A 115343-nucleotide genomic window follows, 5' to 3' on the forward strand; every position below is an offset into this window, starting at 1 on the left:
CCAGGTGCGCGTCGATCTCGGCGTCGTCGGCCAACCCGGCCGCGAGCAGCTCGCCGCGCACGTGCCGTATGGTCGCCGCCTCCAACCGGTCGCAGACCGGCCCGCCGACCGGGAACGAGCCCGCCGCGGCGACGTCCACCAAGCCCGCCTCACGCAATGCCCTGGGCAGCGTCCGGCCGTAGCGCAGGTCCGCGCCGCGGCGCGTCAGTAGTTCCCGGACCGCGTCGCGCAGCCGGTTGGCCCGCCGCTGCGCAGGGCCGCTGTCGTCCAGGCACGCCAGTGGCTGCAGAGCGGTATCGGCGTCCTCGACCAACAGCCAGCCGCCGGGCCGTAGCGCCATCGAATGTGCCCGGCTCCGGGGGCGGATCAGCGACGACGTCGTGCCGGCGCACCTCGTACCCGTCGCCCGCCTTCAGCCACGACGGGTCGATGTCCGTGGCCAGCACGTGCCCGGTCGGACCGACGGCCGTCGCGAGCGCTTCGGGGACACTGCGTCCGTCGGCCCCCACCTCCCAGCAGCGCGAGCCGGCCCTGACCCCGAGCCGGTCGAAGTGCGCGCGCGTCACACCGTCGAACAGCTCGGCCACATGTGGTGGCCGTTGCCAGGCGACGTCAGAACGGCTCGCGACTGCAAGAACTCGGTTCCAGGTCGACGCTTCAAACTGAAGGGTGTCCCTTAAGCGCTGGCGTCTGTCGGGCCTGCGGCCGGACCTCATGGCATCCTCTGAATCAAACCGCTAGCATTGATTCACGGAGGGAGGATGTCGATGGATCTGCAAGAGATCGGCGCGCGGGTGAAGCGGGAGCGCGAACGTGCGGGCTTCACCCAACGTGACCTTGCTGTTCGTGCCGGCATTTCGCAGCCGACCCTGGCCCGCATCGAGTTGGGGACTCGGCCGACACTCACGATCGCCGAACTTGATCGTCTGGCGATCGCCATGGGGATTCCGCTTCGAGAACTGACCTCGGGCAACCATGTGCTGACCCGAGTACGTGTGGCGGCGCGAATGGCAGGGGCCGACAGTGAGGCGTACGAGGAGGCATTGCGGCGTGCCGTCGACATACTCATCCTGGATGACCGCCTTGATCGGCTTGTCGCCGACGAGCAGTCCCGAGGAATCGAGGCCGCCCGTGCAGCCATGGCGGACCTGCCGCTTCCCGATTCCGCTCAGACGGCCGAGGAGCAGGGCCGTCAACTCTCCCTGTCTGTGCGTAGGACGCTCGACTTGGGCGGAGCGCCATTGGCCGATCCGGCCGAGTTGGTGGAGCGGCTCACCGGAGTCGATACCGCCGTGGTCGAATTTCCCTCTGGAGTCGATGGGTTCACCCTCATTGATCCGACCCGCAGTGTCACCCTCGTTGCGGTAGGGACGAGCGCGGTGGCCGAGCGGCAGCGTTTCACCTACTGCCATGAACTAGGACACCTGCTTTTCGGCGACGGCACCGAGGCTCACCTGCTGGATGGAAGCCGGACACCGGCCGAGCTTCGCTGTGATGCTTTTGCACGTCACCTCCTTGCTCCGCACGATGGCATCAGTGCGTGGCTCGGTATGGACGACTCACGGGAAGAGCGTATCGTCGACGAGCGGACCTGTGCGTTCCTTGCCCGGCATTTCGGGGTGAGCCTGATGGTCATCCTCATTCAGCTGGAACGCATGAATTTGATGACCTGCCGGCAAGTGGAGGCGTTGCGCGGCCCGAGCGGCGCACAGTTGGCATGGCGCTACGGGTGGGGTCCCCAGTACGACCGTGAACAAGAGGGCAGCCGGAAGGCCCGCCCGCCACGTCGAGTACTTGAGAGGGCGATGTCGGCTTACAAGAGGGGCAAGCTCGGCGTTCGCGTGCTGGCCGAACTCGAAGGTCGGGACGTGGCGGCAACGGAAGCGGCGCTGACGGCGGCGGGCGTGGTACCAGAACCTCCACAAATTCGGCGAGTGAACCTCGACAGACTGTTGACGCGAAGGGGTACGCGAGGGGGTCCGCAGCAGGAACCCTGATAATAACGTGCCATGTGATGGCCAGATGATACCGACGTTCATCCTCTGCGGGGCGAACAAGACGGATGAAAATGAATGGGTAGCTCGGTTTCAGATGGGTCCGTCCTGCTTGGACTTCTCCGCCGCCCATTGTTTGTGCGCTTCCAGAAGTCCGCTGATTTCCAACGGAAGCATCCCGTCGCCGTAATTACGCAGTCGCTCGTATGCACTTCGTAGGGCGAAAAGTGTGGGGAAGTGGCCTTTGTCGATGGCCAGATGGAGCACATCCTCGATCGTGAGTACCTCAACTCCCCAGCGACCGGCCAGTCCTTGACCGCCCTGGTCGTCAATGAGCGCCATGACCTCCTGCCCCTGTTCGGCGAGGTGAACACAATGTGCTATCACGATCAACTCGCCGAGGTCTCGCCTGATGCTCAGGGCCTGTTCAAGTTCAAGCCCACGGATGTCCTCGATCACCTCGATCACCCTGGGATGGGCGGTCGCGAGCTCTACGCGAGGCAAGACGTGAATCCATCGACTGGATTCGAGCTTCGCCCAACGTTGCCGCAACTCCGGATATTTGCGGCCGAGACCAGCCACCTCGTCGCACACCTCCTTTGGGACCTTTAACACCAGTCCCGCCCCGGCAAGGGCGTCTATCAGAATCGACTGCAGATTTGCACCCACGAAATGGATGCAGACCGTTGCGTCCAGCACGCAGATCTCGCCTTGCCCACTCGGAGGATCTTCCTCCTGGTCGAGCATTCCTTCCTCTCCTCCCCCCGTTATGGCCTTGCATCGCGGCCACGCCCGGTTCGGATCGCTACCGGAAGCCAAGCGGTGAAGCTGAAGAAGAAGGTATCCGTTGATCGTCGGTAGGTCTAGCCCGGACTAAAAGATGCGTATAAGTTCCAATAGATTCGCCTATAGCGGCGTTTGTCCTTTTTGGGAGATCGCGGCTCCCGGCGAGCGCAGAGAGCTTGCGGGGATGGTGTGTTGTGGGTAATGTGCAGAGATTCGAACGAGCCGAGGCAATCCTATTGATTGAAATTTCAACGACCTATCCCCTTGGTCTGTGGGGATGTTGCATGAAACTGTGTCAAAACGGACTAAGCTCCCTATGGCGCGCAAAGCGGGAGGTATTCTGTGCTTCCTCCCTCATCGGGGAATGAGTGCCATCTCGCCTATTGTGGGATTCGGTTCGGCGTGGTACTTTCTGGATTCTTCTTGGACTCGGCCTGACGTTCCTACCTGGGCCATGCGCCATTCAGCCTTCATTGTCCGCAGGGGAGTTCCGTTCCAGTTGAGAGGGTGATGTGCTGGGCGGATGAAATCAGATGGACGAGAGCCCTGGAGGATTCATGTGGGCTCGGTCGTTCGCTGCACTGTACGCCTTCTAATCCCCTGTCGTAGTTCTCATGCTTTCGCGGATGTGGTGGCCGAATGATGGCCGCTGTATCGCCCAGGAGTGGCCGGTCATGTTGAACGGAGGAACATCTCATTGCCGCAAGAAGAGAAGCTTGGCGGTCGATATCGGCTGGACGCAATCCTCGGTGCGGGTGCCGGTGGGGAGGTATGGAAGGGATTCGACCTTCGACTGGAGCGAGCCGTGGCGGTGAAGCTCATGCGCGACCAGGTGACCCATACGCCGCGCAAGGTGCAGCGCTTCGTGGCCGAGGCGAAGATCGTCGCGGCCCTCTCGCACCCGAACATCGTCGACGTCTTCGACGCCGGAGAGCACGAGGGACGGCTCTTTTTCGTCATGGAGCTGCTGGGTGGCGAAGACCTGGCGAGAGTGATGAGGCGCTTCCTCGGCGGGTTACCCGTCGAGCGCGTCTTGACGATACTCGCGGAGGTGGCAGAAGGACTCGCCGCGGCCCACGCTGCGGGCGTCGTCCATCGAGATGTCAAGCCGGCCAACATCATTCTCGACGGCGACAGCACCAAGATCTGCGACTTCGGTGTCGCCAGGATGGTGCAATCATTCGGAGGTAGGGGAACCTCGGGCATCGGTACCCCCGCTTACATGGCTCCAGAGCAGTTCGAGGGGCGCCTGGAGGAGCGAGCCGATGTCTACTCTCTGGGCATTGCCGTGTACGAGCTGTTGACAGGGCGGCTGCCTTTCGAAGGCAACCCCCAGCAGTTGATGTACAAGCACCTGCACTCCGCTCCGACCCGCCCCAGAGTGATCCGCCCACAGATCCCCTTCTGGCTGGAGGAACTCGTCCTGGCGATGATCGCCAAGAAGCCGGGCGACCGGCCATACGCTCAGGAGATCGCTCAACGCGTCGACGCGAGGCGGCGCGGCTCGCAGCGGGAGCGAACTCGTGATCCCTCCCGAACCAGTGCGGGAGAAAGTGAGGCCTCATTTCCAGGTAGGTCCCCGCGAGGATACGTGCTGCCTTCTCTCCAGATCCTCAGGTCCGGTACGCCGGGAAGGCGGAGAACGGAAGCGGACGAGATCGGGATGAAGGCGATCGGCGAGTTGTTGATGTCGGCCCGCCTGGACGCGACCGTATCCGGCTACAACAGAGGCCCTTCGTTCACCCGTTACGAGATCCGTCTGGGACCGACGACGAGGCCGGACGAGGTGACGGCCATCGCACACCTTATCGCCGCGGCCGTTGGAGCCGGCGATGTACGCCTCCTACCGGGGCTGAACTCCAGTTCGCCACTGCCCGGAGTCCAGGCGGTCGGAGTAGAGGTGCCTCACGTCGAGGCGGACCTCGTCAGCCTGGGTGATATTCATCGCGAACTGCGAGCGCCGGATGCAAGACATGGGCTGATGTTGGGCCTCGGTAGGGAGGTGGGTGGGGATGCGGTCGGCCTGGACGTCGTCAGATCGCCGCACCTGCTGATCGGCGGTGACCCGGGTCTGCTCATCACCGACCCACTTCGTACGATCATCACTTCGGCCGTTGTCCAGGCGACACCGGACGAGCTGCGAATGCTCCTCTTAGGCTCGGTGTCCGGCCGTCTTGAGGCGTTCGTAGACCTCCCGCACTTGATCGAGCCGCTTGTCGTGACTCCTCGGGGCCAGGTCGAGGCCCTGCGATGGCTGACCGAGGAACTCGACCGACGCTACGACGACCTCGCGACCGCTGGCTGCCGCACCACTCGGCAGTACAACCGGGAGGTCGGCGCGGGTCGTGTTCCCGCTCCCCTGACCTCACTAGGAGACCGCCACACGCCGCACCCGGACGTCCTTGTGGTCGTTGAAGAACTCGGGCTGTCGATGAGCGAAGCGCCCGAGGTGGTGGAGAGCTTCGTCGTACAGCTCACACGACTGGGGCGCGCCGTCGGCATTCATGTCGTGCTGCGAGCCCACAAGCCAGATCGACGTACCATCACGAATCGGATCAAGGCTTACGTGCCCGCAAGACTCGGATGTTCCATGGCGACACCCGAGATGAGCACTCACGTGGTGGAACAGACAGGTGCCGAGTATCTGGGGGTCGGCAACGCCTTATTCAGGCCCACGGGAAGCGAGGCGCCGCGTGCGCTGCAGCTTGCTCGCCTCACTCGGCAGGAGGTCGAGGCCATTACTGAGCACTGGCATCGTGAGGCATAGCACAGCCCGACGTTGAGCGGGCGACGACAACGCCGGACGTTCCATCTGGCGTTGTCGCCGACCATGGTGACAGGAGCCCGTCGATTCTCCGGCGCCGTCCCCCGATGCCTGATCCGGTCGTCAGGCCGGATGTCGCCGGGACCATCCATGTCACTCTTTGTTGAAGAAACCCGTCGACGGGTCACCGGGGGTCCCGATGAGCAGCGCTCGATCCAGGAAGACGTTGCCGGCCTCGCAGCTCACCTCGGCGAGAAGGACGCATGCGTAGCACGCGGCCAGGTTGAGGCTGTCGACCCCACGGGCCTCGGATTCCATGCACGGTGGGTCCTGGGAGCACCACGAGGCGCGGGCGAGCGCCGATTCCAAGGACTTGTACAGCTGCCGGTGATCCCCCTGCTTCACCACCCCGCCCAGGCTTCCTTCGGAATCGCTGGTGGCGGTGTAGATGAGCACGCCGGCCATGTTGTCGGAGACGTACAGCCGCTCCCGCAGAGCAGCGGCGGGGTAGCCGGACTCCAGTGTCCATTCGTTGATCAGGATGTGGGCCAGGGTGTGCAGAAGTACGTAGCGAGGGCGGAGAGGAGAGTTGATGTCGGTCACCACTGTCGGATCGCCCGACATTACCGCACGCCTGCGTAGAAGTGCCGTGTGGTTGTCTCGGATCCGGCCAACACGCTGTACTGGACCTGGGAGTCTCTCCCACTCCCGCAGCCTCTTCTCATCGACGGCCAGAAAGACCCCCTCACCGCTGACCTCGATCGCGGGCAACCAGTCGATATCTCCCCGCGAAAGCGCAGCATTGCGGATGTCCTCTGCCCCCTGGACCGGCATCTGGACTCGGGTGAAGGATTCGAGCACCCGGACCTCACGTAGACGCTTCACGAGCATCGAACGCTCGATGCCGTAAGGCAGAGGAACCGAGGGGTCGACAGGCGGAACGCACTCGAAGTAGTCTCCCCGCTCGACCTTGCCGGTGCCGTAGTAAAGCTGTTCATACTCTTCCTTGCGGAGCCTGTTCGCAGGCTCAAAACTTTCATGCTCATCAGGGCGGTCACCCGTTTGCAGGTCTCGACGTTTCTCGACGGCCGCCAACACCCTTTCGGGAGTGAAGCGGCCGTCGCTCACCAGCCCCAGGTTCTTGACGAGTTTGAGGATCGAGGCTCTGGAGTTCCCATCGTCCAGTTGGTCTTTGAGCGTCTGATAATGCGGATTGATCAGACGTTGGAGACTTTCTGACCAGGGTGGTATGGACAACGCCGAGCGATTGATGGGAAACCAGGTCGCCGATGAGCCCCGTTGCAATGTACGCGGTACGGCCGTGCAGCCACCTTGGTCGGCGTCACGGCCGAGCCACGGCCGGCGCCCTCTGCATCTGATGCCCAGGGCGTTCATGGCGGCCGCACCGAAGGCGCCCTCCAGCGAAACGGGAGGCACGCCGCAGGTGCATTTCACGATGACGGAGCGCAATGACGCGGTGCGTCCCGAGCTGTGCAGGCTGAGCCGATGGCCGCGGTCGGATGCCGTCTCGACGGGCGAGGTCTTCTTGTGCACCCATTCGAAGTAGGGGAAGTCGTCGAGATGGCCGTTCTCGCAGGCGATGACGAACCTGGACGGCACCAGCGGCCGCTTGCATGCGCCGCAGAGGTTCTTGCCGGCCGGGGAACCGAACCTCCTGTACTCCTGCAGCATCTTGCAGTCAGGGCAGGAGTACACCTCGGGAAATAACCTGATCTTGACGCCGTTCCCGGACGAAGGATTGTCCACCGGTGGGAGTTGAAAGTGCGAGACGTCCATCCACCTCTCGAGTCGAGGCTCGTAGATGGCGTCCGAGGACCGGACCTTCCAGGTGTCAAGTCCACTGATGATGTAGGAGCGGTCGTCCAGCGCGACCATCGCGCCGACGCCGTACGTGTTGATCATCTGACCGCGCCGCACCGCGCCGACCGGAGTGCTCGTCACCTCGGCGTCACCGTTCTGCCGGCCACCGGGGCGTCTCGTCCGTCCATTACGCAGGGCCATGTCACTTCTCCAGGTAGAGGTCTGATTCGACATCGACGTCCCGCAGGCTCCACAGGGTCGGGAAGGCGTCATCGAGGTCTTCGTCGGAGTGACTGCGCAGCAGAGCGATATCCGGTGGGCGTCGGTCACCTCGCTTGAACGTCCGCTTGGCTTCGTACACCAGATCCGGGTTCCCCTGAGCCAGGTCGAGCCAGATGTCGATGATGTCGTCGATGTCCTCCGTCGTACCGTCCAGTTCCTCAGGCGCGATCGCGGTGACTCGTTCTAGTATCCGCCTCCTGAGCCCTCTGAGCAGATCCTCGTGATCGCGCACGCGCCCTGCCGCCTCGTTGGGCCGCAGTTCGGGGTGAAGCAGCCGTGCCATTCCGACGAGTACGGCGTGCAGGGCGCGGTCGCGTGCACGGGCGGAGAACGGGGTCACGCTTGTGGACTCGACCTGTCGGTAGAGTGCCGAATGGTAGGACACGAAGCTCTCGTAGTGCGAACGGTCCCGAGAGCGACTCGCGTTGAACATCATGACGACCAGGCCGGGGTGTTGACGCCCCACCCGGCTGCTGGACTGGATGTACTCGGCAGTGGTCTGCGGTTGGCCCATGATTGCCATCAGACCTAGGCGGTCGACGTCCACACCCACGGAGATCATGTTCGTCGCGAGCACGCTGTCGAGGACGTCGTCGTTAGGTAGGCCGCGTTCCAGATCCTTGAGCCGTCTGGGAATCTCGCTGGACTTCACCCGGCTGGTCAGTTCGGAGGGCGGATCGGTGAGGCGCAGTTGGTGCCCGTGCTGCTCGGCGAGCAGGCGCAGCCGGTCCTGGACGTCGTCCAGGACCTGTAGTTCCGCCGCGGCCAACAGTCGAAGGCTGTTGAAGTATCCGACGAGGGTCCAGTAGGCGTCGCGGACGCTGTCGTCACCCTTGATCTGCGCCGCGTGGTGAAGAAGGGCCGCGTAGGTGCGTACGAGCAGGGTCGCCTGGCTCATGTTGGGGGTCAAGAGGCCGACATAGAGCCGGGAGGCCTTTTCGTCGGCCGGGGTCTCGACCGCGAACCAGGAGTCGCGAGCGTCCAACCCCGCCGGGGGGAACTGCTGCACCTCCCGGTCGAACAACTGCCGGCCCTGTTCCTTTGCCCTTCGGATCGTCGCGGTGGAGGCGATGACCTTCGGCCGCCTCGCGGCGGTGTCGACCGCAGTCTCGTAAAGACCGGTGAGACTCCCTAGAGGGCCGGAGATCAGATGCAGCTCGTCTTGGACGATCAGGTCGGGAGGGTCGATCTCGGCACCGCCGTCGCGGTTGAAGAGCGACGCGACCTGCTGCCGCCAGGCGATCTGCGCGAACTTGTCGACGGTGGCGATGATCAGCGTCGGACGCGTCCGATAGATCGCCTCGTCAACGACGTGGACGGGTAATGCGGCATGGAAGTCGCAGGCGGAGTTCGGACAGAAGATCCGCATGTGCGAGATCTCCACGTCGACCTCGTAGTGCCAGGCGTCCATGGCGGTACCGCACCAAGGGCAGTTGCGCAGCTGTACCGGGTTTTCGGTCTGCAGTTCATCGCCCTTGCGTAACTTCTCGATGGCGACGGCGGCGTTCTTGAGCTTGTTCGGAGTGGCAGCCGCACCGACCCACATGCCAATGGAGATGGGCTCTCGGCCGAGTTCCGCCGGACGCTCGCGGCGCCTGACCTCCATCGCGCAGATGAGGGCGGCGGCACGCTCGAACTGCTGCAGAGTGAGCAGCCGCAACGTATAGCGCATCAAGGCGGTGACGCCGCCTCCCGCCTCCCCTCTGCGCAACCGCCGGAGGAACACGGTGAACGCGATGATCCCGAGATACGCCTCGGTCTTACCGCCACCCGTGGGGAACCACAGCAGATCGGCGATATCCCGGTCGGGGTGGTTGCGATCGACGATGCCTTCCAGACAGAGCAACAGGAAGGCGATCTGGAACGGACGCCATCGTCCGTCGAGCACAACCTCACCCTTGCGGCCATTTTTGATCCAGCTCGTCCGGCCACGCTGCTGGGCCATCGCCTCGTTCGCGTACCTGAAGGCGGCCATGGCATCGGGGTCACGACGGAGCATCTCGATGCCCGCCGTCATTCGGTCGCAGGCGCTCTCGCAGTGCACGATCTGCTCTGCGGCGGCCTGGCCGAACTCCGTCGAGCGCAGCAGACGTGCCTCCTCCGCGCGTTCGGCGATCCAAAATCGGTATCCCTCCACCAGACCACGCAACGCGGCGACGATCTCGTCAGGTGAGGCATCACCCAGGCGGGCCATTTCCAGCCCAGAGACGTCGATATCGCGGTTGGAGTCGGTGAGCAGGACCTCTTTGGCGGGGACGAATGCCGTCCACACCGCCTCGACCGCACCAGGCCGGCCGCTCAGCAGTTCCTCTGACCGGGGAGTGGGCGGTGTCCAGTCCCAGTCGGCAGCACATCCATGGCCGATGGCGAAGGTCGGGACGTGTCGGTACAAGAGGCGGTTGACGTGCATCTCCAGCTCGTCCGCTCCGACGGGAACCGGTCTTTCCACCAGGGCCTTCGTCCCCGGTGGGCCGGCCACTCGGATGGTCGGCTGGAACAGACAGTGCGCGTCCTGTAGGTCGTAGCTGCCGATCTCACGGTCGTTGACCAGGGCGACGGTGATCGAGACCGCTCCAGTGGCCGGATCCGCCGGCCGGATCCGCATCCGCAGCTCGGTACCCGCTGCCAGTTCCACAGTCGGAGACCGAGGCTCGGTGATGTCCATGGTGACCGGAGCAAGGTCCAGTGTGCGGCGTTTCCACCGCAGGTCCTGTTCGTCGGTGGTCCGTCGGGCGGCCCGCTTCGCCTCGACCGGTCGTCCCTCCTTGTCGACCGGGTCGTACATGGCGACTGAGACGGACACCGTGATGGTGTGGGAGACCGAGGGGGCAACGGCGAAGGTCAGGCCCATGGACGAGGGGGTCTGTCGATTGGCCAAGGAGACGCCGATGTCGGGTTTCTCATCGGCCGCGAGCGTCGCCGACGCCAGATCCACGTCCAGTTCGGCAGCGGCCACCGCCAGGAGCTCCTCGTCGGTGCGCCGCGGAAAGAGCACTCCGGCGGAGTACGCGGTGACCGGAGCGTCCGTCAGCACCTCGTCTACGCCGCCGGCCGGACCCAGCAGGTCGAGCTGAAGCCGTTCCACCAGCTTGGTGCGGAAACGGTAGTGCTCCTTATGCTTCGACATCATCGTGCTCCTCTTGGACCTTCTTGTCCCACGTGAAGTGACTAAGACCGACGAGACGCGGGGCGAGCCACACCCCGTGCGCACCGAGACCCACCTCGATGCCCGCGGCGTGGCTCCCGGCGACCGCCTCTACGGCGTCGATGCGTATGCCGGTGATCGAGGAGGGCCAGTTCTGTGGGACGTAGTTTTTGGACGTCTGGAGATGGCGATACAGATGGCGTCGGAAACGATCGGAGACCGTCCCGATCGGGTGATCGTCGTGCATGACCAGGTACGGCGGACTCATCTCCAGGTGGAGGGTGTCGTGGCCGAGCCGTTGGAGGAGGACCTCGTCACCCGGGGCGACCTTAGTGCTCAGGTAGTCCTGCACTTCGGCCGCGTTCGCGGCGAAATCCCGCATACCGGCCGGCTGTTCGGAATGGACGTCACCGCCGATGATCTCCAGGCCGCCGCGTCGCCAGTACTGGAAGTGGTACCGCGCCCAGCGGTCAGTCGAGTCGTCCACTCGTATGTGCCGCATGTCCAGCGCGTCGAGCCAGTACAGCTCCTCACGCGGCCGGGTCATGGCCACGTACATCAGGCGTGCCTCCTCCGCCGGGTCCAGCTCGTGGACAGCACGTTTCGTCCTCCGCTTCTGTGGGACTCGGATCGGAAGCGGGCCGGGATCGACGATCAGGACCCGGTCGAATTCCAGGCCCTTCGCCCGGTGACAGGACGACACCACCAGCGAAGAGGCCGGTTGCGCAGTGAGCTCGTCGGGCAGCCGGCGGGCGGCCAGGGCCGCTCGCAATCTCTGCAAATCGAGGCTGTTCTCGCCTCCCCGCAGAGAGGCCATGCGGGACAGGAGCCGCCACAGACGGTCGGGTGCCTCCGCCCCTACCATCGGTGGACCGGTGAGCAGATCATGAAATTGGGAGCGGCTCAGTCTGGAACCTTCGTGCCGCATGAGCAACAGGGCGAGCCAGGCGGGGGCCGCCCGGTCCTGCGTCGACCGTTGTACGCGATGGGGAACACCGGTGGCGTGCAGTTGCTCGGAGATGACGAGCGCCTGTCCGTTGGTGCGACAAAGAATCGCGGTCGTGCCGTCATGACTTACGAGCATGTCCCGGACGAGCTCGTTCACCACACCGATATTGAGCGAGCCGTCCCGCAGGGTCGATCGCAGCTCGGTATAAAGCTCCTGTCCTGCCTCGACGGCCGTTTCACTGAGTGCCCGCAAAGCGGGGCCGTACCTCAGGGCCGTCTTTGCCTCCGAAGTGCGTGCGCGGAAGTTCTCGGTGAGTTCGAGTTCCACGAGGTCCTCGCCCCACACGGCTCGTAGCCAGGTGAAGAACCGGTTCGTCTCACCGGCGCGCTCTGCAGGGTCGCGAACAGTGAAGCCATAGATCGACTGAGCCGGGTCGCCGACAACGGTGAAGCCGCAGTCGAAGCGGTCCAGCAGTGCCTCGACCAGGTCGCGACGCGCGCCGACAAGGTCCTGTACCTCGTCGATGACCACATGGCGGAGGTCCTCCTCGTAAAGGTCGTCGGCGAGCCCGTTGTCGATGGCTTGACGGGCTCCGTCTATCCGGGCTTCGAAGGACCTGCTCGGCCAGTCACCGGAGGCATCGACTTGGGTGAGCAGGTCCAATGCCCAGGAGTCGAAGGTCTGTGCCCGCACATGACGTGCGGCGTCCCCATGGTGCCCGAGCCGGTCGAGCAGTTCTCGTACCGCGGCCCGCGAGAAGGTGAGGACCAAAATCTCCCCGGCACTCAGGTCCTCGACCTGCACCAGTCGGTCCAAGCGCCGGACGAGTGTGTGCGTCTTGCCGGCCCCGGCGCCCGCGGTGACCAGCATCCGTGCGTCGGCAGGCTGGTCCACCACGGCCTGCTGCTCGGCGGTGAGCGTCGGGCTCGCGGCGTAAACCTCGTTCATGACCGTCTCCACAGGTCCTCGAACTCCGTGAAGGCGAGCTTTTTGTCATAGTTGGTGATGTTGTCGGCCACATCGAGGATCAGGCAGGTCTCTTTGCCGCCGTTCTTGGGACCGCGCAGGCCACGGCCGATCATCTGTTGGTAGACGTTCGGACTGAAGGTCGGCCGCGCCACGATGACGACCTCGGTGGCGGGGGCGTCGAATCCCTGTGCGAGAACCGCGTAGTTGGTGAGGACACGGATCTTCTTGCTGCGGAACTCCTCGATGCGGCTTCGCCGGTCTGCGCTGGGGGTGGCGGAGTCGATGGCGGCGGACCGAATGCCCCGGTCGTTGAGCTTGGCCGCCAACAGCTTCGCGTGATTGACCGAGGTGGCGAACACCAGGACCGGGCTGTCCAGAGGCAGAGCCTCGATCTCCCTGAGCAACATTTGGTTGCGTTCGACGTCGCGTCCCAGCCGATCCTCCGCTGAGGACGGCAGACGGCCGCCCTGGAAGCCGACCGCCTGCTCCAACTCCTCCGAGGTGAGCTCGATCGTGGCTCCGGTCAGCTCACGGTGCTCCGTCTTCGCCAGTACACCGAGTTCTTGGAGTTCGGGGTACGGATTCGGTGCGAGTACCCCCTCGTCTATCCGATTCCGGCCGTACCGCTCCACGAGCCGACGAGTCTCCTCTTCATTGAAGCCGCGATAGGGCGTGGCTGTCAGGCCGATCAACGGACGCGCGGACTCTCGGTGCGTGATCCCGAGAAGGGAGAGTAATTTCGTGTAGCGAGGCGTGGTCGAGACGTGTGCCTCATCGATGATCACGAGGGCTGCGTCCCGCAGCCAGGCGTACTCAGGCTTGTCGAGGCAGACCTCGAGTTTCGCGTCGGTGGCGACGACCAGGTGTGCCGTCTCCTTGATCGCGGTGGCCTCTCTGCTCTCCCAGAGCCGGTTGATGGTCAACCTCTCCGCCGGTCCCACCTTCGACCAGACGAACGCCCAACTCTGGACGGCCTGCTCGCACAGGTCTCCGGTCTGCGCGATCCAGAGGACGGGACGTCCGTCCAGTCCTCTTTCCTTGATGACGCGGATCACCGCCTCGGCGGCGACGCGGGTCTTGCCGGCCCCGGTCGGCAGGCACAGCATGCCCCTCGGAGCCCGATACCTGGTGAGCAGGTCGAACATGTTGCCGGCCAGCTTCTCTTGGTAGTCGTGCAACCGGGGGTAGGCGGTCGGCCCCGAGACCGATTCGATGGCGGGCAGGTTCTCGCTCTTGGAGCCGGCGTACGACTCCGACAGGCCCAGGTCGTTCACGAGCCGTAGCGAGTTGGTGTCACCGCGGAAACTCGCGGCGGCCTCGGGAATGTTCGCCTCGACGTCCTTGCGATAGACGCGCAGGACGTCCGGTCCGAACGCGTTATGGGCGAGTTGGGCGATACGGCGGGCGTTGACGGGCTTCCCGCTTTCCGCCTCCTCGCTCTCCAACAGCCCTTGGGGCAGGCCCTTGCGTAGAGCTTCCGGGCCGACCAGTTCCAGAACCTTGTCCGCGGGATCGGCGGCCTGTCGCGCACGCTGTAGACGCTCGTTGTTGCGCTTCTTCTCCCGCAACTCCAAGATCTTTTGGCAGCCGAGTTGGCCAAGGCCGAGCTTGAGTGCCCCGTCCACGGAGATCAGAGCCGTGAGGTCGTCGGTCGGCCGTAGAACCAGCACAGTATGGTCTTGGACCTGTATCGCGGTGGGGATCTGTTCGGTACGGGACCCGCTCGGCGTCCTGATGATTTCTTGCAGCTCGCTGCACCGCACCAACGACCAGCCGTCCACCATCGGACCGCGCATGGCCTTCAGATGCGGGAACTCCTCGGTCAACAGAACCGCGTCCGTCTCCGGGACGGACCGCAGCTCCTTCTGGATCACGTCCGTAGGGGACAGCATCCCCCAGGTCTCCCGCATCTGCAGCGCCGCCTCTGCGGAGGGGGCGAGCAGTGCGGGTACGCTCTCCCGCACGAGCGCCTCGTATTCCGCGCGACTGGCGGTGACGGCGATGCTCTTGTCCTCGACGTCACTGCTCCACAGGCCGCCCACACGGCACCGAGTGGTGGCACCGTCCGGCCATGCGGCACCCGCTTGGAGGAGCAGAGCGTAGACCTTGCCGGGGAAGGCGTCGTCCTCACTGGCCCCCGCCTCCTGAACCAACTTCTGCCACAGGGTGTCGCGAATCTGGTCGAGAGTGTCGGGCAGCTTGAGGACGTCCGCTGTCGACGTGGGAAGGTCCGCCACCGGCAGTACATCTGTGTGCTCTCGTAGCGTCGGGCCCACCGAGCGTGTGACGGGCCGTAGCCCGCGGGAGGTTTTCAGCCAGCCATGGACGCGAGCCATCCAGACCAGCGGTGACATCACAGCCTGTCGCGTCGACTGTTGGCGACCTACCTGCATCGTCCAGGTGCTGACGAGTCCGGTGCGCGGCAGCTCCTGGAGGAAGGCCGCGCGCCCTTCTTCCGACAGTTCCGTCAGGAAGTGCAGCGGACCCGCGGGCGGCGCGCCCTCGAACTTCATGGTCGCCATCTGTGGCCGCTGTACAGAGGGGGGCAGTTTCCTGCAGTAGGCCTTCCACCTGCTCTCGACGTAAGATTCGTACCAAGGCTCCAGGCGCGGATCCTTGCCGAGCGCCGGCCCTTCCAGGAGACCTAGGTCACGTAGGATGAGGCGGTCAGGAGCGTGGAACTGCACATCGACGGCGATATCGGTATCTCGTGAACCGTCCGCAGGAACGACTTTGCCAGGCACCAGACAGTCGAAGATGCGGCGGAACCCGCCGGAGACCGTCCGTACCTTGAGCAGCTTGGTCGTGTCGATCCGGGCGGCGCGTAGTGCGGCGAGGGTGTCGGCCGGCCCTGCCTGACGCGACAGTTCCCAGAAAGCGGTCCACTGTGCGTCGTCGTAGCCGGTGAAACCCTGCTCCACCACCGAGGCGAATCGTCCTGCGGCGTCGGCCTCGTGGACACCGAGCTCGTCGAGCGCCCGTCGGACCGAGTCGTCGGAGATCACGTGTTCGTCGACGTAGATCATCTGATCCGAAAGCCGGTCGTTGATCGTGCGCCGGAAGAGCTTGGGGGAGGGGGCCTCAAGAGTGTTCGACTCGGTCAAGATGATCTCGGCCTCAAGAGCCTCCGCCGCGAGCTCGTGGTTCAGGCGCTTCATGTCCGCGACGATCAGGATGGCTCGTGCAGAGGCTTCGGGCGACCCGTCCTGCACGAGTGCCTCGAGCCACTCGCGTACGGTCGACACCGAAATCTTGGCTTCACGGAGGATCCGCTCGACGCTCTGCCTGCGGTGAGACGTCTTCTCCACCAAATGGTGACACCAGTTTTCGGGCCGGCCCGCATGACCAGCCCAGAGCTCGCGCCAGTGTGGACGGAGGTCCGCCGGGTGGAGGTGGATCTCGGCGGGGACCCGGAAGCGGCCCTTCTGGTCCACCAGAGTGGGACGTGTCATCGCGGACTTCCAGATGGCGTCGACGAGGCCGGTCGCCGCGAACTGTGGCTCCTCGCGTCCCCGGGCGGGAACATGGTCCAGATAAGCGCATGGGTCGTCGTCCACGGCGAGAAGCCTCAAGGAGTCGACCACGAGTTCGGCCGCCACCTGGATGAGTTCGACGTTGAACGCGTTGGCGTCGTAGAGGTTCTGCCGGTCCTCGCTGGTCTTCCAGGGCGCGTTGACGATTCCCCGAAGCGTGGTGGTGAAGTTCGTCGGGAAGTAGGCCCAGAACCTGCCCAGCATTGTGTCTCTGCCTGTTCGCTCGGGCACGGCCCAGGAGACGTCCACCTCGGGACGGTCATGCAGCTCTCCCGCCTCGCCTAGTGCCCGCTGGGAAGGGCGGTGCGTCCTGGTGAAGATGCGCCACTGCTCGGTAGTGCTCCTGCCGGAGTTCGTCCGCACTGTGATCGTGTGTCGGTCTCCGGAGATCTCCCGAGAGATCTCCCGTACGGTCGGCGTTTGTCCGCGCCGGTCCTCCAAGGCCACGACGCCGACGTGCGGGGAGAAAAGCGGAAACGCGTTCGGGAAGTGTTGGAGGTCTCGCGCGAGTCGCTCAACGTGGGCGGGCTTGAGAGGGAGTCGGACGACGGTCGTGGCCCAGGTCAGCAACTCGGCCAGTACGGGGTCGGTGGCCGTCTCCTTGTCACGGTCGAGCGGCTGCGCCATCCGAAGGACCGGGACGTCGATAGCGTCCGGCTGAACCGATGCGATCTGACGCTTGGCCCACTCGCGGTCGAAGCCGAAGCTCTTGTCGTCGTCCCGGCTGAAGAACTGCGGCGAGTCGGTGACACTGAGGACCGACTTGATCCCCACGCCGAACCGACCGATCTGACCGCCACGTTTACGTGAGACGCTCATCCGGAGGATCGTGTCCGCGCCATCAGGGGTCATCGGAGTCCCCTGGTTCGCGCAGTAGAGGTATTGCTTGGTCAGGACGACGCCGATCTTCCCGCCTGGATCGTTCCTAAGCTCGTCGGCGCCGTTCTGGACCAGTTCATAGACCTGCCGATCACCGTACCCGCCCTCTTTGATGCGTCGCTCGCCGTTGGCGTGTTCTTGTATGAGCCCCGGGTCGATGCGGTAGGTCTCGAGTACTCGCCTCGACTGCTCCAGGACGACCTGGAGGACAGAGGACTTCTGGGGGGCGCTCACGTTCGTTCGGCTCCTTGGGCGGGGTCCCATCAAGCGATCTGTTGATACATCTGCTCGTGAACGAGTCGTACCCGGTCGCATGCTGCCGAAAAACGTCGACCGACTTTCTTCGGGCATGACGATAAGAGTTTTCGCCCGACGAAGGCATATCTCGGGCCGGTGTCACAAAGGCGACCGAAGAGCGAAGAGCACGGAAGGTTTGTCCGCGGCACGGTGCGGATAAGGGTCTTGTGATCGGACGCCGCATATTCCTGAGCGTGATCGTTGCCATGCGGTTGCGAGGGTCTCCCGCATTCCGGGCGATGCGTCGCCGATACTGCCAGACTCGACGTACCTCCCGCAAGCGGCTTTGGGGAAATGCCCCGTCTCTGTTCGATGTGTGCTGTCAATACAGGGCATCTTTGCTTTTAAGTGGATGTAACGGACATGTGGTCTTGCGTGCTGACCCCTGTTCGGCGGACTTATAGGTGAAGAGCGGCGTAGGGTCCTGTCAAAGCCCCTTTGACGTACTCTGCTGTGTCAAAGGCGAAGTGGGAGCAGCGTCAAGGAGGCGTAGGGTGCACGAGGCTGAGGGGTTCGGGGCCTGGCTCGGCCGGCAGTTACGGCGGAAGGGGATGAGCCAAGCCGACCTCGCCGCCGAACTCGACGTCACCCGAGCCGCCGTCTCCGCATGGATCACCGGTCGCGCGGAACCCCGGATGGAGAAGATTCAGGCCATTGAGGAGATCCTCGGTCTCGCCTCCGGATCGTCGGTGACGAGGACGGAGAGCCCTGACTCGGCGGGTCCCATCATCTGGTATCACCGTCCCGCCCATCCGGACGGCGGCAGAGAGCTGGGCAACGCGGCGACGTTCGCCTTCGAATCCGACCTCGCGGTCCTTGCCCGCGAGACCACGCAGAACAGCCTCGACGAGCGGCTGGTGTCCAACACCCGGCCTGTGAGGGTCCGCCATGTCCTGCACGAGTTGACGGGAGAGCGGCTTCATCGCTTCCTGGACGCCATTCGCTGGAACGACCTGCAAGAGCACTTCGCCGCCGCCGCCGACCCTCGGCAGAAGGTCGGCAGGATCCTCCTCAACGGCCTGCGGGAACTCCAGGAGAGCAGGCGTCTGCTGTTGCTGAGAGTGGACGATTACAACGCGTCCGGCCTGATCGGTCCCGAATACGAGGACGGCAAGTTCGCCGCGGTCGTCCGTCGGCAGTTGGACAGCAACAAGGGGAGGTCGGCGGGCGGCTCGTACGGTCTGGGCAAGGCGACTCTCTGGGCGGCGAGCCAGTTCGGGCTCGTGATGATGCACAGCACCTTGTCCGAGCCGCACGAGGGACGGCGGGAGAGACGGTTGATCGGTCGTTTGGACCTCCCTTGGCGTGAGGTCGACGGCCGAGGGTACGCGGGGCCGGCGTGGTTGGGGGAGGCGGATCCGCAGCATCAAGGGGTGGCGCGGTCCTGGTGGGCGGACGAGAGGACCGTCGAGGAGCTCTACCTGACCAGGGAGAGCAACGACCCGGGGACCTCGTTCCTCGTCGTTGGGGCGTATGACGCCACCGGCGAGGAAGCGGACCTGGAGACGATGCACGGGGTGCTCGTGCGCAGTCTGGCCCGGAACTTCTGGGCATCAATGATCGCGGGTCGTGACCGCGACCCCTTCCTGGAGGCCTCCGTCGTCGCGCTGCGCGACGGACGTATCGTGGTCGCCGAGGAGCGCGTTGATCCCTACCATCACGAGCCTGCTCGGTCCCGAGCGGTAAAGGCCTTTCTTGATGGCGGCACCGTCGAAGAGATGACGAACGCTCAGGACGTCGTGAGGGCCACCGTCCCTCTCACGATTCCTCCACGCAAAGATGCGGGCCGAGCACCGTCCTCAGAGCATCAGGCGGTCCTACTGGTGACTCCGACGGCAGAGGAGGACGACAAACCCAATCGTCTGGTCTGTATGCGCAGCAGTCGCATGGTCGTCATGGAACGTGCGGTGAGTGACGTCCCGTTGGGCGCACCGCGTTTCCAGGCGGTACTGCTCGCCGGGGAGGCGACGGGCGAGAGCACGCCGGTCACGGTGGCGGCCGAGGAGTTCCTCAGAGCCGCTGAGCCGCCGGAGCACAATGACTGGAAGCAGACCGACGACCTGACCGCCAGCTACGCAAGGGGGGCGGCGAGCCGGTTACGCGATTTCCGCCGAGCAATGCTGGACAGGCTCAGGGCGGCGGTCATGCCGGTTGAGGCGCAGGTCGACGACACGCCTCCGGTGCTTCGAGACCTCCTCACCCTCGACCCCCGTCCAGCCCCTCGAAGTCCGGGCTTCCCCACGATCCGGAGCGCGACCGGTTCCATCGACCCAGAGGGCGCCTGGCACGTCAGGGCAGAGGTTCGGCTGCCCGAACGAAACGACGCATGGCTGATGGAACCGGTGCTGCGGTTCGCCACCAGGTCCGGTCCTCGCCCTCAGGCCGAGTGGGCCTCCCTCTCCGCCGAGACCGGGTGTGAGGTCACCGAAGACGGTTTGCTCAGGTTTGCAGCCGGGGTCCGAACCGCGGCGTTCACCGGAGTGAGCGTCGTCGCGAGTCACCCGGTCGCGGCCAGGATGACAAAGGTGGAGGTCGATCTGGTCCGAGCGAAGGAGCGGGGCCGGTGAAGCGTTTGATCCCCTACCCGGTTCTGGCCGGCGACCTCTCTCTGGAGGTCAGGGAGGTGCGACTCGATGGGGTGGCGCTGCCCTTCGCAATGATCTCCTCAGCGAATCGCGTTGTCGCGCTACATCGAGTGGAACGTGAGACTTGGGAGACAGCGCGACTGTCGGTGGTGCTCCGGGTACCGAGTCAGGAGCTCCAGTCCGGTCCCTGGTTCGATATCGGCTGCTTGGCGATGCTGTCGGAACGACGCACCAACGTGCGCACGGCCGCGCGTCTTCGAGAGGACGCTCCGGGTTCCTGGGTGGGCGAGGTGGTGCTCTACCACGATCGTCATGTGGCACGCGCGGATCTGACCGCCACCATGGTGGGGACCGTGGGGGAGGTGGCGGGGCGGGCGATCGGTGAGGCCCGCGACGCCTGGACCATCGACCTTCAAGCACGTGCTCCCGTCAAGGCCCAAAGCATCAAGACCGTCTGGGCCGACTTCGCCGACGAACGACAGCCCCATCTTCATCCGTTTCGTCTGGACCCGTGGTTGGTGGAGGCGGTCGGCGACATGCCCGTGCTGTACCTGAACAGGGGGTTCGAAGGTCTGGAGAACCTGCTGAGAAGCAACCGCGTCACCGACAGGCCGGTTCGAGACGCCATCGCCGCGCAGATCGCGGCGGACGTATGGACGACCCTTTTCAACACGGCCGTGTACGCCGTGCAGGAGGAGGACGGACGTCCGCAGTGGCCCGGTGGCTGGCAGGAGTCCGCTCTTCGACGGATGTTGCCGGACGTCTTTCCTGATCGTTCCTTGGACGACGCCCTGGTGGAGATCATAAGCCGTCGCCAGGTCGGGGACGGCGGGGATCTACAGACGCGCATCCTGCACGCCGCCGGACGACAGGGCCGAGTCCCGCGTAATCTCGCAGGTCTGCTCCGGACTCTGCGCCGTACCGGACAGGGAGACGAATGAGCACCATCCCGGAGCACCTCGCGTTGCTGCCCGATGATGTGGCGGCGAAGCATCTGACGATCGCGGCCCTTCAAGGACGCGAGCCCTTTCAGACCGTCGCGATCGACCGTTCCTGTGAGGCATTGCCAGCGGAGGTACGCTGGGCCACTGAGCCCATGTGCGATCTGTTGGACGAGGCGATCAAACGGTTCGATGACGACGCGCCTCGAACGGCGGCGGACGCGTGGCTGGCACCCCGACTTCACGCCACCTTGCGACTGACGCGCAGAGAGGCGGCCGACAACCGTCTGTGGAACCACCTCGCTCTGCGAGTAGCACCTCAATACATTTTCTGGCGGCACCAGGGCAGATCTTCTCGCGAGCAGTCGGTGCCGACGGTGAACCGGAACCGGTTCTCGGGCCCCTTCTACTCCCAGGCATTCGCCCGCCTGTGGTGGGCGGCCGAATTGTTCCGCGACGGATACGACTACCGGCCGGTCGTCACCGCTTGTGGGAACCAGGATGTGCTGAACACCGTCCTCCGACTGGAGATCATTCTTCATAGGCCGGTGGCCCAAGCCTTGATCCGGTTGCTGGAACAGGGGGTCGTACGCACAGGGCGAGACGTGAACGCGCTCGCCCAGGCCGTGAACGTCACGGGAACCACCTTGATGTTCGAGGCGATCGCCCCCGACGCGGACCCCGACCCGGACGCCTATCGAAGCTGGATCGAGAGTGTGGGGGACGGGTTGGTGCCGTTGGACTCCCTGCCTGATGGTCCCGACGACGGGAGGGCGCCTCTCGGCGCGGTGAAGACCCTCGTTCCTCTTTTCGAACGGCTCTTTGCCGACGCGCCGGTACGCGGCAGGACGGCTGTGAGCGAATGAAGGGGCATCACAGCGTCGTCGCCGAGACGGGGCCGGCCACGTGACCGGTGGCCCTCAGATATGCGTACACCCGCCCTGCGATGGCCTTGGCCAGACCGACCGGGACGGCGTTCCCTATTTGCCGCGCTATTTCGACCTTACTGCCGCACCAAAGATAGTCTTCGGGGAACCCTTGCAGCAGTGCCGCCTCATAGTGGGTGATGGGTCGATGGGCCCAGGGATGTAGATAACGCCCCTTCTCTGGTTTGTAGAACTCTGTGCGAATGGTCACCGCAGGGCGATCTAGATACAACCTGCCCATCACGTCGTGCGAGCCGGAGCGGTGGTTCAGCCAACTCTCCGTGGAACGATCAGGGCGGATGTCATGTCGGTTGCCGCCCGGAGGGATGTCCTTGTATCGCAGAAGGGACAGCTCTGTTGGATTACGGCCAATGTGCAGGTCGGTCGTCTTGAATGGGCCCGAAACCGTCTTGCCGAGGAGTTCGCAGCGGGCCTCGGGAAGGTTCGTCGTGGCCGGCTCCTCCGGAGTATTGGGCCGCCCGGGGACTCCGAACACCGCGCTGACCGGTACCCACGTGGCCAAGGCATTCGGGCCCATGAACAGAGAGGCGTCCAGTTTACGGGGGTCCGCGTGAGTCGCCTGCGGATGATTGAGCGGTGCCCTGTCAGGATGTTCCTTGAGGAGGTCACGATGCGTGGCCAGTACGATGGCCCGCTTCCTGGCCTGCGGCACGCCGTAATCGGCGGCGACCAGATGGCTCGACTTAAGCACGTAGTCCTTCAGGTCGCCGTTCGCCGCGGCCACTTGTAGCGCTGCGTATTCGGAGGACCTGAAGAAGCGGTCGACGTTCTCAATGACAAAAATTTTCGGTTGAAGTCGCTTCACCACCTTCATGTATTCACGCCACAGGCGGTTACGAGGATCGTCGGGGTCGCCCTTACCTAAACCGGAGAACCCCTGGCAGGGAGGTCCACCCAAGATCACGTCGACCTCGCCTTGGACTTCGCCGGGATCCCATTTCTTGATGTCGCCCGCGAAGATGCGGCGCAAGCCTCCCGCCTCGGTGGCGAAGTTCGCGGCGTAGGTCGTGGCCGCCGCCAGATCCCACTCGACCGCGCCTACCGTACGAAAGGGGGACCTGTAGCCGCCTTCCGGGACGAACTGGTGAAAGCCCTGCGTGAACCCCCCACAGCCTGCGAACAAGTCGACGACGTTGATCTGATCGGGGGGCGTGGCGGTCATGGCGTAACCATATCGACCCGCGCAAGAGGGTTCGTCTGGGCTGGGGACAGGGCCTGCGATCAGTGGTTATGCTTCGCCGTCGGCTTGGAGCGTCTCCTCTTGGGCCGACAGGGCACGTGCGAGACTCGTGCCGAGGGCCGCTGCGAGCGGCGGTGGGAACGCATGTCCCACCTGCCGATAGCGTGCCGTCTTCCTGCCTGAGATGACCCAGTCCTCAGAAAACCCCTGCAGCACGGCGACCTGGGGCACGGTCAGCTTCGGCAGTCCCTGCGGGGCGGCTGCTGGATCGAATACGAAGTCGGGGCCTGGCACGTCATCCGCGATGCTGACGCCGTTGACCCCTAGCCTGGCCCAGATGTTCTTCGTTCGTGTAGGACCGAGGTCTGCGCCCCCTCTGTCCTTGGACCCACCGATGATCGGCGGTGCGACCTCGTTCGCGGCGAGTCGCCACTCTGCCGCACCCTTCCAGCCGTGGCTCGCCATTGACCGCCAGAGCGCTTCCCCCACTGTGGTGGCGCCCCCAACTGGCTCGGGCCAATGGAACGCCCCGATGTCATGCGCTCGCATCGCGATGAGGACGCCATGCTCCCGGCGCTGAGGTACACCGAAGTCCTGCGCGTCGAGAATGCCCCAGAGGCACTCGTAGGCGTTGTTCTTGAGTTCGGCCTCGACGAACTCCCTCACCTCGGTGAACTTCGCGCCGCTGACGAGCGCAGGCACATTCTCCAGCAGGATCGCTCGAGGGCGCACTTCCAGCGCGAGCCAGATCGCAGCGCGCAGTAGGTCGTATTTTGGCTCGATCCGAGGCTGCTTGCCGGCAATGGTGTACGGGAACCGAGGAAGGCCGCCCGCGAGTAGATCGACATCCAGGACCTGCGGGTGATCGCTGCCTACGAATTCCAGGAGGTCGAGTTGTTGGACGTCCCATTCGGGACGGTTGGTGCGGAGGGTGGCACATGCGTGGGGGTCATTGTCGACGAGCATCACCGGGTCGAAGCCCGCCGCCTCCAGGCCGATGGCCAGGCCACCTGCTCCTGCGCAGATCTCCAGGCTGGTGAACCTTCTCATGGGCGACTCCTCTGCTTTGCAGGCAGATTAGCCCGAACGGGCACGGCTGCTCAGCCCGCTGCGTAGTCTTCTCGTCTCGTAGGGCGTTTCGTGTTCGTACGGTGGAGATATGGCAGTTGTGAGACCAGTGGGCGCGTCGAGCGAGGGTGCGCGTAAGAGCATGCAGGCGAACAAGGGGAGGGATACCAAGCCCGAACTCGCCTTGCGAAGTGCGGTGCACGCCCTCGGTCTTCGTTACCGTGTCTCGGTCCGGCCGCTGCCTAAGGTACGGCGCACCGCCGACCTGGTGTTCACCAAGGCGAAGCTGGCGGTGTTCCTGGACGGGTGCTTCTGGCATGGGTGCCCTGATCATCACACGAAGTCGGCGACCAACGCGGCCTACTGGGCGGAGAAGGTCGTCCGCAATCGGGAGCGCGACGCCGAGACCGACCGGAAGTTGACGGAGGCCGGGTGGCAGGTGATCCGAGTGTGGGAGCACGAGAATCCCAAGGACGCTGCCGTTCGCGTCGCCGAGCAGGTGCGCAGCATTCGTCAGCGAGACTTGGCACGCAAGTGATGTAGCTCCGCGACGGCCGGGCTGCGACGATCGCGGCCTGTACCGGATCTGGGACGGCCTTGTTCTACCTCGCTGATCGGGTTCGCCGGTTCGGCTGGAGCGGGTACGAAGAACTACAGCCCTGGTCCGCGGAGTATGTGGTGGCCTGGGGAGGCGATCACGCCAGACAGGTCGCCGTGGAAGGTCACGATGGGAAAGATCTCTTCTGCGACGTCGTCCGGAGTGTGCCAGTCGCTGTTGATGCCAGCGAAGTGGTCGCTGGTCAGGGAGACCGCCTGGCCAGCGGCCGAACCGTAGTTTTCTGCCTGTACTACGCAAACGGGTGGGTCGAGGTCGCCGTGTGATGATGACCAGTCGAGAACGCAGGTCCAGACCTGCGTCGTCATTTGATCTTCGCTAGAAAGGCGCTCCACGCCTGGTGGCGCAAGATAAGGATGAGGCCGTCGGGACACTTGGAGTCGCGTACCGCGACGTGCGATGCCATTCGGGCGACCTCTACGCAGTTTTCGCCCTGGCCTGTGCTGTAGCTGCTCTTGCGCCAGTGGATGCTTGACGGGTCGATGTCGCGACGAGTGCTCATTCTTCGCTCCTGAAGCCGGACTGGACCGATTGGATGAATCGGACAGACTCTGCTGGGCCAAGGGCGATTGCCCGGAGGTGGTCGAACATCAGCGTATATTGCATTACTTCTTCCGTCTCCTCCAGATACAGGCCGGTCGCCGCGGTCTCCAGGTAGATGATCGGCGCGAAGAACTGCGGTGTCGGGAAGTCGAGGATGACGAACGGACCGGACAGGCCGGGATGGGCGCCGGCCGAGGTGCGGATGACCTGCATCGTGACGCGCGGATGCTCGCTCATGTCGATGAGTCGTTGCAACTGTTCGTGCATGGTCTCGCTGTCGCCCACGGGGCGCCGGATGGCCACCTCGTCGAGTACGACCCACAGCGTCGGGCCGTCGCCGTCACGTGTGAGCAACTGCTGCCGTGCCATGCGAGCCTCGGTGCGTCGCCTGACTTCCTTGGGGTCCGTGATGAGCGTGGCGCGGATCACCGTTCGGGCGTACGCCTCGGTTTGGAGGAGGCCCGGAATGACCTGTGGTTCGAAGTTTCTGATCGTGGAAGCTTGAGCTTCCAGATCGAGGTAGGAGCCGGTGAGGACATCGCGGTATTCGGTCCACCAGCCCTTCTGTCGGCTGTGTCGGGCGAGTGCGAGGAGTGCCTCGCGACGTGCCCCCTGCACCTCGTAGAGGTCGAGCAGATCCCGAAGGTCGCCGACGCTGATGCCTGAGCGGGCACTCTCGACTCGCCACACCTTCGTCGCGTGCCAGTCGAGCCGTTCGGCGATCTCCTCCCTGGAGAAGCCGGTCGCATCGCGCAGACGCTCCAACTCGGTGGCGAGTCTGCGATGCCGGATGGTGGGGTTCGTCCGTTGAGGCATTTCATTCGGCCCTTCTGGTGTTCGGGGTGATTTGGCGCATTTTGATATGCCGGGTGGTACGGGCTGCGGTGTGCGTTCCTCGCTCGAGATCAGGTGTGATTTCTCAGAAGTTTTTGAATAGTGGTTGCGTGTTAGTAATCAAGCGGTCACGCTCGGTAGAGCTTGCCATCGGGCCTGCTGCTAGCGCAGCAAAATCGCGGATCTGGAGGTGCTGGGCGATGACCATGGACCAGGCGGGGGCTGTGGAGGGGCACGTCGCGGTGGGGGAGTTGGTAGGGGCGCCGGGTGTGTGGAGTTTGGTGCCGAATCCGCCGGTGGTGGGGGAGGCACTGCGGGTGCGGTCGTTCCGGCGGGAGACGTTCCGGGCGACCGGTGATCAGGTGTCGCAGGCGCGGCAGGTCACGCAGCAGACGCTGCTCGATCATCCGGCGACGGAGATCGCGGTCCTGCTGGTGTCCGAGCTGTCGTCGAACTCCGTCCGGTACAGCGGATCGTCCTTCTTCACCCTGGCCATCGTCCGGACGTTCGCCGAGGACCTGCACATCAAGGTCATGGACGAGGGGAACAACGGCCTGCCGCGGCTGCTGCGGGACGATCAGGGCGCCGAGAGCGGCCGGGGCATGCGCCTGGTCGACGCGCTGGCCAAGCAGTGGGGCATCACCCGGCGGCGCGGCGACGGCATGGCCGTGTGGTTCGACGTGGACGAGAAGCTGCCCGAGACGTGGGTCGACCTGCTGCTCGTCGGCGAGAGCTGAGCGGAGGCGGCCGGATGTGTCACCTCACCGATCGCGACCGCCAGGCGCTCCGCCTGGCCGCCGAGCTGCGCAGGCGCATGCAGGAGTGGCTCGGCCGTCGAGGGATCGCCGCCTCCCCGGTCATCTCACCGTTCATCGACCCGGCCGGAGACGCCAGCGTCCTGATCAGGATGAACGCCCACGCGGCGCTGGCGATGATCGTCGGCTTCGAGGAGCAGCGCCGAGGGAACGCCGGGATGTGTGACGCCCGGATCTGGCCGCCGGAGAAGGACGTCGATGGGCGCCGCCCGTAGGAGGACGTCGATGGGCGCTACCCGGGTGTGAGGGCTTGCGTGGGCGATGAGACCAGGTCACCTGCCTGCGCATCGGCTCGGTAGCGCAGACGCCGCGTTCTGATGTCCTTGTGCGGCGACGCCTGCCGGCCGTGCTCGACCCTCGGCACCTTCGAGGACAGCCGTCCTGTCAGGTCAGCACCCGGACTTGATCGGCGGGAGGAGCGGCCACGGTCGTAGCACCCCAATCGGAGAAGGTGATCTCCATCGGGGTCTTCGCGTTCAGTCGTTGCCGCATCGGTCGCCCCTGGCCGTCGAGCCAGAGCTCGTACGTGGTGCGCGCGCCGAACTCCTTGAGTAACTTCTCGCGAAGCCGCGTCTGTGCCGCCTTGTCGCCGGCCCGGACCAGGGTGTATTCGTCTTCGGTGTCCTGCCCGAACGGCAGCGGGTCGTACACCTTGAGGAAGGCGTCGAGATCCAATTCATCGAGTGCCTTCCGCATGTCGATGGTGACCGTGTAGTGGTCGAGCCCGCCTTCGGATGCCGGGCCGCTCGCTCGTCCTGTCGCCGCCAGCAGTGCGTGCACCCGGTGGCTGTTCACCAGGGTCATGGCCTGTTTCGTGAGCAAGCCGATGCCCAGCAGGTTGTACGGCTCGTGCTCTTTGGTGATCTTGTCCCAGGCCTTACCCGGCGCCACCTCCTCCCCGAGCATCTGCATGTACCCGGCACCGCCCGTCTGGATGAGCCGTCCGCGAAAGCCCTTGCCGAAATCGGCGGAGATGTCCTGGTCCTGCCCCTTGATGACCACGGTGGCGCTCTGGATCCCCTTCTTCGCCACCCGCTTGACGTCCGGGTGCGCCTGCAGATACGTCTCGATGTATCCGGCGATCTCGGGAGCGGTCTTCGGTCCCGAGCCGCAACTTGCCACCAGCAACGCCAACACGGTGATCACCACATATCTGGGCACGTCGGGCATGCTCGCACGGCCGCGTGCAGAACCCTCTGGCAGAGACGTGCAGATCGCGTGCAGAAAGATCTGTCCATGCCCCCGGAGCCGGCATCGATGCGGACATGCGAGCGCACAGGCGCGAAAGCGCGATCGCCGACGACGAAAGCGCCGTCCGCATCTGTCTCCCTCTCCTGAAGGGAGGAGATCACGTGCGCTACGCGAAGCCCCACAGGGGCTCGACCTGGGCGGATGCGAATATCGGTGGGCACAGCGTGGACGGGGGGAGCGCTGGTCGATACTTGGATGACCGGCTAGTGGCTCGTGCGCGAGAATGCGGCGCATGTCTCAGGCGAAGCTGCGCACCGACCGCATTGAGCTTGTTCCCCTGTCCGACGAGCACCTCGAAGACGAGATCGCGCTCGACGCCGACCCCGAGGTCATGCGGTACCTCGGCAACGGCCGTGCTCGCAGCCGTGAGGAGGTCGAGGTTCTCCATGGGCAGCGGCTCGCGGCCGCGGAGCGCGTCGCCGGACTGGGTTTCTGGGCCGGGTTCGTGGACGGGCGGTTCGTCGGCTGGTGGATCCTGCAGCCGCCGGAGCGCGCCGACCAAGGGCCGGTCGAGGGGCAGGCCGAGCTCGGCTACCGGCTCCTGCGTCGCTACTGGCGCCAGGGGTTGGCCAGCGAAGGAGCCCGCGAGCTCATCCGGCAGGGGTTCGAAGATCTCCGGCTGCACCGCATCTTCGCCGAGACCATGGTGGTCAACACCGCCTCCCGCGCGACCATGACCGCACTCGGGATGGAGCATGTCCGTACGTTCCACATGGAGTGGGACGAGCCGATCCCCGGCAGCGATCTTGGTGAGGTCGAGTACGCGATCACCCGAGAGCAGTGGCTCGCCTGCCAGGCGGCCGAGGCGTGACCAGAGCGCTTGCGCCGATGAGCCAGGGCACGGCCGGTACGGCGGCGTGAGCGAGAGTTCTGCTGGAGGGCAGGACTCGGCAAGCCGCGGACAGAAGTCGTCTGAGATGGCGCCCAGCCGCAGGGGGGGTCAGGCGATCAGCAGGCGGAGGCCGAGTTCTGCTTCTTCGAGGGCGAGGAGGGCTTGGTTGCGTTCGTGCCATCGGCCGGAGGTGAGGTCGTCGCGGAGGGCGTGGACCGCGCGTTGCTCGGCGTCCGGGCCGACTGTCGTCCAGACCGACATTCCGCGGCGGACGTTCTCGTCCAGGTATGCCTCGGGACGGCGCCAGTAGGCCTCGAAGAAGCCGTCGGTGCAGTCCCACGGGATGGGCACCGGTTCGATCCGGGCTCCGATCGCATCGGCCAGCTCGGTTATCGAAGGCCGGCCGACAAGGAGGTCGGCGACCTCGGGCAGGTAGTCGCGGGTGAGCCAGAACCGGTGAAGCCATCCGGTGTCACTGGTGTCGTGCGTGAACACCACCACGCGGCGAGCGACCCGCCGCAGCTCGCGCAGGCCGGCGATCGGGTCCTGCCAGTGGTGGATGGAGGCGACGGCCATCGCGGCGTCGAACGACTGGTCGTCGAACGGCAGGTTCTCGGCCGATCCGATCAGGCACGGCGCCGCCTCCGCGGGGCGCTGCGAACGCATGAGCGCCGACGGTTCCACCGCGAGGACGTGGCGGTCGGGGGGCTCGTAGGACCCGGTGCCCGCCCCGACGTTCAGGATGGTCCGGGCTTCGCCGAGCGCGGCCCAGATCTGCGCGGCGATGCGCGGTTCGGTGCGCCGTGTCGCGGTGTAGGTGGCTCCGATGGTGTCGTACAACTGCCCGCTGGACATTGACGCCGCCTCTCTGGCTGTCACCCTCGCCGGCTCCGTGTCGTCCCGGTGGCCTGGAGGCGTGCCCCTGCCCGGGAGGTCGCTTGATCGCTGTTTCACCCTACTGACGGAACAGGGACTTGAGCATGCGACCAGGGGGCCGGCTGCGAGGGGAGTGGTGCTTCCCGCGGAAGCCCGAGCTCCCATCGAGTCGTTCGGCTCACGTCGAGGGCGTGTTCGTCAGGTGCCTCATCGCCGCCAGCGTCTGGTTGATGGTGGCCGGGAGGTCGGGGTCGCCATGCTGGTCGAGCCAGCGGGTCACCGCTATCCGGAACGTTGTCACGGCGATCTCGGCCGCCAGCCGGGCGGTCAGGTCGTCGACGCCGCGGTCGCGGAAGCCCTGCTCCAGGGCCTTGGACATCAGCGAGAACTTGCGCAGCTCGCGCTCATGCAGGGCGGGTTCGGCGTCGATCACGGCCCGTCGGCGTAGCAGGTAGTCGAGGCTGCGGCCTTCGAAGATCTCGGCCGCGGCGGGGGCCAGGCCTTCGGCGATCAGTTCCATCGGGCCGAGCGACGGCGGGGCCTCGGCCATGAGGCGGGCCACCTGCTCGGGCACCATCTCCTCGCCGGCGAACAGCACCTCACGCTTGTCGGCGAAGTGCCGGAAGAACGTACGGGTCGTGAGCCCGGCCCTCGCCGTGATCTGCGGCACCGTCGTCTCGGTGAAGCCCTGCTCGAGGAAGAGATCGAGCGCGGCCTGCTCGAGCCGTTCTCGCGCACCCGGCTGCCATCGACCCATGCGGCACATTCTAGTGATGACACGCCATGTCGTGTCATGCCATAGTGATGACACGACGTGCCATGACTGTGGGAGGCGAACATGACGGGTGAGATCTGGGTGCTCGGCGCGACCGGACGGGTCGGCCGGGAGGCGGTGGAGCGTCTACGGCAGGCGGGCGCCGAGGTGGTGGTGGCGGGCCGCGATCGGGAGCGGCTGGCTCAGGTGTGTCCGGAGGCCCGGGCGGTGACCGGCTCGCTCGACGAGGTCTGCGCGCGGCTGGCCACCGAGGCGCCGGCCGTCGTGATCAACACGGTGGGCCCGTTCACGGTCACGGCGCCGCGGGTCGCGCGGGCCTGTCCGCCGGGCACCCACTACGTCGACGTCGCCGCCGAGCTGAGCGCGTTCGAACTGCTCCACGGCATGGACCGGGAGGCGGCGGCAACCGGTCGCACGCTGGTCTGCGGGGCGGGCTTCGGCGTGCTCGCGACCGAGAGCATCCTGCTGCATCTGCTGGCGGCCGAGGAGAGGCCATCGCGGGTACGCATCGACGCCGTCGCGTCGGTCGCGATCGAACCCGGCGCCCTCGGCGAAGCTCTGGCCGCCACCATCGTGCACGCGTTGCTCGACGGCGGCCGCGAGGTGCGGCAGGGCCGGTTGATACGCACCCGGGCCGGCGGTGCCGCCGAGCGGCTGACCACCCCCGACGGCGACGTGGTCACCACCGCTTCCCTGGGGGGTGGCGAGCTCTTCGCGGCCTGGCGGGCCAGTGGCGCCCCGTCGGTGATCGGCGCCTCGGCTCTCGTTCCGGCCAACCCGGCCGTCCGAGCGGCCCTGCCGGTGATCAGTGGCGTGCTGCGTTCGCCCGGCGTCGCGGGCTTCGTCACTCGGCGGCTCGCCGGCGTCACGACGACCACGGCCAAGGAGCGCCCGCGCCGATCGTCCTGGGGCCGAGCCCGGGTCGAATGGCCGTCCGGTCGCGTGCGTGAGGGCTGGCTGCGCACCGGCGAAGGCATGACGTTCACGGTCGGCGCCGTCACCGAGGTGGCCCAGCGTCTGGCCAAGGGCGAGGGCCGCCCCGGCGCGTTCACCCCGGCCAGGCTCTTCGGACCCGAGGTGGCGCTGGCCGCCGGCGCCGAGTTCATGATCACGGACTGAGAAAGTCCTGGCGGAACGGGTCCCCTTCAAGCCGGGGGGCGAGCTCGGCCCGACCGGTCGCGCCACGTGGTCGTCGGCGGCGCCTGTGAGGGGCATGCCGAGATGCCTGTGCGGGTCAAGTGCCGAGACGGTCGGCTTCTGCGTCCGCTCATCGTGGCCGCGCTGGGACAGGTCGCGCGGGTACACGCCGGTCTTGACAGGCAGCCGTCTGGCTGCCTAAGTTAAAGGCAGTCGAAAGGCTGCATATCAGATGGCGACCGGGGTACGAGGGCGGGCATGGACGAGGTTTTCAAGGCGCTGGCCGATCCGAGCCGGCGCGCGCTGCTCGACTCGCTGAACGCCCGCAACGGGCAGACGCTGCGCGAGCTGTGCGCCGGGCTCGACATGGCCAGGCAATCCGTCAGCAAGCACCTGGCGGTGCTGGAGGAGGCCGGGCTCGTCGCCACCGTGCGGCGGGGCCGGGAGAAGCTGCACTACCTCAACGCCGCGCCCGTGCACGAGATCGCCCACCGGTGGATCAGCCGCTACGACCAGGCCAGGGTCCAAGCCCTGGCGGACCTGAAACTCGCCCTGGAGGAACCCCCGATGGACGCGCCGACCTTCGTCTACACCACCTACATCCGCACCACCCCGCAGAAGCTCTGGCAGGCGCTGACCGAGCCGGCCTTCACCCGCCGCTACTGGGCCACCGAGTTCGACACGGACTGGGCCGTCGGCTCGCCGATGACCTGGGACAACCACGGCGTCAAGATCAGTGACTCCGAGCAGGTCGTGCTGGAGGCCGACCCCTACAAGCGGCTCTCCTACACCTGGCACGCCATCACCCCCGAGCTCGCCAAGCGCTTCGGCTGGGACGACGAGACGCTCGCCCGGCTGTCCGGCGAGGCCCGCTCGAAGGTCACCTTCACGATCGACGAGGAGGCCGCGCAGGTCGTGAAGCTCACCGTCGTACACGACGGCTTCGAGCCCGCGTCCAGCCTGGCCGAGATGGTCGTCCACGGATGGCCGAACGTGGTGGCGAGCCTGAAGACGCTCCTGGAGACCGGCGAACCGCTGCCGGGCGATGCGTGACGTCCCCGATCGGGGTTCGACGGCGTCGCGAGGTGCCGCTTGCGTGTGGAACAGCCCGGGGATCAGCGACGGTTCGCAGACGTGGAAGCCGCTGATCCGTTCGCGCCACGGAGCCGCGGCCTGCTGGAGTCACCGTAAGCCGATGCTCTCCGGCCGGGCTGTTCGTTGATGCCGGCTTTCCGGGGCTTGTGTCCTAGGCCTCTCCGCCTGCTGGTTCGTCCGGCGCCGGTTGCGGGGAGGTGGCGTCGGGGTGGGCGGCGATGAACTTCTCGAGGACCTCGTCGGCGAGCTTGCCCCGGGCGGGGACGTCCAGGCCCTGCTCGCGCGCCCATTCGCGGACGTCGGTGAGGGTGTAGCCCCGCAGGCGGGGGGAGGTGTCGGCGGTCTTCTTCGCGCGGGTCGCCTGCTTCACCTCGCGGGAGCTCTCGAGAACCTGCTCGATGAACGCCAGGGCCTCGCTCAGCCGTTGCTGGTTGGCGTCGGACAGGTCGATGGCGAAGGTCCGGTTCAGCAGCGGGAACTCCCGTCTCGCCACGTCATCGCCCTCGGAGTGGTCGAGGTCGTCGACCAGTATCACCTTCTGCGCCACGTGCTGCCCTTTCCGGGTGGATCATCAGTTGTCTGTCTGAACCGTGGCATCATACTGGTGTTCGAGAAATGATCGTGCGATCGACTCGCCCACAGGGGCGCACATGGCGGGCCGGTCGGACGTCGCCGGCCTCGCCGGTAGGGTCCGCCGACCTCGCGCGGCGGGAGTCGGTCAAGGTGTGCCGGTGGTGCCGTCGGTCAAGGTGTGCCGGTGGTGCCGGAGGATCGGGCAGAGCCTCTCATCGCACCGACGGCGCAGACTTGGCTGCCTGCGCTTCGTCGGGGTCCATCAGGTGTTCGACCAGTCTCCGGTAGTCGTCCTTCATCGGCAGGTCGGTTTCGACGTGGACGCGCCGCCGCCGGGTGGTGACGTTGACGTCGCGGATCGGGTCGTGACCGTGGTGGCCGTAGGTCTCCCACCACAAGCCGATGCCGCGGCGCTGCCAGGCGGGCAGTTCGTTGAAGTTGACGCCGTGCTGGTACAGCAGCTCGTTCTTGTCGGCGATGCTCGCCCGTTCCAGCAGCTTGGTGGCCTCGCGCCGGGAGCGGCCGTCCTTGCGCAGGGTCCAGTAGCACCAGCTGTTGAGCGCGCAGCGCGCGGCGTCGGCCTGCCGCCAGGACAGGTAGTCCACGACGTCCTCGACGCCGTTGCCGAGCCAGACGCGGCTGTCGAAGTGGACGGGTTCACCCGCGGCGTGGGTGAAGGCCGCGGCGGCGACGGACGCGGACAACGACACCAGTTTCTCCACCTCGCGGCCGAACAGGTCGAAAGCCGGGGGAAGCACGACGGAGATCTCATCGCTTTCGGTGTACGCGTACCGTCCGCCGAACTCCTCCAGCAGGCTTCGCGCGGTTCCGGTCATGAGGGTGGAGAAGCGCTGGTCGAATGGCTTGTCGAAGCGCTGCTCGGTGTAGCGGGAGAAGCTGCGGCCGTCCACCCGGATGACGGCCCACGCGCCCGGCAGCAAGGTCAGCGAGTGGAACCATTCCCGCGCTCGCATCCGTGCTTCCAGCTCATTGCCGTTCACGGCTCTCCCTTATCGTGAGACCTCGATCGTGAAACCTCCGTCGCCGTCGAAGCCGACCTGGAAGATCTGGTCGAACCCGTCGGCCGGGCGGGGGCGCCTCAGGCGTTTGAGCGTGGCATAGATGCCGACCTCCGGCACCCGGGTTTTTCCCGCCCGCGCGGCGTTGCGTTCGAGCGAGCCGGCCACGTCGGGCGGGAACCAGTAGCCGACCACCGGGGCGTTGTGCGTTTCGGCGACGTCGATGAGCGGACGCCATTCCTCGGCCGAGGGATTGGTGTTGTCCACCGCGACGTTCAGGCCTTGGGCCAGCGCCTCCTGGACCATCCGGAGCTGGCGCGGCTGCCGTTTCCGGGCGTTCGGAAAGGCGTCCTTGCTCACATGGACATGCGTCCGCGCCAGCACCTGCCGGTAGAAAGTGGTCTTGCCCGACCCCTGCAGCCCGACGAGGATCGCCACCTCAGGATCACCCACCCGGCAATTCCACCATGAGGCGTCGAACGAGAGCCGGTCGGCACCGGCCATGAAGGCGAGGAGCGGGTGTCGTCGCACCAGCGGACTCGTCGTGGTGCGACGACACCCACCCGCTCGATGGCCGTACGGATGTCACCCGGATGAGCCGTCCGGGCGGAGGCTCCCCTCCGGGGTCAGGAGACGGGCGAGGGCGCGACCGGGCCGGCCGCCCAGTGGTTCGGGCCGGTCGGCCAGGTCCGCGACGGCGTCTGCCGCCTGAGCAGGCTCTCCTCAGGCGTGCCCACGGCGCAGCGGGCGCCGGGCGGCGGCACCTTCAGCGAGATCAGGTACGCGTCGAAGATGTCGTCCTGGCACTTGTCCTTGCCGTAGATGCGGTGTCCCCAGCCCTCGTACGTGAGCAGCACAGCCTTGGACCCGAGCTGACGGGCCGCGTTGGCGGACCATATCCACGGGGTGGCCGGGTCGTGCACGGAGTTGCCGAGCAGCAGCGGGGCGTCGCCCGTGTACCGCAGCGCGTGCGGCGCGTTGGTGGTCGGGGAGTTCATGCAGATCGGCAGATCGTCGATCGGGTACGGGTGGTACCCCGTGTCGGGTGCGAGCAGGCTGGAGGCGCGCATGAGTGCGGCGTACTCCTCGTAGTTGCGCACCCGGAGGTTGTAGTCCTGGCAGAGAACCGCGGTCGGCAGATACGCGACGTCGCCCTCCACGGGCCCCCGGCCTTCCAGCGGGGGCACCCACTCCGGCTCCGGCCCGCCGTTCAACCAGTTGATCACCTCGCTCAGCAAGCGCCAGTCCGGCCCCTCGGTGCCCAGTGCGGCGTTGTAGATGACCTGCAGTTCGGTCATCGTCTGGCCTGTGCTCGGGTACTTCAGCTCACCGCGCCGCGCCTTGGCCCGCAGGTCCTTCCAGATCGCACGGATGTCACGTCCATGCAGGACACAACTGGTGTCCTGCTCGCACCAGCCGACGAACTGGTCGAACGCGTCCTCGATGGCGACCGCCTCGGTGGCCAGGAAGCCCGCGACGCCGAGGCTGTGGTCCATGTTGCTGTCGAGTCCGAGGGCCCGGACGCGGCCGGGGAACAGCTCGGCGTACATCTGGCCGATCAGAGTGCCGTACGAGATGCCGTAGTAGGTGAGCTTCTCCTCACCCAGGGCGGCGCGGAGCGCGTCCAGGTCACGGGCGACGTTGACGGAGTCGACGTGGTCGTACAGCGGACCGGTACGAGCGCGGCAGTCGGCGTGCAGCTTCTTCGTGAACGCGTTCCAGGCGTCGAAGTCGGCCTGGCTTCTCATGACGGTGTGCGGCATCCGGTTGTACACCGACGCCGAGCAGATCACCGGGTTGCTGCGTCCCACGCCCCGAGGGTCGAACCCGACGATGTCGAACCGTCGCTGCAGTTCCTCGGTGTAGGAGCCGGGGGCGCCGTACACGGCTTCCACTCCGGACCCGCCCGGACCACCGGGATTGATCACCAGCGAACCGACCCGCGCGGCCGGATCGGTGGCCTTCCGCCGGGCGACGGCGATGTCCACCTTCGCCCCGCCCGGCTTCGACCAGTCGATGGGAACGCTCAGCGTGCCGCACTCGGCGGCAGGCTCCTCCTCGCAAGGCGCCCAAGCGATGGTCCGCGGCGTCAGGACCTCGGTGTCCGCACTGGCCGTCGAAACGGGTAAATACGTCGCTACCGCCAGAAAGGCGGCGAACCAGGAAGCTCTCCTAAGCACAATGCTCCAGTCTCTCGTCGATCCTCTGTCGGAACGGTCGATCCTCTGTCAGAACGTGCGACCGTAGCGGATCGCTGCATACGTGTAAGCAGAAACAGGAGAGATTGGCAGTAGTTCTCCTATATGCGGATCCACCGCCGGAATCCGTGTTGGTCATCGGCGTGGACCACACCGCCACGCGGACGGGTGCGACCGGTGGAGTAGGACCTGCCGAGCCCGCCACCCTCCGGCCCTGCACGCCTCGTGGGCGGGGTGCACTTTGCGGATGATCTGGACAACCTGATCATCCGACTGACAATCTTGCCGTTTGTGCGAACGAAGATCCTTATAGTGACTGTTTGTGGTTCTCTGGCCGCGTTGACGGGTTCAGCGACGGCGAACGCGGCCGTCAGCGCCGCCGGCCCCACCTTCCAGTTGCCCTTCCCCTGCGGAGAGACGTGGGTCGGCAGCAGTGGCAGCTTCGCCCACACGGGCAACGAGATCGACTTCAACGGCAGCGCGAACGACGGTGACAGGGACCGGGGCAGGACCGTCGTCGCCGCGGCGGCCGGTACGGTCGTGATCTCCGCGTACCAGACGGCCAACGGCTTCGGAAACCTGGTCAAGATCCGCCATTCGGACGGTAGCGCGACCCTCTACGCCCACCTCAGCGCCCGGACGGTGTCCCAGGGGGCGAAGGTGGCGCAGGGGCAGAAGATCGGCGCGGTGGGCAACACCTCCGCCAAGTACAAGATCGTGTCGCATCTCCACTACGAGCAGCGCTCGGCCGCGGGCAAGATCGTCCGTGCCACCTTCAACGGCGCCGCCTTCAGGTACCCGGGCCAGAGCGTGAAGTCCAGGAACTGCGGAGGCGGCGCCGCCCCGCGAAGCGCTCCCAGCGGCTCCAACCCCTACACCGCGGCGAAGGTCTGCGGCTCGGGCTTCAAGCAGGTCGACGTGGCGACGCTCGGCTCGCAGGGGCGGGTGTTCCTGATGTACTCCTCGGCCACCGGGCAGAACTGCGTCGCCACGGTCCGCAGCAGCGGCAGAGGCAAGGTCGCCGCCAGTGCGTACCTGGAAGTGAAGGGTAAGGCGCGGCAGACCGACGCGGGCACGTTCCAGTACTACGCGGGGCCGGTGCGCGCGAAGGCCGCCCGCACCTGCGTGAAGTGGGGCGGCTCGATCGGCACGGCCAAGTACGACAGCCCCTTCGAGCACTGCGGCTGACGCGGCCACCATGCACGGACGGCGCCGCCCCCTTGGGGGGGACGGCGCCGTCCGTGTCGGCGGGGGCGCATGCCTCGCCCGGCGTGGGGAGCCTGTGGCGTCTCAGGGGATGGCGTGCTCGAAGTTGTCGCCGACGGCGTAGGTGACCAAGGTGGTCAAGACGCGGGCGACGGAGTCCCTGTCGCGCACGTCGCACAGGAGGATGGGAGCCACTCCGTCCAGGCCGAGGGCGCGGCGGACCTTGACGGGATCGTGGCGGCGGGCGCCGTCGAAGCAGTTGACGGCGACCACGAACGGCAGGCCGCGCTGCTCGAAGTAGTCGACGGCCGGGAAGCAGTCCTCCAGGCGGCGGGTGTCGGCCAGGACGACGGCGCCGAGCGCGCCGAGGGCCAGTTCGTCCCACATGAACCAGAACCGGTCCTGGCCCGGGGTGCCGAACAGGTAGAGCCATAACCCGTCCCGGACGGTGATGCGGCCGAAGTCCAGCGCCACGGTCGTGGTGGTCTTGGCCTCGACACCAGAGACGTCGTCCACACCGACACTGCGCTCGCTGAGCAGTTCCTCGGTGTGCAGCGGCCGGATCTCGCTGATCGTGCCGACCATGGTCGTCTTGCCGACCCCGAAGCCGCCGGCGATGAGGATCTTGATGGCCATCGCCGGGGCGGCGCCTGGGGCGGCGGCCCGATCAGAGGCTGCGTAGCGCATGCAGCACTTCCCTGTAGATGCGTTCGTCGATCGCCTGCGCGGCAGGCTGCGGTCGGTCGATGCTCACGAGACCCTCGCGACGCAGGTCGCCGAGGATCACGCGGGTGATGTTGATCGGGAGCCTCAGCTGGGCGGCGACGTCCGCGACCGGGGTCGGCCTGCGACACGTCCTCAGGATGGCCAGGTACTCCGGGCCGAGGTCCGGCTGCTCGAACGGGATGCTGACGGTCGTGACGATGGCCACCAAGTTGAAGGATTCGCCGGGTGGGCGCGCACGGCCGCCGGTCAGCCCGAAGAGCCTGACCAGCGGCCCGGGATCCTCTCCGGTCACTGACGCACGCCGTTCCAGGCGGGTGCCGGAGCCGCTCCTCTCGGCAGAGCGGACAGGTGCTCGCCGACGCGCTTGACCATCAGCGCCATCTCGTAGGTGACCATGCCCAGTTCGGCGTCGCCCGAGGCGAGCACGGCCAGCCGGGCCCCCTGACCCGCCGCGGTGACGAACAGGAAGCCCTCCTCCAGTTCGATGATGGTCTGCCGGACGCCGCCGAGGCCGAAGTGGCGTCCCGCGCCGAGGGCGAGGCTGTGGCTGCCGGCGGAGATGGCGGACAGGTGCTCGGCGTCCTCCCGGGTCAGGCCCCGGGAGCCGCCCATGGCAAGGCCGTCCCCGGACAGCACGATGGCGTGCCGCACGCCGGGGACGCGCTGGGTCAGGTCGTCGAGCAGCCAGCTCAGTTCAGGTCTGGGTTCGGGCATTGGAATGGCCCTCCTTTCGATTGCGCGTCATCTACTTCTGCTCGGCCTCGCCGCGGCCCTGCTGCCAGCCGCGCTGCATGGACGACATGATGCTGAAAAGTTCCTCGGGGGAGCGCACGCTGACTTCGCGCTGTTCGGCGGCCCGCGTGCGGCGGAGCTGGGGGGCCATGCTGGCCTGCCGCACGCGTATCGGCAGCCCGTCCAGGTCGTCCTCGTCGGTGCTCGGCACGGCGGCGGACGGACGGCCGGCCGGCGGAGCGGCCGGTGAGGTCGCCGGCCGGGCGGGCGGCTCGGCGGGTGGCTGAACAGGTGGCGGGGCGGATGGCGCGGTGAAGGGTTCGGTGGGCGGCGAGGCGGGAGGCCGGTCGGAGAGCGGGGTGAACAGCTCAGCGGACCGGCGGCCCGAGGGCTGGACGGGTGGCTGTGCCGGCGGCTGGGAGGCCCCTGGCGTCCGGTGGGGGAAGGACGGCGCCTCCGGTGCCGGAAGCGCCCGTTGGGCGGTGGGCGGAGGCGTGCCAAGAGCCCGGGCGGGCCGGTCTCCCCGGTCGGGACCCATCGGGGCGCCCCGTTGCGAGGGTATGTGGGAACGTTCCCACCAACTGGGGGCGGGCGCCGGGGCGGCGCGGTCCGGCATGGGTTCGATGACGGGGGCGTCGGGCGTGGCGAGCAGGGCGACGGGCAGCAGCACGATGGCCGTGGTGCCCTCGTAGGGGGAGCGCCGCAGCGAGACCTTGATGCCGTGCCGGGCCGCGAGCCTGGCCACGACGAACAGGCCGAGCCGGTCGCTGTCCACCAGGTCGAACTCCGGCGGGTCGGCGAGTTTGGCGTTCAGCTCCTCCAGGGCGGCCTCGCTCAGCCCGAGGCCGCGGTCCTCGACCTCCATCGCGAAGCCGTTGGCCGCCGCCATGCCCCGCACGTGCACGGTGGTCTCCGGCGGGGAGAAGACGGCGGCGTTCTCCACCAGCTCCGCGAGCAGGTGGATCACGTCGGCGACCGCGACGCCCAGCAACTGCGGGGCCTGCGGCATGGGCGGCACGATGACGCGGGTGTAGTCCTCGACCTCAAGCACGGCGCTGCGCGCCACGTCGAAGATCGGCACCGGGTCGCGCCATCGGCGGGCGGGCGTGGAGTCCGACAGGATGACCAGGTTCTCCGCGTGCCGCCGCATGCGCGTGGTGAGGTGGTCCAGCCGGAACAGGTCCTCCAGCGTGTCCGGCTCCTCGATGCGGCGTTCCATCGTGTCGAGCAGGGTGAGCTGGCGGTGCAGCAGTGCCTGGTTGCGCCAGGCGAGGTTGAGGAACACCTGGCCGATGCCCTTGCGGAGCGTCGCCTGGCTGACCGCCGCCTCCACGGCGGTGCGCTGCACGGCCGAGAACGCCTGGACCACCCGCTCCACCTCGGCGGTGCGGGCGGAGTCCAGGGGCGGCGCCTCGGTCGCCGGGTCCACGTCGTCGCCCCTGCGCAGCCGTTCGACCAGCAGGGGGAGCCGTACTTCGGCCAGTTCCACGGCCGACCTCTGCAGGCGCCGTAGCTCGACGATCATGGACAGGCCGAACCGGAACGACAGCAGGATCGAGGCGATGACCGCCACCAGGCCGAGGCCGAGGATCAGCCCGATGCGCCAGTACGCCGCGGTCTTGGCCGCCTGCCGGGCCTCCTCCACCCAGAACAACTCGTTCTGGGTGTCACGGTTGATGGTCTGCTGCAGGAGGCTGGTGTCGCTCTTCCAGTCGTCGGGATCCACGAAGGGCAGGCCGCTGGCGTTCCAGTTGAAGACCCTGTCCTCCATCTCCAGCAGCCGCTTGTAGGGCAGGCCCCGGACGAGGTTGTCGTACTGGACGCGCAGGTCGGGCCCGACGTCACGGGCGGCGTTCGCCATGATCATGCGGCGGCCGGTCATGGCGGCGACGAACGCCGAACGGTCGCTGGGAGTCATCCGCCGCTGCACGATCGTGCTGGTGAGGACGGCGTTCTCCCTGCTGAGGTACTCGGCGCTGCTGTTGTAGGCGGCCATGCCGCGCACCGCCCGGTCGGTCGACACGTCGCTCAGCGCGCCCCCGGCGTTGAGCTGCCGGCCGGCGTCGTCGATCAGCTTGTTGTAGGCGTCGATGACCCGGACGGGCGGGTAGAGGCTGCCGCTGTCGGCGGACCGGCGGAGCGTCTGGAGCGAGTCTAGGGCTCCTACCAGGGTGCGCACCTCGGCGGGGGTCTCGTCCTTGCTCTGCTGGCCGACCGACCCGATCAGCTCGCGCAGTTCCTGGGCCCGGTCGTCGGTCAGCTGCCGCTGCCTCGCCAGCGCCTGGTCGTTGCCGGTGCTCCGGGCCTGGGCGGAGGCCTGGCGTTCCCGCTGGAGCTCATAGACCAGTTGCAGGACCGGCGCCCCGATGGCCTGCCAGCGGCTCTGCGTGCGGGAGATGTCGGAGATCTCCGTGATGCTGGAGTAGGCGATGAAGCCCCAGAAGGCGACCATGGAGACCAGGGGCAGCGCGAGGATCCTCAGGAGCCTCGTGCGAATCGGAGGGGGCGAGCTCATCTGTCGTGTCCAATTTCGTGTGCGGCGCGCCCTTTGTGGACGCGGGTTGGAGCCGTTCCCCGAGTGGCGTCCCGCGGCCACTGCGCCGATGATCTGGACAACTATGCCCACTTGGGCACAAGTGCATCAAGACAACATGGCGAAGATTGTATATCGAAGTTCGTCCAGAGTCGCATGATGTGTACGGTGCGTAATCGCTGTGAGGAGTACGCCACTGTGCGTCATCCATTTCGGACATGACCTTGTGGTTCGTCCATCGCGAGGCTCTGGATCCGCCCCCGCCGCACGGGTGAAGATGAACCCGCTACTTCCGCAGTGGTGATCTACCCGGGAATCGTGGCTGGGGGCGTGCGTGGGCTTACGGGTGGCGATCGTGGGCGGTGGTCTCGGGGGGCTGGCGGCGGCGCTGTACCTGCGCCGGGCCGGCGTGGAGGCCCAGGTGTACGAGCAGGCGCCGGTGCTGCGCGAGGTGGGCGCGGGGGTGATGCTGGCGCCGAACATGGTGCGGCTCATCGCGCGGCTCGGCCTCGGGGACGCCCTCGCGCGGTGCGCGGTCTGGCTGGAGGAGGCGTGGGAGTACCGCCGGTGGGAGGACGGGCGGGTGATCTCCTCCCAGCCGATGGGAGAGGCGTGCGAGCGGCTGTACGGCGCCAACCTGCACACCGCGCACCGGGCCGACCTGCTCGCGATGTTCCAGAACGCGCTGCCCGCGAGCGTCGTCCGCCTCGACCACCGCTGCGTGGCCCTCGACCAGGACGACGCCGAGGTCGAGCTCACCTTCGCGCACCGGTCGGGAGGCACGACCAAGGTGCGCGCCGACGCGGTCATCGGGGCCGACGGCATCCACTCGACCGTCCGGCCGCGCATCGTGGCCGAGGCGGCGCCCCGGTTCTCCGGCTTCAGCGCCTTCCGCGCACTGGTCCCCGTCGAGCGGGCGCCCGAGTACGCGCGGCGGCGGGTGCAGACCCTCTGGCTCGGCCCCGCGCGGCACGTCGTGCACTATCCGGTGTCCGGCGGGCGCCTGGTCAATCTCGTCGCCGTCGTGCCGGCCGGCGAGTGGCGCCTTGAGTCCTGGACGTCCGACGGCGAACTCGCCGACTTCGCCCGCGAGTTCGAGGACTGGGACGCGGGCCTGCGGCGGCTCATCGACGCCGCGCCCGGCACCAAGCGCTGGGCGCTCTACGACCGCGGCCCGCTGGAGCGGTGGACCAGCGGCCGTGTCACTCTGCTCGGTGACGCCGCGCACGCGATGCTGCCGTTCTTCGCCCAGGGCGCCGGCCAGGCCATCGAGGACGCCGCCGTGCTCGCCCGGTGCCTGGGCGGCGCCGACCCCGACACGGTGCCGAAGGCCCTGCTCTCCTACGAGGCGACCCGCAGGCCGCGCGCGAGCCGCGCGCAACTGATGAGCCGGGGCCGCGCCGAGTACAACCACCTGGCGGACGGTCCCGAGCAACGCGAACGCGACGCCGGCCTGCGCGAGGGCGACGTCCTGCGGCACAACGCCTGGCTCTACGCCCACGACGTGGACGCCGAGCCCCTGGCCACCTGACGCTTCCCCGGCGGCCGCTCATCGGTGGCTGCGTGACGGTGGCCGGGTGACGGTGGCTGGGTGACGGTGGCTGGGTGACGGTGGAATTCGGTGGGCGGCTCTGGAGGGCGGCGTTAGGGTTGTGCCGTGATCTCCTCGATTCGCATGCGTCGCGCCTGATCCGGCGCGACCGCAGGGCCGTCCCGCCGCCGGGAGGCCCTTCCTGAGTCCTCCCTCTCGGAGGGCCTCTCCTGTCGCGCCGTCGGACCACGTCCAACGACCTTCCGGAATCCGACAGGACATCACATGCGTACAAATCGCCACATTCTCATGGTCGGATGCACGGCATCCAGCCACATCTACCCCTCACTGGGACTGATCAGGGAACTCGTGTCCCGTGGTCACCGGGTCGGTTACGTGGTCGGGGACGGCCTGGCCGGCCTGGTCGAACCCACGGGCGCCGAGATCGTCGCCCACCCGACCCTGCTCCCCCTCGGAGAGGCCACCTGGCCGGACGACCCGGCACGACCTTTTCCGGGCGTGCGTCGAAGGGTTCGCGGGGTCGGACTGGCACGTCGTGCTCGCGGTCGGTCCGCATGTCGACCCGGCGGACCTCGGGCCGATGCCGGAGACGGGCTTCGAGGTGCATCGAAGCGTGCCGCAACTCGCCGTGCTGGCGGAGGCCTCGGCTTTCGTCACCCACGCGGGGATGGGCGGATGCACCGAGTCCCTGTGGTTCGGCGTGCCGACCGTGGCCATTCCCCAGGCTGTGGACCAGTTCGGCAACGCGGCGCGGCTGGAGGAACTCGGCGTCGGCCGGCACCTTCCGGCCGAGGAGGTCACCGCGGCCGTGCTGCGTGACGCGGTCGAGTTCGTGGCCGGTTCGGCCGACGTGGCCGCGCGGCTGGCCGGGATGCGGGCCACGGTACGCGCGCACGGAGGAACCGGTCACGCCGCGGACGCGGTCGAGTCCTTCCTGACCTGACCCGGCGAACGTGGCGGGGGTGCCCGACCCGCCACGCCCGCGCGTCGACGCCGATCGGCACGGTCTCGTCTTTGATCACCGTTGGGCCTCGCCAACGGCGCGTTCGCCGACTTGGCCGGGGTCGTTCTCGGGAGAAGAGAAGATTGGTGATGTTCGAGCATTTGAAGGGTTCATCGTCCGCTATTGCGAACTTCGTCCGGGAAAGTCGGCGGCGACTTTCGTGAGCGCCGGTCCACGGGGAAGCCCTGGTGGTGATGGCTTCTGACCTGGCGGGTGTGCGCCTTCGTGTAGACGCTCCTCGTAATACGACATGTGGCATTAAAAGTGGTCATTTTCGGTTGTCGGCACCGGACGGTTGGCTTTACCTGTTTTGTTGAGTCCGGATCTGTTTCGTTCCAAGGCGTTGAGTGCAAGTATGGCCGGGCGGAGCAGAGACGGACCGTCTTCGCCGATCGCCGTGCCATGTGATCTCGCGCGCCCTCGTGCGAGATTCGACGGCTCGATCCGCCATGCCCCGGGGCACCTATCTCGCTTCATCGGATCCGAGCTGGAGGATCTCTTGCGCGAAGACGGCTCATTGCCGAGCTACGACCGGCTCTTCGGCGAACTGGACTTCGGGGAGCAGGAGGAGCCGGGGTCGGTCACCTCGCCCGCGGCCTACCTGGCCGACCTGCTCCAGCTCGTGGAGGACAACTTCGAGGAGCCGTCGCTGCTCGAACGGCGGCCGGGGCTGAAGCGGGTCGTCCTCGACCATGCGGGCACCTACACCGAGGTCCCGTACCTGGACATCGTCAACGAGGTGCTGGCGAGGTTCCTCACGGCGGACGCGTCCGCGGACCCGGACCCGACCTCGGCTCCGGGTACGTCCGCAGGTCCGGATACGTCCGCGGGTACGGACATGTCCGCGGATCCGGATACCGTGGGCCCGGACACGTCCGGAGGGCCGGGCATGTCCGCGGACGCGGACACGGCGGGTATGGGCGCGGGCGCGGACGCAGGTACGGGCGCGGACGCGGGTACGGATGCGGGTACGGACGCGGAGCCCGCGACGCAGGCGGAGGCGGAGGCCTTCGCGCGGTTGCGTGAGCTGCGGTTTCCGTTCGACAAGCCGTTCTCGTTGCAGGACGAGCGGTTCCGGGCGTACCTGCGCCGGTTCGAGATCGCCCCCGAGGAGTTCTACCGCGCGTTCGCGGCGCGGGTCAGCGCCGACGTGGTCGCCCGAGAGTACCTGGGCCTCACGCCCGAGGACGCCGCGATCGTGACGACCGTGCTCTCCGGCGAGGCCGCCGGCCAGGAGTGCTACGGCCTCGGCGACAAGCCGCTGACCGCGTTGCAGGACGTCGACCGGTTCCGCCGGGCCACCATGCTCACCGCCGCGGAGCTGAGGGACCTGCTGTTCCAGAGCCTCCTCCCGCTCGCCCGCCCGCCGCACGCCGAGGCGTCGGCCTTCTTCGTCAACCAGGGTGGCACCCCCGTGAGCGTGGACGCGGAGGGACGGCGGCTGGTGTGGGGAACCGGGGAGACCCCCGTGCCCTGGGAGTGGTTCGAGAGGACGCGCCGTTTCGTGCGCCTCGCGCGCAGGACCGGCCTGTCGATGGCCGACCTGGACGTGGTGCTCAGGACCTGCTGCGGCAACCGCATCGACCCGGCCGCCCTGCGCGTGCTCGCCGCGGTGGTGTACCTGCACCGGACCCACGACCTGCCGGTGGACGTGGTCTGCGCCCTCGCCGCCCCGATGGACACCACGGGCATCCGGGACGGCGCCGACCCCCGTGACCTGTTCACCCGCACCTACAACGACGTCATGACCGGGCCGGGCGGCCAGGAGGACGGCCTGGTCTGGCCATGGCCGGACGCGCCTCCGGCGGGGCGGGCGCTGCGGTGCGCGGGTGACATTCTCGCGCCGCGCAACGCCGCCTACCGCCGCCGCCTGGCGAGCGGCCTGTCGGTCGGCGAGAGCGACCTGGTGGAGATCGTCGTCCGCTACCGCCGCAGGTACGCGGGCACGCCGCTGGAGCCCGGTCCGTTCGACCGCGAGGAGATCGGTCTGGCGGCGCTGTCGCTGCTGCACCGGGTCACCCGGCTGAGCGCGGCGCTCGGTCTTTCCACCGGCGAGTTCTTCGGCGTGCTCGCGGCCGTGGAGGCCGATCCCGCGCCGCGGCCGCAGGGCTACACACCCTTCCGCGGGCTGCCGCTGGACGACGATCCGGGCACCCGCGACTGCCATCGCATCCTGGAGGCCGGGGACGCCGGCGCGAGCCTGTGGCTGGCCCGGATGCTCTCCGGCGTCGCCGAGTGGATGCGGGCCGACGGGTTCGGCGTCGAGGACCTGGGCGCGGTCATGGGCGGCCCGGTGGCCCTGAGCGGCGGCGATCTGCTGTCCACCGGCGATCCGCTGTCCACCGGCCTGGACGGGCGTGCGGGCGTGGACGCGGCGTCGAGGGCGGACGGGGCGTCGGCGGCGGGCGGGGACGGTACGGGCCGGACGGGCGAGGGCGCGGTCCCCGCCGACGACGGGACCGACGCGGTCGCCGCGGACCTGGGCCGGGAGTTCCAGGGCGTGGCGTTCGGCCCCGGCTCCTTCGTCTCCGACCGGTTCGGGGAGCGGGCGTCCCAGGTCATTCAGGACGTGCTGACCGCCTACGACGGCGTGGTGTCGCCGGGCGACGACCGGGTGCTCCGATTCGACCGTGCCGAAGCGGAGCCGGCCGCCTACGACGCGCTGACCGACCTCGCCGTGCTCACCGAGGAGGACTTCCTGGACCTCGGCCTCGACGAGAGGCTGACCGGGAAGATCTACGCCGATCTCGTCACCGCCGGCTACCTGCGGGCCAACGGCGAACTGGTGCTGGACAGGCTTCCGGGTGCGGGGGAGGAGCTGCGCCTGACGCGCGACTTCACCCCGCACCGCCGCGCGCTCTACGACGTGATCGCCCGCCTGTGCGGCGCACCGGCGTCCGGCACGGACGCGGACACAGGTATGGGCGAGGGCATGGTGCCCCACGCGGGCATGGGCGCGGGCGCTGACGCCGGTACGGCCCCATTCCCGGGGAGAGACGCGGCGACGGGCGCGGGCGCTCTGGGCGTGATGGCTGAAGGGGACGCGAGGGCCGCGGATGGCACCAAGGACGCGGCGGGTGCCCGGGGCACGGAGAACACCGACGACTTCGGACATCCCGGGGGCCCTCGTGATTCTCGTGATCCCCGAGATCCCGGACGTGCTGTAGACGCCGGAGACGCGGAGGACGGGGAGGACACCGGTTCGGGCGCGGTTGACCAGGGGACCGGTGACGCCGGGGCCGAGGGTCCGGGCGCCGCGGATGCCTGGCCGGATGACGACGAAGCGGCGGGGGCGGCGGCGCTGTACCCGTCCGATCTGGTCTCGCTGGGACTCGGGCCTGACGAGCAGGCCGAGCTGTACGACAACCTCGTCTTCAACGGTTACCTCGACGCCGAGGGCGAGATCCTCTGGCCCGCGCCGTTCACGAAGGAGGACCCGCAGGACTCCGACATCGAGCTGCTCGTCGTCAACGCCGACCTCGGGGACGTCGCCCCCGCCGTGCTCGGACGGCTGCGCGAGCGGGTCGAGCGGTTCCACGGCGGACGGCTCGTCCTGGACCCCGCCGTCTTCGCGGCGCTCCCGCTGACCGAGATCCAGGCCGGCGCGCTGGTGGAGGCGCTGCGCTTCAACGAGTACCTCGACCGGGACGGCGCGTACCGCGACAAGGCGGCCCTGCTCGCCGCCGGCCCCGACGACCTGGCGCTGCCCCCCGAGTTCCACCCGCACCGCGGGGCCGTGCTGTCGGCGATGCGCGGCCAGGTCGAGGACTTCAGGGCGGAGCTGTGCACGTTCGTCGCCGAGGACTTCCAGGACATCGCCGACGAGGCGGTCGCCGGGCGGGTCCTGGCCGACCTCGACGGCGCCTTCACCGACGACGGCCTCGTGCGGGTGGACGCGACGATGAGGGCACTGGCCGACTCGTCGGGCTCGGCCTTACTGGGAGCGTGGTTCACCGACGCGGAGACGGCCATGGTGGCCGGCCGCGTCTCCGCGATCCTCGCCGAGCAGCGGCCGTACCGGCTCGACCTCGTGGCGCTCGCGGCGCTGGACTTCGACGAGCGCGAGCGCGCCCGGCTGGTGGACATGCTCGTCGGGGCGGGGGACCTGAACCGGGCGCTGGCCGTCCCCCTCGAACGGCTCGGATACTTCGGCGACGCGGGCAACGTGCTGCACTACACGGTCGCGGGCCTGGAGGACTACGCCAAGGACCTGTTCTACCTGCTGCACGCGGTGGCGATCGAGGTGTCGGCCGGGATGGCGGAGATCGTCGCGACCCTCGGCGCGCTCGCCGACCGGCAGCGGACGCTGGTGTCCTCGCTGCTGCAGGACGCCCTCGGCGTGCCCGCGGACACCGTCGCCGCCATCTGCGCGGGCGTCACCGGCGGCGCGGCGCAGACCATGGAGGTGCTGGTGGTGCCCGCGCTCGCCGCGGCGGACGCCGCCGCGGACGACGGCCTCCCGGGCGCGGCGGAGCCGGCCGGCGCGGTGGGCCCGCGCTTCCGGCGCGCCTACCGGCGGATCCGCGGGTTCGCCGTGCTCGCGGCCAAGCTCGGGCTGGACGCGGCGGAGGTGCTGGTGGCCTTCCGCGACCAGGACCTGCTGGGCGGGTACCCCGAGCCGCTGGCGCTGCCGCCCGGCGCCGGCCGTTTCGACGCCCTGCTGGAGACCGCCGACGGCGGCGTCCTGCTGTTCCTGGGCGACGCCTTCTGGGCCTACTCGCCGGGGACCTACGCCCTGGCCGATCCCCGGCCGCGGCCGCTCACCGAGCTGTCGGACCGGTTCGCCGGCCTGCGGAGCGTGGACGCCGCCTTCACCGTCGCCGGCGCCGAGTGGATCGTCGGACGGTGGAGCGACGGCGCTTCGCGGACGTTCGTCAGGGAGCACGGCAGCGCCCGCTGGGTGGAGCGCGACCAGGTGTGGCGCAAGGTCGAGAACGCCTTCGACGACCCCGAGCGCGTGGACGCGGCCTTCGTGGACGAGGAGGGCAGGGCCTACCTGTTCCGCGGCGACCAGTACGTGCGCTACTCCGGCGCCGACTACACCGTCGTGGACGAGGGGTACCCGCGGAGCATCGGCGAATGGTGGGAGGGCGAGGACCGGCGCACCCCGCTGCCCGCGCCGTTCCGCCGGTCGATCGACGCCGGGTTCCGGCACCGGGACGGCGCGGTCCACCTGTTCAGCGGCGACCGCTTCGTCACCGTCGGCGACGCGGCCGACCGTCCCGTCGCCGGCACCTGGGGCAGGGTGCGCAACACGCTCGCGGGCGCCGAGCGGGTGGACGCGGCGTACGCGGACGCCTCGGGCGCGGTGTACCTGTTCGCCGGCGACCAGGTGATGGAGTACGCCGACAGCATCGAGAACGACGGCGTCCTGGCCGTCGAGGGGTACCCGCTGCGCATCGAGACGCGTTTCCCCGGCGCGCCGGTCGCGTTCGAGGGCGGACTGGAGGCCGCCTTCGCGACCGGGGACGGCGCCGTCCACCTGTTCAAGGACGGCAGGACCATCGCCCTCCCGCCCACTCCCGGAGCAGGGGTCGGCGCCGGCGGGGAGCAGGGCCGCTGGGGGGCCGCCGACCAGGTGGTGCCGGTGGCCGGGCGCTGGGGCGTGCTGTCCGACGTGCTGCCCAGCGGCGCCGTGGAGTCGGCGTTCGTCGGGATGGACGGCCGGACCTACCTGTTCAGCGGCGAGCGGTACCTGCGGTACTCGACCTCCGACTACTCGGTCGTCGACCAGGGATACCCGCGCCGCATCGAGCCCGACTGGGGCGGGCTGCGCCGGGTGGACGCCTCGTTCGTCCTGGACCGCAAGACCTACCTGTTCGGCCTGCCCGGGCGGCTGTTCGACCTTCCGCTCGACCCTGAGGACGCCTCGGCCGCCGAGGCCGAACTGGCCGCCGGCCGCGTCCCGCGGACGCTGCGCCGCCGCCTCGCCGAGCACGGTCTCCCTCTCGCGGACGACGCCCGGCCCGTTCCTGCGGGCGGGGGCGGTGCCTGGAGGGTGACCACCGAGCAGGGCATCGAGGTGGAGGTCCGTCGTGAGGGCGACCGGCTGGCCGTGCACGGCGGCCCCGGCGACGAGACCTCCTTCTACGTCCGCTACTCCACCCGGGACTATTCGACGCCCGACCCCGGCCACCCCCGTCCGCTGACCGACGACTGGTGGAACCTGCCGTCGAGCCTTTCCGGCGACCCGAGGTTCGCCAGGGTCGACGCCGTGTTCACCGGCCGCGACGAGCTGACGTACCTGTTCTCCGGAGACCGGTTCGTGGTGTTCGACAGCAGGCGCCGCTGGTGGTCGGAGGTGCGCACGCTGCGCGAGGACTGGGACGGTCTCCCGTTCGAGCGGGTGGACGCCGCGTTCGTCGGCAAGGACGGCAAGACCTACCTGTTCTCCGGCCGCCGGTACGTCAGGTACTCGACCGCCGACTACACCCGCGCCGACGACCGCTACCCGGCGTCGGTCACGCCGTTCTGGGGCAACGTCGTCAACGCCGTCGCGCGCACGGGCCGGGTCGACGCGACGCTGGTGGCGGACTCGACCGAGGTCGTGGACGGCGTGGAGGTCGTGCGCACCCACACCTACTTGTTCTCCGGCGACCAGTACGTCCGCTACGAGGGCGAGGACTACTCGGCGGTGCAGGACGGCTACCCGCGCCCGATCGCCGCCCTCGCGCAGGAGCCCCGGCTGCGGAACCTGCACGTGTCCCTGGCGGGAGGCATCGACGCCGCGTTCGCCGACCGGCGCAACGTGTACCTGTTCAAGGACGGCAGTTGCCACGTCGTCTCCGACGGCCTCTACCGGCGCCACACCCACCTCGACCTGGCTGGAGTCACCTGCGCCTTCATCGAGGACGGCCGGGTGGTCGCGCAGGGACCGGACGGCTGGCGCCACCTGGGCGCGCTGGAGGGGACCGTGGCGACCTCGGCGCCCACGCGGCCGAGGACGTTGCGCGCCGTCCCGCCCGAGTACCGCACGGGCCTTTCCGCGGTGCTGCGGGGCGCCGACGGCACCACCTACCTGTTCAAGGGATCCTTCTGCTACAACGTCCGGCTGGGACGCGACTACCCCCTCGCCGAGGAGTGGGGGTGGCCGCGCGACAACATCCACCAGCGCGGCATCGTGGACGCCGCGTTCGTCGGCCGGGACGGGAACACCTACCTGTTCAGCGGCGACCAGTTCGTCACCTACCCCGCCGCCCCGGGCACCTCGGGCGCCTTCGGCACCTCTCGCACCTCGGACGCCTCGGAGGCGGGCCGGCCGCGTCCGGTGGCCGAGCACTGGGCGGGGCTGTCGAACGTGGCGCTGGCCTACGTGCGCGACGGCAGGACCTACCTGTTCGAGCGGCCCGGCCTCGATGGGCGGACCCGCCACGTCGTCTACTCCGGCGCGGACTACCGGAGCCCCGACCCCGGGTACCCGCGCCCCGCCGACGCGGGCTTCTGGGACATCCCTCAGGCCTACCGCGCCGAGGGGTTCACCTTCCCCGACGCCGTGCTGTTCGAGGGGAGCACCATGCTCCTGCTGCGCGGCGACGAGTGCCTGCAGTACGACCAGGTGGCGGGCGTGTGGTCCTACCCCCGTCCGATCGAGCGCGTCTGGCGGGGCTACGGCCGGGACCTGCGGCCGGGCGAGGTGCTGCGGACGGCCTTCACCGCCGGCGACGGCGCCACGTACTTCTTCTTCACCGGCCGCTTCACCGCCTACCGCGACGGCGCCTTCTCGCCCATGGAGCCGACCAGGGAGCGGTGGAGCGGCTCCCGCGGCCTGTTCGGCGCCGCCGGCGCGCACGGTTCCCCGGCCGGGTCGCCGGTGTTCGAGGCCCCTGCCGGGTCGGTCTCCGGCTCGCCGGACGGGGACGGCGCCGGCCAGGTGGAGGACGTGGTACGGGTGGACGCCGCGTTCGTGTACCGGGGCTCGACGACGTTCCTGTTCTCCGGCGACCGGTACGTGCGCTACACCGGCGCCGAGTACCGCTACGCCGACCCCGGCTACCCCAAGCCGATCATCGGCGAGCTGCGCAAGGAGGAGGCGTTCGCCAACCTGCCCGAGTCGTTCGACGACGTGCTGATCGACCGCCTCGCCGCGGGCCACGACCGGCTGGTCGAGGCGGTGGTCGCCAACCGGCGCACCGTTTACCTGTTCGTCGGCGGGGAGTGCCACGCGGTGTCGGACGCCGCCGCCGTCACCTACGACCTGGGGTTCGCCGGCCAGGTGCGCAACGCGCTGGCCGAGCGCGGCCGGGTGGACGCGGCGCTGGTCGCCGGCGGGCGGGCCTTCCTGTTCTCCGACGACCAGTACGTGCGCTACTCCGGCACCGACCTGGCCTTCGCCGACGAGGGGTACCCCCGGACGATCGCCGCCGCGCTGCCGGCCGAGCTGGGGGTCGCGGCGCTGCCCGAGGAGTTCCACGACGGCATCGACGCGGCGTTCACCGGCGCCGACGGGCACCTCTACCTGTTCAAGGGCAAGAAATACCTGCGCGCCGACGACCCGGCCACCGCCGACGACGGCGCCGCCACCCCGGCGACGGACGCCGCCCCCGCGGACGCCGGGGGCGGACGGGCCGAGCCGGTCGCGGGGCAGGTGTCAGGGCCGGTCGCGCGGCCGGTCGCCGGGACGTGGGGCCGGGTGCGCAACGCCTTCGCCGACGGGCCGCCCGGGGTGGACGCCGCGTTCGCCACCCCGGACGGCGAGCTGTACGCCTTCCGCGGCGACCAGTACGCCCGTTACGCCCCCGGTGACCTGGAGCGGGTCGAGCAGGGACACCCCCGCGCCATCCGGAACGCCTGGGGCGACCTGCCGGCGTCCTTCGAGGCGGGCATCGACGGGGCGTTCGTCTTCGAGGGCCGCACCTACCTCGCCAAGGGCGACCAGTACGTGCGCTACTCCGGTACGGCCGCCGAGGCGAGCCGGCACGGCGCCGGTCCGGGGAGCCCGGGCGGGGCCGGACGGTACGGCGTCGTGGACCGCACCTATCCGCAGGCGTTCGCGCGACGCTGGTCCGCCGCGGCGGACTACCGGCTGGACGACGTCGCCACGATCGCCCGCTTCGCCGCCCTGGCCCGCGAGCACCCGGGCGGCGCCGGCGGGCTGGCCGCCCAGCTCGGCGCGGGGCCCGTCCCCGTCCAGGACCCCTACCGGGGCCTGGCCGCGCTGTTCGGCTGGGACGCCGAGGAGCTGAGGTGGGTCAAGCGGCACCGCGACCTGCTGCCGGGCGCGCCGCGTCCGGGCGACCGGCTGGAGATCGAGTTCGTCCTCCAGCTCGCCGAGCTGTTCCTGCTCACCGGACGGTTGGGCCTCGGCCCGTCCGCGGTGTACGCCGATATCTGGTCGCGGGTCTACGGCGAGCACGAGTCGGCCGCCGAGCACGAGTCGGCGGCCGAGCGGGAGTCGGCGGCCAGGCGCGCGGTGGAGCTGGAGCGCGCCGCGTCCGCCCTGTACGGGCTGCTCGCGCGGGCGCACGGGCCGCAGGAGTGGGCCGAGCTGTCGCGGCAGGTGCACGACGAGCTGAACCTGCTCAAGCGGGACGCCCTGGTCTCGGCCGCGCTCGCCGCCGCCCCCGGGCGGCGGACCTCGCGGGAGCTGTTCGAACACCTGCTGATCGACGTGGACATGGGCGCCCGCGGCACGACCTCGCGGGTCAAGGAGGCCATCGCGGCCGTCCAGCTCTACCTGCACCGCTACCTGCTGGACCTGGAGCCGGTCACCGTGTACTCGGGCCTGGCCGCCGAGCAGGTCCGCGCGCGGATCAAGGCCCTGTGGGGCTGGATGCGCAACTACCGCACGTGGGAGGCCAACCGCGAGGTCTTCCTGTACCCGGAGAACTACCTGCGGCCGGAGCTGCGCGACACCAAGACCCCGGCCTTCCAGGAGCTGGAGAAGGACCTGCTCCAGGGGGAGATCACCGGCGACGGGGTGCAGCGCGCCTACAAGCGCTACCTGGACGAGTACACCGAGGTGTCGCGCCTGGCGATCGCGGGCGGCTACGTCTACGTGCCTGATGGCGCCGGGCGGGGCACGCGCGGCCTGGTGCTGTTCGGCCGTACCAGGACCGCCCCGCTGCGGTTCTACTACCGGCGCGCCGAGTTCCGCGAGGGCGTCCGGCTGTCCACGACCTGGGGGCCGTGGCTGAAGATCGACCTGCGCATCGACGCGGAGAAGGTCTATCCGATCCACGCCTTCGACCGGGTGTTCGTCTTCTGGGTGGGCGTGGAGGCGGTCGTCCCGCAGAACACCTCGAGCACGGCGATCACGGCCACACGCGTGGGCGACAAGCAGACGGTCACCGCGCCCCCCGGTCCGCAACGTGTGAAGATCTTCTACTCCTTCTGCAACCTGAACCAGGAGTGGGTCCCTCCGCAGGTCGTCGGGTCGGCGGACATCCTGTGGAGCGGGGCGCCGCCGGACCTCCCACTGTCGGTGTGGTCGGCGCCGCTGCCCGGTCAGGATCCCGGTGACGAGCACGACGCCATCCTCGTCTCGTGCGCCCTGCCCGCCGCGCCCGGCGCGGTGTCCTTCGCGCTCACCCCCGAGCTGTACGCCGTCCCGGTCACCGGGCTGACGGCGCAGACGGGCAGGCCGGGCGAGGTCGCCGACATCCTGGCGCCCGAGGAGGCCGAGGCCGTCGGGGCGGGGGCGATCGTGCGGTTCAACCGGCCGGCCTCCTCGCCCGACCGGCACTGGCTGAGCGTCGACCACAAGGGCGGCAGCTTCCTCATCAGGCCGGTCATCCCGGCCCCCGCCGAGGAGACGCGCCTGACCAAGCTGCGCGGCAACAAGGACAAGCTGCCCGCGTGGGACCGCGTCGACGCCGCGTTCGAACTGTCCGACGGCACCCGATACTTCTTCGGCAACGAGAGCGGCCGCTACGTCAAGATCGCCCGTGGCCGTACGCGGGCCAAATCGGATCTGCCCATCGCCGGCGACTGGGGCAGGCCGCCGGAGAACCTCACCACGACCGGTGTCGTGGACGCCGTGCTGGTGCGCGCCCGGCACGTCTACCTGTTCTCCGGCGATGAGTACGTCCGCTGCACGGGGGATGCTCCCATCGGGCCGCCCGACCCGGGCTTCCCTCAGCACATGCGCGACAACAGCGACAACCTGCCCAAATGGTCCGCGGTGGACGCCGCGTTCACCGCGCCGGACGGCACCGAGTACTTCTTCTCCAAGGAGCGCGGCGGGTACGCCATGTCCGGCTCGCTGGAGACCGTCCGGCCGATGTGGGAACGCTGGACCCCGCCCCGCGACCTCGCCGACGGCGGCGACGACATGGCCTTCACCGTCGACCACCTGGACGCCGCCTTCGTCCGCGACGGCCGCACCTACATGATCTTCGGTGACCGCTACCTGCGGTACACGCTCGCCGGGGACGACGGCCGGCAGCGGCTCGACGAGGGCTACCCCAAGACGCTCGCCGGCAATCCCGACGGCCTGCCCACCTGGAGCCCCGTCGGCGCGGCCCTGGTCACCCCCGGCTTCTCCTGCTTCTTCGACAACACCACGCAGATCTACGAGCTGCGCGTGGGGAACGGCGAGCCGGGCACGTACGAGACCCGCGACCTCGGCAGCCGCTGGCGCACCGTCGACGCCGCCTACGTCGAGGACGGCGCGCTGTACGTGACCAGCGGCACGGAGTACGCCCGGTACACCCTCGGCCCGGACGGCGCCCCCTCGGGGGTCACCGACCAGGGCTATCCGCGTTCGATGGCCCGTCCGGTGAACGCGGTGTTCCGCCAGTCCGGCCACCGGTACGTCTTCAGCGGCGGCTCCTACGCCGTCTGGGAACCCGGGCGGGACCTCGACGCGGTCACCGCGTACGCGCCGATCGCCGGGAACTGGGGCGAGCTGCCCGACGGCGTGGAGACCGGCCTGACCGGGGCGCTGGACACCACGGCGGAGCTGTTCCTGTTCATGGGCGACCGGTACGTGCGCTACGCCAAGGACGCCGAGGTGGCCGTCCCCTACGAGTACGCCACGCTGCCGCAGGAGATCGTGCGCCTGACCACCAGCACCGCGTTCGTGCTGAACCGGCGGCTGCTGGCCGGCGGGGTGGCGGCGCTGCTCGCCCCCGAGACCCAGGAGACCGACGAGCTGCCCGCCTTCGGGACCGGCGCGACCGGGCCTACGACCGTGCGGGTGCGCGCGGACAAGGTCACCCCCGAACGGCTGCCCACCAGCTCCTACCTGGACTTCCAGAGCGCCAACAGCGTCTACTACTGGGAGATCTTCTTCCACGCGCCGCTGCTCATCGCGCAGGCGCTCAACGGCGCCCAGCGGTTCGAGGACGCGCGCCGTTGGTACGAGTACATCTTCGACCCGACCGACCCCTCCGCCTACTGGCGGTTCCTGCCGTTCCTCGCGATCGACCCGCGGGCGCTCGCCGACGGCTGCGCGGGCGACCTGGCCGAGCTGCGGCGGCTCGGCGCCGAGGTGTCCCGGGCGGAGGCGGAGCTCGGCCCGGAACTGGACCGGCTGAGGTCGCTGGCGGCGGCGTTCCAGGAGCGGGCGCTGGAGGACGACGACGTCGACCACCTCAGGGACCTGGCCACCCGCGACTTCGACGACGCGCTGGACGAGGTCACCGGCGCCGAGACGCCCCGGGCGCGGGCGGTGCTGGCCGAGCTGCGCGAGCGCGTCGCGCTGGTCGGGGGCTTGCGGCGGCAGTACGACCTGGTGGGCGACAACGGGCGGCTGCTCGCCGCCTACCGGGAGGACCCGTTCGACCCGCACGCCATCGCCGCGCTGCGCCCGGTGGCCTACCGCCGCGCGGTCGTCATGGCCTACGTCGACAACCTGCTCGACTGGGGGGACTTGCTGTTCCGCCAGTACACGGCCGAGAGCGTGGACGAGGCGCGGATGCTCTACATCCTGGCCCACGACCTGCTCGGAGACCGTCCCGGCCGCCTGCGTCCGGCCATCGGCACCGGGTCGGCGCGCAGCTACGCCGACCTGGAGCGCGAAGAGCGCCTGCCGGAGCTCACCGGGGGCGGCGAGATGCTCACCGGGCCCGGGGCGGTGCACGCCGGAGTGGCCGACCCGTACTTCACCATCCCCGGCAACGCCGTGTTCGCCGAGTACTGGACGCGGGTCGAGGACCGGCTGCTGAAGATCAGGCAGTCGCTGGACATCATGGGCGTCAGCCGTCCCGTGCCGCTGTTCGACCCGCCGATCGACCCGGCCGCCCTGGTGAGCGCCGTCGCCGGCGGCGCCGCGCCGGACGCGGCCGCCGCCGCGCCGCCCGTCCCGGTGCCCGAGCACCGGTTCACGGTGCTCCTTCGCAGGGCGCAGGAGCTGGTGGACAAGCTGCGCTCATTCGGCGACGCCCTGCTCGGCGTGCTGGAGCGGCGCGACTCCGAGGAGCTCACCCTGCTGCAGGCCCGGCAGGAGACCGTGATCCTCGGCCTGGCCCGCGCCGTCAAGCAGGCGCAGGTGGAGGCCGCCGAGGAGAGCAAGCGCGAGGCGGAGGCCGGGCGGACCGCCGTCAACACGCGGCTGTCGCACTACCAGCAGCTCGTGGACGACGGCATGTCGCAGATCCAGCGGGCGCAGATCGGCCTCATGACGCTGGCCGCCGCGACCCACCTGGCCGCCGGCGGGCTCAAGCTCGGCTCCTCCATCGCGCACGGCGTCCCGCAGGTGCTGTTCGGCCCGTTCATCTTCGGCACCGAGTACGGCGGCAAGCAGATCGGCAAGGCGCTGGACAAGGCCGCAGAGGTCCCCGAGCAGTTCGGCGAGTCGTTCAGCCTCCTGGGCGAGCTGCTCGGCGTGGTCTCGGAGTACCAGCGCTCCGAGCAGGACTGGCGTTTCCAGATCGACCTGGCGCGCAACGACCTGGCGCAGGCGGAGCACCAGGTGGCGAGCGCGGAGCACGCGCTGACCGCCGCGCAGTGCGATTTGGACGTCCAGACGCAGGAGATCGCCAACCAGCAGGCGGTCACCGCGTTCCTCAAGGACAAGTTCTCCGGCGCCGACCTCTACCAGTGGATGGCCGGCCGCCTGTCGGGCCTGTACTTCCAGGCGTACGGGATGGCCTACGAGATGGCGCGCGCCGCCGAGCGGGCCTACAGGTTCGAGCGGGGCGTCCCCGACGGGCCCGCCTACATCAAGCCGCTGTACTGGGACAGCCGCCGCGCCGGGCTGACGGCCGGCGACAGCCTCGGCATGGACCTCGACATGCTGGCCAACGCCTACCTCGCGGCCGACACCCGCGACCTGGAGATCGTCAAGCGGGTGTCGCTGCTGGTCCTGGACCCGCCGGCGATGCTGCGCCTGGCGAGCACCGGCCGCTGCGAGTTCGCGCTCACCGAGGCGCTGTTCGACCGCGACTTCCCCGGGCACTACCGCCGCCAGATCAGGACGGTCGGGCTGTCGTTCGAGGACGAGGGCGGCGGCCGTCCCGACCTCAACGCGACGCTGACCCAGCTCGGCCACAAGACCGTGCTGGACGCCGACGCCAAGGCCGTCAAGCACCTGCTCGACCCCAAGGGCGCGCCCCCGGACACGGTGCGCGCCGACTGGCGGGCCGGCCGGCAGATCGCCGTCTCCCACGTCGATGACGGCGCGGACGGTGACGGCCTGTTCGAGCTGCGCTACGACGACGACCGCTACCTGCCGTTCGAGGGCACCGGCGCGGTGTCCACCTGGCGTCTGGAGCTGTCGGGCGCCCGCCCGGCCGCCCTGCGGGACGTCGTGATCACCGTCCGGTACACCGCCAGGAACGGCGGCGAGGTCTTCGCCAACGCGGTCAAGGGCATGCTGCGGCCCTACCCGGCCGCGCGGTTCCTCGACCTCGCCCGGGACTTCCCCGACCAGTGGCAGCAGTTCACCGCCGGCGACGCCCCGTCGCTGGTGCTGCCGGTCACCACCGACCTGCTCCCGGGGCTGGCCGACCCGCGCGTCACCGGCGTGCAGGCCGTGCTCGACATGACCGGCGCGGCCCGCGACGCGCCCGTGCGCCTGACGCTCGCCGCCGGCCGGGCGTTCCCGCTGCCCGGCGGCGCGTACGTGCCGACGCCGGGCCTGCGGGTCGCCGCCCCCGGCGGCCCCGGCTGGACGCTCACTGTTGAAGGCGACAAGGCGGCGCTACAGAACATCGGACTGGTGCTCACCTACAAGGCCGGAACGCGCTAGCCGCCCGGAGAACAGGAGATCAGGCGATGCCCAAGCCCAAGCTCAAGCCCAAGAAGTCACGCAGCAAGTCCCGCAAGAACGGCTCCGGATCGGACGGCGACTCCTCGTCGCACGAGGCGCCGGAGCAGAAGAACGCATCGGCGGACGAGGCGTCGGAGGGGGGTTCGCCCAGAGAGCAGGACTCGGAAGGCGAGGAACTCGGCAGCGACCGGCCCCAGTATGAGATGGACGACTCGGACTTCGAGCGATTCGTCCGCAAGTCCCCCCCGCGCCGGTCGCCCTCCCCTTCCCCAGTGCTCTCCAGCGATGAAGACGCCGCGGACCGGACGGCCCCCCAGCCCGTCGGCACGCTGGCCCGGACCAAGCAGCAACAAGTGGTGCGCGCGCCCACGCCCGCCCCGGCGCTGCCGGCTTCTCGCGTGCCGGACCTGGTCACGTACCTGACGAGCCTTCCGATCGACCTGGCCGGCTATCTCCTGACGTTCGTGAACTTCACCGACCTGCTGAACGTGCGCGCGCTCAACCAGCAGGCCAAGAAACTCGTGGACCGCCTGTCGCCCGCGCTGTCGCCCGACCGGGTGCCCAAGGCACTTCTTCCCTTGGACCTGCGGCAGTTCTGGCTCCGCGTCGTCCGCGGGGTCGTGCCCGGAAGCTCGCCGCTGTACGTGCTGTCGGTGGCCCGCGAGATGCCCGCCCCGGCCGACCCGCAGTTGTGGCGTGACATCGGACGGTTCCTCCAGGTGGCCTACACCGACATGCCGGAGATCGTGGCGGAGCTGGCCTGGCAGCGCGGCGAGGCCGACGACGAGGCCATCCTCCACGAGGTCAGGTTCCTGGCCGCGGAGGCCGGTGCGGACCCCGATGAGGTGCTTATCCGCTATGAGAACATCGCCGTGTCGGCGAACCCGCTCACCCTGCTCAAAGGAGCGGGCACCGCCCCGGCCGAGGTCGAGGCGGGGCGCGTCTCCGGCCCCGAGGAGCGCAGGATCGCCAAAGCGGTGCAGGAGCGGTTGCGGCTCAGGCACGCGGCTCAGGCGAAGGAAGCCGCGGCGGCCGGCGGCGGCAAGGAGTACCGTGCCGAGTTGCTCAAGGGGAAGAAGAATAAAAGGAAGCCATCGACTCCGGAGCAACGGTCGCTCGACCGGCTCGCCTGGGTCCTGCAGCATCTGCAGGACAGCAGGGAGTGCGTCGCCGTGGCCAGCGCCGGGAATGAGCTGCGGCTGTGGGCCAACACCCCCGACGACGAGATGGCCCGCGACCTGAACGATCTCCTCGAAGTGGCGCGGGCGCAGACGGCGGGGGCCGAAGAGGATCTGAACGATCTGCTCCAGAGCATGTGGAACCTGCTGCGTCAGTCCGGCCTGGACGTGCGGGACGGCGAGCCCACCCTTCAGCAGTGGAAGGTGGCCGAGCGGCGCCTGCGCAAGACCATCACCTTCCTCGCCGCACTCGAGGCGACCTGGGGAAAGATCCAGACGAGCGCGCAGACCCTGCAGTTCCTGGACGGGAAGGTGCACGCCGAGGTCCAGTTCGCCGACGACCTGCTGAGGCTGCGAGCCGAACTGCGGGCGAAGATGGCGACCCTCCCGGAGGACCAGCGGGCGGCCTACCAGGAGCGGCTGCGCCTGATCGACGAGGCGCGCGTCGCGGTCGGCATCTCCAAACTGTGCTGCCTGAAGTGCTACCTGGCGATCAACGCGGTGATCTCGGTCGAGAAGCTCTCCATCACCATCTCCGGCACCCACTACCGCACCTACGACTGGCCCATGCCGGCGTCGCTGGCCTCCTCCGAGCCCCTGCTCCGCGCGTACCTCGGACTGCCGACCGTGCCCGAGACGGCCGAGGACAGGGTACTGGCCGCCGCGCTCAAGGACCCCGCCAAGCGGGCCGTGATCGTCAAGGCGATCAACACCTACATCGTGGACGGCTACCTGACCCCCAACGGCTACATCTCCAGCGAGGATGAGGAAGGGCTGGAGTTGACCCTGTACACCCGGCCGCTAGAGCTTCCGGACGACGACGGGCCCGAGGAGTCGAGCGAGACGGTACAGGACCAGCCGGTGGCGCCGGCCGATGAGGAGCAGGAGGGGTCGTCCAGCGGGGAGGAGGTCGTCCAGCCCTCGAAGAAGCGCAAACTCTGAAGAACCGGGCCCGCCGTCCGGTGGTCAGGGGTGCGGCGCGAGGTGGACGACCTTGGTGTGGGTCATCTCGTCCAGGAGTTCGGGGCCGTAGCCGAAGCCGTGGCCGCTGCCGCGCAGGGGCTGGGCGGCGCCGCCCGGGGCGCCGCCGAACACGGCGTTGACCTTGACGGTGCCCACGGGCAGCTCGCGCCAGGCCCGCTGGGCGTTGGCCATGGACGGGGTGAGGACGGTGGCGGCCAGTCCGTACGCGCCGCCCGCCGCCAGTTCCAGCGCCGCCTCGAAGGAGTCGACGACCCGCACGGGCGCGACCGGCCCGAAGGTCTCCTCGCGCATGATCTCCATGTCGTCGGTGCAGCCGGTCAGGACGGTGGCCGGGTAGAACGCGCCGGGGCCGTCGGTGACCCCGCCGCCGGTCAGTACCCGGGCGCCCGCCTCGACCGCGGACCGGACGTGCCGGTGGACGACCTCGCGCTGCGCGAGGTCGACGAGCGGGCCGAGGGTGGTCTCCTCGTCCATGCCGGAGCCCATGCGCAGTTCCTCGGCGCGCTGGATGAGAGCTCCGAGGAAGGAGTCGGCCACGTCCCGGTGCACGTAGACCCGTTCGACGGAGGTGCAGATCTGCCCGGCGTTGGCGAAGCAACCGGTCGCCGCCTGGGCGGCGGCCCACTTGACGTCCACGCCCGCGTCCACGATCAACGGGTCCTTGCCGCCGTTCTCCAGCAGCGTCGCCGCCCCGGTGCCGGCCGCCGCCGCGGCGATCGCCCGCCCGGCCGCCGTGGAGCCGACATGGGCGACCAGGTCGACGCCGCGATGCGCGGCCAGCGGCTCGCCCGCCCGGCCGTCGCCCGGCACCATGGTCAGCACGCCCGGCGGCAGTTCGCCGGCGATCAGCTCGGCGAGCATCGCCCCGGTGTGCGGGGTGCGCTCGGAGGGTTTGTGCACGACGGTGTTGCCGGTCACGACGGCCGCGCCGACCAGCCCGCACGCGATGGCGACCGGGTCGTTCCACGGGGTGATCACCGCCACGACGCCGCGCGGCTCGTACACCATGAGGTCGGTGGCGTCCCAGCCGCCCTGGAGACTGTGGCCCCGGTGCAGCGGCCCCAGCTCGGCGTACTGCCGGAGCGTCCCGATGCCGGCCGCCACGCCGCCGCGCGCGTCGCCGATCGGCTTGCCCATCTCGCGGGTCACCAGCTCGGCCAGCTCGCCGGCCCGGGCCGCGACCGCGTCCGCGGCGGCGTGCAGCCGGGCGGCGCGCTCGGCGGGGGTCGTGCGGGCCCAGCCGGCCAGAGCGCGGCGCGCCGAGGAGACGGCCCGCTCGACGTCCCCCGCGCACCCGGCGGGGGCCTCGCCGACCGGCTCGCCCGTCGCCGGGTCGGCGACCGTCCGCCATCGCGTGGCCGCGCTCGCCGACCACGCGCCGTCCACCAGCACCCAGCGGTCACTACCTCGCACGACCTGCCCCTTTCGACGTCAACGCCGCCCGGAGCCTACCCGGGAACCGTCCCCTCACTCGACGGTCACCGGGCCGGCGGCGAACCAGGACCGTCCGGCGTTGACGGCGGTGCCCGGTGAGGCCGCCGAGTCGTCAGGGGTACGTTGGGAGGAGAGATCTCCTGCGCGCCGAACGCGCCCGAGATCCGTCGCGGACGTGATCGGGGGAGGCCGGATGCTCGGGTTGCCCGACGGGGTCGGTGGATGCCTGTTCGACATGGACGGCGTGCTCACCCGCACGGCGACGGTGCACGCCGCCGCGTGGAAGGAGACCTTCGACGCGTTCCTGCGCCGGCGGGCCGACCGGACGGGCGAGGCCTTCGTCCCGTTCGACAAGGTGTCGGACTACGACAGGTATGTCGACGGCAAGAAGCGGCTGGACGGCACCCGCGCCTTCCTCGCCTCACGGGGCATCACCCTGCCCGAGGGCACGCCGGGCGACCCGCCCGACGCGCCGACCGTGCACGGGCTGAGCGACCGCAAGAACGCGCTCGTGCAGAAGATCATGGACAGGGACGGCGTGGAGGTGTTCCCCGGCTCGCTCCGCTACGTCCAGGCCGTGCTGCGGGCCGGGCTCGCCACGGCCGTGGTGTCCTCCAGCGCCAACACCGCGCGCGTGCTGGACGCGGCGGGCATCGCCGGGCTGTTCCAGGCCCGGGTCGACGGCGAGGTCGCCCAGCGGCGCGACCTGGCCGGCAAGCCGGCCCCGGACATGTTCCTGGCCGCCGCCGAGGCGCTCGGCCTGCCGCCGTCGCGGGCGGCGGTGTTCGAGGACGCGCTCGCCGGGGTGGCGGCCGGCCGCGCGGGGAGGTTCGCCGTCGTGGTCGGCGTCGACAGGGCCGGCCAGGCGGACGCCCTGCGCGAGCACGGCGCCGACATCGTCGTCACCGACCTCGCCGAGCTGCTGGAGCGATGATGATCCAGCACCCCGCGTTCGCGGTCGAGCCCTGGGCGGTGCGCGAGCACACCCTCCACCTGGACGTCCTGGCCCAGACCGAGTCGGTGTTCGCCCTGTCCAACGGGCACATCGGCCTGCGCGGCAACCTCGACGAGGGCGAGCCGCACGGCCAGCCGGGCACCTACCTCAACTCGGTCTACGAGCTGCGCCCGCTGCCGTACGCGGAGGCCGGCTACGGGTACCCCGAGTCCGGGCAGACCGTGGTCAACGTCACCAACGGCAAACTGATCCGGCTCATGGTGGACGACGAGCCGTTCGACGTGCGGTACGGCACCCTGCACGAGCACGAGCGCGTCCTGGACCTGCGCGCCGGGACGCTGACCCGCCGCGCCCACTGGAGCTCCCCGACGGGGACCGAGGTGCGGGTCACCTCCACGCGCCTGGTGTCCTTCACCCACCGCGCGGTCGCCGCGATCCACTACGAGGTCGAGCCGGTCGGCCGGCCGTGCGGCGTTGTCGTCCAGTCCGAGCTGGTGGCGAACGAGACCGTGGAGTACGAGACCGGCGACCCGCGCGCGGCGGCCGTGCTGGAGTCGCCGCTCGTGCTGGAGGAGAACATGCCCGCGAAGGAAGGAGTGGCCATCATGGTCCACTCCACGCGGGTCAGCCGGCTGCGGGTCGCCGCCGCCATGTGCCACGACATCGACGGCCCCGAGGGGACGCGCGTCGACGCCGACGGCGCCCACGACGTCAGCCGGGTGACCATCGCGACACGCCTCAAGCCCGGCCAGAAGCTGCGGCTGGTGAAGTTCTTCTCCTACGGCTGGTCGGCCAAGCGGTCCCGCCCCGCCATGCACGACCAGGTCGTCGCCGCGCTCGCCGCCGCACGGCTGGCCGGCTGGGAGGGCCTGCTGGCCGAGCAGCGGCGGTTCCTGGAGGAGTTCTGGGCCGGCGCCGACGTGGAGCTGGACGGCGACCCCGAGGTGCAGCAGGCCGTCCGCTTCGGGCTGTTCCACCTGGTGCAGGCGTCCGCCCGCCTGGAGAACCGCCCCATCCCCGGCAAGGGGCTCACCGGTTCGGGCTACGACGGCCACGCCTTCTGGGACACCGAGATGTTCGTGCTGCCGGTGCTCACCTACACCTACCCCCGCGCCGCCGCGGATGCGCTCGCGTGGCGGCAGTCCATCCTGCCGAAGGCGCAGGAGCGCGCCACCCAGCTCGGCTTCTCCGGAGCCGCCTTCCCCTGGCGGACGATCAACGGCGAGGAGTGCTCCGGCTACTGGCCGGCCGGCACCGCGGCCTTCCACATCAACGCCGACATCGCCGACGCGGTCGTCCGCTATGTCGACGCCACCAAGGACACGAGCTTCGAGCGCTCGACCGGCCTGCCCCTGCTGGCCGCCACGGCCCGGCTGTGGTGCGCGCTCGGCCACCACGACGCGCAGGGGCGCTACCGCATCGACGGCGTCACCGGCCCGGACGAGTACAGCGCCGTCGCCGACGACAACGTCTACACCAACCTGATGGCCGAGCAGAACCTGCGCGAGGCGGCCGAGGCGGCCGGTCGCCACTTCGAGCTGGCGCAGCGGCTCGGCATCACCCTCGACGAGATCGCCACCTGGCGCGACGCGGCCGCATCCATGTACGTCCCCTACGACGAGCGGCTCGGCGTGCACTGCCAGAGCGAGGGGTTCACCCGCCACGCCACCTGGGACTTCGAGGGCACCCGCCCCGAGCAGTACCCGTTGCTGCTGCACTTCCCCTACTTCGACCTCTACCGCAAGCAGGTGGTCAAGCAGGCCGACCTGGTGCTCGCGCTGCACCTGCGCGGCGGGGCGTTCACCCCCGAGGAGAAGCTCCGCGACTTCGCCTACTACGAGGCGATCACCGTCCGCGACTCCTCCCTGTCCGCCTGCACCCAGGCGGTGATGGCCGCCGAGGTCGGCGCTCTCGGCCTCGCCCACGCCTATCTGGGCGAGGCCGCCCTGATGGACCTCGCGGACCTGGAGCACAACACCATGGACGGGGTCCACATGGCCTCTCTCGCCGGGGCGTGGATCGCCCTGGTCTGCGGGTTCGGGGGCATGCGCGCCGGCGGGGGCCACATCTGCTTCGCCCCGAAACTGCCGCCGGGCATCACCCGGCTGGCCTTCCGGCTGCGGTACCGCGGACGGCTGCTGCGGGTCGGCGTCACCCCCGCCTCGACGACCTACCGGCTGCTGTCCGGGCCGCCGATGACGCTCACCCACCACGGGCACCGGTTCTCCATCGACGGCAGGCCCGTCACCCACCCCACGGTGAAGGTGCCCCCGCCGAAGGTGAGCATCCGCCAGCCGCCCGGCCGCGAGCCCGCCCCGCGCCAGATCCCCTGACATCGAACGGCCGTCCCGCGGCCGCCCGCCCATCCACCGGAGGAACCACCGATGACCACCACCCCGCTCCGCGAACGCGCCTCCTGGAAGGCGCTCAAGGAGCATCACGCCGAGATCGGCGGCCGCCACCTGCGAGAGCTGTTCGCCGAGGACCCGGGGCGTGGGGAGCGCATGAACGCCGAGGCGGCCGGGCTGTACCTGGACTACTCCAAGAACCGCGTCACCGGCGAGACGCTGGGCCTGCTCGCCGACCTCGCGCGCGAGAGCGGGGTGGAGGAGCGCCGCGACCTGATGTTCCGCGGCGAGCGCGTCAACACCTCCGAGGGACGCTCGGTGCTGCACGTCGCGCTGCGCATGCCCAAGGGTTCCACGCTGGTCGTCGAAGGGGTGGACGTCGTCGCGGAGGTCCACGAGGTCCTCGACCGCATGGCCGACTTCGCCCGGCGGGTCCGCTCGGGAGAGTGGACCGGGCACACCGGCAAGCCGATCAAGAACATCGTCAACATCGGCATCGGCGGCTCCGACCTCGGCCCGGTGATGGCCTACGAGGCGCTGCGCCACTACAGCAGCCGCGACCTGACCTTCCGGTACGTCTCGAACGTCGACTCCACCGACATCGTCGAGGCCACCCGCGACCTGTCGGCCGAGGAGACGCTGTTCATCGTCTCCTCCAAGACCTTCGGCACCTCCGAGACCCTGGCCAACGCCCACTCGGCCCGCGAATGGCTGATCGCCCGGCTCGGCGACGAGGAGGCCATCGCCCGGCACTTCGTCGCGGTGTCCACCAACGCCGAGCGCGTCGCCGCTTTCGGCATCGACACCGCCAACATGTTCGGCTTCTGGGACTGGGTCGGCGGCCGGTACTCCATGGACTCCGCCATCGGGCTGTCGACGATGGTGGCCATCGGGCCGGAGAACTTCCACGAGATGCTCGCCGGCTTCCACGAGATGGACGAGCACTTCCGCACCGCGCCGCTGGAGCGGAACCTGCCGGTGCTCATGGGCATGCTCGCCGTCTGGTACGTCGACTTCTTCGGTACGCAGAGCATCGGCGTCATGCCCTACGAGCAGTACCTCAAGCGGTTCCCCGCCTACCTGCAGCAGCTCACCATGGAGTCCAACGGCAAGCGCGTGACCCGCGACGGGCAGGTCGTCGACTACGACACCGGCCCGGTCTACTGGGGCGAGCCCGGCACCAACGGCCAGCACAGCTTCTACCAGCTCATCCACCAGGGCACCCACTTGATCCCGGTGGACCTCATCGGGTTCGGCAAGAGCCTCAACCCGCTGCGCGACCACCACGACCTGCTGATGGCCAACGTCTTCGCCCAGGCGCAGGCCCTGGCCTTCGGCAAGACCGAGCAGGAGGTGCTCGCCGACGGCACCTCCCCCGAGGTGGCCCCGCACCGCGTCATGCCCGGCAACCGCCCCACCAACGTGCTCCTCGCCGAGCGGCTCACCCCGCGCCTGCTCGGCGTCCTGGTCGCGCTCTACGAGCACAGCGTCTTCACCCAGGGCACCGTCTGGGGCATCGACTCCTTCGACCAGTGGGGCGTCGAGCTGGGCAAGGTCCTCGCCGGGCAGATCGCCCCCGAACTGCAGAGCGACGGCGATCCCGACCTCGCCCACGACTCCTCCACCAACACCCTGATCCGCCGCTACCGCGGCCTCAAGAACGCCTGAGCCCCGGGCGCCGCACGACGGACCGTCCCCGGCCCACGACCGGGGACGGCCGCCCGCCGTCAGGGCCCGCCGCCGTCAGGGCCCTGCGTCGTCGGGGCTCTACGTCGTCCGGGCCCGCCGGTCACTTGTGCCAGACGACATAGGAGATCTTCAGCGGCGCGTCGCCCACGGGAACGGCGGTGATCCGGATCGCGAGCAGGTTGCCCTCCGCGGTGCGCGCGCAGGCCCAGTCGCCGGCCTTCATCGTGCCGACCTCCACCAGGTCGTAGTCGTGCGTGGCGAGCGCGTCCGCGCAGGCGGCGCCGTCCGGGCGGCCTTCGACGGGAGTGATGGGGAGGGCTCCGCCGCCGGCCGTCCACAGCGAGCGGTAGGGGCCGACGTACCAGACGTCGCTGGCCCTGGGCTGGACCTCGCCGATCCTCCCGGTCTCGGCGTCCAGGTAGTCCTGGTCCTTCAGCGTCGCCTCGCCCTGACGGAGGACGTCACCGGGCCGGGGCGACGGCGTCGCGGTCGGCGGTGCCGCGCTGGTGGACGGCGTGGTGTCCGGAGTGGGGCCGGGACCCCGCGCCGCGGCGTCCGGGGTCCCGGAGGCCGACGGCGCCGCCACGCTCGCGGGGGGTTCGTCGAGGTACTTCTCGATCATCGCGCCGGTGACGCCCGCGCCGCTCACCGTCAGCGCGATCATGAAGATCGCCCGGAACCCGATCGGCCGCCCGAAGAGCGGGATCAGCCCCAGCAGCCCGGCCACGACCGCCAGCACGCCCGCGACGAGTATCCCCTGCCGTGGGCCGCTGGTGATCAGCTGGGCCACCGCCGCGGCGTCGGCGACGAACCCGAACCCGGCCAGAACGGACGTCATCCGGACGGCCGTGCGACCGGTGCCCGAGGGAGGGGCGGCGGTGCGTGACCGGCGCCTGGTCTCCGCCTCACCCATGATGGCCTCCCTCCTCACCGTGCGTCGCGATCACGGGCGTTCACCCGTCCTCCTGTGTCCCCTCCACGGGCCGTGCGCGGTCATGGCGCGCGGATGTAGGCGACGCCGAACGTGCTGTCGCCGCGCACCCCGGTGGGGGTGTGGCACCAGACGTAGACCGACAGCCGGGGCGGCGCGGCGTAGGAGTCGATGACGCCGAGGTGGCAGTAGCCTCCCCCTGGCCCGGTGGCCGTGACCTGGACGTCGTCGCCGGTCTTGCCCAAGGTGTTCCAGGTCAGGCGGTAGTAGCCGACGCCCAGGCGGGTGACCGAGGGCACCTCTCCATTGCTGCTGAAGGAGCGGGCCGCGTCCACCACGGGGTCGGCGGGGTCGCCGGTCACGCTGACATAGGCCGCCGGCGTGCCCGCGTCCCGGTGCAGACCGGCGCCCTCGACGTACGACAGCAGCCAGGGCGAGTCCGCCGGGGCGCCGCCGGCGATCGTGCGGCACGCCACGGTGATCTCCAGCCGGTCGGCGCCGGGCGTGGTGCCCACCGGGTTGCACCGCGCCGGGGCTCCGCCGCCGTACGGGGTGACCTGGACGTACCCGGTGCCCGCGGCGAACGTCCTGCCCTCCAGGATCACCCGGTACCGCCCGGTGCCCTCGCGCAGGACGCGGTCGACGCCGCCGCCGGAGTTGAACGTGCCCGCGTTGCTCACCGGGTCCACCGTCGCCGTGCCGCCGGCGGCGTCGTCGTACCGGACGGTCGCGTAAGGATGGTCCCCCTTGCCGGGCGCCGCGAAGAAGATCGTGAACCACCAGTCCACCGGCGCGCCGGTCTCGTTGAAGCAGCGCACCCGCACCAGCTCGTCCGGGCCGTCGGGCGCGTACCCGACCACGCCGCAGGTGCGGCCCCGGTACACGGTCCGGTACGCGGTCACGTGCGCGACGCCGGCCGCCGAGGCGATCCCCGGAAGGCGGACCTCGTACTGGCCGGTGGCGGTGTGCACGACGGTGGCGCGCCGGTCGGCGGTGGCCGGGTCGAGGCGTCCGGTGCTCCACTGCCAGTACGGGTTGACCGGCGTGACCGCGCCGATCGGCGCCTCGGCCGTGGTGGCCCGGTCCATGTAGGCGTACCCCCAGCGCGGCGCCTGCACGGGCGCCGGACCGCTCGCCCCGACCAGCGCGTCCACGATGCGGGCCCGGTGGGCGGTGATCTCGTCGGTGGTCAGCTCGGTGGCCTCGTCGGCGACCACCGCGCCCTCGCTGTCGCCCATGCTGAACCCGGGCTGGATGTGGTTCCAGTCGTTGACGCCCAGCAGGCCCCCGTCGTAGCCGAACGCCGCCGGGTAGTCGAAGCCCACTTCGGCTCTGCCCCTGCGCCCGGGCAGGAGGGCGGTCCGGTCGCTCGGCGCCGGAACGGTCTGGCACCGCCCGTTGAGGCCGGCGTAGATCCGCTCGTACGCGCGCAGGTCATCGAACTCCTCGCTGCGGGGCCCCACATCGGTCTCCAGCCGGTTGTCGGACGACCCCGGGCGCGGGTCGGTGCCCACGACGCACTTCTGGAACTCGCCGTTGATGTCCGCCTTGACCGCGACGGTCTCCAGCCCGTTCTTGGCGTTCCAGTCCAGCGGCAGGGAGCCGTCGCCCACGCGCAGGACGCCGTCGTTGTCCCACCAGGCCGCCATGGCGTGGGTGTCGGTCCCGATGCCGGTGAGCTCGCTGAGGGTCTGGCGGCGGAGGGTGGGAAGCCTGTCGCGGGAGTAGTCCAGCGTGCTCACCTGGTCGAGCGCCTGGAGCAGCTTGGTGCCCCCGTCGGTGGCCGGAGGAGGCGGATCGAGGCGCTGCCACGCGGCGAAGTCCGGTATCCCGGTGGCCTGGTAGCGGTAGTTCATGGCCGACAGGTAGTTCGGCTTGTAGTTGACCTCGTCGGTGCCGCCGTGCTTCAGCCCGAGCGCGTGGCCGAGTTCGTGGACGAAGGTCCCGCTCTGCACGCGTACGGGCCGGTCCCGCATGGTGCCGAGGGTGACCACGAAGTCCTTCCCGTCGCAGCACCAGCCGCTCTCGTTGGTGGTGTTGTGCCGGAAACCCCACAGGTTGTAGCGGAACAGGCCGGCCCGGCCGGGCGTGAAGTGGGCGGCACGGAACCGCTGGAAGGGTGTCTGCCCGTCGTCCTGTTCGACGTCGAGCGGCGCGAGACGTTCCTCCCTGGTGACCGGGATCTCCTCCTCGGCGTCGACGAGCAACTGGACGCCGCGTTCAGGCTCGCCGCCGTACGGGCAGGCCGGCAGCGCGCGGAGCGGCGCGGCGCCGAACATGGCGACGGCCTCGTCGATCGCCGCGCCGTCCGGCTTGTCGCCGCCGCCCTGCCCGTCGTTGAGCCAGTCGAGCTCGACGGCGATGGTGAGGCGGCAGGGGTCGGCGTGGTGGTCCCGCAGCCAGGTGTCCACCGTGCCGCCGTGGGTGATGCCCTGCAGCTCGACGCGATCGCTCAGGCCATCGTTGTCGGTGTCCAGGTCGAGAGTGGTGAAGACCTGGTCGGCGTTCTTGTGAAATTCGTGGAGGATCTGGCCGGGTGCCGAGGGCCGGCTGATGAGCACGGTGCCGGATCCGTCGCAGTCCTCGAAGGCGATGCTGCCGCAGTCCAGCACTCTCAGGCCGGCCAGGTCCCAGTTGTCGGCTCCGATGTCGTCGGCGAAGGAGACGTGCTCGAAGGTGAACCCGCCCGCGAGGTCGGCGGTGGTGGCGCAGACCGCCAGGTGGGCGTCCCAATTGAAGGTGGCCTTGCTTCTGTCGCCGGTGCCGCCGCGATGGTAGGGCCGGGGGCGCTCGTTCGGCTGTTCGTCGCCGTCCCAGTCGTCGAACAGGAACTCCTGGCCGCCGAGCCTGATGTGCTCGAAGGAGTCGTCACGGATACCCCAGAAGTCCCTGTCGCCGGTCGTGATCTCGAAGCGCACCCGGCAGATCCGGCGGGAGGGGTCGGCCGGAGGCGGGTCGGGCGGGGGGCCGACGTCGACCGGGACGGTGAAGACCTGGTCGGCGTTCTTGAGGAACCGGTGCAGGAACTGGCCGGGCGGCGCCTTGCGGTCGACGAGCACGGTGCCGGACATGTCGCAGTCCTTGAAGGCGATGTCGGCGCAGTTCAGGATCTTCACCTCGGCCAGGTCCCAGTTGTCGGCTCCGATGTCGTCGGCGAAGGAGACGTGCTCGAAGGTGAACCCGCCGGCCAGGTCGGCGGTGGTGGCGCAGACCGCCAGGTGGGCGTTCCACCTGAGGTAAATGCCGCTTTCGTCGCCGGTGCCGCCGTGATGGTAGGGCCGGGGCCGTTCGTCGGTGTGCTCGTCGCCGTTCCAGTCCTCGAACTCGAACTCCTGGCCGCCGAGCCTGATGTGCTCGAAGGAGTCGTCGCGGATGCCGGCGCCGTTCTCGTCGCCGGTCTTGATCACGAATCGCAACCGGCAGATCCCCACGGGCGCGGCCTGCGCGTCCGGAATTCCCATGCCCGCGAAGGCGAGCGTCAGCAGCAGGGCGGCCATGGCGCGCCCGAGAGAGAGTCGCACGGCTCGACCATAGGAAGTCTCCGCCGCTCAGCGGATGGCCGACGAGATATCCGTACAAGTCCGTACGCGCTGTGTAACCTTTGCCCCGGTCACGCCGACATGCTGATGTGGCCGACGCTGACGACCCGGAGCCGGAACGCATCCGGAGCCGCCGGGACTTCGCCCGCGAACTGACCCGGCTGCGCGAGCGAGCCGGGCTGACGGTCCGGCAGGTGGCGGCCAAGGCCGGCGCCCAGAGCGCGCACAGCACGATCGGCGACTGGTTCGCCGGCCGCGGACTGCCGTCCACCGCCTCCCGCGACCTGCTGGCCGAGGTCGTCCGCGTGTGCGGGGACACGCGGGTCGAGCAGTGGCTGGCGGCCTGGCGGCGGGTGCGGCAGACGCCCGGCCCGCGCCGTGCCGAGCGGGAACCGTACCGGGGCCTGGCCGCCTTCCAGCCCGGCGACGCCGACTGGTTCTTCGGCCGGGCCGACCTGACCGCCCGCCTGGTCGCCCGCGTGGCCGAGCTCCGCGAACGCGGCGGTGGGATCCTGGTCCTGGTCGGCCCGTCGGGATCGGGCAAGTCGTCCCTGATCGGCGCGGGTCTGGTCGCCGCCTGCGGCACGGGGGTGATCCGGACGCCCGGAGCCCGGCCCATGGACGCCGTCGAGGGTCTGACCGGGCCGCTGATCGTGCTCGACCAGTTCGAGGAGCTGTTCACCCTGTGCCAGGACGAGGCGGAACGGCGGCGTTTCGTCACGGCCGTCCAGGACCTCGCGCGCGGAAACGTCGTCGTGCTGGGGCTGCGCGCCGACTTCTACACCCAGGCGCTGGGCCATCCGGAGCTGGTGGCCGCCATCGCCGACGGGCAGATCGCGGTCGGCCCGATGGACGAGGCGGGCCTGCGGGCGGCCATCGCCGAACCGGCGCGCAAGGCCGGGCTCGACCTCGAACCGGGGCTGGTCGAGCTGATCCTGCGCGACCTCACCCCCGGCGCGGGCGTGCTGCCCCTGCTGTCGCACGCCCTGTACGCCACCTGGCGGCACAGCCAGGGCCGCACCCTGACCGTCGCCGACTACCGCGCGGCCGGCGGGATCGGCGGCGCGGTCGCGCTCAGCGCCGACACCGCCTACGCCGAGCTCACCGAGCCGCAGCGCGCGCTGGCCCGGCGGCTGCTCCTGCACCTGGTGCGCGTCGCCCAGGACACCGCCGACACCCGCCGCCGCGTCCCCAGAGACCAACTCCCCGAAGACGCCGAGGACGTCCTGCGCCGATTCATCGCCCAGCGGCTCCTCACCGCCGACCACGAAACCGTCGAGATCAGCCACGAAGCCCTGCTCACCGCCTGGCCGCTGCTGCGGTCGTGGCTGAACGAGGACCGGGCCGGGCTGCTGCTCGGCCGCCGCCTCGCCGAGGACGCCGAGGCATGGCACGCCGAGAGCCGCGACCCAGCCGCCCTCTACCGGGGCGCCCGCCTGGCCGCCGCCCGGGAGTGGAGCGCGAACGCGGGGCCGCACAGCTCGCCCGGCGCGCTCGCCACCGAGTTCCTGGACGCCTCCACGGCCCTGGAGCACCGCCAGACGCTGGCAGCCCGCGCGGGCGCGCGCCGGATGCGGCGGCTGGCGGCGGCCCTGGTCGTCCTGCTCGTGCTGGCCTGCGGCAGCGGGATCGCCGCCCTCCGCGCCGCCGCGACCGCCCGCGAGCAGCGCGACATCGCCCTGTCGCGCGAGGTCGCCCAAGAAGCCGCCGCGATCAGGGACTCCGACCCGGCGCTGGCCGCCCAGCTCACCTTGGCCGCCTACACCTTCGCGCCCACCACGGAGGCTCGCGGCGGCCTGCTGAGCGCGTTCAGCGTCCCGTTCGCCGTCCGCCTGACCGGCCACACCGAGTACGTGAACGACGTCGAGTACGCCCCCGGCGGCCGCCTGCTGGCCAGCGCGGGCGACGACCGCACCGTGCGCCTGTGGGACCTGTCCGATCCGCGCCGCCCGCGCCCGAAGGCCACCCTGACCGGGCACACCGACTCGGTCAACGTCCTGGCCTTCGCCCCTGACGGGCGCACGCTGGCCAGTGCGGGCAGCGACGGCGTGATCCGCCTGTGGGACGTGGCCGCAGCCCGGCCCGCGGCCGCGCTGCCCGCCCGCGACGGCCCGGTGTACGCGCTGGCCTTCACCTCTGACGGGCGGAGCGTGGTCAGCGCGGGCCCGGCGGGGGTCGTCCGCCTGCGCGAGACCGCCACCGGCCGGACGCTCGCCACGCTGCGCGGGCACCATGGCGCGATCGCGTTCCTGGCCGTCCACGGCCGGCTGCTGGCCAGTGCCGGGGCCGACGGCACGGCCCGGCTCTGGGACCTGGCCGCGCGACGTCCCCTGGCGACGCTGACCGGGCACACCGGGGGAGTCCGGGCCGTCGCCTTCAGCCCGGACGGGCGGCGCCTGGTCACCGCGGGCGAGGACGGCACCCCCCGGCTGTGGGACATCTCCCACCCCGCTCACCCCCGGCCGTACGCCGAACTGTCCGGCCACGCCGGGACGGTGCTGCGGGCGGTGTACGCCCCCGACGGCCGCACGCTCGCCACCGCGGGCGCCGACAACACCGCCCGCGTCTGGAGCGCCGACGACGGCCGGCAACTGGAGCTGTTCAGCCCGCGTCTCGGCGTGGCCATCGACACCAGCACGATCTCCGACGTCGCGTTCAGCCCGGACGGGCGCACCCTCGCCACCGGCTCCTACGACCACCTGCTGCGGCTGTGGGACGTCCCCGGCTCCGCCCTGCCGGCCGCCGGACGCTCGCGGCCGATCTGGTCCGCGCCCGACGGCCGGACGATGATCACCGCGGACGGCCGTCACGTGTGGCGCTGGAACCTCGGCGACCCGCACCACCCGGTCGGCCGGGTCCTCGCGGACACCAAAGGACTGGCCAAGCTGTCCGCCGACGGATCACTCATGGTCACCGCCGGGCCGCGCCGCAGCGTCCGGCTGTGGGACCTGACCGGGCCCGCCCCCCGGCGCCTGGCGGACCTGAAGGGCCTGCCGACCGCCCCGGACAGCGCGGAGTTCAGCGCGGACCGGCGGCTGCTCGCCGTCACCGCCACCCGCGACTACGTGATCCGGGTCTGGGATCTGCGCGATCCCGAACGCCCTCGCCGTACCACCCCGCTGACCGGCCACACCGGCTTCGTCAACGCCATCGCCTTCGACCCCGCCCGGCCGCTGCTCGCCTCCTTCGGCTACGACCGGACCGCCCGGCTGTGGGACCTCACCGACCCCGCCCGGCCGGTCCTGGCGGCGGTGCTGCGCGGTCACGACAACGCCGTGTACAACGGCGCCTTCAGCCCCGACGGCAGGACCCTCGCCACCACCAGCCAGGACACCACCGTCCGGCTGTGGGGCCTCACCGACCCCCGCCGCCCGGCCGCCCTGGCCACCCTGCGCGGCCACGGCAGCTTCGTCGACTCGGTCGCCTTCAGCGGCGACGGCCGCCTGCTCGCCACCGGCGGCGGTGATCCCGCCGTCCACCTGTGGGACCTCACCGACCGGCGCGCGCCCACCCGCTGGGCCCTCCTGACCGGCGGCGACGGACCCGTGGTGGGCCTGCTGTTCGCGGGCCGCCTGCTGGCCGGCGGCGGCGCCGGACGTCCGACCCTGCTGTGGAACGTCGACCCCGACGCCGCCGCCGCGTCCGTCTGCGCCCGTGCCTACCCCGCCCTCACCCCCGCCCAATGGAAAGACCACTTCCCCGGCACCGACCCCCGCCCCCAGTGCCCCCACCACCCCGCACCCTGAGGCGGACCCACCTTCCGGCATGCACTCCTGGCCTGAATGCCACCAGCGTCCCGCGTGCCGAGAGGGAAGGGCTGCTCTCCCGCATCGCCCTCCAACTCCAGTGCTCCCAGCGTCCCGCGCGTTGAGGGGGAGGGCGACCTTTTCGGGCGGTCTCACCGCCACCGTTCCGCGCCCTGGGCGCGCCGCCTGCCATGGTCACCGGGGCCCCGCTGAACCTCCGGACGCGCCCGTACGTCGAAGGGGTATGTCCAACGACATGTCAGGGCGGTTGCCGAGGCGCGGGTTCCTGCTGGCGGCGCTCGCCGCCCTCGCCGCCGCGGGCTGCGGGGGAGGCGACACGCGCGTGCTCACGGCGTCAGGAGTCGGGCGCGAGACCCCCGCGGGCGACGCCCCGGTCGCCGAGGTCGTCCGCGGCGTCACCGCCTTTGGGCACGCCCTGCACGCGGCCGCCGCCGACGCGGCGCGCAACACGGTGCTCTCGCCGCTGAGCATCGCCTGCGCCTTCGCCATGGCTAGGGCGGGCGCCGCCGGCCCGGCCGCGACCGCTCTGGACCGGGTGTTCGGCTTCCCCGCCGCCGGGCCGCACACGGCGTTCAACGCGCTCACCCGGCGCATCGTGACCGTCCAGGGCCCGCCGCCCCCGCCCGACCGGCGGGCCGAGCGCGACGCCCGCGAGCAGAGCGCCGGCCCGGTCGCCGGTATCGCCAACGGGCTGTTCGCCCAGGAGGGCCTGCCGGTGCGGCAGGAGTTCCTGCGCGTCCTCGCCGCGCAGTACGGCGCCGGAGTGCGCACGGTGGACTTCCGCGAGGACGCCGCCGCCGGCGCCATCAACGCGTGGGTGGACGAGCAGACCGCCGGCAGGATCAAGAAGCTGTTCGACCGGCTGGACCCGGCGACCCGGGTGGTCATCGCCAACGCCGTGTACCTCAAGGCCGACTGGCAGCACCCGTTCGCCGAAAGCCCTCCCGAACAGGGCGCCGCCTTCACCAGGGCGGACGGCTCCACGGTCCGCGCCGACCTCATGCGGCTGCGCACCCCCCTGAGGTACGCGGAGGGGACGGGGTGGCAGGCCGTCGAGCTGCCGTACGTGAAAAGCGAGCTGGCCATGTGGGTGCTGGTCCCGCGGCGCGGCGGGTCGCCGGCCGATCTGCTCGCCCCCGGGACGCTCGGCCAGGTCGCGACGGGGCTACGGCCCCGGGCCGTGGACCTCGCCCTGCCGGAGTGGGATTTCGGCACCGGCCTCGACCTGGAGGCGCCGCTGCGCCGCCTCGGGCTGGGCGCGGTCTTCGACGACGGTGACTTCTCCGGCATCGCCGACGGGGCCTTCCTCGGCCAGGCTGTGCACCGGGCCGACATCAGCGTGGACAAATGGGGCACCGAGGCGGCCGCCGTGACCGGGCTGGCCTTCCCCACCGCGGGCCTCGCCGAACAGTCCATCGAGGTGCGCGCCGACCACCCGTTCGCGTTCGCGATCGTCCACCGCCCGACCTCGGCGCCGCTGTTCATCGGCCACGTCGCCGACCCCACGGCCACCACCTGACCCCGGCCGGCCGGGCCTCCGGAGGGGTAGGCCCGGCCGGCCGCCCTCTGGCGACCGAGCTGACGGTGCGGTCCGGCGGCTCGGGAGAGGGGTCGGTCCGGCGGTTCAGGGGGCGGTGAACAGGTGGAGGCGGTGGGCGGTGGCGGCGGCCTCGCCCCGGGAGGACACGCCGAGCTTGGCCAGGATGTTGGAGACGTGCACGCTCACCGTCTTGGAGGAGATGAACAGCTCGGCGGCGATCTCGCGGTTACTGCGACCCGCGGCGACCAGGCGGAGCACCTCGTGCTCGCGGGCGGTGAGCCCCAGCCCGGCCTCTCCGGAGGCGGGCGGGGACGCGGAGGAGCCGTCCGAGGCGGTGTGGGAGAGCCGGGCACGCCGGGCGAAGGAGTCGATCTCGGCGCCGAGCGGCGTGGCGCGCAACTGGGCGGCGAGGCGAGCCGACCGGGACAGCCGCTCGCCCGCCTCCTCGCGCTCACCGGCGGTGAGGGCCGCCCGCGCGGCGCCGAACAGGCAGAGCGCCTCGGCGTACGGGTGACACAGCGAGGCCCACGCGCTCACGGCCTTGTCCCACATCGGCCGATCGGCGTGCCCGGACAGGCGGGCCGCCTCGGCGGCGAAGGTCAGGCTGTGCGCCTCCTGCAGAGCCCCCTGGACCTCCAGCCGCCCGGCCACCGCCCGCACCTCCTCCAGCAGCGGGCCCGCCGCGCGCAGGCACGTGGTGAGCACGGGCCAGGCGTACCGGGGGCTGGCCGTCAGATCTTGGTCGCGCAGGGCGTGTTCGACCAGGCGCGCCGCCTCGGCGTCACGGCCGCGCGCGAGCAGCAGCTCGACCTCCCGGCGCAGGTGCGGCAGCAGGGACTGGTCGCGGTAGGTGCCCGAGGCGATGACCTTCGCCGTGGAAAGGAACAGCGCCTCGGCCCGGTCGACGTCGCCGCGGGCCATCATGATGTCGGCCGCGAAGCCCTGCAGGCTCGCGCGGTAGGGCGCCGGCGGCCCGACCTCGACCGCGCGCTCGATGACCTCCAGCGCCTCGTCCCATCGTCCGAGCGAGAGCAGCGGCTCGGCCAGGTTGATCGCCAGGAACGCCCCGGAGGTGCGGGCCAGCCCATACGCCTCGGCGTCGGCGATGCCCCTGCGGGCGACCTCGGCCGCCTGCTCGTGCCGGCCCGCTCCCTCCAGCGCGTCGGACTCGGAGATCGCCGCCCGCATGAGCGCGTTGTAGGTGCCCGCCCGCTCGGCGATCTCCCGGGCCCGGGCGAACGCCGCCACCTGCGGGTCCAGCTGGGAGGAGTACTGGCAGCGCGTCCAGATGAGGGTGACCAGGGCGTTGGCCTCGGTGCGGGCGTCGCCCACCTGCCGGGCGACGCGGATGGCCTCCTCGGCCAGGCTTTCCTTGTCGGCCCAGGCACGCGGGTCGTGAAGCATGCGCGACAGGCTCTCGAGAACCTGCGCGCGCAGCGACGAGGGAGGTTCGGCGGGAACCAGCTCGGCCGCCGCCCTCAGGTCCTCGATGTGCCCGGCGCGGCCGAGGTCGTAGCGGGTGAGGCCGCGCTGCCGCAGCAACTTGGCCGCCCGGAGGGGATCGGCGGCAGGGTCGATCTCGCGCAGCGCCGCCTTGGCCAGGGAGATGCTGCGCTCGAACTCACCGGCCAGGTGCGCCACCGTGGTGGTCTGCCGCAGCACGTCGATGAAGTCGCGGCCCACGCGCTCGGCCGCGTCGGGCACCGAGTCCCACAGTTCGATCACCCGGGTGAGCATGCGCAGCTGCTCGTCGAAGGCCGCCGACTTGCGGGCCGCGGCGGCGGCGCGCCACGCGGCGTTCAGGGCGCAGGGGGCGTCGTGCGCGGAGTACCAGTGGTAGGCCAGCTCGATGGCGCCGCGCGTGCCGGGCAGCAGGGTGGGGTCGTGCTCGAGCGCCTTGGCGAAGCGGGTGTGCACGCGGGCGCGCTCGCCCGGCAGCAGCTCGTCGTGGACGGCCTCGCGGATCAGCGCGTGCCGGAAGGCGTACCCCTCGCCGTCGACCTGCAGCACGTTGCCCGCGACGGCGGGGCGCAGCGCCCCGGACAGGGCGCCGTCGTCCAGGCCGGTGACCGCGGCCAGCAGACGGTGCTCGATGCGGGCGCCGCCCGCGCTGGCCGTCCGCAGGACCTCCTGGGTCTCCTCGGGGAGGCGCTCGACGCCGGCCAGGAGAAGATCGCGCAGCGACTCGGGCATCGGCCCGTCCTCGCCGCCGCTGAGCAGCGCCTCGACGAACAGCGGGTTGCCCTCGCTGCGCGCGTAGATCACGTCCACGTCGAGGGCGGTGGGCTCGTGGGACAGGATGCTCGCGGCCTGCCGGACCACCTCGCGGCGGGTGAGCCTGCGCAGCTCCAGCCGGGTGACCCAGTCGATGCGGGTGAGCTCGGCGAGCAGGGGGCGCAACGGGTGGGTGCGGTGCAGCTCGTCGGAGCGGTAGGTGACCAGGGTCAGGATGCGGGTGTCGGGCCGCTGGTAGCGGGTGAGGAACGACAGCAGGTCGCGGGTGGAGCGGTCGGCCCAGTGGGCGTCCTCGATCACAAGGACGGTGGGGCCCTGCTCGGCGAGCCGCTCCATCAGGCCGAGGACGTGCTCGAACATGCGGGCGCGCGCCTCGGGGCCGTCGTCGTCCGGCTCGCCGAACTCGGGCAGCAACCGGGCCAGGCCACGGGTGCGGCCGCCGGGCAGCAGCGCGGCGACACCGTCGTGGCCGAGATCGTGGGCGAGCCGCCGCAGGACCGCGGTGAACGGGGCGAACGGCAGGCCGTCGGTGCCGAGTTCGAGGCAGCCGCCGACGAGGACACGGGCGTCGCCGGCGCGGCCGGCGAACTCGCGGATGAGCCGGCTCTTGCCGACCCCGGCCTCGCCGCCGATGAAGACGGTCGTCGCCGAACGGGCGCGCACCCTGGCCAGGGCGTCGCGCAGGAAGGTGAGCTCGGCCCCGCGCCCCACGAACAGCGGACTCACCGAATGCCCGCTCACGCCGCCACCCCCGTCCCCACGACGGCCGCACCCCGGAGCCACGCACCGGCCCGCGCACCCCGGCTGGGCACCCGTACGCCCCGGCTCCGCACCCGAGCGGCCCGGCCATCCCGGCCCGGTACCCGGGCGGCCCCGCGATCTCGGCTCCGTACCAGGGTTGCCCCGCGATCACAACCGAGCGCGACGGCACCGTCGCGACCGGTCACCCCCACCGTCTCAACCACGCGACCAGCATGTCACCTCCCACCGACATTCCCCCACCGCATTTCCCCGCCCCCACCGGCCCCGTCCCGGCCACCGCTCTGACCCCGAACGTGCACACGTTGCCCGCCGCGCAACAGCGCCAGACGTACGTGGCCGGCGCACGCGGAGCCGGGGGGCGGCCGGTCGGGGGTGGTCACAGTGGTGGGAGCCTGGACTGTCGCGGTGATGGTCGTAGAGTGAGCCCATGAGCCCGAAGATCGCGACCGCGGACACCGTCACCCGTGAACAGCTCCTCGACTTCGTCCGCGACCGCCACCGCGGGCTGATCATCACGACGCGGCGCGACGGCGGTCCTCAGGCGTCCCCGGTCAGCTGTGGCGTGGACGAGCTGGGCCGCATCGTGGTCTCCACCTACCCCGAGCGCGCCAAGACCAAGAACGCCCGGCGCGACCCCCGGGTCAGCATCGTGATCCTTTCCGACGACTTCGACGGGCCGTGGGTGCAGATCGACGGGGCCTGCGAGGTGCTGGACATGCCGGACGCGCTGGAGCCGCTGGTCGAGTACTACCGGTCCATCGCCGGCGAGCACCCCGACTGGGACGACTACCGCGCCGCGATGGAGCGCCAGGGCAAGTCGCTGCTGCGCATCACCCCCTCCAAGTGGGGCCCGGTGGCCACCGGAGGCTTCCCCGCCCGCCTCGCCTGAACATCCCCGGTCGAGTGCTGGGCGATCAGGATCGGCTGTCGGAGTGCTGGGCGCGGATGCCGGCCAGGATGGTGGCGATGCCGTGCTCGAACTGGGCGTCGGTGTCGGGCGCGAGGAGGCCGCCGAGCATCTTGGCGGCCAGCGGGTACCGCTCGGCGTCCGCGAGTCGGGCGATCGTCTCAGCCTGGTAGGGATTGCCTCCCTCGCCGTACGCCTGGCCGAGCCTGGCCTGCTCTTCGATGGTGAACCCGATCGTGTAATGGAAGATCGTGGGCACGGCGCGCGCGGCCTCCTCCAAGGTGAACCCGGCGTCCTGCAGCGTGCGCAGAATCAACTCGATCGTCCTGATGACCACCGGATGGCCGACGTGGGTGCCGGCGACGACCCGCGCCCCGTCCCGGTGCCGCAGCATCGTGCGGCGCAGCCGCATGGCCCGCTCGCCCAGCCACTGATCCCAGGTGACGCCGCGGCGAGGTGACTCCAGGCCCTCGTCCGCCTCGACCATCACCAGGGTGGCCATGGCGTCGAGCAGTTCCTGTTTGTTCTTGACGTGCCAGTAGAGGGCGGGGGCCTTGACGTCCAGCTCTTTGGCGACCAGGCGCATGGTGAGCCCGTCCAGGCCCACCTCGTCGAGCAGGCGCAGGGCGGTCCGCGCGATGAGCTCGGCGGTTATCTTCATCGGTCCTCCCGGTCGGGCACGCGCTTGACAGCTTAACAGCGTTCGAGCGATCCTTAACAGCGTTAAGGGACGAAGGGAGACCCGATGGGTGGCATGACGGCGCAGGTGGTCATCGCAGGAGCCGGTCCGACCGGCCTGATGCTGGCCTGCGAGCTGAGGCTCGCGGGCGTGGACGTGCTGGTCCTCGAGCGGGACGCCGAACGCGCGGACGCCGAGTCCAGAGCCGGAGGGATGCACGCCCGCACCTTGGAGGTGCTCGACCAACGCGGCATGGTGGAGCCCTTCCTGAGGGCCGGCCGCCCGCTGACCGGCGGGCACTTCTCGGCGCTGCCGCTGGACTTCCGGAACCTTCCCACCCGCCACCCGTACCTGCTCGTGCTGTTGCAGCGCCGCATTGAGCGGCTCCTCGAAGAGCACGCGACACGCCTCGGCGTCCGGCTGTGGCGCGGAGCGGAGGTGGCGGGCCTGCGCCAGAGCGAGTCCGGTGTCGAGGTCGAGGTGCTTGGCGGTCCGCAGGGGGACGGGCGTCACGGCGAGGCCGGGCGGCGGTGGATCGGCGCCGAGTACCTGGTGGGATGCGACGGCGGGCGCAGCGCCGTGCGGCGGCTCGCGGGCATCGGCTTCGCCGGCACCTCCGCGACGCTCACCGCCATGCTCGGCGACGTTGAGCTGGACGCCCCGCCGGAGCACCCGCTGTTCCAGGAGCGGCGCGAACACGGGACGATCAGCGTGCTCAGCTTCGAGCCCGGCTGGCACCGGGTCATGACCACCGAGTTCGACCAGGTGGCGGGCAGGGACGAGCCGGTCACCCTCGAGGGGCTGCGCCGGACGTGCCTCAAGATCGCGGGCACCGACTACGGCATGCGGAGCCCTCGCTGGCTCTCCCGGTTCGGCGACGCGGCCCGGCAGGCCGTCGAGTACAGGTCGGGCCGGGTGCTGCTGGCCGGAGACGCCGCCCACGTCCACTTCCCGGCGGGCGGACAGGGGCTCAACCTCGGCGTGCAGGACGCGGTCAACCTGGGCTGGAAGCTCGCTTTGGTGGTGCACGGGCACGCTCCCGAGTCGCTGCTGGACAGTTACCATGCCGAGCGGCACCCGGTCGGGGCGCGGGTGCTCGAGAACACGCGTGCGCAGACCGCCCTGTCGCGCGTCGACGGGCACACGACCGCGCTGCGCGCGACGCTCGCGGATCTGCTCCCTCTGGACGACGTCAATGCCCGCCTGTCCAGCATGATCACGGCGCTGGACGTGCACTACCCGATGAACGGCGCGCTCCCAGGTGACGGCGCGCACCCGGGGGATGGCGCCCGACCGCGGGGCGGCACGCTCCTCGGGCAGGGCGGGCAGCCGATGGACGGCGCGCACCTGGTGGAGGGTGCGCTCCCGGATGCGGACGCGCTCTCTGAGGCGGACACGCTCTCGGGCCAGGAGGCGGACTCTGAGGACGGCGGGCGCTCGGTGGACGGCAGGCGCTCGGCGGACGATGGGCATCCACTCGTCGGATATCGGGTTCCGGACGTCGAGCTCAAGATCGGCACCGGCGAGGTCCGCGTCTTCGAGCTGCTGCACCAGGCGCGGGGCGTCCTGCTGTGCCTGGACGGCGGCGCGCAGGAGGGGCCGGCGGCGCACCTGGCGGGAATCGCCTCGGAGTGGGCCGACCGGGTCGACCTCGTACGGGCACGGCCCTCGGCCGATGTGTGGCAGGCGCCGGTGGTGGGCGCCGTGCGGCCCCCCATGGCCCTTCTCGTCCGGCCGGACGGTCACATCGCCTGGGCGACGGGCGCGCGACCTGACCTCGACGGCGCGCGTGCCGCCCTGACCACCTGGTTCGGACCGGCACGCCGATGAAGCCCAGAGCCGCACATCAGAGAGGGGCAGCTCCGAGGAGCCAAGGAAGTAGTGGATCCGACATAGGGGACCAGTGGGAACGTGCCACCTTTCTGGGGATATTGAGAAATTTGACGACTGATGTCACCTTGTGATCGGCTCTTGCCTTCCGTCTTACTTGCTGGCCGGTGTCCGGACAACGGGAGCCATCCATGCCGCGTCTCCAACGGCACGCGCTCGCGCGGATCGTGCTGTCCGCGTCCGTCGCCGGATCCCTGGTGATCACCACCGCTCCGGCCGCGCACGCCGTCCGCCCGGCGTCCTCGGCGTCTCCAAGGTCCTCGGCGTCCCCCACGTTTTCCACGTCCGCCAGGCATTCCGCGTCCGCCAGGCATTCCGCGTCCGCCAGGATCTCGGCGTCCCCCGCCACGACGCGCCCCAGGGGGACGGGCGGCGGGGCCGGCATGCGCAAGATCGTTCCGGTGCCGCCGATCGCCGTTCCTCCGGCCGCGAAGGCCGAGGTCCCTATGGGACCGTCGCTCGCGGACCGTCCCGTGCCGGTCCGGGCGGTCGGCCCGGCCGCGCCGGAGGTCACCATCCCCGCCGGCCCGGCGCTGGCCCGCAGGCTGGCCGACGACGCGGCTTCCCACCTGCGCGCCGAGGGCGTGTTGGGCGGTGACGGCGGCCCGTCCCCCGATCCGGACCGGTTGCTTCCCACGGCCGGCGACGCCGAGCCGCTGAGCGTGTCCAAGGCCCCGGCCGGCGCCGTCAAGGCCATGGCGGCCAAGGTCCGGCGGTTGTCGGGCTTCGACCTGCCCGGGCTCCACCGGGCGCTTCCGGAGGGCGTCCCGCTCGTGACCTACCGGCTGTGCGCGCAGGCCGCGTCCCTGGCGGCTTCCTGCTCGGCGCCCCAGCCGCTGGCCAAGCCGGTCGCGGCGGACGTGACCGGCGACGGCGCCCCGGATATCGTCGCGAGCCTGGTCCCCACGCTGGACCGCGCGGACCTGGTCGGCAGGGCGAACGCGCTGGCGAGCGCTCAGCGCAGGCTCAGGGAGCCGGTCGGCGGCACGGCCGGCTCCCTCCTCGGCGGCACGGGCAAGAGCGGCTCAGGTAAGAGCGGCTCGCCGGGCGACGAGGCCGAGCGCGATCGGCGGCGGGACGACCTGGCGGTGCGCGTGGCCGACGGGCTGGGCCTGGCGACGGCGCGACTGGGCACCGGTGCGGATCGTGACAAGGCGTTGAAGGCCCAGGTGTGGGCGCGGTTCGACATCCCCGCGGCGGCGTCGGGGGCCGGCGCCACGAGGCTCTCGGTCGGCTTCGACGGATTCCGGCGCGGCACGTCGCTGTCCGCCCTTGACTGGGCGGTCTACCGGTTCAGGACGGGCGGCCAGGGCGGCGAGAGTGGTCAGAGCAGCCGGGGCGGCGGGGGCGGTCAGGGCGGTAGGGGAAACCGGGGCGGCCAAGGTGTGGAGGAGGTCCAGGTGGACGTGCGGAGGTCCAGGCCGGGCGCCTCGATCGCGACCGTGGCCGGCGTCGCGACCCTCTCCCCAGGCGGACGGCCGTCCGAGCCCGTGCTGATGAGCCTCAGGCAGTCGCCGGTCCCCGAGAAACTGACCATCAGCGCGCGGTTCGACGCCGGCGAGGGCGAGGGCACGCTGAAAGCCGCCGTGTCCCGGCCCTCCACGCTGGACGCGCTGGTGCTGGACGCCAGAGACGCGGGAAGGACGGGCGGCCGGTGCACGCAGGTGGTGCTGGACAAGGTCGCGTCGCAGGTCACCGCCGATCTGACCCATAGGGCGGCGGGCGGCGCCACCGAGATCCACTTCACCGGGCCCTCGCCGATGAACAGGGCGGAACTGCGCGACTACACCTACCGGGACGGCCGGCTGGACAAAGTGATCTCGGGGACGATGACCGGCGTGCCGGCCGACTTCCGCGCCCGCTATGAGGCCGTGGACGGCAGATCCCAGGCGCTGACCATCGGAACGCCGCGACCCGGGTCGGCGCCGGGAGGCCCGGCGGGACGGACGCCGTCCCCGACCCGGGCCGCCGGGGCCGGCTCGCCTCACTTGGTGGCCGCAGGGCCTGAGTCCCGAATGTCCAAGGCCGGGGTCGCTGCGGGGGCGCGGGCTGCGGAGGTGGTGGTGTACGACCGGAAGGCGGCCGGAACGGTCTTCCGGGCGTCGCTGACCGGCCTCCCCGCCCTGATGCGGATTTTTTACGACATAGCGGGAAACCGCATAACGCACACCTCCAGCTCGCCGATCGGTGGCGTCGAGGTCCTCCTGCAACGCGACGGAGGCGCCGTCTCGGCCCCCGCGGGCGGCCACGTCACGGTCATCAAGGACGGCGGGCGGCTCGGCGTCTCGGCCAGGCTCACGGCGCTGGCCGGGTTCGAGCTGACCTACGGTGACCGGCCGCACGCCATGCTGGAACTCGCCTCCGCCGGACGGCCGTTCCTCGCCGCGGCGAACATCGACGGCGCGCATCTGCTGCGGATGGAGATGTCCAACACCCCGCGCCGGGTCGAGGTGGACCTGGACCCGGCCGCCAGGAAGGCGCGGTACCAGGCGAGCGGCGCGATCGCCAGGCTGCGCGCGGCTTACGCGGCCCCGCGACAGGGGCCCACCATCGACAGCAGCCTGTACGGCCTGCGGTCCACCGTCGAGGGCTCGTGGCGGCTCGGCGAGCGGCCCACGGTGGAGGTCACGACGACCTCGGGCCTGAAGAAGGCCGAGGTCTATTACAACCGCACCTACGTCACCCAGGCCGGCGGCCCGGCACAGGCCTCCGGCGGCCCCGCGGGCGCCGGGCGGGCCGGCAAGAGTCAAGGCGAGGGCGCCGGGAGGACCGGTACGGACCCGAGCGTGGGAGCCGGGAGGACCGGCTCGGGTCAGAGCGAAGGTGCCGGGCGGAGTGGTGGTGCTGGGCGGGGCGGCGAGGGCGGAGGGGACGACGTCTGGGTCACCGTGGCCGGGGTGCATCGGCGCGTCGCCATGCTGGCCGATCTGGCCGGCGGACGCCTGAGCTGGACGGCCGACCGGCCCACCGCCTCCGTGTCGGCCTTCGCTCGCACCCGGTTCCAGGGACGCGACTTCCGCGTCGCGGCCGAGGTGCGGGACGTTCCTGCCCGCTTCGAAGCCGGCTGGGGCGGCGGAACCTACTACTTCCAGGGCCTGTCCGGGCCGGTCGGATCGGCGACGGTCGCGGTGGCCGACCACGACGGCGCGCGGGCGCCCCGGGGCCCGCATCTGGCCGTGCACTACGACCGCTCCACCGGTGACCTGGACGGCAGCGTCCGCGTGGACGGTCTGACCGGCGCCCGGTTCGGTGGCGGCGGTGGCGGCTTCAAGGCGTCCTTTCAGAGCGGTTCCCCGGCAGTTCGAAACGGTTCCCCGGCGGCTCGGAGTGGTTCCCCGGCGGTTCGGAGCGGTTCTCCGGCGACTTCGAGTGGTTCACCGGCTGCTGGGAGTGGCTCCCCGGCGGCGGGTGGGGACGCGGGGCAGGGGGTGGCGTTGGATGCGGACGTGCGGTTGGAGGGTGATCTGCGCTTCGGGGTGCTCGGGACGCTGGGGCCGGTCCCGGGCGACGTCGAGGTCTCGGCCGTCCCGGGAGGGCCGGTCACCTACAGCGCCGCCGGGCGCCGGATGGACCTGGAAGCGCAGGTGTGGCTCGGCAAGGCGGCGGCGATCGGCGCGATCCCCGGGGTGCCGGAGGTGGCGAGCGGCCTGTCCCTGGTCGACGGCGGCTGCGCTCCCGGCGCCGCGGGCTGCGCCGCCGACCAGGGCGCCTTCTGCCTGGGCGGACCGCCGGCCCCCGGTGGCACCGTCCAGAGTCCGGCGGCGGGGCCCGCGGGCAGGCGCTGTTTCGGCGTCCGCGGGTTCGTGCGGCTCAGGGGCCTGCCCGCGAAGGCGACCGTGGACCTGGCCCGGAAGACCTTCTCCTTCTCCGGGTACCGGCCTTCGGACCGGCGGCTCGCGGTCTACCTGGCGAGCAAGGTGGTCGCCCCCGTGCCGATCAGGGCTTACGCGACGCTGGACGGGCTGCCGCGGGAGATCACCGGCATGTCGGTCGGCCCGTTCGAGGCCGGGCTCGGCAAGGACGCGGACGGCCGGAACGCGAACGTGATCAGGGTGACCTACCGGGTGGAACCGGCCGCGACGCTCACCTCGTTGCGCGCGGCGGTGGAGGCCGATACCGGAACCTCGTACGGCGTCGTGCGGGCGATGGCCGTGGTCGATCCGGTCCCGGCGGCGGTCGCGATCGACGGCGCGTACGGGCGGAAGACCCATCTCCGGGTCCAGAACTCCGCCCCCGTGAAGCGACTGGAGGCCAAGGTCACCGTCGTCCCGCCCGGGTCGCAGGCCGGAGGCGCGGTCGTCCCGACAGGGGTGGGGGCGCGGCCGGCGTCGGGGGTGGTGCGGTTCACGGATGTGCCGGCCGCGTTCACCGTCGACGGCGGGGATGCGGGGGACGGCGGGTTGCGCGTGCCGGGCTTGTCCTACCGGGCGGACGGCGGGGCCAACACGCTGGACGGGCTGTTCGCCGTCGAGGGCGGGCTGGTCGGGAGGGTGTACCGGCCGGCGCAGGGGGAGGTGCTGGGCGCCTCGTTCGCGGTGCGCGATCTGGCCTCCGAGGCAACTATCCGAATAAATACTGATCTGTCGGTCGAGCTGACGTCCAAGCCGGTGCCCACCCGGCTGCTGGAGGTCCACGCGGGCCTGTCGGTGAGCCCGGTCGCGCGGCAGCGGATCAGCGTGCGCAAGGACATCCCCTACACCAGCGGCTTCCTCGCCTTCCAGATGCGGGGCGGGTTCGGGCTGGGCCGCAGCGTGATCCGCGACGTCTCGCTGGGCGTCCACGGCGTGTCGTGGCTGAGGATCCGGCCCGGCAGGGTCCCCTTCGGGATCGAGGCGCCCGCCGAGCTGGGGTACGTGTCGCCCGGCTTCGAGGGGAACTATGACCACCTGGACCTGCGGGCGGACGGGGTGGACCTGCGTCCCGACGTGCGGCTGAAAATCCGCGTCGCCCGCGGGATCGGCAGGGACGCCTTCTCCGACACCGTGAGGCTGGGCCGGGCGACCTCGCTCTCGTTCCGCCGCTACGACCAGCGGACCCGGCCGATCAGCGCCGAACAGGCGCTCAAGGTGGGGTCGACGCCGATCGCCTGCCTGTCGATCGGCACCAGGCCCGGCCTGGCCGCCGCCCGCCGGGCGAACGCGATCACGCTGCGCGGCGCGGACGGGCCGCAGGTGGTCAGCCTGCTCGACGCGGGCGGCCAGGCGCAGGGGTACGTCCTTGACCTGCTGTCGCAGTTCATGTCCCCCTTCGACGGCGCGGGCTGGGAGGTCTCGCGCCTGACCCCCGGCCGTTGCCACCGCTGACGTCCCAAGCGCCCAGGCCGGTGGGGCGGGGGATGGCGCGGTCGTGGGGAGGCTGTGGGGTTTGTGGGCCTTGCGGCCGGTTATGGGTCGCGACGAGAGGTTTCCACGCATCAGGGGGTGAGGGCCGTGACGACGACGTCCGAGGAGGACCTCGGCGCCGGCTCTGTGCCGGTGACCGTGGTGATCGCTACCAGGAACCGCCGGGAGGAGCTCCTGCGCACGCTGGAGCGCCTGCGCGCCCTGCCGGAACGTCCCCCGGTGATCGTGGTGGACAACGGCTCCTCCGACGGCGCCGCCGAGCGGGTCCGCGCGGCCTTCCCCGAGGCCGAGGTGATCCGGCTGCACCACAACCTCGGCGCGCCCGCCAGGAACATCGGCGTGCTGGCCGCCCGCACGCCCTACGTCGCCTTCAGTGACGACGACTCCTGGTGGGAGCCCGGCGCGCTGCGGCTGGCCGCCGAGACCTTCGACGCCCACCCCCGCCTCGGCCTGATCGCGGCGAGCATGCTGGTGGGTCCGGAACGCGCGCCCGACCCGATCAACGCCATGCTGGCGGGCACGCCGTTGCGCGGCGGCCCGGACCAGCCGGGGCCGCCGGTGCTGGGGTTCCTCGCCTGCGGGTCGGTCGTGCGCCGCCAGGCGTTCCTGCAGGCCGGGGGGTTCAGCCCCGTGCTGTTCTTCCCCGGTGAGGAGCAACTGCTCGCCTACGACCTGGCGGCGCTCGGCTGGGACCGGTGCCACGTGCCGGACGTCGTCGCCGTCCACGAGCCGTCGCCTCTGCGCGAGCCGGCGGCGGGCCGGCGCCGGGTGCAGGCGCGCAACGCCCTGCTGACCGTCTGGCTGCGCCGTCCGGCCGGAGTCGTGCTGCGGGAGACCGCGCGCCTGGCCGCCCGTGCGCCGCGCGACCCCGCCTGCGGGCGGGCCCTGCTGTCCGCTCTGCTCCGGTTGCCCCTCGTGATCGCCGGGCGGCGGCGCCTGCCCGCCCACGTCGAGGCCGCCGCTCGGCTGCTGGAGTCCGGCGCCCGCCCCGCCGAGCGGGAGGCCGGGCACACCGCCGCGCCCGGAGGGAGGGACGTCCCGGGCGTCGGGGTCCCTTCATGACCTCCGGGGACGGGCGGGTCACGGTCGTGGTGATCACCATGGACCGGCGGGAGGAGTTGCTGCGCACGCTGGGGCACATGACGGCGCTGCCCGAGCGTCCTGGCGTGATCGTCGTGGACAACGGCTCGCGTGACGGGAGCGCGGACGCGGTCGCGCGGGACTTCCCGGGGGTGCGGCTGATCCGCAGCCCGCACAACCTCGGGGCCGTCGCCCGTAACGTGGCGGTGCAGGAGGTCATGACGCCATACGTGGCCTTCTGCGACGACGACACCTGGTGGGAGCCGGGCGCACTGTCCAGAGCCGCCGACCTGCTGGACGCGCATCCTCGGCTGGCGTCGGTCACCGGCCGCATCCTGGTGGAGCCGTCGCTGCGCGAAGACCCGATCACGCCAGAATTGCGCTACTCGCCGGTCCCCGGTCCGCCGTGGCTGCCCGGCCCGGCGCTGCTGAGCATCCTCGCCGGGGCGTCCATGCTGCGGGTGACCGCGTTCCGCGAGGCCGGCGGGTTCTCGCCGAGGCTGTGGCTGGGCGGGGAGGAGGAACTGCTCAGCCTCGACCTGGCGGCCCGCGGATGGTGGCTGTGCTGGGCGGAGGACGTCGTCGTGCATCACGCCGCCTCAACCGTCCGCGACCGCAGGCAGCGGCGCAGGCTCGGCATCCGCAACACCCTGTGGACCGCCTGGCTGCGGCGTCCCGCGTTCGACGCGCTGCGCCGCACGGTGGCCGTCCTGCGGTCGATCCCCAAGGACCGGGCGAGCGTCTCGGCCGTGGGCGCGGCGCTGGCCGGGCTGCCGTGGGTGCTGCGGGAACGGCGGGTCGTGCCGATGGACGTGGAGCGGGGGCTGCGCCTGCTGGAGGAGCCGCAGCGCACCTCGGTCGCCCGCCGCTACGTCGACTGACGGAGATCATCGGGGTGCCCGACGTCGCGTCCACTGACAGAGATCATCGGGATGCCCGCGGGCCGGGCCGGGGAGGTCGGATGCTCATGGCACCCCGGTGGAGGGCTCGTTCGGGCGCGGAGGAACATACAGATATGGACGTATCACTCGATCCGTGTGCTTACTGCGACATTCTCGCGGGACGGGCCGAGGCGAGCCTGGTCTTCCAGGACGAGACCGCGATCGTCGTCATGGACGGCAACCCGGTGAACCCGGGACATGCCCTGGTGGTGTCGCGCGTCCACGCCGGCGGGCTGGAGGACCTCGACGAGGAGATCGGCGCGCACATGTGGCGCCTGGCCCAGCGGGTGGCGCGCGGTCTGCGCCGCTCCGGGCTGCGGTGCGAGGGCGTCAACATCTTCGTGGCCGACGGCGAGGTCGCGCTGCAAGATGTGTTCCACGCCCACATCCACGTGTTCCCGCGCTTCGAGGGCGACAACGTCGTGGTGGACGCCGACTGCGAGCCGCGAGACCGCCGGCTGCTGCTCAAGGAGGCATGGGCGCTCCAGGAGGCGATGAAGCCCCTCGTCGCGGCGCCCTCGGCGGAGATGTTCCCGCACCACGCGCCGACGCTGTGAGACGGCGGAACCTCGGATCGTTGACGATGGATCTTCCGACTGGGCCGATGACCGTGGAACTCATCGGGGATTCCGCATGAACGCCGGTGCCGTGACCCACGCCCGCGAGCCGTGAGCCACCCCCTCCCGCCGGGGCCGCCTGGAGGCGCCCGCGACAATGGAGGCGAGGGGGGATCGCGCATGCGGGTGGCCGTGCTGGGGATGGGCAACATGGGCAGGGCCGTGGCCGCGAGGCTACTGGCCCAGGGCTACCACGTCACCGTCTGGAACCGGACGCCGGGGCGCGCGGCCGAGGTGGTCGAGTCCGGAGCGGTCGAGGCGTCCTCGCCCCGGCAGGCCGCGAGGGACGCCGAGGCCGTGCTGATGTCGCTCACCGACGAGCGGGCCGCCCTGGAGGTGATGTCCGCCCTGACCGGCCCCGGTGACAGGCCCCCGGCGCAGGACACCCACGACCCCGACGACACCGGCCATACAGGTGGTCCCGGCGGTCCCGACCGTCCAGGTGGTTCGCCTGGTTCCGGAGGTTCCGGAGGTTCCGGCGATCCAAGTGGCTCCTATGGTTCTGGCAGCTCCGGCGGTCCAGGCGGTCCTACTGGTTCAGGGGCCGTTGGTTCCTCTCGTTTCAGCGGTTCAGACGGTTCCGCTGAGTCCAGCGGTGCCAGCGGTTCCGACGGTTCGGAAGGCTCCAGGGTCGTGGTCGACATGAGCACCGTCTCGCCGGAGGCGTCCCGCCGCCTGCGCGAGATGGCGCCCGGGCGGCGCTTCCTCGCCGCGCCGATCCTCGGGGCGCCGCAGGCGGTGCTGGGCGGGTCGGCCGCCGGGCTGGTCGGCGGCGACCGCGCGCTCGCCGAGCGCCTGGAGCCCATATGGTCACGGCTGTTCTCCGCGCATTGGTACTGCGGCGCCGACCCTGGGGAGGCCTCGGCGTTCAAGCTGCTCAACAACTACCTGCTGATGGCCGGGATCGCGGTGCTCGGCGAGGTGGTCGCGACGGCCGAGGCCGCCGGTCTGGACAGGACGCTGCTGCGCGAGGTGCTGCGCAGCTGGCCCACCGTGGCGCCGGGGCTGCACAACCGGCTCGACGATCTCATCGCCGGGCGCCACGAGGGATGGTTCGCCACCTCGCTCGGTGCCAAGGACGTGCGGCTGCTCACCGAGGTCGCCGAGTCCAACGGCGTCTCGCCGCCGATCGCCCGGCTGGTGCAACGGCGGTACGAGGAGGCGGCGGCCAAGGGATGGCAGGACGCCGACATCACCGCCGTCGTCGAACTGCTCCGCCGCCGCCCCTCACCCCCCTGACGCCAGGAACCTCCGCCCGCCGCCCCGCACCCCGCCAGGAACGTGCGCCCGCCGCATCTCCGGCGCTGACCCCCGGGAACGACCGCCCCGAGGACCACGGGGCCGCCCGGCCTGCGGCGGCGTGGGTTTCAGCCGGGCAGGCGCAGGACGGCGGCGCCGGTGACGCGGTCGGCGGCGAGGTCGGCGAGGGCCTGGTCGGCGCGGTCGAAGTCGTAGGGGACCGTGGTGACGCGCAGCGGATGGCGGGTGGCCAGATCGAGGAGCGCGCGGCCGTCCTCGCGGGTGTTGGCGGTCACGCTGCGCAGCGTCCGCTCGTAGAACAGGTGCTCCTCGTAGGTGAGCGAGGGGATGTCGGTGAGGTGGATGCCGGCCACGGCGAGCGTGCCCCCCATGTCGAGCGCCTTCAGGGCCACCGGGACCAGGTCTCCGACCGGCGCGAACAGGATCGCGGCGTCCAGCGGCTCGGGCGGGGCGTCGTACGCCCCGCCCGCCGAGGCCGCGCCGAGCTCCAGCGCCAGCTCCTGGGCGCGCAGCGAGCGGGTCAGCACGTGCACCGCCGCGCCCTGCGCGATCGCCACCTGCGCGACCAGGTGCGCCGAGGCGCCGAAGCCGTAGACGCCGAGACGCCCGCCCGGCGGGAGATCGGCGCGGGCCAGGGCGCGGTAACCGATGATGCCGGCGCACAGCAGCGGGGCGAGCCGCTCGGCGGGCAGGTCCTCGGGCAGCTCGTAGACGTAGTCCTCCAGCGCGGTGACGTACTGGGCGTACCCGCCGTTGACGTCCCAGCCGGTGTGGCTCGCGTTCGGGCACAGGTTCTCCGAGCCGCGCAGGCAGTAGCGGCACTCTCCGCAGGTGGAGTGCAGCCAGGCGACTCCGACCCGGGTGCCGGTCGCCGGCCGCCGCACGCCGGCGCCCTGGGCGACGACCCGGCCCACGACCTCGTGCCCGGGCACGGTGTCCGGCCGTTTGGGCGGCAGGTCGCCCTCGGCGAGGTGCAGGTCGGTACGGCAGACGGCGCAGACCTCGACCTCCACCAGCACCTCGCCCGGGGCCGGGGCGGGGATGGGCAGCCGCACGCGCTCCAGCGGCCCGCTGGACATGGGCCCGGGTCGGCGCACCACCCAGGCGGTCATCGTCTCGGCCATGCCTCCATGGTCACACGCCGGAGGCGGGAAGGACCGCCACGGCAGGTGAAGGCGCGATGACGCTTGGTGTTGGCGCGATCTCCTGCCTGCGGGTTTAAATCTCTGTCAGGAGGAAGCGAGGTAACCAGGACCACACGAGTCAGAGGGGAAGACCGTCGATGGACGCCATCGTGTTGTTGAAGGACGACCACAAGACCGTCGAGAAGCTGTTCAAGGAGTTCGAGAAGGCGGGCGAGAAGGCCTACAAGGAGAAGCAGCGGATCGTCGAGCAGGTGATCCGCGAGCTCACGACGCACGCCTACATCGAGGAGGAGATCTTCTACCCGACGGCCCGTCAGGACGTCCCCGACACCGCCGAGCACGTGCTGGAGAGCGTCGAGGAGCACCACGTCGTGGTCTGGATGCTGTCGGAGCTGCGCGACCTCGACCCGCAGGACGAGCGGTACGACGCCAAGATGACGGTCCTGATGGAGAACGTCCGCCACCACGTGGAGGAAGAGGAGCAGGAGTGGTTCCCGCAGGTGCGGGAGGCCATGGGCCGCAACAAGCTCCAGGAACTCGGCGAGCGGATGGAGAAGGCCAAGGCCGACGCCCCGGACAACCCCCTCGCGCTGATCAGCGCCCGCAAGTAGGCGGATCGCCGGCCGCCGGACGGGGGGTCCGGCGGCCGGCGGGGAGCCCGCGGGTCAGTTGGGGTTGCCGGCGTGGGTGAGGGTCTCCCAGGCGACGAAAAGGGCGTTGGTTCCGGCGGGGCGCTGCTGCTCGGTGTAGGTCTGGGTGTTGGTCATGGCGATGCCCATCCGGTTGTGCAGAGCGTTGAAGCCCACCTCCGTCACCGGCCCGAGGCCGAGGGTGAGGCCGCCGCCGCACAGCCAGGACGGCACTGTGGCGCCGAGCTGGTACTTGGTGTGGAACCCGAGCGCGTGCCGGAGCCGGTCGGCGATCTCCGGGTACAGGTCCTGGCCCTGGATGCGGGTGGTCTCGGCGACGTGCGAGATCGCCGAGATGCCGTAGCCGGTGTGGGTGAAGTCGCGGCAGGTCTCCTGGGAGAGACCGTCGGCGAAGGTGGACTGCCCCTGCCAGTACTTGACGATCTCGGCCTGGGTGTCGATGCCGCTGTTCGGCGGGCCGGCGGGGAGGGCGCCGTCGGTGGCCAGGTAGACGTATGCGGGTACGCGGCCGCGGAACCTCGCGATCGCCTTGTCGTAGTCGGTGCGGTCCTCAAGGAAGACCGATATGCCCACGGCGGCCTCCATCATGCTCAGTTCCCAGTTGCCGTTGCTGTTGGAGCCGTTGATGACCTTGGGGAGGTCCACGTTGCGGAGCTCTGTGCGAGGTGCTCGCGACGTGCGCCGGGCCGGAGGCGGCCTCAGCGGTGGAACGGGGTGATGCCCCAGTGGTGGGCGACGCTCTCGCCGGGGGCGAGGCGGATGAGGTCCTCGCCGGTGCGGAAGGCGTTGGGCGGGCAGCTCATCGGCTCCACGGCCAGGCCGCCGCGCCGGTGCTCCCCGGACAGGGAGTCGCCGGTGAAGAGCTGGAGCCATTCGACCCCCTCGCCGCCCCACAGCTCCACGCCGCGCGTGCCGTCGGCGGTGGCGAGCCGCACCCGCACGCGCCCGCCGGCGTCGCGGGTCAGCCCGGTGAACGGGGTGTCCAGGGACAGCTCGCCGATCGGGCGGGCGGCGCGGAAGTCGTACGGGGTGCCCTCGACCGGGCGCCTGCCGACCGGGATCTTGCGTTCGTCCACGGCGACCCACTCGGCGGCGGGGAGCGTGAGCACGGCCTCGTCGAGCGGCTCGCCGACCGTCAGGTAGGGGTGGGCGCCGAAGCCGTACGGCGCGGGGGTGTCCCCGAGGTTGACCGCCCCGATCTCGACCGCCAGCCCCGAGCCGTCCAGGGTGTAGGCGACCGAAAGGTCGAGGATGTGCGGGTAGCCGGTCTGCGGGAACAGCCGCAGGCCCAGAGTGATGGACGCCTCGTCGTGCGTGAGCACCCGCCAGGGCAGCGTGCGGGTGAAGCCGTGCGCCGCGTTGCCGGACTTGGGCTCGGTCAACGCGAGCTGCCGCTCTTGGCCGTCGAAGGTGTAGCGCCCGTCCTCGACGCGGTTCGGCCAGGGGAGCAGGGGCACCCCCGCCGACCCGGGCGGGGTCTGGTGCTCGGAGTAGCCCATGACGAGCGGCCGGCCGTCGTGCGTGAGGGAGCGCAGACCCGCTCCGACCTCGGTGACAACGGCGCGCAGGCCGCCGGCCTCGATGGTGTGCTGCTCTCCGGTGGGCGCGATCGTCGTCACCCGCCAATTCAACACCATGGTGCTCAGGGGTGACGGGCGGACCCGCGGCCGATAGGCGCCACCTGGACTTCTATCGGGGCCGGCCATGGTGCTATCTCGGCGGGTCCCGGCCGTAGGGGGACGCGGCGGCGACAGTGTGGGGCGCCGGTGGGGTCTCCGGGCGCGGGGGGCGGTGTTTGTCTTAAATAAGGCATTTCGGTGGGGCGAAGGACTTCCAGCGCAGTACGGAGCCGACGCCCACCGGCCGTCCCGGCACTGCGGGGTGTGTGGAAGGACGTACATGGACGCGATCACCATTCGGGAGGCGACCGGCGGCACGACCTCCGAGGTCCGCGACGAGCGGGCCAAGCTGCTGCGGTTGCACGAGTCACTGACCGCCCTCGGCGTGGACGCCGAACTGCGCGAGCAGATGCCCGCGCTGCTGGTCCACCGCCCCGACGTGGGGCTGCCCCTGTGGGTCTTCGTCGGGTACGGGGGCGCGTACTACTCCTGGCAGTCGGCCGAGAAGCGCCACCCCGTCCGCGACGTCGCCGGCGCCGCGCTCGCCTTGACCGACTACATCACCGGCAGGACCTTCTGACCCCGCTCCCGCGCCGCCGGGCGCGGGAGCGGAGCCCCCGGCGAGGGCGGGAGCCCTTGCCGGGGTGGAGATCAGAACAGGTCGCGCGAGGGCCGGGGCAGCACGACGTCCTTGGGCCCGCGCCACTGTCCCTCGGCAGGAGCCGGGGCGAAGTCCATGGTCGTCGCCGGGGCGGAGTCCTGGCCCGCCGGGGGCGCGGCCAGCGGCAGCCGGATCCGGCTGCCGGACAGGTCGACGGTCACCGTCGCCGGGGCCGGGTCCGCCGAGTCCGTCATGGTCTCGCTCGCGTCGCTCCCGGCCAGGACGACCGCGAGGCGGTGGCCCGCCTTGACGACGGAGTCGGCCGGCAGCGTGTCCCAGGTCAGCCGGTACTCCTTGCCGGGCGTCAGATCCTGCGAGGTCGTGAGGGAGCGGCGGTTGCGGGCGTCGAGCCAGCCGCGGGCCACGATCTCCAGCGGCAGGCGCGTGGTGACGGTCTCGGTCCGCCGGTAGCAGGCGTCGTCGTCGGCCGTGCTCTCGCCGTGACAGCTCTCGTCGGCCAGCGTCCTGACGCCGCCGCCGGAGTTGTAGAAGTCCAGCCGCTCGTCCTCGCCGTAGTCGACCACCAGGGCGGTCAGGTTCACCCCCGGGCGGTTCACCTTGGCGCGGATGTCCACCTCCGGGGTGCCGGAGATCCGTACGGCCCGCTTCAGCGGCGGAGTGAGGAACACCAGCCGGTTCGGAGAGGCGGCCGTCGGGTCGGAGACCATCTGGTCCTCGGTCTGCCACGGGTCGTCGGTGAAGCTCGCGGTCGTGCCCCCGCGCGCGGGCAGCAGCCCGAGGCTTCCCTGCGCGTCCTGGCCGGGGCGCAGCCACAGCGGCAGGTCCAGCGAGCGGGCCGGCCAGTCGGACTGCCTCACCCACTGCGCGGGCGCCACCTGCACGTCCACCTTGGGCCGTCGCAGGACGCCGGTGTCGATGCCGTGGAGCCACTGGTCGAACCAGGCGTGCAGCGTGTCGACCCATTCTTCGCGCCGGTAGTCGAACGGGTCGACGTGCCCGTACTGCGACAGCCACAGCTTGCGCGGCACGCCGCGCCGGGCGAGGGCCTCCCAGTAGGTGCTGAAGTTGTCGGTCTTGACGTTGGTGTCGCCGAGCCCGTGCACGGCGAACACGCTGGCCCGCACCTTGCTCACGTCGGCCAGGCTGCCCTTGAGGTAGTCGCGCTCGGCCCAGAAGGCGTTGTAGTTCCCCGTCGCGTCCTCCTGGCCCTCGTGCAGGCGTTGCCGCATGGCGGCGCACTTGGCCGGCGGGTCGGAGTCGATGGTCTCCGCGAGCCACGGCATGTAGTCCTCGGTGTAGAGCACTCCGTTCATGCGGGTGTAGCGGTACCAGCTGCTGATCGCCGAGATGGGGACGATGGTCGAGAGCCCCTGGACGCCGGTGCCCGCCACCGCGATGGGCAGCGTCCCGTCGTAGGACTTGCCGACCATGCCCACCTTGCCGGTGGCCCAGCTCGCCGTGGCCGGGCTGCCGTCGGGGTTGTAGCCCCTGGCCCGGCCGTTCAGCCAGTCGATCACGGCCTTGCCCGCCGCGATGTCGGCGGCGGCGCCCACGTCCGGGCAGCCGTCGGACCTGGTGGTGCCGAGCATGTCCACCAGCAGGACGGCGTACCCGCGCGGCACGAAGTAGTTGTCGTAGAACAGCGGGAACTTGACCGGCAGGCCGGAGGCGTCGTACCGCTTGTGCTCGGCCTCGTTGCCGCGTCCCACGGTGTCGTAGTACGGGCTCTCGTCCATGATGACCGGGACCTTCAGTCCCTGCTCGGTCTCCCCGGGCCGGACGAGGTCCACGGCGGCCAGGTCGTTCCTGCCGTCCCCGTCGCTGTCGACCGGGGTCTCCACCCTGATGTGCTCGCGGACGGCGCCGGCGTAGGAGAAGACGGGCTGGGTGCGGCCGTCGACGACGCTGATGCGGGGCAGGACGCGGGCGGCGGCGACGCCGCCGGTCGTGGCGGTCAGCGCCAGGGAGATGCCGATGGCGCCGAGCAATCTGGACGATCGCCGCAAGGTGTACCTCCGGGGGGATGCGCGCCGATCATGCGCAGATCACTGTTATCTCAGTTGACAAAGGATGTAAATACCGTCCTATGTCTGGATCAACTGTCTGGATCAACGGCCGTTATAGGGAAACCGGCCCCCACCGGCCGGGCGCTCCTCCGAAGAAAAAGGCCGGGGTCGGGGCGTCCACGCACGGTGAACTCGGCGGTCGCCCAAGGAGCTCGGGCGCGAGCGGTCGTCCACAGGCAGAGCATGGTCCTGGATGGTCGTCCACAGGGAGGGCCGTTCGCCTTCCGGGGGTGCGGGCGGCTCATAGAATGACGCGATGACCTCCCTCGACGATGGCCTCCAGGCGTCGGACGCCTTGCGGGTGCTCGGCCGCGTGTTCGGCTACGCGTCGTTCCGCGAGGGCCAGCAAGAGATCATCGACCACGTCGTCGCCGGTCACGACGCGCTGGTGCTCATGCCCACCGGCGGCGGCAAGTCGCTGTGCTACCAGATCCCCGCGCTGGTGCGCGAGGGCACGGGCATCGTCGTCTCGCCGCTGATCGCCCTCATGCAAGATCAGGTCCACGCCCTGACGGCGCTCGGCGTGCGGGCGGGCTTCCTCAACTCCACGCAGGACATCGACGAGCGCCGCCAGGTCGAGACCGCCTTCCTCGCCGGCGAGCTCGACCTGCTCTACCTCGCCCCCGAGCGGCTGCGGGTGGACGCCACGCTGCGGCTGCTCGACCGCGGCGCCATCTCCCTGTTCGCCATCGACGAGGCCCACTGCGTCGCCCAGTGGGGGCACGACTTCCGGCCCGACTACCTCGCGCTGTCCATGCTGCACGAACGCTGGCCCGACGTGCCGCGCATCGCCCTCACCGCGACCGCCACCCCGGCCACCCACGCCGAGATCGCGACGCGGCTCAACCTGCGCGACGCCCGCCACTTCGTCGCGAGCTTCGACCGGCCGAACATCCAGTACCGCATCGTCCCCAAGAGCGACCCCAAGCGGCAGCTCCTCGCGTTCCTGCGCACCGAGCACGCCGGCGACGCCGGCATCGTCTACTGCCTGTCGCGGGCCTCGGTCGACAAGACCGCCGAGTTCCTGGTCGCCAACGGCATCGCCGCCCTGCCCTACCACGCGGGCCTCGACGCGCGCACCCGCGCCGGCAACCAGTCGCGGTTCCTGCGCGAGGACGGCCTGGTCATGGTGGCCACCATCGCCTTCGGCATGGGCATCGACAAGCCGGACGTCCGCTTCGTCGCCCACCTCGACCTGCCCAAGTCCGTCGAGGGCTACTACCAGGAGACCGGCCGCGCCGGGCGCGACGGCCTGCCCTCCACCGCCTGGCTCGCCTACGGGCTCCAGGACGTCGTCCAGCAGCGCAAGATGATCGACACCTCGGAGGGGGACGACGCCCACCGCCGCCGCCTCGCCGCCCACCTCGACGCCATGCTCGCCCTGTGCGAGACGGTCGAGTGCCGCCGCGCCCGCCTGCTCGAGTACTTCGGCCAGCAGGGCGTCCCCTGCGGCAACTGCGACACCTGCCTGACCCCGCCGCAGTCCTGGGACGGCACCATCGCCGCCCAGAAGCTCCTGTCCACCGTCGTGCGCCTGGCGAACGAGCGGCGGCAGAAGTTCGGCGCCGGCCAGATCATCGACATCCTCCTCGGGCGGACGACCCCCAAGGTCGTCCAGCACGGGCACGACTCGCTGAGCGTGTTCGGCGTCGGCACCGAGCTCGGCGAGTCCGAGTGGCGGGCCGTGGTGCGTCAACTGCTGGCCCAGGGGCTCCTCGCGGTCGAGGGCGACTACGGCACCCTGGTGCTGACCGAGGCCAGCCGCGAGGTGCTGGGCCGCCGCCGCGAGGTGCCGATGCGCCGCGACCCCGAGCGCCCCGCGCGCGCCGCGGCGAAGGCCGCCAAGACCGCCAAGGGCGCCCCCACCGACCTCCCCGAGGAGGCCGTGCCGGTCTTCGAGCGGCTGCGCGCCTGGCGCGCGGCCACCGCCAAGGAACAGGGCGTGCCCGCCTACGTCATCTTCCACGACGCCACCCTGCGCGAGATCGCCACCATGATGCCCACCTCGCTGGACGAGCTGGGCAAGGTGAGCGGCGTCGGCGAGAACAAACTCGCCAAGTACGGCCAAGGCGTCCTGGACACCCTCGCCGCCTAGCGTCATCCGCCGGTGACTCATCCGATGCCGTATACCGCCGCACGGGTCCACCCGGGCAGCCGAAGCCCCCGCCGCGTCGCGCGGCGGGGGCTTGGCGGGTGGGCCGGGGCGGTCAGACGATCTTCGTCCAGCTGCGGCCGATGAGGTCGTCTCTGGTCAGCTCTTCGACGTGGTCGCGGACGCTGCCGCCGCCGAGGCTCACCGGGGCCCAGTAGTGGTTGGCCCTGAACTTGCCGCCGTACCTGGTGGAGATCCAGACGTTGAACGACATGGTGATCCTGCTGTGGTTGAGCGAGCGCACCAGGCAGTAGATCTCGTAGTTCCCGGCCGAATTCCGTTTGCGGGTTCCGCAGGAGGCGCCGCCCGGTTTTGTTACAAAACGCACCTTTGACACGACGCCGTGCGGCAGGTCGGTGCGCAGGACGAGCGCGTCGTTGTTTATTTGATTCGGATTGGTGACTTTGAAGGTATAGCGAGCGGGCCAGCCCCGCCGTATCGCCTTGGGGTAGGAGACGGTGACCCGGGACCTGAGCTGCGAGACCGTCTCCGTGGCCGACGACGCGGAGGTGGCGCTGGTGGCGGCCTGGGCGCTTTGCGGCGCCAGCAGGAATACACCGGCGGCGAACGCGACGGGCAGGAGAAGTTTGCGCATGAATGCTACTCCAAGGGGGACGTCGAAACGCTGTGCACCGTGTACAACGAGCATGTGTTGCCGAGGTTCCCCGGGCGCGGCACTTTTTTCCGGTGATTTCGCCGGGCCTGGTCGCACGGCCGCGAGGCCGCCCGCGGGGCCCGTTACGACCGCCCGCGAGGCCCGTTACAGGTCGGCCGGCGGCCGGCCGGTCTCGGCCGGCGTGGCGGCGCCACGCGCCCAGGGCAGCGCGGGCAGCCCGTGCCGGGTGCGCAGGAACATCCAGAACACCGGCGCGGCGACCAGCACGCCGACGAGCACCCAGACGGTCGCCGTGGTGGAGACGTCGAACATCTTCAGCGCCGAGGCGAGCAGCACGAACGCCAGGGCGCGGCGGATCAGCCCGCCCGGCGCCCGCGAGGAGATGCGGGAGCCGATGTACACGCCCGGGATCGAGCCGGCCAGCAGCGCGACGGTGACCGAGAGCTGGAAGTCGCCGAAGATCAGGTGCCCGATCGCCGCCGACATGACCAGGGGGACGGCCTGCACCAGATCGGTGCCGACGAGCTGGTTCGCCTTGAGCGCCGGGTAGACGGCGAGCAGTGCCACGATGATCAGCGAGCCGGAGCCGACCGAGGTCATGCCGACCACGAGCCCGCCGATGACGCCGATCACGACGGTCGGCAGGGGACGCACCGGGACGGCGGCGGGCGGGGCGGTGGCGGCCGGCTCGCCCGGCTCGGCGGTGCGCCGTCCGGTGGCCGCGGTCCTGCGCTCGGCGTTGTCGCGCATGGCCAGGTAGCCCCGCACGGCCAGGCCGGTGGCGGCGATCAGCAGCGCGACGCCCAGCGCCTTCTGGATGACCTTCTGCACGTCCTCGCCGTCGCCGAGCGCCCGGGCGATCAGCACGCCGCAGAACGCGGCCGGGACCGAGCCCGCGCACAGCCAGCCCACCATCCTGAGATGGACGGTGCCCCTGCGGAGGTGGACCAGGCTGCCGACCGGCTTCATCACCGCCGCGGCGACCAGGTCGCTGGAGACGGCGGCCAGCGGGGGGACGCCGAAGAAGGTGACGAGCATGGGCGTCATGAGTGCGCCGCCGCCCATGCCGGTCAGGCCGACGACGATGGCGACCAGGAACGAGCCGATCGCCATGGTGAAGTCGAAATCCACCCGCATACCCTACCAAAACCATCGGAATATGGCCTTATGTAAAACGGCGATGTGCCCGGCGCCGTAAGGGGCCGGGCACATCCAGGGGATCAGCGGACGCAGCCGGCCAGTTCCGCCCGGTCCGGCGTGGTGGCGGTGGCGCCGAAGAACAGCTTGGCGCAGTCGGTCAGGAAGGGCGCGTTCTCCTCGGGGATGTAGTGCCCGGCGTCGGGGACCACCACCGGCCGCACGTCGTCGGCGACCTGGGAGAAGGAGGCGCCGACACCGGGGCCGAAGGAGAACTCCCCGCCCATCGCCAGCACCGGCATGGGCAGCCGCGTGCCCGCGTTGGCCTTGTTGTTCTCGGCGTCCGCCGGGAACGCCCGGTAGTACTCGTACCCCGCGCTGCGCCGCGCCGGGTCGGCGTAGGCGGCGTAGTAGGTCTCGCGGTCGATCAGCTCAGGGTGCTTGCTGAACTGGAACATCATGCCGAGGTAGGTCGGGACGTCGTCGTTGTCCATGATCGTCTCGGGAATGGGCTTCGGCGACATGTTGAAGCGGAAGTGCCAGCTGATCCCGTAGAGGTCCTCCAGGCCGAAGCCCGCCAGGGGCGTCTCCAGCACGGCCAGGCGGGTCACCTCGCCGGGGAAGTCGCGGGCGTACGGGTAGGCGATCAGCGCGCCGAAGTCGTGCCCGACGAGCTGCACCTGGGTGAAGCCGAGCCGGTTGACGGCCTGCCGCACCCGCCGCGCGGCGGCGGCCTTGTCGAAGCCGCCGGTGGGGATGGAGGAGGCCCCGAGGCCCGGCAGGTCGATGGCGATCACCGTGTGGTCGCGCGCGAGCTCGGGCATGACCTTGCGCCACATCCACCAGGTCTCCGGCCAGCCGTGGATGAACACCAGGGCCGGGCCGGACCCGCCCCGCACGTAGTGGACGAAGCCTCCGTCGACGGCCACCCGGCCGTGGACGAAGCCGGGGGCGAAGCGGGCCGGCCCCTCGGTCGGCTCGGTCGCGGCGCGGTCGGCGCCGGCGGCCGTGGTGAACAGCCCCATGACCAGGACGAGGAGCGCGCCGACCGCGCCCGCCCGTAACCTTCCGCGGCCCCGGCGCCGTGCCGGCGTATGCGCGGTGTTCTCCTGCGACGACATGTGTTGCCCTTCTATCGGGGAGCCGCGGACCGTTCCAGAGCCCGAGAAGGCGGCACGGTCGCGGCGGTCGGATCATCGATCAGCGTATGGCGGCCCACGTCTCGGTGTCGGTGGCCGCGCGGCGCCGGATGAAGCTTTCACGATCCCGGGCCCCGCCGTCTTCTTCCAACGTGCTCAACCCGCTGGTGGCCGCGCCGGAAAGCCCCCCTGTGAAGCCTGCCGACGGCCCGCGGCCCCGCGCCCGCCCGGCACCGCCCGCTCCTGGCGCCTCGGTGTCCGGGCGTCGCCGCCCGTTCGCGGGGCCTCGGTGTCCGGGCGTCGCCGCCCGCTCATCGGCCCCCGCGGGCGGGCTCAGGCGCCGACGGTGCCGTCGACGCCCTCGCGGATGAGGTCGGCGTGCCCGTTGTGCCGGGCGTACTCCAGCAGCACGTGCAGCATGACCAGGCGCAGCGACACGTCCTGCTCCCACCGGGCGGCGTGGGCGGTGACCTCCAGGGACGGAGCCCTCAGCTCGACGCGGCGCGCGTGCTCGACCTCCGCCTGCCAGGCCGCGAACGCCTGCGACCGGGTGGCCCCGCTCGCGTCGTAGGCGACCTGGTAGTCGCCCTCGTCGGACCAGACCAGCGGGACGTCCTCGCCGCCCACCACCCGGCGGAACCACGCGCGCTCGACCTCGGCCATGTGCCGCACCAGCCCGAGCAGCGACAGCGTGGACGGCGGCATGGAGCGACGGCGCAGCTCCTCGTCGGACAGGCCGTCGCACTTCATGGCGAGCGTCGCGCGCTGGTAGTCGAGGAAGCCACGCAACATCGCGCGCTCGTCCCCGATCACGGGCGGGGGGATCCGTTCGGTGGTCATTGGCGCCTTGTCCCTTCTGTGCCAGATCGCGAGGATCGCGAGGATACTGCGCGACACGAAGGATCCGGCGGGGGCGAGCGGACGTCGCGCGTCACTCGCCGCGGCGGGCGCGGGCGCGGCGCTTGCCCTCGTGCATGGCCTGGACCCGGGCCACCGGGATGGTGTGCCCCTGCTCGACCAGGTCGTCCGGCAGCCGCTGGGGCGGCGGCATCAGCTCGGCCCAGGGGTCGCCGTCGCCGAGCAGCCGCGCCGCGGTGTGGACGGTGAAGTCGGCCGGCGACACGCGGGGCAGGTCCTCCCACGCCACGGGGAAGGAGACCGGCGCGCCCGGCCGCACGCGCGGGCTGTAGGCGGCCACCACCGTCGCCCCGCCGGCCCGCGTGGAGTCGAGGAACACCTTGCCCTCGCGGTCCTCGCGGATGAACGCCGTCGTGGCGAGCGAGGGGTCGACGCGCTCGGCCCGCGCGGCCAGCGCCCGGGTCGCGGCGGCGAGGTCCTCCATCGCGACGCCCTCGGCCACCGGGACGAAGATGTGCAGCCCCTTGGCCCCGCTGGTCTTGACCGCGCCTGCCAGCCCGGCCTCGTCCAGTGCCTGCCGGACGAGCCGGGCGGCCCGCACGGCGAGCGGGAAGGCGTTGTCCTCCGGAGGGTCCAGGTCGATCACCAGGTGGGTGGCGTGGTCGCCGCGCACCAGCGCCGGGTGGTACTCCACCGCCCGCTGGTTGGCGAACCACAGCAGCGTCCGCCGGTCGTCGCACAGCGCGTAGGACACCTGCCGGTGGGAGGTCTCCGCCCACACCGACACCGTGCGCACCCAGGACGGGGTGTACTTCGGGACGTTCTTCTGCATGAACGGCGCCTGCCCCGGCCGCACGCGGAGCACCGACAGCGGGCGGTCGCGCAGCACGGGCAGGATGCGGTCGCGGACCGCGTCGAGATAGTCGACCAGATCGCGCTTGGTCGCGTTCGCCCCGTCGAACAGCGGCCCGCCGAGATTGGTCAGCGGCACCCCGTCCCGCGTCTCATCGCTGGTCATCAGCCCTACGATGCCCCGCCCCCGGCCGCCGGGTCAACCATCACCGGCGGGCGGGCCGTCCTGCGGATCGGCCGGGGGCTCGCCGGCGAACCAGGCGACCCAGCGCCGCTGCCAGGGCGTCTCGACCGCCCTCGGGTGGTGGTGCTCGCGGACCCACGCGACCGCCTCGTCGGGCCCGAGCCCCGCGAGCGTGGCCAGGCAGGCGATGACCGTGCCGGTGCGGCCGACGCCTCCGCCGCAGGCGACCTCCACCGGCGAGCCCGAACGGGCGTGGGCGTGCAGGCGGATGACGGCACGCGCGGCGGCGTCCCGGTCCACCGGCAGCAGGAAGTCGGGCCAGCGGACCCATTCGTGCGGCCAGGCCAGGGCGCCCTGGTGGCGGCGCTGGAGACGCGCCGAGCCCAGGTAGAGCCCGTAGCCGGGCACCGGCCCGTCGGGCAGGGGCCGCCGCAGGCCGCGACCGCGAACCCAGACGCCGTCGGGCAACTCGATCGCACCGGAGAGCGTTTCCGCCATACGAAGATTGTCGCGCACCGCCTGACCTGTCCGTCCCGCCCGTCCTGTGACGGGCGGGCGACGCGCCCTTCCGGTGCGCCGCCCGCCCGCCAGGATCACCGCGCGACGCGGAGGAACTCGCGCAGGTCGCTGACGAGCAGGCCGGGTGTCTCCATCGCCGGGAAGTGGCCACCCCGGTCGAACTCCGACCAGTGGTCGACGGTGTTCCCGGGGTCGGCGAGGGCGCGGATCGTCATGTCCGCCGCGAACACCGCGATCCCCTGCGGCGGCGCCGGCACCGACGGCCATCCGGCCTGATCGTCGCCTGACGGCCCTGAGGCCATCTCGCGGTAGGCGCGCATCCCCTCGTAGAGGATGTCGGCCGAGGACGCGCCGGAGCCGGTGAACCAGTACAGGCTCACGTTGGTGAGCAGCCGGTCGCGGTCGACCGCGTCCTCGGGCAGGTCGGCGGCGGGGTCGGTCCATTCCTTGAACTTCTCCGCGATCCACGCCAACTGTCCGATCGGCGAGTCGTTCAGCGAGTAGGCCAGGGTCCGCGGGCGGGTGGACTGCAGGTGCAGATAGCCGAGTCCGTCCTGGCGGGCGGCGTTGAATCGCTCGGCGCGTGCCCGGTCCGCGTCGGACAGCCCGTCCAGCTCGATGGGCGGTCCGAACGGGTACGGCGATGGACCGTTGATGTGGGTGGCGACCACGCGGCCCGGGGCGGCCATGGGCAGCAGCGTGGTCACGCCACCCCCGATGTCGCCGCCTTGCGCGGCGAATCGCTGGTAGCCGAGCCGGCTCATCAGCTCCCCGAACGCGGCGGCCACCCGGAACAGGTTGCCCCAGCCCGGTTCCCGCACCGGGTTGGAGAACCCGAAGCCGGGCAGCGACGGGATCACGACGTGGAACGCGTCCGCCGGGTCACCGCCGTGCGCGCGGGGATCGGTCAGCGGCCCGATCACGTCCAGGAAGTCCACGAACGATCCTGGCCAGCCGTGGCAGAGGATCAACGGCAGCGCGTCCGGCTCGGGTGAGCGGACATGCAGGAAGTGGATGTCCTGGCCGTCGATCGTGGTCACGAACTGCGGGTGCTCGTTCAGCGTCTTCTCCTGCGCGCGCCAGTCGAAGCCGCCGGCCCAGTAGGCCGCCAGCTCCTTGAGGTGGTCCGCGGGAACGCCGCGCTCCCAGCCGGTTCCGGGGATCTGCCGGGGCCAGCGGGCGCGGGCGATGCGGTCGCGCAGGTCGTCCAGTTCGGCCTGCGGAATGTCGACGCGGAAGGGGCGGATGTCGGTGGTGTTCTCCATGCCGGAGAATCTAGGAGGGATACAGGAACCTCCCGTTCCTGTATCCGGGCAGACTTGAAATATGTCGGACACGGCACAACGACTGCTGCGGCTGCTCTCCTTGTTGCAGACGCCGCGGGACTGGAGCGGACCAGAGCTGGCCGAGCGTCTCGGCGTCACCGCGCGCACCGTGCGCAATGATGTGGAACGCCTGCGTGGTCTCGGCTATCCGGTGCAGGGCATCAGGGGCGTCACCGGCGGTTACCGGCTCGGGGCGGGTGCGGAGTTGCCGCCGCTGCTGCTCGATGACGACGAGGCGGTCGCCGTCGCGGTCGGGCTGCGGGTGGGCGCCACACAGGGAGCGGTCACCGGCATCGAGGAGGCGGCGCTGCGTGCCCTGACCAAGCTGGAACAGATGCTGCCCTCACGGCTTCGCCGTCGTGTGAGCGACCTGCGCGCCTACCTCGTCCCGCTTCCGCACGCGGGCCCCCGCGCGGACGCCGATACGCTCACCGCGATCGCGGCGGCCGCGCGCGACCACGAGCGGCTCCGGTTCGACTACGTCGGTCATGACGGGTCGACCGGCCGCCGCGAGGTCGAGCCGCACCGGCTCGCGCACAGCCGGGGCCGCTGGTACCTGGTCGGATGGGACGTCGCGAGATCCGACTGGCGCACCTTCCGGGTGGACCGGCTGCGGCTGCTGACACCGAACGGCCCGCGGTTCACCCCGCGTGAGCATCCCGGCGGTGACCTCGTCGGCCATGTCGCCACCGGCCTGGCCACGGCGACCTGGCAGTGCCGGGCGCGGGTGACGGTCCGCGCACCGGCCGAGCACGTGCGCGACCGGCTGCCGTCCGGCGTCCGGGTGGAACCCTTGGGCGACGACGCCTGCGTGGCCGAGGTCGGCTCGGACACACCGCGGATGCTGGCCTGCTATCTCGGCATGCTCGGTGCCGACTTCGAGGTCACCGGGCCGCCCGAACTCCTCGCGGAGATTCGCGCGCTGGCCGGCCGCTACCGGCGGGCGGTTCCGGAGGGAGCACCTTGAGGTACGTCGCCGCCCGGCGTGCCGGGCATCGAGCCACCCGGCCGACCCGGCGGGCCTAGGCGGTCACGGCACTGGAGGGGATCGGGCCGGCGTAGACCAGGCCGGCGGCGGCGACCTCGCCGTCCTGCTCGACGGAGACCCGGACGGGCACCTCGCCGCCGCTCGCCTCCCCCTCCACGCGGGCGCGGACGACGGCGGCGCCCCACAGCTCCACGTACCGGGTGAAGGTGGCGTACATCTTGACGGGGGTGAGCGGCAGCGGGTGGGTGAGGGCGAGCGCCGCCTGCCGCATGGCCTCCATGAGGGCCATGCCGGGGATGTGGTCGAGGCTGTGGTCGAACAGCACCGGATGCGCGGGGTCCACTCGCAGCGGCCAGGCTCCCTCCTCGGGCGTGCGGTCGAGAGGCACGCCGAGGACGACGTCGAAGGGCCGGTCCCGGCCGACCAGGCGCGGGTCGACCGGGTCGGCGAGCGGCCGGTCCCGCGCGGGCCGGCCGGCCAGGCTCGGCGCGCGGAGCCGGTCGTGGGCCGCCCGGGACACGCAGTCGAAGCTGCCCTCGCCCATGCCGACCAGCCGCCCGTCCCGGTAGAAGTCGACGTGCCCGCGCAGCCCGGCGAGCGTGCGTCCCCGGTGGCGCACCTGGCTGCGGGTGAAGCGGAGTGTCAGGTCGGTGGGGCCGGTGCCGACGGCCAGACCGGCGAGATTCACCTCATAGGACAGGTCCCACATGAGGAAACGGCGGTCGAGCGGGCAGTCCAGTTGCGCGTGGCTCACCACGAGCCCCGCCTGGCGGATGGTCTCGGCGGCCAGCAGCGGGTCGTGGCATCCCCCGGCCGGTCCGTAGAAGCCGTGGGCCCGGGGCCACTGGGCCGCGACCACGGAGGTCTTCTCGTCGAGCGCCCGCCAACCGGTGATCATCACCTCGGACACCGCGCTCCGATGGACCAACTGCCGAGGGACGGTCTGCTCAAAAAGTGCTGGATCGGCGGATAAATCCAGCACATCGGGTGTAGCCATGGGGTACCACCTCTCTAGAGCTGCTGCCCTCGAGGGGGTCGAGGGCGTAGAATACCGACCGACCGGTTTTTTTTAGGAGGAAGCACTTCCGCGATGGCGAAACAGGCACGTGCGCGGGCCACCAGACAGCGCATCCTCGAAGGCGCGGCCGAGGTGTTCGAGGAGTGCGGCTACGCGGCGACGACGATGGCCGAGATCCTCCAGCGCTGCGGAGTCACCAAAGGCGCGCTCTACTTCCATTTCGCCTCCAAGGAGGAACTGGCCAGGGCGATTCTGGCCGCCGACGAGACCCTCCTTTCCACGCTGGTGTCCGGCGAGTCGGCGGCCCTGCAGGTGCTCATCGACGCCTGTCACGGCTTCGCCCGCGACCTGCTGGACAACGTCATCTCACGGGCGAGCGTGCGCCTGGCCATCGAGCACGGCACGTTCTCCGGAGGCGACTTCACCACCCACGTCATGTGGCAGGACGGCGCGCGCGACCTGCTGCTGAAGGCCCGTGAAGAGGGCGACCTGCGGCCGGAGGTCGACGTGGACGCCGCCGCCGCCACCGTGGTCGCCGCCTTCACCGGCGCCCAGATCGTCTCGCAGGCCGTGACGCGCCGCCGCGACCTGCACGAGCGGCTCACCGACTTCTGGCGCCTGATGCTGCCGGGCATCGTGCCGCCCGACCGGCTCTCCCGGTTCGATCCCGCAGGGGCCGCCTCCACCGGCCCCGTGCCGGACTACACCAGGGTGTAGCCGCCGTCCACCGGCAGCGTCGCGCCCGTCACGAAGGACGCGCGGTCGCTGGCGAGCCAGGCGGCCGCCTCGGCCACCTCCTCGGGTTCGGCGGTCCTGCCCTGCGGGGTCGCCGCCCGCAGCAGCTCCTCCATCTCCGGCCGCAGGGCGAACCAGGCGTCGATCATCTCCGACCTGGTCGTCCCCGGCGCGATCGCGTTGACCCTGATGCGCTGCCCCGCGTACTCCGCGGCGGCGGCCTTGGTGAGCCCGATGACCGCGTGCTTGGCGGTGACGTACGGCGCCCCCACCGGCGTGGCGACCAGACCCCCGACGCTGCTGGTATTGACGATGGAGCCGCCGCCGTTGACCAGCATCTGGCTGATCTGCCGGCGCATGCAGTGCCAGACCCCGCGGAGGTTGACGTCGATGACGGCGTCGAACACCGCGTCGTCGAGCAGGTGCATCGGGGAACGCTCCACACCGAGCCCCGCGTTGTTGAAGCCGATGTCGAGTCGTCCGTACTCGCGGACGGCCGTGGAGACGGCCCGGTCGACGTCCTCGGGGCGGGTCACGTCGGCCACCGCGTAGACGGCCTCGAAACCCTTTCCCCGTAATTCGTCCACCAGGTCGCCCAATTCGCGTTCTCGCCGTGCGACGAGAACGACGGCGGCGCCTTCGCGGGTGAATACCCGCGCGGCCGCCGCGCCGATTCCACTGCTGGCCCCGGTTATCAGAGCCACCTTGCCCGATAAAATATCCGACATGTACACATTGTCGCTGCGATCTCTCCCGGCTGACAATATGTTCCGCGTTTAAAGTATGTGAATTCTAAAGATCGATCGGCCGATTGTGATATGGCTTTTGGGGGATCAGGTGCCGGAGCGATAGCGGTGCATCAGGGCGACCGCCATCGCGCCCTCGCCGACGCCCGAGGCGACCCGCTTGACCGAACGGGCGCGCACGTCGCCGGCCGCGAAGACGCCCGGCACGCTGGTCTCCAGCGGGTACGGCTCGCGTTCCAGGCTCCACGCGCCCGCGGGCATGTCCGAGCCGGTCGGCAGGAAGCCGTGGTCGTCGCGCTCCACCACGCCGTCGAGCCACCCGGTGCGCGGCCGGGCGCCGATGAAGGTGAAGACGAAGCGCGCCTCCTGCTCGGTCGTCTCGCCGGTGGCGACGTCGGCCAGCGTGATGCGCTCCAGATGCTCCTCACCGGCGAGTTCCACCACCCGCGTGCCCAGCCGGACCTCGATCGCGGGCGTCCTGCGGATCTCGTCCACCAGGTACTGCGACATGCCCGCTTCCAGGGAGGCGGCCCGGATCAGCATGGTGACCTGGCGCGCGTACTTCGCGAAGTGCAGCGCCGCCTGCCCCGCCGAGTTGGCGCCCCCGATGACGTGGACATGCTCCGACGTGCACGACTGGCTCTCGGTGGTGGCCGCGCCGTAGTACAGGCCCGCCCCGGCGAAGCGGTCGGCGCCGGGGATGTCGAGCCGGTTGTAGGACACGCCCATGGACAGCAGCACGGTCTCGGCGCTGATCTCGGTGCCGTCGGCCAGCGTGATCACCCGCGCCGGGTCGGCGCGGCGCAGCGCCGTCACCTCCACCGGGTACAGCAGCTCGGCGCCGAACCTGCGCGCCTGCGAGACCGCCCTGCGGGCCAGGTCGCTGCCGGCCAGCCCGGTGGGGAAGCCCAGGTAGTTCTCGATCAGGCTGGAGGTGCCCGCCTGCCCGCCCGGCACGTCGGAGTCCACCATGAGCGTCGACAGCCCCTCCGAGGCCGCGTACACCCCGGCCGCCAGCCCGGCGGGGCCGGCCCCGATGATGACCGTCTCGTAGTGCGGGCGCGCCGCCGCCGTGGGCAGCCCCAGCCGCTCGGCGAGCCGGGCGGCGCTCGGCGCGGCCAGGTGGTCGCCCTCGGCGAAGAAGACCAGCGGCAGCGCCTCCCGCCGGCCCTCCGCCAGCAGCCGCGCCTCGGGGTCGGCGTCGACGTCCAGGAAGCGGAACGGCTGCTCGTTGCGGGTCAGGAAGTCCCGCACGGCGTGGGTCGCCGGCGAGACCGGGATGCCGACCACCTTGATGCCCCGGTAGGCGGGCCGGTGCGCGGCCAGCCAGTCCGACAGCAGGTCGTCCAGCACGGGGAACAGCCGTTCCTGCGGCGGGTCCCAGGGTTTCATCAGGTAGTGGTGCAGCCGGACCCGGTTGATCGCGGTGATGGCCGCGTCGGTGTCGGCGTAGGCGGTGAGCAGCACCCGCCGCGCCTCGGGGTAGCGCGCCCCCGCCTCCAGCAGGAACTCCACCCCGGCCATCTCGGGCATCCGCTGGTCCACCAGGAACAGCGCCGGATCGTCGCCGCGCTCGTCCAGCGCGTCGAGGATGCCGAGGCCCTCCTTGCCTGAGGCGGCGCCGAGGATGCGGTAACTGCCGGAATAGGTGGCGCGCAGGTCCCGCCGTACGGCCCTGAGCACCTGCGGATCGTCGTCCACGGCCAGGATGACCGGCTTGCCCGTCTCGTCGCTCACGTCTGTCCGTCCTCCTCGTCCACGGGGGAACACCAGGCCATGGCGGCCTCCAGAATCGGGACGTGCTCCAATCGAGACCTTCAGCGTAGGTACGCGCCCCGGGCGGGCCATCGTGAACCTGATTTAGTCCCGCGAATCGGGTCTCCGCCGCCTCGCGCGAGCGCGCGTACCCGACAAAGTGCGCCCGGATCCTTTGACCGCCCGCCGACGCCGGTGCGAGGCTCCGACACACCTGGCCTGGGAGCCGTAGGGCCGAAGGCCGCACCTGCCCCGAGAGGAGCCCGCCCATGGGCGCAGCAGATCTCCTTCCGGACGAACTCCGCGCGCATCCCCTGTTCGACGGGCTGACCGGGGAGCAGTACCGATGGCTGGCCGACAGCGGCCGCTCACGCGAGCTCGGCGACGGCGAGGTGCTGTTCGCCGAGGGCGCCCCCGCGCGCTTCTTCGTGGTCCTGCTCGACGGCGAGCTGCTCATCTCCAAGGTGGTCGACGACCGGGACGAGGTGCTCGCCCGCCACTCCACCCGGGACGGCGCGGAGGAGCGGGCCATGCTCGCCCACACCTTCACCGGCGAGCTGTGCGTCCTGGCCGGCGACGCCTACCTGGCCACCGCCACCTCGGTCGGCCACAGCCGCGTCGCCCTCTACGACCGGGACACCTTCCTGCAGATGCTGGTGCGCGCGCCGCGCGTGTCGGAGATGGTGGTGCCCGTCCTGGCGCTGCGCGCGCAGGACATGATCGTGAGCGGTGGCCGCCGCTCGACGCTCGCCTCGCTCGGCACCCTGGCCGCGGGCATCGCCCATGAGCTGAACAACCCCGCCTCCGCCGTGATCCGCGCGATCGGCGAGCTGGACGACGCCGTGGAGGAGCTGGAGGCGGCGGCGGAGACCTGGGGCCAGACGGCGGAGCAGGCGGAACGCGCGGCCCTCGCGGCCGCTCGGCGCGACTGGCTCGCCCGCCCGCGCGGCAGCGGTCCCGGCGACGCGCTCGGCGTGAGCCTGCTGGAGGAGGAGCTGCAGGACTGGCTGGAGGACCACGGGCTCGGCGACGGGTCCGCCCTCGCGCCCCTGCTGGCCGAGCGCGGCCTGGACACCGGCTGGCTCGACGACCTCGGGGCGCGGGTGTTCGACGCCCGTCTCCCCGCCGCGCTGCGCTACCTGTCGGAGAGCCTGCGCATCCGCTCGTGCGTCATGGACGTGCGCGAGGCCGGCACGCGGGTCTCGGCGATCGTCAGGAACACCAAGGAGTACACCAACCTGGACCGCGCGCCGGAGACCGACGTGGACGTGCGCGAGGGCCTTGAGTCCACGCTGGCGATGCTGCGCCCGAAGCTCGCCGGCATCACGGTCGTGCGCGACTACGCCCCCCCGCTGCCCCGCGTCCCCGGCTACCCGACCGAGCTGAACCAGGTGTGGACGAACCTGGTGGACAACGCGGCGGGCGCGATGGGAGGGCGGGGCGAACTGCGCGTCAGCGTGCGCGGAGAGGGCGGGTGCGTCCTGGTCGAGGTGGCCGACACCGGCCCCGGCATCGACGCCGCCGTGCTGCCG

At 70.6% G+C, this 115343-nt stretch carries 75 protein-coding genes (1 of these 75 running past the window's edge); 34 read left to right on the forward strand and 41 right to left on the reverse strand.

Annotated elements, in window-relative coordinates; translation table 11 throughout:
- Positions 1 to 340: hypothetical protein (locus ACWEN6_RS27440; protein ID WP_452574089.1), on the reverse strand; the 340-nt coding region annotated here is incomplete at its 3' end.
- A 427-nt stretch (positions 341 to 767) separates the two neighbouring features.
- Here ACWEN6_RS27440 and ACWEN6_RS27445 point away from each other — a divergent pair.
- Positions 768 to 1997, forward strand: coding sequence for a helix-turn-helix domain-containing protein (locus tag ACWEN6_RS27445; protein WP_452574091.1), 1230 nt, complete (start codon positions 768 to 770; stop codon positions 1995 to 1997).
- Between the two features lie 90 nt (positions 1998 to 2087).
- Here ACWEN6_RS27445 and ACWEN6_RS27450 read toward each other — a convergent pair whose 3' ends face one another.
- Entirely contained in the window at positions 2088 to 2741 is a 654-nt protein-coding gene (locus tag ACWEN6_RS27450) for a hypothetical protein (RefSeq protein ID WP_452574093.1), read from the reverse strand.
- 736 nt (positions 2742 to 3477) lie between these two features.
- On the opposite strand from ACWEN6_RS27450, the gene ACWEN6_RS27455 reads away from it, so the two are divergent.
- Complete coding sequence (locus tag ACWEN6_RS27455) at positions 3478 to 5547, forward strand: DNA translocase FtsK (protein WP_452574095.1); 2070 nt, start codon at positions 3478 to 3480, stop codon at positions 5545 to 5547.
- A 150-nt stretch (positions 5548 to 5697) separates the two neighbouring features.
- Here ACWEN6_RS27455 and drmB read toward each other — a convergent pair whose 3' ends face one another.
- From drmB to ACWEN6_RS27475, 4 genes are read right to left on the reverse strand one after another with little or no spacing between them, the layout of a single operon-like run.
- Entirely contained in the window at positions 5698 to 7566 is a 1869-nt protein-coding gene (gene drmB, locus ACWEN6_RS27460; protein WP_452574097.1) for a DrmB family protein, read from the reverse strand.
- Position 7567: 1 nt separating this feature from the next.
- Entirely contained in the window at positions 7568 to 10777 is a 3210-nt protein-coding gene (locus ACWEN6_RS27465) for a helicase-related protein (RefSeq protein ID WP_452574099.1), read from the reverse strand.
- The gene (locus tag ACWEN6_RS27470) at positions 10761 to 12689 is read right to left on the reverse strand and encodes a UvrD-helicase domain-containing protein (protein WP_452574101.1); all 1929 of its coding nucleotides are present in this window, start codon (positions 12687 to 12689) and stop codon (positions 10761 to 10763) included. The genes ACWEN6_RS27465 and ACWEN6_RS27470 overlap by 17 nt, the downstream gene beginning before the upstream one ends.
- Positions 12686 to 17356: a DEAD/DEAH box helicase gene (locus ACWEN6_RS27475; RefSeq protein ID WP_452574103.1), complete on the reverse strand. Its 4671-nt coding sequence runs from the start codon at positions 17354 to 17356 to the stop codon at positions 12686 to 12688. Before ACWEN6_RS27475 ends, ACWEN6_RS27470 begins: the two co-directional genes overlap by 4 nt.
- Positions 17357 to 17913: 557 nt before the next feature.
- Here ACWEN6_RS27475 and ACWEN6_RS27480 point away from each other — a divergent pair.
- The 3 genes from ACWEN6_RS27480 to ACWEN6_RS27490 are packed head-to-tail and all read left to right on the forward strand — an operon-like array spanning position 17914 to position 21811.
- Positions 17914 to 19986 (forward strand): helix-turn-helix domain-containing protein, encoded by a 2073-nt coding sequence (locus tag ACWEN6_RS27480; protein ID WP_452574105.1) that lies wholly within the window; start codon positions 17914 to 17916, stop codon positions 19984 to 19986.
- A complete protein-coding gene (locus tag ACWEN6_RS27485; protein WP_452574107.1) occupies positions 19983 to 20945 on the forward strand; it encodes a hypothetical protein in 963 nt (320 codons plus the stop codon). The genes ACWEN6_RS27480 and ACWEN6_RS27485 overlap by 4 nt, the downstream gene beginning before the upstream one ends.
- Entirely contained in the window at positions 20942 to 21811 is an 870-nt protein-coding gene (locus ACWEN6_RS27490; protein WP_452574109.1) for a DUF6339 family protein, read from the forward strand. The genes ACWEN6_RS27485 and ACWEN6_RS27490 overlap by 4 nt, the downstream gene beginning before the upstream one ends.
- 7 nt (positions 21812 to 21818) lie before the next feature.
- On the opposite strand, the gene ACWEN6_RS27495 is transcribed toward ACWEN6_RS27490, so the two are convergent.
- Positions 21819 to 23054, reverse strand: coding sequence for a DNA cytosine methyltransferase (locus ACWEN6_RS27495; RefSeq protein WP_452574111.1), 1236 nt, complete (start codon positions 23052 to 23054; stop codon positions 21819 to 21821).
- A 66-nt stretch (positions 23055 to 23120) separates the two neighbouring features.
- The gene (locus ACWEN6_RS27500; RefSeq protein ID WP_452574113.1) at positions 23121 to 24122 is read right to left on the reverse strand and encodes a DNA cytosine methyltransferase; all 1002 of its coding nucleotides are present in this window, start codon (positions 24120 to 24122) and stop codon (positions 23121 to 23123) included.
- A 109-nt stretch (positions 24123 to 24231) separates the two neighbouring features.
- Between ACWEN6_RS27500 and ACWEN6_RS27505 the strand changes: the two genes are divergently transcribed.
- Positions 24232 to 24678, forward strand: a complete 447-nt coding sequence (locus ACWEN6_RS27505) for a very short patch repair endonuclease (RefSeq protein WP_452574115.1) — start codon at positions 24232 to 24234, stop codon at positions 24676 to 24678.
- A 113-nt stretch (positions 24679 to 24791) separates the two neighbouring features.
- On the opposite strand, the gene ACWEN6_RS27510 is transcribed toward ACWEN6_RS27505, so the two are convergent.
- From ACWEN6_RS27510 to ACWEN6_RS27520, 3 genes are read right to left on the reverse strand one after another with little or no spacing between them, the layout of a single operon-like run.
- The gene (locus tag ACWEN6_RS27510; RefSeq protein ID WP_452574117.1) at positions 24792 to 25064 is read right to left on the reverse strand and encodes a hypothetical protein; all 273 of its coding nucleotides are present in this window, start codon (positions 25062 to 25064) and stop codon (positions 24792 to 24794) included.
- Positions 25061 to 25258 (reverse strand): DUF397 domain-containing protein, encoded by a 198-nt coding sequence (locus ACWEN6_RS27515; RefSeq protein WP_452574119.1) that lies wholly within the window; start codon positions 25256 to 25258, stop codon positions 25061 to 25063. The genes ACWEN6_RS27510 and ACWEN6_RS27515 overlap by 4 nt, the downstream gene beginning before the upstream one ends.
- The gene (locus ACWEN6_RS27520; RefSeq protein ID WP_452574121.1) at positions 25255 to 26115 is read right to left on the reverse strand and encodes a helix-turn-helix domain-containing protein; all 861 of its coding nucleotides are present in this window, start codon (positions 26113 to 26115) and stop codon (positions 25255 to 25257) included. Before ACWEN6_RS27520 ends, ACWEN6_RS27515 begins: the two co-directional genes overlap by 4 nt.
- Before the next feature lie 218 nt (positions 26116 to 26333).
- Here ACWEN6_RS27520 and ACWEN6_RS27525 point away from each other — a divergent pair, with 218 nt between their 5' ends.
- Both ACWEN6_RS27525 and ACWEN6_RS27530 read left to right on the forward strand, forming a co-directional pair.
- On the forward strand, positions 26334 to 26870 hold the full coding sequence (locus ACWEN6_RS27525; protein ID WP_452574123.1) for an ATP-binding protein: 537 nt from the start codon (positions 26334 to 26336) through the stop codon (positions 26868 to 26870).
- 14 nt (positions 26871 to 26884) lie between these two features.
- Positions 26885 to 27163 carry a hypothetical protein gene (locus ACWEN6_RS27530; protein WP_452574125.1) on the forward strand — a complete coding sequence of 93 codons (279 nt, stop codon included), beginning with the start codon at positions 26885 to 26887 and terminating at the stop codon, positions 27161 to 27163.
- A gap of 169 nt (positions 27164 to 27332) precedes the next feature.
- Here ACWEN6_RS27530 and ACWEN6_RS27535 read toward each other — a convergent pair whose 3' ends face one another.
- A complete protein-coding gene (locus tag ACWEN6_RS27535; RefSeq protein ID WP_452574127.1) occupies positions 27333 to 28118 on the reverse strand; it encodes a hypothetical protein in 786 nt (261 codons plus the stop codon).
- Positions 28119 to 28431: 313 nt separating this feature from the next.
- Between ACWEN6_RS27535 and ACWEN6_RS27540 the strand changes: the two genes are divergently transcribed.
- Positions 28432 to 29010, forward strand: coding sequence for a GNAT family N-acetyltransferase (locus tag ACWEN6_RS27540; protein ID WP_452574129.1), 579 nt, complete (start codon positions 28432 to 28434; stop codon positions 29008 to 29010).
- A 129-nt stretch (positions 29011 to 29139) separates the two neighbouring features.
- Here the strand turns inward: ACWEN6_RS27540 and ACWEN6_RS27545 are convergent, their stop codons facing one another.
- Both ACWEN6_RS27545 and ACWEN6_RS27550 read right to left on the reverse strand, forming a co-directional pair.
- Positions 29140 to 29910: a class I SAM-dependent methyltransferase gene (locus tag ACWEN6_RS27545; RefSeq protein WP_452574131.1), complete on the reverse strand. Its 771-nt coding sequence runs from the start codon at positions 29908 to 29910 to the stop codon at positions 29140 to 29142.
- Between the two features lie 175 nt (positions 29911 to 30085).
- Entirely contained in the window at positions 30086 to 30664 is a 579-nt protein-coding gene (locus tag ACWEN6_RS27550) for a TetR/AcrR family transcriptional regulator (RefSeq protein ID WP_354916770.1), read from the reverse strand.
- An 81-nt stretch (positions 30665 to 30745) separates the two neighbouring features.
- Between ACWEN6_RS27550 and ACWEN6_RS27555 the strand changes: the two genes are divergently transcribed.
- Both ACWEN6_RS27555 and ACWEN6_RS27560 read left to right on the forward strand, forming a co-directional pair.
- On the forward strand, positions 30746 to 31801 hold the full coding sequence (locus ACWEN6_RS27555) for a saccharopine dehydrogenase NADP-binding domain-containing protein (RefSeq protein WP_452574133.1): 1056 nt from the start codon (positions 30746 to 30748) through the stop codon (positions 31799 to 31801).
- A 276-nt stretch (positions 31802 to 32077) separates the two neighbouring features.
- The gene (locus tag ACWEN6_RS27560) at positions 32078 to 32872 is read left to right on the forward strand and encodes an ArsR/SmtB family transcription factor (protein ID WP_452574135.1); all 795 of its coding nucleotides are present in this window, start codon (positions 32078 to 32080) and stop codon (positions 32870 to 32872) included.
- Positions 32873 to 33065: 193 nt separating this feature from the next.
- Here ACWEN6_RS27560 and ACWEN6_RS27565 read toward each other — a convergent pair whose 3' ends face one another.
- The 4 genes from ACWEN6_RS27565 to ACWEN6_RS27580 all read right to left on the reverse strand — a co-directional run bounded on the left by ACWEN6_RS27565 (position 33066) and on the right by ACWEN6_RS27580 (position 36686).
- Positions 33066 to 33461 carry a histone-like nucleoid-structuring protein Lsr2 gene (locus tag ACWEN6_RS27565; RefSeq protein WP_452574137.1) on the reverse strand — a complete coding sequence of 132 codons (396 nt, stop codon included), beginning with the start codon at positions 33459 to 33461 and terminating at the stop codon, positions 33066 to 33068.
- Between the two features lie 238 nt (positions 33462 to 33699).
- Positions 33700 to 34488 carry a tRNA(His) guanylyltransferase Thg1 family protein gene (locus ACWEN6_RS27570; protein ID WP_452574139.1) on the reverse strand — a complete coding sequence of 263 codons (789 nt, stop codon included), beginning with the start codon at positions 34486 to 34488 and terminating at the stop codon, positions 33700 to 33702.
- Positions 34489 to 34497: 9 nt separating this feature from the next.
- Positions 34498 to 35037 carry an AAA family ATPase gene (locus ACWEN6_RS27575; RefSeq protein ID WP_452574141.1) on the reverse strand — a complete coding sequence of 180 codons (540 nt, stop codon included), beginning with the start codon at positions 35035 to 35037 and terminating at the stop codon, positions 34498 to 34500.
- 95 nt (positions 35038 to 35132) lie between these two features.
- Complete coding sequence (locus ACWEN6_RS27580; protein ID WP_452574143.1) at positions 35133 to 36686, reverse strand: alpha/beta fold hydrolase; 1554 nt, start codon at positions 36684 to 36686, stop codon at positions 35133 to 35135.
- A 357-nt stretch (positions 36687 to 37043) separates the two neighbouring features.
- On the opposite strand from ACWEN6_RS27580, the gene ACWEN6_RS27585 reads away from it, so the two are divergent.
- Positions 37044 to 37892, forward strand: a complete 849-nt coding sequence (locus tag ACWEN6_RS27585) for a M23 family metallopeptidase (RefSeq protein WP_452574145.1) — start codon at positions 37044 to 37046, stop codon at positions 37890 to 37892.
- 102 nt (positions 37893 to 37994) lie between these two features.
- Here ACWEN6_RS27585 and ACWEN6_RS27590 read toward each other — a convergent pair whose 3' ends face one another.
- The 4 genes from ACWEN6_RS27590 to ACWEN6_RS27605 are packed head-to-tail and all read right to left on the reverse strand — an operon-like array spanning position 37995 to position 41883.
- Entirely contained in the window at positions 37995 to 38597 is a 603-nt protein-coding gene (locus ACWEN6_RS27590; RefSeq protein ID WP_354838411.1) for a GTP-binding protein, read from the reverse strand.
- On the reverse strand, positions 38578 to 38928 hold the full coding sequence (locus ACWEN6_RS27595) for a DUF742 domain-containing protein (protein WP_354838414.1): 351 nt from the start codon (positions 38926 to 38928) through the stop codon (positions 38578 to 38580). The genes ACWEN6_RS27590 and ACWEN6_RS27595 overlap by 20 nt, the downstream gene beginning before the upstream one ends.
- Entirely contained in the window at positions 38925 to 39350 is a 426-nt protein-coding gene (locus ACWEN6_RS27600) for a roadblock/LC7 domain-containing protein (RefSeq protein ID WP_354838416.1), read from the reverse strand. The genes ACWEN6_RS27595 and ACWEN6_RS27600 overlap by 4 nt, the downstream gene beginning before the upstream one ends.
- Before the next feature lie 31 nt (positions 39351 to 39381).
- Positions 39382 to 41883, reverse strand: a complete 2502-nt coding sequence (locus ACWEN6_RS27605) for a nitrate- and nitrite sensing domain-containing protein (RefSeq protein ID WP_452574147.1) — start codon at positions 41881 to 41883, stop codon at positions 39382 to 39384.
- 373 nt (positions 41884 to 42256) lie between these two features.
- Between ACWEN6_RS27605 and ACWEN6_RS27610 the strand changes: the two genes are divergently transcribed.
- The 4 genes from ACWEN6_RS27610 (at position 42257) to ACWEN6_RS27625 (ending at position 61727) form a co-directional block, all read left to right on the forward strand.
- Positions 42257 to 43432, forward strand: a complete 1176-nt coding sequence (locus ACWEN6_RS27610; RefSeq protein ID WP_452574149.1) for an FAD-dependent monooxygenase — start codon at positions 42257 to 42259, stop codon at positions 43430 to 43432.
- Positions 43433 to 44066: 634 nt separating this feature from the next.
- Entirely contained in the window at positions 44067 to 44396 is a 330-nt protein-coding gene (locus ACWEN6_RS27615) for a nucleotide disphospho-sugar-binding domain-containing protein (RefSeq protein ID WP_452574151.1), read from the forward strand.
- Between the two features lie 559 nt (positions 44397 to 44955).
- Positions 44956 to 59586 carry a hemopexin repeat-containing protein gene (locus tag ACWEN6_RS27620; RefSeq protein WP_452574153.1) on the forward strand — a complete coding sequence of 4877 codons (14631 nt, stop codon included), beginning with the start codon at positions 44956 to 44958 and terminating at the stop codon, positions 59584 to 59586.
- A gap of 26 nt (positions 59587 to 59612) precedes the next feature.
- Positions 59613 to 61727, forward strand: coding sequence for a hypothetical protein (locus ACWEN6_RS27625; RefSeq protein ID WP_452574155.1), 2115 nt, complete (start codon positions 59613 to 59615; stop codon positions 61725 to 61727).
- Positions 61728 to 61751: 24 nt separating this feature from the next.
- Here the strand turns inward: ACWEN6_RS27625 and ACWEN6_RS27630 are convergent, their stop codons facing one another.
- The gene (locus ACWEN6_RS27630) at positions 61752 to 63182 is read right to left on the reverse strand and encodes an aldehyde dehydrogenase family protein (RefSeq protein ID WP_452574157.1); all 1431 of its coding nucleotides are present in this window, start codon (positions 63180 to 63182) and stop codon (positions 61752 to 61754) included.
- A gap of 214 nt (positions 63183 to 63396) precedes the next feature.
- Between ACWEN6_RS27630 and ACWEN6_RS27635 the strand changes: the two genes are divergently transcribed.
- From ACWEN6_RS27635 to pgi, 3 genes are read left to right on the forward strand one after another with little or no spacing between them, the layout of a single operon-like run.
- Positions 63397 to 64137: a beta-phosphoglucomutase family hydrolase gene (locus tag ACWEN6_RS27635; RefSeq protein ID WP_452574159.1), complete on the forward strand. Its 741-nt coding sequence runs from the start codon at positions 63397 to 63399 to the stop codon at positions 64135 to 64137.
- The gene (locus tag ACWEN6_RS27640; protein ID WP_452574161.1) at positions 64134 to 66491 is read left to right on the forward strand and encodes a glycoside hydrolase family 65 protein; all 2358 of its coding nucleotides are present in this window, start codon (positions 64134 to 64136) and stop codon (positions 66489 to 66491) included. Before ACWEN6_RS27635 ends, ACWEN6_RS27640 begins: the two co-directional genes overlap by 4 nt.
- Before the next feature lie 51 nt (positions 66492 to 66542).
- The gene (pgi, locus tag ACWEN6_RS27645) at positions 66543 to 68174 is read left to right on the forward strand and encodes a glucose-6-phosphate isomerase (RefSeq protein ID WP_452574163.1); all 1632 of its coding nucleotides are present in this window, start codon (positions 66543 to 66545) and stop codon (positions 68172 to 68174) included.
- A gap of 121 nt (positions 68175 to 68295) precedes the next feature.
- Here the strand turns inward: pgi and ACWEN6_RS27650 are convergent, their stop codons facing one another.
- A complete protein-coding gene (locus ACWEN6_RS27650) occupies positions 68296 to 69108 on the reverse strand; it encodes a hypothetical protein (RefSeq protein WP_452574165.1) in 813 nt (270 codons plus the stop codon).
- 80 nt (positions 69109 to 69188) lie between these two features.
- Positions 69189 to 72647, reverse strand: a complete 3459-nt coding sequence (locus ACWEN6_RS27655; protein WP_452574167.1) for a hypothetical protein — start codon at positions 72645 to 72647, stop codon at positions 69189 to 69191.
- A gap of 107 nt (positions 72648 to 72754) precedes the next feature.
- Here ACWEN6_RS27655 and ACWEN6_RS27660 point away from each other — a divergent pair, with 107 nt between their 5' ends.
- Positions 72755 to 76411, forward strand: coding sequence for an nSTAND1 domain-containing NTPase (locus ACWEN6_RS27660; protein ID WP_452574169.1), 3657 nt, complete (start codon positions 72755 to 72757; stop codon positions 76409 to 76411).
- 256 nt (positions 76412 to 76667) lie between these two features.
- Positions 76668 to 77951 (forward strand): serpin family protein, encoded by a 1284-nt coding sequence (locus ACWEN6_RS27665; RefSeq protein ID WP_452574171.1) that lies wholly within the window; start codon positions 76668 to 76670, stop codon positions 77949 to 77951.
- A 105-nt stretch (positions 77952 to 78056) separates the two neighbouring features.
- Here ACWEN6_RS27665 and ACWEN6_RS27670 read toward each other — a convergent pair whose 3' ends face one another.
- Entirely contained in the window at positions 78057 to 80948 is a 2892-nt protein-coding gene (locus tag ACWEN6_RS27670) for a helix-turn-helix transcriptional regulator (protein WP_452574173.1), read from the reverse strand.
- Positions 80949 to 81396: 448 nt separating this feature from the next.
- Here ACWEN6_RS27670 and ACWEN6_RS27675 point away from each other — a divergent pair, with 448 nt between their 5' ends.
- Positions 81397 to 81858 (forward strand): PPOX class F420-dependent oxidoreductase, encoded by a 462-nt coding sequence (locus ACWEN6_RS27675; protein WP_354838452.1) that lies wholly within the window; start codon positions 81397 to 81399, stop codon positions 81856 to 81858.
- A 25-nt stretch (positions 81859 to 81883) separates the two neighbouring features.
- On the opposite strand, the gene ACWEN6_RS27680 is transcribed toward ACWEN6_RS27675, so the two are convergent.
- Positions 81884 to 82537: a TetR/AcrR family transcriptional regulator C-terminal domain-containing protein gene (locus tag ACWEN6_RS27680; RefSeq protein ID WP_452574175.1), complete on the reverse strand. Its 654-nt coding sequence runs from the start codon at positions 82535 to 82537 to the stop codon at positions 81884 to 81886.
- Positions 82538 to 82621: 84 nt separating this feature from the next.
- Here ACWEN6_RS27680 and ACWEN6_RS27685 point away from each other — a divergent pair, with 84 nt between their 5' ends.
- The 6 genes from ACWEN6_RS27685 to ACWEN6_RS27710 all read left to right on the forward strand — a co-directional run bounded on the left by ACWEN6_RS27685 (position 82622) and on the right by ACWEN6_RS27710 (position 93664).
- A complete protein-coding gene (locus ACWEN6_RS27685) occupies positions 82622 to 84385 on the forward strand; it encodes an FAD-dependent oxidoreductase (RefSeq protein WP_452574177.1) in 1764 nt (587 codons plus the stop codon).
- Positions 84386 to 84828: 443 nt separating this feature from the next.
- Positions 84829 to 89748, forward strand: coding sequence for a hypothetical protein (locus ACWEN6_RS27690; RefSeq protein WP_452574179.1), 4920 nt, complete (start codon positions 84829 to 84831; stop codon positions 89746 to 89748).
- A gap of 126 nt (positions 89749 to 89874) precedes the next feature.
- On the forward strand, positions 89875 to 90849 hold the full coding sequence (locus ACWEN6_RS27695) for a glycosyltransferase family 2 protein (protein WP_452574180.1): 975 nt from the start codon (positions 89875 to 89877) through the stop codon (positions 90847 to 90849).
- Entirely contained in the window at positions 90846 to 91748 is a 903-nt protein-coding gene (locus ACWEN6_RS27700) for a glycosyltransferase family 2 protein (RefSeq protein WP_452574182.1), read from the forward strand. The genes ACWEN6_RS27695 and ACWEN6_RS27700 overlap by 4 nt, the downstream gene beginning before the upstream one ends.
- 134 nt (positions 91749 to 91882) lie before the next feature.
- Positions 91883 to 92365 carry an HIT family protein gene (locus ACWEN6_RS27705; protein ID WP_354838471.1) on the forward strand — a complete coding sequence of 161 codons (483 nt, stop codon included), beginning with the start codon at positions 91883 to 91885 and terminating at the stop codon, positions 92363 to 92365.
- 180 nt (positions 92366 to 92545) lie between these two features.
- Entirely contained in the window at positions 92546 to 93664 is a 1119-nt protein-coding gene (locus ACWEN6_RS27710) for an NAD(P)-dependent oxidoreductase (RefSeq protein WP_452574184.1), read from the forward strand.
- Between the two features lie 128 nt (positions 93665 to 93792).
- Here the strand turns inward: ACWEN6_RS27710 and ACWEN6_RS27715 are convergent, their stop codons facing one another.
- Positions 93793 to 94809, reverse strand: coding sequence for a zinc-dependent alcohol dehydrogenase family protein (locus ACWEN6_RS27715; RefSeq protein WP_452574186.1), 1017 nt, complete (start codon positions 94807 to 94809; stop codon positions 93793 to 93795).
- 158 nt (positions 94810 to 94967) lie between these two features.
- Here ACWEN6_RS27715 and ACWEN6_RS27720 point away from each other — a divergent pair, with 158 nt between their 5' ends.
- Positions 94968 to 95441 carry a hemerythrin domain-containing protein gene (locus tag ACWEN6_RS27720; protein ID WP_354838480.1) on the forward strand — a complete coding sequence of 158 codons (474 nt, stop codon included), beginning with the start codon at positions 94968 to 94970 and terminating at the stop codon, positions 95439 to 95441.
- Between the two features lie 54 nt (positions 95442 to 95495).
- On the opposite strand, the gene ACWEN6_RS27725 is transcribed toward ACWEN6_RS27720, so the two are convergent.
- Together ACWEN6_RS27725 and ACWEN6_RS27730 are read right to left on the reverse strand one after the other, a co-directional pair.
- Entirely contained in the window at positions 95496 to 96125 is a 630-nt protein-coding gene (locus tag ACWEN6_RS27725) for a hypothetical protein (protein WP_452574187.1), read from the reverse strand.
- Between the two features lie 53 nt (positions 96126 to 96178).
- On the reverse strand, positions 96179 to 97099 hold the full coding sequence (locus tag ACWEN6_RS27730; RefSeq protein WP_452574189.1) for an aldose 1-epimerase family protein: 921 nt from the start codon (positions 97097 to 97099) through the stop codon (positions 96179 to 96181).
- Between the two features lie 280 nt (positions 97100 to 97379).
- On the opposite strand from ACWEN6_RS27730, the gene ACWEN6_RS27735 reads away from it, so the two are divergent.
- A complete protein-coding gene (locus ACWEN6_RS27735) occupies positions 97380 to 97679 on the forward strand; it encodes a hypothetical protein (RefSeq protein ID WP_380824818.1) in 300 nt (99 codons plus the stop codon).
- Positions 97680 to 97750: 71 nt separating this feature from the next.
- Here the strand turns inward: ACWEN6_RS27735 and ACWEN6_RS27740 are convergent, their stop codons facing one another.
- Positions 97751 to 99727, reverse strand: a complete 1977-nt coding sequence (locus ACWEN6_RS27740; protein WP_452574191.1) for a Xaa-Pro dipeptidyl-peptidase — start codon at positions 99725 to 99727, stop codon at positions 97751 to 97753.
- A 316-nt stretch (positions 99728 to 100043) separates the two neighbouring features.
- Between ACWEN6_RS27740 and recQ the strand changes: the two genes are divergently transcribed.
- A complete protein-coding gene (gene recQ, locus ACWEN6_RS27745; RefSeq protein WP_452574193.1) occupies positions 100044 to 101882 on the forward strand; it encodes a DNA helicase RecQ in 1839 nt (612 codons plus the stop codon).
- 112 nt (positions 101883 to 101994) lie between these two features.
- Here recQ and ACWEN6_RS27750 read toward each other — a convergent pair whose 3' ends face one another.
- The 7 genes from ACWEN6_RS27750 to ACWEN6_RS27780 all read right to left on the reverse strand — a co-directional run bounded on the left by ACWEN6_RS27750 (position 101995) and on the right by ACWEN6_RS27780 (position 108509).
- Positions 101995 to 102534, reverse strand: coding sequence for a hypothetical protein (locus tag ACWEN6_RS27750; protein WP_354838495.1), 540 nt, complete (start codon positions 102532 to 102534; stop codon positions 101995 to 101997).
- Positions 102535 to 102699: 165 nt separating this feature from the next.
- Entirely contained in the window at positions 102700 to 103692 is a 993-nt protein-coding gene (locus ACWEN6_RS27755; RefSeq protein ID WP_354838498.1) for a sulfite exporter TauE/SafE family protein, read from the reverse strand.
- A gap of 83 nt (positions 103693 to 103775) precedes the next feature.
- Entirely contained in the window at positions 103776 to 104813 is a 1038-nt protein-coding gene (locus ACWEN6_RS27760; RefSeq protein ID WP_452574195.1) for an alpha/beta fold hydrolase, read from the reverse strand.
- Positions 104814 to 105164: 351 nt separating this feature from the next.
- Entirely contained in the window at positions 105165 to 105671 is a 507-nt protein-coding gene (locus ACWEN6_RS27765; RefSeq protein ID WP_452574197.1) for a DinB family protein, read from the reverse strand.
- A 91-nt stretch (positions 105672 to 105762) separates the two neighbouring features.
- The gene (locus ACWEN6_RS27770) at positions 105763 to 106707 is read right to left on the reverse strand and encodes a DNA polymerase domain-containing protein (RefSeq protein WP_452574199.1); all 945 of its coding nucleotides are present in this window, start codon (positions 106705 to 106707) and stop codon (positions 105763 to 105765) included.
- 33 nt (positions 106708 to 106740) lie between these two features.
- The gene (locus ACWEN6_RS27775; protein WP_452574201.1) at positions 106741 to 107223 is read right to left on the reverse strand and encodes a protein-tyrosine phosphatase family protein; all 483 of its coding nucleotides are present in this window, start codon (positions 107221 to 107223) and stop codon (positions 106741 to 106743) included.
- A gap of 95 nt (positions 107224 to 107318) precedes the next feature.
- Positions 107319 to 108509 (reverse strand): epoxide hydrolase family protein, encoded by a 1191-nt coding sequence (locus tag ACWEN6_RS27780; protein WP_452574203.1) that lies wholly within the window; start codon positions 108507 to 108509, stop codon positions 107319 to 107321.
- A 61-nt stretch (positions 108510 to 108570) separates the two neighbouring features.
- Here ACWEN6_RS27780 and ACWEN6_RS27785 point away from each other — a divergent pair, with 61 nt between their 5' ends.
- Complete coding sequence (locus ACWEN6_RS27785) at positions 108571 to 109536, forward strand: helix-turn-helix transcriptional regulator (RefSeq protein ID WP_452574205.1); 966 nt, start codon at positions 108571 to 108573, stop codon at positions 109534 to 109536.
- Between the two features lie 55 nt (positions 109537 to 109591).
- On the opposite strand, the gene ACWEN6_RS27790 is transcribed toward ACWEN6_RS27785, so the two are convergent.
- The gene (locus tag ACWEN6_RS27790; protein ID WP_452574207.1) at positions 109592 to 110554 is read right to left on the reverse strand and encodes a ScbA/BarX family gamma-butyrolactone biosynthesis protein; all 963 of its coding nucleotides are present in this window, start codon (positions 110552 to 110554) and stop codon (positions 109592 to 109594) included.
- Positions 110555 to 110647: 93 nt separating this feature from the next.
- Here ACWEN6_RS27790 and ACWEN6_RS27795 point away from each other — a divergent pair, with 93 nt between their 5' ends.
- Complete coding sequence (locus tag ACWEN6_RS27795; RefSeq protein WP_354838516.1) at positions 110648 to 111292, forward strand: ScbR family autoregulator-binding transcription factor; 645 nt, start codon at positions 110648 to 110650, stop codon at positions 111290 to 111292.
- On the opposite strand, the gene ACWEN6_RS27800 is transcribed toward ACWEN6_RS27795, so the two are convergent.
- Positions 111277 to 112014: an SDR family NAD(P)-dependent oxidoreductase gene (locus tag ACWEN6_RS27800; protein ID WP_452574209.1), complete on the reverse strand. Its 738-nt coding sequence runs from the start codon at positions 112012 to 112014 to the stop codon at positions 111277 to 111279. The genes ACWEN6_RS27795 and ACWEN6_RS27800 overlap by 16 nt on opposite strands.
- 129 nt (positions 112015 to 112143) lie before the next feature.
- Positions 112144 to 113793: an FAD-dependent oxidoreductase gene (locus tag ACWEN6_RS27805; protein ID WP_354838522.1), complete on the reverse strand. Its 1650-nt coding sequence runs from the start codon at positions 113791 to 113793 to the stop codon at positions 112144 to 112146.
- Between the two features lie 287 nt (positions 113794 to 114080).
- On the opposite strand from ACWEN6_RS27805, the gene ACWEN6_RS27810 reads away from it, so the two are divergent.
- A protein-coding gene (locus tag ACWEN6_RS27810) for a sensor histidine kinase (RefSeq protein WP_452574211.1) crosses the window boundary here: on the forward strand, positions 114081 to 115343 show its 5' portion. 243 nt of this gene lie beyond the right edge of the window; 1263 of the gene's 1506 nt are visible here — the first part of the coding sequence; it begins with the start codon at positions 114081 to 114083; the stop codon falls past the right edge of the window.

This window comes from Sphaerisporangium sp. NPDC004334, from assembly GCF_053602655.1.

Coding starts and splice junctions, on each gene's coding strand:
- ACWEN6_RS27700 (WP_452574182.1), top strand. CDS start 90,846: ATGACCTCCGGGGACGGGCGGGTCACGGTCGTGGTGATCACCATGGAC.
- ACWEN6_RS27550 (WP_354916770.1), bottom strand. CDS start 30,664: ATGGGTCGATGGCAGCCGGGTGCGCGAGAACGGCTCGAGCAGGCCGCG.
- ACWEN6_RS27530 (WP_452574125.1), top strand. CDS start 26,885: ATGTGTCACCTCACCGATCGCGACCGCCAGGCGCTCCGCCTGGCCGCC.
- ACWEN6_RS27765 (WP_452574197.1), bottom strand. CDS start 105,671: ATGACCACCGAACGGATCCCCCCGCCCGTGATCGGGGACGAGCGCGCG.
- ACWEN6_RS27650 (WP_452574165.1), bottom strand. CDS start 69,108: ATGGGTGAGGCGGAGACCAGGCGCCGGTCACGCACCGCCGCCCCTCCC.
- ACWEN6_RS27520 (WP_452574121.1), bottom strand. CDS start 26,115: ATGCCTCAACGGACGAACCCCACCATCCGGCATCGCAGACTCGCCACC.
- ACWEN6_RS27450 (WP_452574093.1), bottom strand. CDS start 2,741: ATGCTCGACCAGGAGGAAGATCCTCCGAGTGGGCAAGGCGAGATCTGC.
- ACWEN6_RS27635 (WP_452574159.1), top strand. CDS start 63,397: ATGCTCGGGTTGCCCGACGGGGTCGGTGGATGCCTGTTCGACATGGAC.
- ACWEN6_RS27675 (WP_354838452.1), top strand. CDS start 81,397: ATGAGCCCGAAGATCGCGACCGCGGACACCGTCACCCGTGAACAGCTC.
- ACWEN6_RS27760 (WP_452574195.1), bottom strand. CDS start 104,813: ATGTCGTCGCAGGAGAACACCGCGCATACGCCGGCACGGCGCCGGGGC.
- ACWEN6_RS27775 (WP_452574201.1), bottom strand. CDS start 107,223: ATGGCGGAAACGCTCTCCGGTGCGATCGAGTTGCCCGACGGCGTCTGG.
- drmB (WP_452574097.1), bottom strand. CDS start 7,566: ATGGCCCTGCGTAATGGACGGACGAGACGCCCCGGTGGCCGGCAGAAC.
- ACWEN6_RS27770 (WP_452574199.1), bottom strand. CDS start 106,707: ATGACCAGCGATGAGACGCGGGACGGGGTGCCGCTGACCAATCTCGGC.
- ACWEN6_RS27535 (WP_452574127.1), bottom strand. CDS start 28,118: ATGCCCGACGTGCCCAGATATGTGGTGATCACCGTGTTGGCGTTGCTG.
- ACWEN6_RS27710 (WP_452574184.1), top strand. CDS start 92,546: ATGCGGGTGGCCGTGCTGGGGATGGGCAACATGGGCAGGGCCGTGGCC.
- ACWEN6_RS27510 (WP_452574117.1), bottom strand. CDS start 25,064: ATGACGACGCAGGTCTGGACCTGCGTTCTCGACTGGTCATCATCACAC.
- ACWEN6_RS27680 (WP_452574175.1), bottom strand. CDS start 82,537: ATGAAGATAACCGCCGAGCTCATCGCGCGGACCGCCCTGCGCCTGCTC.
- ACWEN6_RS27685 (WP_452574177.1), top strand. CDS start 82,622: ATGGGTGGCATGACGGCGCAGGTGGTCATCGCAGGAGCCGGTCCGACC.
- ACWEN6_RS27780 (WP_452574203.1), bottom strand. CDS start 108,509: ATGGAGAACACCACCGACATCCGCCCCTTCCGCGTCGACATTCCGCAG.
- ACWEN6_RS27445 (WP_452574091.1), top strand. CDS start 768: ATGGATCTGCAAGAGATCGGCGCGCGGGTGAAGCGGGAGCGCGAACGT.
- ACWEN6_RS27515 (WP_452574119.1), bottom strand. CDS start 25,258: ATGAGCACTCGTCGCGACATCGACCCGTCAAGCATCCACTGGCGCAAG.
- ACWEN6_RS27735 (WP_380824818.1), top strand. CDS start 97,380: ATGGACGCGATCACCATTCGGGAGGCGACCGGCGGCACGACCTCCGAG.
- ACWEN6_RS27665 (WP_452574171.1), top strand. CDS start 76,668: ATGTCAGGGCGGTTGCCGAGGCGCGGGTTCCTGCTGGCGGCGCTCGCC.
- ACWEN6_RS27785 (WP_452574205.1), top strand. CDS start 108,571: ATGTCGGACACGGCACAACGACTGCTGCGGCTGCTCTCCTTGTTGCAG.
- ACWEN6_RS27590 (WP_354838411.1), bottom strand. CDS start 38,597: ATGCGCTACGCAGCCTCTGATCGGGCCGCCGCCCCAGGCGCCGCCCCG.
- ACWEN6_RS27490 (WP_452574109.1), top strand. CDS start 20,942: ATGAGCACCATCCCGGAGCACCTCGCGTTGCTGCCCGATGATGTGGCG.
- ACWEN6_RS27525 (WP_452574123.1), top strand. CDS start 26,334: ATGACCATGGACCAGGCGGGGGCTGTGGAGGGGCACGTCGCGGTGGGG.
- ACWEN6_RS27705 (WP_354838471.1), top strand. CDS start 91,883: ATGGACGTATCACTCGATCCGTGTGCTTACTGCGACATTCTCGCGGGA.
- ACWEN6_RS27640 (WP_452574161.1), top strand. CDS start 64,134: ATGATGATCCAGCACCCCGCGTTCGCGGTCGAGCCCTGGGCGGTGCGC.
- ACWEN6_RS27625 (WP_452574155.1), top strand. CDS start 59,613: ATGCCCAAGCCCAAGCTCAAGCCCAAGAAGTCACGCAGCAAGTCCCGC.
- ACWEN6_RS27720 (WP_354838480.1), top strand. CDS start 94,968: ATGGACGCCATCGTGTTGTTGAAGGACGACCACAAGACCGTCGAGAAG.
- ACWEN6_RS27465 (WP_452574099.1), bottom strand. CDS start 10,777: ATGATGTCGAAGCATAAGGAGCACTACCGTTTCCGCACCAAGCTGGTG.
- ACWEN6_RS27690 (WP_452574179.1), top strand. CDS start 84,829: ATGCGCAAGATCGTTCCGGTGCCGCCGATCGCCGTTCCTCCGGCCGCG.
- ACWEN6_RS27795 (WP_354838516.1), top strand. CDS start 110,648: ATGGCGAAACAGGCACGTGCGCGGGCCACCAGACAGCGCATCCTCGAA.
- ACWEN6_RS27505 (WP_452574115.1), top strand. CDS start 24,232: ATGGCAGTTGTGAGACCAGTGGGCGCGTCGAGCGAGGGTGCGCGTAAG.
- ACWEN6_RS27555 (WP_452574133.1), top strand. CDS start 30,746: ATGACGGGTGAGATCTGGGTGCTCGGCGCGACCGGACGGGTCGGCCGG.
- ACWEN6_RS27560 (WP_452574135.1), top strand. CDS start 32,078: ATGGACGAGGTTTTCAAGGCGCTGGCCGATCCGAGCCGGCGCGCGCTG.
- ACWEN6_RS27495 (WP_452574111.1), bottom strand. CDS start 23,054: ATGACCGCCACGCCCCCCGATCAGATCAACGTCGTCGACTTGTTCGCA.
- ACWEN6_RS27755 (WP_354838498.1), bottom strand. CDS start 103,692: ATGCGGGTGGATTTCGACTTCACCATGGCGATCGGCTCGTTCCTGGTC.
- ACWEN6_RS27600 (WP_354838416.1), bottom strand. CDS start 39,350: ATGCCCGAACCCAGACCTGAACTGAGCTGGCTGCTCGACGACCTGACC.
- pgi (WP_452574163.1), top strand. CDS start 66,543: ATGACCACCACCCCGCTCCGCGAACGCGCCTCCTGGAAGGCGCTCAAG.
- ACWEN6_RS27750 (WP_354838495.1), bottom strand. CDS start 102,534: ATGCGCAAACTTCTCCTGCCCGTCGCGTTCGCCGCCGGTGTATTCCTG.
- ACWEN6_RS27500 (WP_452574113.1), bottom strand. CDS start 24,122: ATGAGAAGGTTCACCAGCCTGGAGATCTGCGCAGGAGCAGGTGGCCTG.
- ACWEN6_RS27540 (WP_452574129.1), top strand. CDS start 28,432: ATGTCTCAGGCGAAGCTGCGCACCGACCGCATTGAGCTTGTTCCCCTG.
- recQ (WP_452574193.1), top strand. CDS start 100,044: ATGACCTCCCTCGACGATGGCCTCCAGGCGTCGGACGCCTTGCGGGTG.
- ACWEN6_RS27715 (WP_452574186.1), bottom strand. CDS start 94,809: ATGGCCGAGACGATGACCGCCTGGGTGGTGCGCCGACCCGGGCCCATG.
- ACWEN6_RS27470 (WP_452574101.1), bottom strand. CDS start 12,689: ATGAACGAGGTTTACGCCGCGAGCCCGACGCTCACCGCCGAGCAGCAG.
- ACWEN6_RS27790 (WP_452574207.1), bottom strand. CDS start 110,554: ATGGCTACACCCGATGTGCTGGATTTATCCGCCGATCCAGCACTTTTT.
- ACWEN6_RS27605 (WP_452574147.1), bottom strand. CDS start 41,883: ATGAGCTCGCCCCCTCCGATTCGCACGAGGCTCCTGAGGATCCTCGCG.